This window comes from Pleurocapsa sp. FMAR1 (assembly GCF_963665995.1).
Lineage (GTDB): Bacteria > Cyanobacteriota > Cyanobacteriia > Cyanobacteriales > Xenococcaceae > Waterburya.
The window spans coordinates 2,881,639-2,996,981 of record NZ_OY762512.1; the positions used below are offsets into that span (position 1 = coordinate 2,881,639).

At 38.9% G+C, this 115,343-nt stretch carries 101 protein-coding genes, 1 tRNA gene and 1 pseudogene (2 of these 103 only partly in view); 31 read left to right on the forward strand and 72 right to left on the reverse strand.

Features of this window, described 5'->3' with window-relative positions; translation table 11 throughout:
* Positions 1 to 274, reverse strand: partial view of a murein biosynthesis integral membrane protein MurJ gene (murJ, locus tag SLP02_RS13975; protein ID WP_319421259.1) — the beginning only. It extends 1,325 nt beyond the left edge of the window; only the first 274 of its 1,599 coding nucleotides appear in the window; the start codon lies at positions 272 to 274; its stop codon lies off the left edge, out of view.
* Positions 275 to 362: 88 nt separating this feature from the next.
* Here murJ and SLP02_RS13980 point away from each other — a divergent pair, with 88 nt between their 5' ends.
* The 4 genes from SLP02_RS13980 (at position 363) to SLP02_RS13995 (ending at position 6,112) form a co-directional block, all read left to right on the forward strand.
* The gene (locus tag SLP02_RS13980) at positions 363 to 1,661 is read left to right on the forward strand and encodes a tetratricopeptide repeat protein (RefSeq protein ID WP_319421260.1); all 1,299 of its coding nucleotides are present in this window, start codon (positions 363 to 365) and stop codon (positions 1,659 to 1,661) included.
* A 171-nt stretch (positions 1,662 to 1,832) separates the two neighbouring features.
* Positions 1,833 to 4,475 (forward strand): efflux RND transporter permease subunit, encoded by a 2,643-nt coding sequence (locus SLP02_RS13985; protein WP_319421261.1) that lies wholly within the window; start codon positions 1,833 to 1,835, stop codon positions 4,473 to 4,475.
* 770 nt (positions 4,476 to 5,245) lie between these two features.
* Positions 5,246 to 5,629: a hypothetical protein gene (locus SLP02_RS13990; protein ID WP_319421262.1), complete on the forward strand. Its 384-nt coding sequence runs from the start codon at positions 5,246 to 5,248 to the stop codon at positions 5,627 to 5,629.
* A gap of 51 nt (positions 5,630 to 5,680) precedes the next feature.
* A complete protein-coding gene (locus SLP02_RS13995) occupies positions 5,681 to 6,112 on the forward strand; it encodes a hypothetical protein (RefSeq protein ID WP_319421263.1) in 432 nt (143 codons plus the stop codon).
* Positions 6,113 to 6,272: 160 nt separating this feature from the next.
* On the opposite strand, the gene SLP02_RS14000 is transcribed toward SLP02_RS13995, so the two are convergent.
* Together SLP02_RS14000 and SLP02_RS14005 are read right to left on the reverse strand one after the other, a co-directional pair.
* Complete coding sequence (locus SLP02_RS14000) at positions 6,273 to 7,604, reverse strand: hemolysin family protein (RefSeq protein ID WP_319421264.1); 1,332 nt, start codon at positions 7,602 to 7,604, stop codon at positions 6,273 to 6,275.
* Positions 7,605 to 7,663: 59 nt separating this feature from the next.
* Positions 7,664 to 7,915 carry a hypothetical protein gene (locus tag SLP02_RS14005; protein ID WP_319421265.1) on the reverse strand — a complete coding sequence of 84 codons (252 nt, stop codon included), beginning with the start codon at positions 7,913 to 7,915 and terminating at the stop codon, positions 7,664 to 7,666.
* An 89-nt stretch (positions 7,916 to 8,004) separates the two neighbouring features.
* On the opposite strand from SLP02_RS14005, the gene SLP02_RS14010 reads away from it, so the two are divergent.
* Positions 8,005 to 8,077: transfer RNA gene (locus SLP02_RS14010), tRNA-Ile, on the forward strand.
* Positions 8,078 to 8,109: 32 nt separating this feature from the next.
* Here SLP02_RS14010 and SLP02_RS14015 read toward each other — a convergent pair.
* On the reverse strand, positions 8,110 to 8,469 hold the full coding sequence (locus SLP02_RS14015; protein WP_319421266.1) for a serine/threonine protein kinase: 360 nt from the start codon (positions 8,467 to 8,469) through the stop codon (positions 8,110 to 8,112).
* 192 nt (positions 8,470 to 8,661) lie between these two features.
* Here SLP02_RS14015 and pyrE point away from each other — a divergent pair, with 192 nt between their 5' ends.
* The gene (pyrE, locus tag SLP02_RS14020) at positions 8,662 to 9,258 is read left to right on the forward strand and encodes an orotate phosphoribosyltransferase (RefSeq protein WP_319421267.1); all 597 of its coding nucleotides are present in this window, start codon (positions 8,662 to 8,664) and stop codon (positions 9,256 to 9,258) included.
* Between the two features lie 82 nt (positions 9,259 to 9,340).
* The gene (locus SLP02_RS14025; protein ID WP_319421268.1) at positions 9,341 to 9,850 is read left to right on the forward strand and encodes a DUF4149 domain-containing protein; all 510 of its coding nucleotides are present in this window, start codon (positions 9,341 to 9,343) and stop codon (positions 9,848 to 9,850) included.
* 174 nt (positions 9,851 to 10,024) lie between these two features.
* Here the strand turns inward: SLP02_RS14025 and SLP02_RS14030 are convergent, their stop codons facing one another.
* Positions 10,025 to 11,950 carry a transglycosylase domain-containing protein gene (locus SLP02_RS14030; RefSeq protein WP_319421269.1) on the reverse strand — a complete coding sequence of 642 codons (1,926 nt, stop codon included), beginning with the start codon at positions 11,948 to 11,950 and terminating at the stop codon, positions 10,025 to 10,027.
* A gap of 430 nt (positions 11,951 to 12,380) precedes the next feature.
* Between SLP02_RS14030 and SLP02_RS14035 the strand changes: the two genes are divergently transcribed.
* Positions 12,381 to 12,968 (forward strand): ParA family protein, encoded by a 588-nt coding sequence (locus SLP02_RS14035; protein ID WP_319421270.1) that lies wholly within the window; start codon positions 12,381 to 12,383, stop codon positions 12,966 to 12,968.
* A 336-nt stretch (positions 12,969 to 13,304) separates the two neighbouring features.
* On the opposite strand, the gene SLP02_RS14040 is transcribed toward SLP02_RS14035, so the two are convergent.
* On the reverse strand, positions 13,305 to 13,946 hold the full coding sequence (locus SLP02_RS14040) for a class I SAM-dependent methyltransferase (protein ID WP_319421271.1): 642 nt from the start codon (positions 13,944 to 13,946) through the stop codon (positions 13,305 to 13,307).
* 183 nt (positions 13,947 to 14,129) lie between these two features.
* Here SLP02_RS14040 and SLP02_RS14045 point away from each other — a divergent pair, with 183 nt between their 5' ends.
* Positions 14,130 to 15,326, forward strand: a complete 1,197-nt coding sequence (locus SLP02_RS14045; protein ID WP_319421273.1) for a type IV pilus twitching motility protein PilT — start codon at positions 14,130 to 14,132, stop codon at positions 15,324 to 15,326.
* Positions 15,327 to 15,469: 143 nt separating this feature from the next.
* Positions 15,470 to 16,240: pseudogene (locus SLP02_RS26700) on the forward strand (circadian clock KaiB family protein).
* 190 nt (positions 16,241 to 16,430) lie between these two features.
* On the opposite strand, the gene SLP02_RS14060 reads toward SLP02_RS26700, so the two are convergent.
* Together SLP02_RS14060 and SLP02_RS14065 are read right to left on the reverse strand one after the other, a co-directional pair.
* Complete coding sequence (locus tag SLP02_RS14060; protein WP_319421278.1) at positions 16,431 to 17,210, reverse strand: FkbM family methyltransferase; 780 nt, start codon at positions 17,208 to 17,210, stop codon at positions 16,431 to 16,433.
* A 411-nt stretch (positions 17,211 to 17,621) separates the two neighbouring features.
* Positions 17,622 to 19,199, reverse strand: coding sequence for an NAD(P)H-quinone oxidoreductase subunit N (locus SLP02_RS14065; protein ID WP_319421280.1), 1,578 nt, complete (start codon positions 19,197 to 19,199; stop codon positions 17,622 to 17,624).
* A gap of 411 nt (positions 19,200 to 19,610) precedes the next feature.
* On the opposite strand from SLP02_RS14065, the gene topA reads away from it, so the two are divergent.
* Together topA and SLP02_RS14075 are read left to right on the forward strand one after the other, a co-directional pair.
* On the forward strand, positions 19,611 to 22,304 hold the full coding sequence (gene topA / locus SLP02_RS14070) for a type I DNA topoisomerase (RefSeq protein ID WP_319421282.1): 2,694 nt from the start codon (positions 19,611 to 19,613) through the stop codon (positions 22,302 to 22,304).
* 168 nt (positions 22,305 to 22,472) lie between these two features.
* Positions 22,473 to 23,066, forward strand: coding sequence for a tetratricopeptide repeat protein (locus SLP02_RS14075; RefSeq protein WP_319421283.1), 594 nt, complete (start codon positions 22,473 to 22,475; stop codon positions 23,064 to 23,066).
* Between the two features lie 23 nt (positions 23,067 to 23,089).
* Here the strand turns inward: SLP02_RS14075 and SLP02_RS14080 are convergent, their stop codons facing one another.
* The 8 genes from SLP02_RS14080 to SLP02_RS14115 all read right to left on the reverse strand — a co-directional run bounded on the left by SLP02_RS14080 (position 23,090) and on the right by SLP02_RS14115 (position 31,117).
* Complete coding sequence (locus SLP02_RS14080) at positions 23,090 to 25,027, reverse strand: sensor domain-containing diguanylate cyclase (RefSeq protein WP_319421284.1); 1,938 nt, start codon at positions 25,025 to 25,027, stop codon at positions 23,090 to 23,092.
* A 164-nt stretch (positions 25,028 to 25,191) separates the two neighbouring features.
* Positions 25,192 to 26,302 (reverse strand): peptide chain release factor 2 gene (gene prfB / locus SLP02_RS14085; protein ID WP_413467196.1). Its coding sequence is split into 2 segments (ribosomal slippage): positions 25,192 to 26,229 and positions 26,231 to 26,302, totalling 1,110 coding nucleotides; the frame shifts between segments, so codons are not numbered across the junction.
* A gap of 22 nt (positions 26,303 to 26,324) precedes the next feature.
* Complete coding sequence (locus SLP02_RS14090; RefSeq protein ID WP_319421285.1) at positions 26,325 to 27,254, reverse strand: ATP adenylyltransferase family protein; 930 nt, start codon at positions 27,252 to 27,254, stop codon at positions 26,325 to 26,327.
* A gap of 45 nt (positions 27,255 to 27,299) precedes the next feature.
* Positions 27,300 to 28,226: a bifunctional riboflavin kinase/FAD synthetase gene (locus SLP02_RS14095; RefSeq protein ID WP_319421287.1), complete on the reverse strand. Its 927-nt coding sequence runs from the start codon at positions 28,224 to 28,226 to the stop codon at positions 27,300 to 27,302.
* A gap of 214 nt (positions 28,227 to 28,440) precedes the next feature.
* Positions 28,441 to 28,944: a hypothetical protein gene (locus SLP02_RS14100; protein ID WP_319421288.1), complete on the reverse strand. Its 504-nt coding sequence runs from the start codon at positions 28,942 to 28,944 to the stop codon at positions 28,441 to 28,443.
* A 225-nt stretch (positions 28,945 to 29,169) separates the two neighbouring features.
* Positions 29,170 to 29,493, reverse strand: a complete 324-nt coding sequence (locus tag SLP02_RS14105) for a hypothetical protein (protein ID WP_319421289.1) — start codon at positions 29,491 to 29,493, stop codon at positions 29,170 to 29,172.
* Between the two features lie 501 nt (positions 29,494 to 29,994).
* Positions 29,995 to 30,447: a hypothetical protein gene (locus SLP02_RS14110; RefSeq protein WP_319421291.1), complete on the reverse strand. Its 453-nt coding sequence runs from the start codon at positions 30,445 to 30,447 to the stop codon at positions 29,995 to 29,997.
* Between the two features lie 142 nt (positions 30,448 to 30,589).
* The gene (locus SLP02_RS14115; protein ID WP_319421293.1) at positions 30,590 to 31,117 is read right to left on the reverse strand and encodes an alpha/beta hydrolase; all 528 of its coding nucleotides are present in this window, start codon (positions 31,115 to 31,117) and stop codon (positions 30,590 to 30,592) included.
* Between the two features lie 177 nt (positions 31,118 to 31,294).
* Between SLP02_RS14115 and SLP02_RS14120 the strand changes: the two genes are divergently transcribed.
* Positions 31,295 to 31,834, forward strand: a complete 540-nt coding sequence (locus tag SLP02_RS14120; RefSeq protein WP_319421295.1) for an NADPH-dependent FMN reductase — start codon at positions 31,295 to 31,297, stop codon at positions 31,832 to 31,834.
* A 121-nt stretch (positions 31,835 to 31,955) separates the two neighbouring features.
* Here SLP02_RS14120 and SLP02_RS14125 read toward each other — a convergent pair whose 3' ends face one another.
* Both SLP02_RS14125 and SLP02_RS14130 read right to left on the reverse strand, forming a co-directional pair.
* Positions 31,956 to 33,668 carry an ABC-ATPase domain-containing protein gene (locus tag SLP02_RS14125; RefSeq protein WP_319421297.1) on the reverse strand — a complete coding sequence of 571 codons (1,713 nt, stop codon included), beginning with the start codon at positions 33,666 to 33,668 and terminating at the stop codon, positions 31,956 to 31,958.
* A gap of 902 nt (positions 33,669 to 34,570) precedes the next feature.
* A complete protein-coding gene (locus SLP02_RS14130) occupies positions 34,571 to 37,192 on the reverse strand; it encodes a chloride channel protein (protein ID WP_319421298.1) in 2,622 nt (873 codons plus the stop codon).
* 153 nt (positions 37,193 to 37,345) lie between these two features.
* Between SLP02_RS14130 and proA the strand changes: the two genes are divergently transcribed.
* Entirely contained in the window at positions 37,346 to 38,647 is a 1,302-nt protein-coding gene (gene proA, locus SLP02_RS14135) for a glutamate-5-semialdehyde dehydrogenase (protein ID WP_319421300.1), read from the forward strand.
* Between the two features lie 194 nt (positions 38,648 to 38,841).
* On the opposite strand, the gene SLP02_RS14140 is transcribed toward proA, so the two are convergent.
* The 6 genes from SLP02_RS14140 to SLP02_RS14165 all read right to left on the reverse strand — a co-directional run bounded on the left by SLP02_RS14140 (position 38,842) and on the right by SLP02_RS14165 (position 45,924).
* Positions 38,842 to 39,339 (reverse strand): hypothetical protein, encoded by a 498-nt coding sequence (locus tag SLP02_RS14140; protein ID WP_319421302.1) that lies wholly within the window; start codon positions 39,337 to 39,339, stop codon positions 38,842 to 38,844.
* A 141-nt stretch (positions 39,340 to 39,480) separates the two neighbouring features.
* Entirely contained in the window at positions 39,481 to 40,455 is a 975-nt protein-coding gene (gene sds, locus SLP02_RS14145; RefSeq protein WP_319421304.1) for a solanesyl diphosphate synthase, read from the reverse strand.
* A 777-nt stretch (positions 40,456 to 41,232) separates the two neighbouring features.
* Positions 41,233 to 42,066 carry a glutamate racemase gene (gene murI, locus SLP02_RS14150; RefSeq protein ID WP_413467379.1) on the reverse strand — a complete coding sequence of 278 codons (834 nt, stop codon included), beginning with the start codon at positions 42,064 to 42,066 and terminating at the stop codon, positions 41,233 to 41,235.
* A gap of 104 nt (positions 42,067 to 42,170) precedes the next feature.
* Positions 42,171 to 44,057, reverse strand: coding sequence for an N-acetylmuramoyl-L-alanine amidase (locus tag SLP02_RS14155; RefSeq protein ID WP_319421308.1), 1,887 nt, complete (start codon positions 44,055 to 44,057; stop codon positions 42,171 to 42,173).
* Positions 44,054 to 44,320 (reverse strand): hypothetical protein, encoded by a 267-nt coding sequence (locus SLP02_RS14160; protein ID WP_319421309.1) that lies wholly within the window; start codon positions 44,318 to 44,320, stop codon positions 44,054 to 44,056. The genes SLP02_RS14155 and SLP02_RS14160 overlap by 4 nt, the downstream gene beginning before the upstream one ends.
* 200 nt (positions 44,321 to 44,520) lie before the next feature.
* Positions 44,521 to 45,924: a cation:proton antiporter gene (locus SLP02_RS14165; protein WP_319421310.1), complete on the reverse strand. Its 1,404-nt coding sequence runs from the start codon at positions 45,922 to 45,924 to the stop codon at positions 44,521 to 44,523.
* A 173-nt stretch (positions 45,925 to 46,097) separates the two neighbouring features.
* Here SLP02_RS14165 and SLP02_RS14170 point away from each other — a divergent pair, with 173 nt between their 5' ends.
* Positions 46,098 to 46,265 (forward strand): hypothetical protein, encoded by a 168-nt coding sequence (locus SLP02_RS14170; protein WP_319421311.1) that lies wholly within the window; start codon positions 46,098 to 46,100, stop codon positions 46,263 to 46,265.
* A gap of 425 nt (positions 46,266 to 46,690) precedes the next feature.
* On the opposite strand, the gene SLP02_RS14175 is transcribed toward SLP02_RS14170, so the two are convergent.
* The 33 genes from SLP02_RS14175 to SLP02_RS14335 form a co-directional block, all read right to left on the reverse strand.
* Positions 46,691 to 47,671 carry a PFE-CTERM domain-containing protein gene (locus SLP02_RS14175; protein ID WP_319421312.1) on the reverse strand — a complete coding sequence of 327 codons (981 nt, stop codon included), beginning with the start codon at positions 47,669 to 47,671 and terminating at the stop codon, positions 46,691 to 46,693.
* 77 nt (positions 47,672 to 47,748) lie between these two features.
* Complete coding sequence (locus SLP02_RS14180; RefSeq protein WP_319421314.1) at positions 47,749 to 52,875, reverse strand: DUF4347 domain-containing protein; 5,127 nt, start codon at positions 52,873 to 52,875, stop codon at positions 47,749 to 47,751.
* Positions 52,876 to 53,447: 572 nt separating this feature from the next.
* Positions 53,448 to 54,032, reverse strand: a complete 585-nt coding sequence (locus tag SLP02_RS14185; RefSeq protein ID WP_319421316.1) for a YdcF family protein — start codon at positions 54,030 to 54,032, stop codon at positions 53,448 to 53,450.
* Positions 54,033 to 54,156: 124 nt separating this feature from the next.
* Positions 54,157 to 55,350 (reverse strand): glycosyltransferase, encoded by a 1,194-nt coding sequence (locus tag SLP02_RS14190; protein ID WP_319421317.1) that lies wholly within the window; start codon positions 55,348 to 55,350, stop codon positions 54,157 to 54,159.
* 44 nt (positions 55,351 to 55,394) lie between these two features.
* Positions 55,395 to 56,540 (reverse strand): glycosyltransferase family 4 protein, encoded by a 1,146-nt coding sequence (locus tag SLP02_RS14195; protein WP_319421319.1) that lies wholly within the window; start codon positions 56,538 to 56,540, stop codon positions 55,395 to 55,397.
* Positions 56,527 to 57,909 carry a hypothetical protein gene (locus SLP02_RS14200; protein ID WP_319421320.1) on the reverse strand — a complete coding sequence of 461 codons (1,383 nt, stop codon included), beginning with the start codon at positions 57,907 to 57,909 and terminating at the stop codon, positions 56,527 to 56,529. The genes SLP02_RS14195 and SLP02_RS14200 overlap by 14 nt, the downstream gene beginning before the upstream one ends.
* A gap of 3 nt (positions 57,910 to 57,912) precedes the next feature.
* On the reverse strand, positions 57,913 to 59,157 hold the full coding sequence (locus SLP02_RS14205; protein WP_319421321.1) for a glycosyltransferase family 4 protein: 1,245 nt from the start codon (positions 59,155 to 59,157) through the stop codon (positions 57,913 to 57,915).
* Positions 59,135 to 60,298, reverse strand: coding sequence for a glycosyltransferase family 4 protein (locus tag SLP02_RS14210; protein WP_319421323.1), 1,164 nt, complete (start codon positions 60,296 to 60,298; stop codon positions 59,135 to 59,137). Before SLP02_RS14210 ends, SLP02_RS14205 begins: the two co-directional genes overlap by 23 nt.
* Positions 60,299 to 60,366: 68 nt before the next feature.
* Entirely contained in the window at positions 60,367 to 61,170 is an 804-nt protein-coding gene (locus tag SLP02_RS14215) for an FkbM family methyltransferase (protein ID WP_319421324.1), read from the reverse strand.
* Positions 61,171 to 61,273: 103 nt separating this feature from the next.
* Positions 61,274 to 62,425: a glycosyltransferase gene (locus tag SLP02_RS14220; protein ID WP_319421325.1), complete on the reverse strand. Its 1,152-nt coding sequence runs from the start codon at positions 62,423 to 62,425 to the stop codon at positions 61,274 to 61,276.
* On the reverse strand, positions 62,425 to 63,561 hold the full coding sequence (locus SLP02_RS14225) for a glycosyltransferase (RefSeq protein WP_319421327.1): 1,137 nt from the start codon (positions 63,559 to 63,561) through the stop codon (positions 62,425 to 62,427). Before SLP02_RS14225 ends, SLP02_RS14220 begins: the two co-directional genes overlap by 1 nt.
* 60 nt (positions 63,562 to 63,621) lie before the next feature.
* On the reverse strand, positions 63,622 to 64,398 hold the full coding sequence (locus SLP02_RS14230; RefSeq protein ID WP_319421328.1) for a class I SAM-dependent methyltransferase: 777 nt from the start codon (positions 64,396 to 64,398) through the stop codon (positions 63,622 to 63,624).
* Between the two features lie 100 nt (positions 64,399 to 64,498).
* On the reverse strand, positions 64,499 to 65,317 hold the full coding sequence (locus SLP02_RS14235; RefSeq protein ID WP_319421330.1) for an FkbM family methyltransferase: 819 nt from the start codon (positions 65,315 to 65,317) through the stop codon (positions 64,499 to 64,501).
* Positions 65,318 to 65,375: 58 nt separating this feature from the next.
* Entirely contained in the window at positions 65,376 to 66,443 is a 1,068-nt protein-coding gene (locus tag SLP02_RS14240) for a glycosyltransferase (RefSeq protein WP_319421331.1), read from the reverse strand.
* Positions 66,368 to 66,718 (reverse strand): glycosyltransferase family protein, encoded by a 351-nt coding sequence (locus SLP02_RS14245; protein ID WP_319421332.1) that lies wholly within the window; start codon positions 66,716 to 66,718, stop codon positions 66,368 to 66,370. Before SLP02_RS14245 ends, SLP02_RS14240 begins: the two co-directional genes overlap by 76 nt.
* A gap of 6 nt (positions 66,719 to 66,724) precedes the next feature.
* Complete coding sequence (locus SLP02_RS14250) at positions 66,725 to 67,810, reverse strand: glycosyltransferase family protein (protein WP_319421333.1); 1,086 nt, start codon at positions 67,808 to 67,810, stop codon at positions 66,725 to 66,727.
* 81 nt (positions 67,811 to 67,891) lie between these two features.
* On the reverse strand, positions 67,892 to 68,869 hold the full coding sequence (locus SLP02_RS14255) for an FkbM family methyltransferase (protein WP_319421334.1): 978 nt from the start codon (positions 68,867 to 68,869) through the stop codon (positions 67,892 to 67,894).
* Positions 68,870 to 68,907: 38 nt separating this feature from the next.
* Positions 68,908 to 69,939: a glycosyltransferase gene (locus SLP02_RS14260; RefSeq protein ID WP_319421335.1), complete on the reverse strand. Its 1,032-nt coding sequence runs from the start codon at positions 69,937 to 69,939 to the stop codon at positions 68,908 to 68,910.
* A 30-nt stretch (positions 69,940 to 69,969) separates the two neighbouring features.
* Positions 69,970 to 70,671, reverse strand: coding sequence for an acyltransferase (locus SLP02_RS14265; RefSeq protein ID WP_319421336.1), 702 nt, complete (start codon positions 70,669 to 70,671; stop codon positions 69,970 to 69,972).
* 3 nt (positions 70,672 to 70,674) lie between these two features.
* On the reverse strand, positions 70,675 to 71,220 hold the full coding sequence (locus tag SLP02_RS14270; RefSeq protein ID WP_319421337.1) for an acyltransferase: 546 nt from the start codon (positions 71,218 to 71,220) through the stop codon (positions 70,675 to 70,677).
* Positions 71,221 to 71,252: 32 nt separating this feature from the next.
* Positions 71,253 to 72,533, reverse strand: a complete 1,281-nt coding sequence (locus SLP02_RS14275; protein ID WP_319421338.1) for a glycosyltransferase family 4 protein — start codon at positions 72,531 to 72,533, stop codon at positions 71,253 to 71,255.
* Positions 72,534 to 72,559: 26 nt separating this feature from the next.
* Complete coding sequence (locus SLP02_RS14280; protein WP_319421339.1) at positions 72,560 to 73,456, reverse strand: glycosyltransferase family 2 protein; 897 nt, start codon at positions 73,454 to 73,456, stop codon at positions 72,560 to 72,562.
* Between the two features lie 108 nt (positions 73,457 to 73,564).
* Complete coding sequence (locus SLP02_RS14285) at positions 73,565 to 74,422, reverse strand: class I SAM-dependent methyltransferase (protein ID WP_319421340.1); 858 nt, start codon at positions 74,420 to 74,422, stop codon at positions 73,565 to 73,567.
* Entirely contained in the window at positions 74,419 to 75,321 is a 903-nt protein-coding gene (locus tag SLP02_RS14290; RefSeq protein WP_319421341.1) for a class I SAM-dependent methyltransferase, read from the reverse strand. Before SLP02_RS14290 ends, SLP02_RS14285 begins: the two co-directional genes overlap by 4 nt.
* Positions 75,322 to 75,355: 34 nt before the next feature.
* Positions 75,356 to 76,579, reverse strand: a complete 1,224-nt coding sequence (locus SLP02_RS14295) for an ABC transporter ATP-binding protein (protein ID WP_319421342.1) — start codon at positions 76,577 to 76,579, stop codon at positions 75,356 to 75,358.
* A 203-nt stretch (positions 76,580 to 76,782) separates the two neighbouring features.
* Positions 76,783 to 77,358 (reverse strand): Uma2 family endonuclease, encoded by a 576-nt coding sequence (locus SLP02_RS14300; RefSeq protein WP_319421343.1) that lies wholly within the window; start codon positions 77,356 to 77,358, stop codon positions 76,783 to 76,785.
* Between the two features lie 89 nt (positions 77,359 to 77,447).
* On the reverse strand, positions 77,448 to 78,275 hold the full coding sequence (locus SLP02_RS14305) for a nucleotidyltransferase family protein (RefSeq protein WP_319421344.1): 828 nt from the start codon (positions 78,273 to 78,275) through the stop codon (positions 77,448 to 77,450).
* A gap of 53 nt (positions 78,276 to 78,328) precedes the next feature.
* Positions 78,329 to 79,162, reverse strand: a complete 834-nt coding sequence (locus SLP02_RS14310; protein ID WP_319421345.1) for an ABC transporter permease — start codon at positions 79,160 to 79,162, stop codon at positions 78,329 to 78,331.
* Between the two features lie 24 nt (positions 79,163 to 79,186).
* A complete protein-coding gene (locus SLP02_RS14315) occupies positions 79,187 to 81,664 on the reverse strand; it encodes a GumC family protein (protein ID WP_319421346.1) in 2,478 nt (825 codons plus the stop codon).
* 196 nt (positions 81,665 to 81,860) lie between these two features.
* Positions 81,861 to 82,574, reverse strand: coding sequence for an HpsJ-like protein, cyanoexosortase A-associated (locus SLP02_RS14320; protein WP_319421347.1), 714 nt, complete (start codon positions 82,572 to 82,574; stop codon positions 81,861 to 81,863).
* Positions 82,575 to 82,735: 161 nt separating this feature from the next.
* Positions 82,736 to 83,428, reverse strand: a complete 693-nt coding sequence (locus tag SLP02_RS14325) for a cyanoexosortase A system-associated protein (protein ID WP_319421348.1) — start codon at positions 83,426 to 83,428, stop codon at positions 82,736 to 82,738.
* A gap of 23 nt (positions 83,429 to 83,451) precedes the next feature.
* Complete coding sequence (gene crtA / locus SLP02_RS14330) at positions 83,452 to 84,318, reverse strand: cyanoexosortase A (RefSeq protein ID WP_319421349.1); 867 nt, start codon at positions 84,316 to 84,318, stop codon at positions 83,452 to 83,454.
* Positions 84,319 to 84,464: 146 nt separating this feature from the next.
* Positions 84,465 to 85,670 (reverse strand): hypothetical protein, encoded by a 1,206-nt coding sequence (locus SLP02_RS14335; RefSeq protein WP_319421350.1) that lies wholly within the window; start codon positions 85,668 to 85,670, stop codon positions 84,465 to 84,467.
* A 553-nt stretch (positions 85,671 to 86,223) separates the two neighbouring features.
* Here SLP02_RS14335 and SLP02_RS14340 point away from each other — a divergent pair.
* The 6 genes from SLP02_RS14340 (at position 86,224) to SLP02_RS14365 (ending at position 91,988) form a co-directional block, all read left to right on the forward strand.
* Entirely contained in the window at positions 86,224 to 87,147 is a 924-nt protein-coding gene (locus SLP02_RS14340; protein ID WP_319421351.1) for a hypothetical protein, read from the forward strand.
* Positions 87,148 to 87,185: 38 nt separating this feature from the next.
* On the forward strand, positions 87,186 to 88,235 hold the full coding sequence (locus SLP02_RS14345) for a hypothetical protein (RefSeq protein ID WP_319421352.1): 1,050 nt from the start codon (positions 87,186 to 87,188) through the stop codon (positions 88,233 to 88,235).
* Between the two features lie 127 nt (positions 88,236 to 88,362).
* Positions 88,363 to 89,082, forward strand: a complete 720-nt coding sequence (locus tag SLP02_RS14350) for a hypothetical protein (RefSeq protein ID WP_319421353.1) — start codon at positions 88,363 to 88,365, stop codon at positions 89,080 to 89,082.
* Positions 89,083 to 89,338: 256 nt separating this feature from the next.
* Positions 89,339 to 89,884 carry a dTDP-4-dehydrorhamnose 3,5-epimerase gene (rfbC, locus tag SLP02_RS14355; protein WP_319421354.1) on the forward strand — a complete coding sequence of 182 codons (546 nt, stop codon included), beginning with the start codon at positions 89,339 to 89,341 and terminating at the stop codon, positions 89,882 to 89,884.
* Positions 89,881 to 90,759 (forward strand): dTDP-4-dehydrorhamnose reductase, encoded by an 879-nt coding sequence (gene rfbD, locus SLP02_RS14360; RefSeq protein ID WP_319421355.1) that lies wholly within the window; start codon positions 89,881 to 89,883, stop codon positions 90,757 to 90,759. Before rfbC ends, rfbD begins: the two co-directional genes overlap by 4 nt.
* Positions 90,760 to 90,914: 155 nt before the next feature.
* A complete protein-coding gene (locus tag SLP02_RS14365; RefSeq protein ID WP_319421356.1) occupies positions 90,915 to 91,988 on the forward strand; it encodes a glucose-1-phosphate thymidylyltransferase in 1,074 nt (357 codons plus the stop codon).
* 308 nt (positions 91,989 to 92,296) lie between these two features.
* Here SLP02_RS14365 and gnd read toward each other — a convergent pair whose 3' ends face one another.
* Complete coding sequence (gene gnd / locus SLP02_RS14370; protein WP_319421357.1) at positions 92,297 to 93,751, reverse strand: decarboxylating NADP(+)-dependent phosphogluconate dehydrogenase; 1,455 nt, start codon at positions 93,749 to 93,751, stop codon at positions 92,297 to 92,299.
* A gap of 453 nt (positions 93,752 to 94,204) precedes the next feature.
* On the opposite strand from gnd, the gene SLP02_RS14375 reads away from it, so the two are divergent.
* Positions 94,205 to 94,561, forward strand: a complete 357-nt coding sequence (locus SLP02_RS14375) for a Rieske (2Fe-2S) protein (RefSeq protein ID WP_319421358.1) — start codon at positions 94,205 to 94,207, stop codon at positions 94,559 to 94,561.
* A gap of 601 nt (positions 94,562 to 95,162) precedes the next feature.
* On the opposite strand, the gene SLP02_RS14380 is transcribed toward SLP02_RS14375, so the two are convergent.
* Positions 95,163 to 96,227, reverse strand: coding sequence for a hypothetical protein (locus tag SLP02_RS14380; RefSeq protein WP_413467380.1), 1,065 nt, complete (start codon positions 96,225 to 96,227; stop codon positions 95,163 to 95,165).
* A 241-nt stretch (positions 96,228 to 96,468) separates the two neighbouring features.
* Between SLP02_RS14380 and SLP02_RS14385 the strand changes: the two genes are divergently transcribed.
* A complete protein-coding gene (locus SLP02_RS14385; protein WP_319421360.1) occupies positions 96,469 to 97,167 on the forward strand; it encodes a DUF6391 domain-containing protein in 699 nt (232 codons plus the stop codon).
* Between the two features lie 11 nt (positions 97,168 to 97,178).
* Here the strand turns inward: SLP02_RS14385 and chlG are convergent, their stop codons facing one another.
* Entirely contained in the window at positions 97,179 to 98,168 is a 990-nt protein-coding gene (chlG, locus tag SLP02_RS14390) for a chlorophyll synthase ChlG (RefSeq protein ID WP_319421361.1), read from the reverse strand.
* A gap of 69 nt (positions 98,169 to 98,237) precedes the next feature.
* Here chlG and SLP02_RS14395 point away from each other — a divergent pair, with 69 nt between their 5' ends.
* Positions 98,238 to 98,525, forward strand: a complete 288-nt coding sequence (locus SLP02_RS14395; RefSeq protein WP_319421362.1) for a hypothetical protein — start codon at positions 98,238 to 98,240, stop codon at positions 98,523 to 98,525.
* Between the two features lie 10 nt (positions 98,526 to 98,535).
* On the opposite strand, the gene SLP02_RS14400 is transcribed toward SLP02_RS14395, so the two are convergent.
* The 8 genes from SLP02_RS14400 to SLP02_RS14435 all read right to left on the reverse strand — a co-directional run bounded on the left by SLP02_RS14400 (position 98,536) and on the right by SLP02_RS14435 (position 103,024).
* Positions 98,536 to 99,048, reverse strand: a complete 513-nt coding sequence (locus SLP02_RS14400; protein ID WP_319421363.1) for a YceD family protein — start codon at positions 99,046 to 99,048, stop codon at positions 98,536 to 98,538.
* A 56-nt stretch (positions 99,049 to 99,104) separates the two neighbouring features.
* Complete coding sequence (locus tag SLP02_RS14405) at positions 99,105 to 99,593, reverse strand: Jag family protein (RefSeq protein WP_319421364.1); 489 nt, start codon at positions 99,591 to 99,593, stop codon at positions 99,105 to 99,107.
* Between the two features lie 13 nt (positions 99,594 to 99,606).
* Positions 99,607 to 100,764: a membrane protein insertase YidC gene (gene yidC / locus SLP02_RS14410; RefSeq protein ID WP_319421365.1), complete on the reverse strand. Its 1,158-nt coding sequence runs from the start codon at positions 100,762 to 100,764 to the stop codon at positions 99,607 to 99,609.
* A 100-nt stretch (positions 100,765 to 100,864) separates the two neighbouring features.
* The gene (locus SLP02_RS14415; protein ID WP_319421366.1) at positions 100,865 to 101,257 is read right to left on the reverse strand and encodes a PH domain-containing protein; all 393 of its coding nucleotides are present in this window, start codon (positions 101,255 to 101,257) and stop codon (positions 100,865 to 100,867) included.
* On the reverse strand, positions 101,247 to 101,618 hold the full coding sequence (gene rnpA, locus SLP02_RS14420; RefSeq protein WP_319421367.1) for a ribonuclease P protein component: 372 nt from the start codon (positions 101,616 to 101,618) through the stop codon (positions 101,247 to 101,249). Before rnpA ends, SLP02_RS14415 begins: the two co-directional genes overlap by 11 nt.
* Positions 101,619 to 101,627: 9 nt before the next feature.
* Entirely contained in the window at positions 101,628 to 101,765 is a 138-nt protein-coding gene (gene rpmH / locus SLP02_RS14425) for a 50S ribosomal protein L34 (RefSeq protein ID WP_319421368.1), read from the reverse strand.
* A gap of 156 nt (positions 101,766 to 101,921) precedes the next feature.
* Entirely contained in the window at positions 101,922 to 102,464 is a 543-nt protein-coding gene (locus tag SLP02_RS14430) for a DUF2808 domain-containing protein (protein ID WP_319421369.1), read from the reverse strand.
* 158 nt (positions 102,465 to 102,622) lie between these two features.
* A complete protein-coding gene (locus SLP02_RS14435) occupies positions 102,623 to 103,024 on the reverse strand; it encodes a hypothetical protein (protein WP_319421370.1) in 402 nt (133 codons plus the stop codon).
* Between the two features lie 60 nt (positions 103,025 to 103,084).
* Here SLP02_RS14435 and ispF point away from each other — a divergent pair, with 60 nt between their 5' ends.
* From ispF to SLP02_RS14455, 4 genes are all read left to right on the forward strand, one after another.
* Positions 103,085 to 103,567, forward strand: a complete 483-nt coding sequence (gene ispF / locus SLP02_RS14440; RefSeq protein ID WP_319421371.1) for a 2-C-methyl-D-erythritol 2,4-cyclodiphosphate synthase — start codon at positions 103,085 to 103,087, stop codon at positions 103,565 to 103,567.
* A gap of 244 nt (positions 103,568 to 103,811) precedes the next feature.
* Positions 103,812 to 104,552, forward strand: a complete 741-nt coding sequence (locus tag SLP02_RS14445; protein WP_319421372.1) for a peptidylprolyl isomerase — start codon at positions 103,812 to 103,814, stop codon at positions 104,550 to 104,552.
* 14 nt (positions 104,553 to 104,566) lie between these two features.
* Positions 104,567 to 107,611, forward strand: a complete 3,045-nt coding sequence (locus SLP02_RS14450; protein ID WP_319421373.1) for a peptidase domain-containing ABC transporter — start codon at positions 104,567 to 104,569, stop codon at positions 107,609 to 107,611.
* A 102-nt stretch (positions 107,612 to 107,713) separates the two neighbouring features.
* Positions 107,714 to 108,373 carry a hypothetical protein gene (locus SLP02_RS14455; RefSeq protein ID WP_319421374.1) on the forward strand — a complete coding sequence of 220 codons (660 nt, stop codon included), beginning with the start codon at positions 107,714 to 107,716 and terminating at the stop codon, positions 108,371 to 108,373.
* A 15-nt stretch (positions 108,374 to 108,388) separates the two neighbouring features.
* Here SLP02_RS14455 and SLP02_RS14460 read toward each other — a convergent pair whose 3' ends face one another.
* The 4 genes from SLP02_RS14460 to SLP02_RS14475 form a co-directional block, all read right to left on the reverse strand.
* Complete coding sequence (locus SLP02_RS14460) at positions 108,389 to 108,721, reverse strand: DUF3082 domain-containing protein (RefSeq protein ID WP_319421375.1); 333 nt, start codon at positions 108,719 to 108,721, stop codon at positions 108,389 to 108,391.
* Positions 108,722 to 108,848: 127 nt separating this feature from the next.
* Positions 108,849 to 109,907 (reverse strand): 3-deoxy-7-phosphoheptulonate synthase, encoded by a 1,059-nt coding sequence (aroF, locus tag SLP02_RS14465; RefSeq protein WP_319421376.1) that lies wholly within the window; start codon positions 109,905 to 109,907, stop codon positions 108,849 to 108,851.
* Positions 109,908 to 110,266: 359 nt separating this feature from the next.
* Positions 110,267 to 111,193, reverse strand: a complete 927-nt coding sequence (locus tag SLP02_RS14470; protein ID WP_319421377.1) for a glycosyltransferase family 2 protein — start codon at positions 111,191 to 111,193, stop codon at positions 110,267 to 110,269.
* Positions 111,194 to 111,225: 32 nt separating this feature from the next.
* Positions 111,226 to 111,540 carry a (2Fe-2S) ferredoxin domain-containing protein gene (locus tag SLP02_RS14475; RefSeq protein ID WP_319421378.1) on the reverse strand — a complete coding sequence of 105 codons (315 nt, stop codon included), beginning with the start codon at positions 111,538 to 111,540 and terminating at the stop codon, positions 111,226 to 111,228.
* A gap of 359 nt (positions 111,541 to 111,899) precedes the next feature.
* Between SLP02_RS14475 and SLP02_RS14480 the strand changes: the two genes are divergently transcribed.
* From SLP02_RS14480 to chlP, 3 genes are all read left to right on the forward strand, one after another.
* Complete coding sequence (locus tag SLP02_RS14480) at positions 111,900 to 113,036, forward strand: ferrochelatase (protein WP_413467381.1); 1,137 nt, start codon at positions 111,900 to 111,902, stop codon at positions 113,034 to 113,036.
* A gap of 231 nt (positions 113,037 to 113,267) precedes the next feature.
* Positions 113,268 to 113,807, forward strand: coding sequence for an REP-associated tyrosine transposase (locus tag SLP02_RS14485; RefSeq protein ID WP_319421380.1), 540 nt, complete (start codon positions 113,268 to 113,270; stop codon positions 113,805 to 113,807).
* A 355-nt stretch (positions 113,808 to 114,162) separates the two neighbouring features.
* Positions 114,163 to 115,343 carry the 5' portion of a geranylgeranyl reductase gene (gene chlP / locus SLP02_RS14490; protein WP_319421381.1) on the forward strand. It continues 43 nt past the right edge of the window, so the window shows 1,181 of its 1,224 coding nt (coding positions 1–1,181); it begins with the start codon at positions 114,163 to 114,165; its stop codon lies beyond the right edge, outside the window.

Here is a 115,343-nt window from a genome sequence, read left to right on the forward strand (position 1 = left end):
TTTCGACGATGGGTGCAGCCTCTGACTTATCTTTTTTGGCTAATACACTGAGCAACGCACTGTGAAAAGGACCATTGATCCCACCGATGAGAACGAAAAGAAAACCTGGGATAGTATAGGCATAGGCATAAGCATTTTTGACTGAGCCAAGACCAAAAGCTGTGTTAACTATTATCTCGCGGACAAAGCCGAACAGTTTGCTAACCAAAGTGGCGATCGCGACAATTTTGGCAATATTACCAACAGTAGGAGGTGATTTTTTGTTTGCAGTCACTGGATACAGATATTAGGAATAGAGTTTTCGCTATATTATAAGGTTGTGAGTTCAAGCTTATTTTTGCCTGTAGTCTCCCACTATTCTCATGAGTGAATTAGAACGTCCCTACTTTAAACTAATTGATCTTTTACTGAGTAGCCCGCGAGAGCAAGAGATGAATATTCTCAACGCTAATCAAGAATTGGTAGATCAAAAGTTGATTAGCTGTTTAATGTCAGTGGGAGAAAGATTGAAGCGATCTGGCGAAATTGATCCTGCCGAGCGTCTGATTAATTTGGCAGGGAGATTATTACAGCTAGAAAATCTCAACTCTACTCCCAATCGCCGCCGAGAATGTTTTCAGTTTTTGATGACTCTTTTGCAGCAGGTATCTAATCAAGTTGCCCCAGATGAAATTTATGCTTTAATTCGCGAAAATCAGGGCAAGTTAGATCGACAATCCACTGATATTTTGGAATACTGGGCAAACGAAACTATTTTGTCCGTCAATTCCCAGCAAAAAAGAGCGATCGCCAATGATTTAGTTAACTTAGGAAATCTAATTTGTGCCTATCCCGCAGGGGATAAAGCCAACAACATCGAACTAGCAATCGTTAGCTTTCAGGCTGCACTTAAAGCTTATCCGCCTACAGATTTTCCCAAAGATTGGGCGATAATTCAGTCAAATCTAGCTAATGCCTTTCGCGATCGCGTTTTAGGCGATCGTCAAGCAAACATTGAACAGGCATTAGCTACATATCAACTGGCTTTAGAAGTAATTACCCAAGAAGAATATCCTTATTTATGGGCAAATACTCAGCGTAATTCAGGTATTGCCCATAAATATAGACTCAAAGGAGAACCTTCTCACAATATTGAACAGGCGATTATTTGCTACAGGCGAGCTTTATCTGTCCACACTTTGGCAGAATATCCCCAAGATTGGGCAGTATCTCACAATAATTTAGGGGATATTTATTCTAGGCGTATCGAAGGGGACAAAGCAGCTAATATCGAAACGGCAATTAATCATTTAGAACAGGCTTTAGAGATATTTACCCTCTCGTCGAATCCTCATCGCTGGGCAATGTTGCAAAATAATTTGGGTAATGCTTTTCAATCTCGCATCAATGGCGACAAAAGCAGCAATATTGAACGCGCCATTTCTCACTATGGCAACGCTTTATCAATTCATAATTTAGAAAAATTTCCCTACAATTGGGCAATGCTGAATAACAATTTGGGCGGTGCTTATCGTCATCGTCTCAAAGGAAATGCAGCAGAGAATAAACAACAGGCGATCGCCTTTTTAAATAAAGCTGCGATCGTTTACACAAAAGACAAATTCCCCCGCCAGTGGTTAGAAATTCAGCATAATATTCAAAATATTGAAAGACCGAAATAGATAGCTTTAGGATAAACGGCTGCGCCGTAGTTATTAGTTATTAGTCCCTGCGGGGGGTATCCCTTGGCTAGTCTCAATCGTAACGCGAGTCGTAAACTCTACAGCAAAAGATCGAGAATATTTGGGAGATTTCTGCAAAAATAGCGATTAGACTCTTTGTTTAATCTGTTGATGTTTTCTAAAACGCGGTTTAATCTTTCTCGTTTGGCAATTGAATACTCTCGTTTAACTATCTGCTTTTGGTTAGCGATCGCCGTAGCTGGTATATTTGCCTTTAGTTCTTTAAAATACTCTCTTTTTCCAGCGGTAAACTTCCCTGTGGTGGTAATTCGCGCTCAAGCCAATACAACAACGGTTTTGGATACAGAAGCTAAAATTACTAAACCTTTAGAAACAGCTTTGGCTAATATTCCAGGATTGGCACAGCTATTTTCTTCTACTTATTCAGGGCAAACAGTAGTTAATCTTTTGCTAGATACTGATATTGATATTGAAGAGGCTACGGCTAATATAAAAACTACTCTAAATCAATTATCTTTACCTACGGCTTCTGATTTGGAGGTAATTCCCTTTAATTTAAACGAAACTAGCGCGATTAGTTATGTAATTACTGGTCAAGAAACTCTTGAAGAGTTAAACAATACTGCCGCTACTAAAATTGCGCCGACTATAGAAAAATTACCAGGAGTACAACGAGTAGATATTTTAGGTAATCCGAATAGTAGCGTAAATGCAGATATTCCTACAGCTAACAGCAGTACTTTAGTTCACTTTAATGGGGAAAAGGCGATCGCTTTTCAGGTAATTAAACAAGGTGATGCCAATACTTTAGAAGTAGTCAGACAGGTAAAAGAAAAAGTCTCTCAACTCCAGCAACGCTTGCCAGATATTCAGTTTATTTTAGCCGAAACCCCCGCAGGATATATACGTGACAGCACTAACGCCACCATTCAAGCCTTGTTTGGCGCAGTGGCACTGGCAATTTTGGTAATTTTTCCCTTCTTACGTAATTTTAGGGCAACTTTGATCACGGCGATCGCTATTCCCATCTCTTTACTAGGGACATTTATTGTCATGGCTGGGTTGGGATTTAATTTAGAAACTCTAACCTTACTGGCTTTAGCACTAGCTATCGGCATTATTGTCGATGATGCCATTGTCGAGGTGGAGAACATTATGCGTCACTTAGAAGAGGGAGAAAGTCCCCGCGAGGCTGCCTTATCTGCTACTCGCGAGATTGGTTTGACAGCATCTATTTCGACTTTAACTATTGTGGCGGTGTTTTTGCCGATTGGCTTAATGGGCGGTACATTAGGGCAGTTTTTTCGTCCTTTTGGCATAACTATTTCGGCTGCGGTTTTGACTTCTCTTTTGGCTGCACGCACATTGTCACCTGTTTTGGCATTGTATTGGTTTAAAAATACAACCAGAGGTAGTAATAGACAAGAAACACAAGGCTTCGTTACAAATAAGTATCGTCAGGTATTGCAATGGGCATTAAATCATCGTCGTGCCGTAATCGGTATTGCGATCGCCAGTTTTCTGGCGGGAATTGCTTTAATTCCGCTTATTCCCCAAGGTTTTGTCCCTCAGTTAGATCGGGGAGAATTTAAAATAACCTATACAACTGCCTTACCAAAGTTAACTAGTCGTGCAGTCAAGGCTAATAATAATTCTTTAGAAAAACCTCAATCTAAATTTGACTGGCTGAGAAATATTGCGCGATCGCCTGAACGTATTTTATTAAATAGAACTATTACAGTAGGGCAAGAAATAGAAACTGTCGTTTTAAATCATCCTGATGTAGCATCTGTTTACACTATTGCAGGAGTGCAGGGTGAACCTAATAAGGGCAAGCTTTATATCAAGCTTAAAGACAATCGCCGTTTAACTACCAGCCAGGTACAGACAGAGATACGTCAGAAGCTGCCCAACATCCCCCAGGTAATTGTTAGCGTTGAAGATATACCCTTTGTGGAAACAGGAGAAGATCCTTCCTTTAAAGTGGCATTAGCAGGAGAAAATATAGAGCAGTTAAGAACCAGCGCGATCGCTTTTCAACAAAAGATTCAAAACTTATCGGGGTTTGAAGATGTGCGTCTTGATGGGGTTGACCAACCTTTAGATAAATTGATTCATCTTGACGGAAAACGGGTAGCTTATGTCAACGCCAATCTCACGGCAGATCGAGGAATTGGTGATGCTACCAAAAAGGCAGAGGCGATCGCCAAGCATTTACCTCCTGGAATTACCTTCGATCTAGAAGGAGACTCAGCGCGATCGCAAAAGATACTCGGAGAATTTGCTATAACTCTTACTCTAGCGGTAATTTGTATGCTGGTGGTTTTATACCTGCCCTTTCGTCGCTGGCTGGAACCTTTGGTAATTGGTTTATCTTTGCCCTTATCAATTGTCGGGGCAATGTTAGCTTTACTAATTACTCAAAGCGATTTTGGCATGATTTCTCTAATTGGTCTAATTTTTCTGTTGGGCTTATTGGATAAAAACGCTATTCTGCTTTTGGACTATGCCAACCAACTGCGTGACTCTGGCATGAGTCGCACCGAGGCTATCCTAAAAACTGGAGTTGTACGTCTGCGCCCAATCGTCATGACTACCTTTTCTACCATACTAGGAATGTTACCGATCGCTCTAGGATGGGGTGCAGGTTCTGAATTACGTCAACCGATGGCAGTGGCTATCATTGGCGGGTTAATAACTTCTTCTTTGCTTAGTCTAATCGTTGTGCCTGTGATCTATACATTGCTAGAAGATTGGAGTTTAAAGCGTAAGAGAACCAAGCAAAGAAAATAGTATCGCTACGCAAAGGTTATAGATCAGTCGTAGGGGCGAACGGTGAGACAGTTGCGGTGGGTCGAGACCCCCTAAAGGGTTCGTGCCTTTGCTCGCCCTCGACAATAACCTCAACGGGGGGAACCCCCGCAACGGTTTTGTCTCGCAACGGGGGGAACCCCCGCAACGGTTTTGTCTCGCAACGGGGGAAACCCCCGCAACGCAACTGCTTCACCGCGTCGCCGTCAGAGCGGGTGGAAACGGATGGCGGCTTTTGAGTAAGAATACTCTTACTCAAAACGCGCCTTCTCTGTCCAAGAGCCTTGTTCCACACCCGCTAGCAAGGGAATGCTCGACTTGCGGTTTCACCGACATAAGCAAACTGTTGAACTCGAAGGGCCGTTCGCCCGTACAGAGGTCAGAGGTCAGAGGTCAGCAATAATTGACTATAGTTATTTCTGTCCATGTATTTATCATATTTTCAAACAATTTAGTTTGGCGTTGGTGAATCAAAGTATGATTTTTAAATTTCCATGTTGCACTGTTCTTAAAAAAGCTTAAAGCTTAGAGCTTGGAGCTTAAAGCTACGAACAGAAACACTTGTACGTCATACATCAAATCACCAACGCCTTTAGTTTAATTATGTCTGTCTACTTAGCAATTATTAATCGTTATTCTTTTAGTTTTATATTATCGTCAATGCGGAATTCCGAACTTCTCTTATAGTTCAGCTATTTATCTGATGAGATACACTAAGAATAAGTTGTCAGAGATTTGGAGACAAGCTAAATATGGCAGGTTTTGAAGATATTGCAAAAAAAGCTTTTTACATGGGTGTGGGTTTTGCCTCTTATGCTCAAGAAAAAGCCAACGATACATTAAAAGATTTAAGAGTTCAAGCGCAGAAGCTAGCGGAAGAAATGGCTGAACGCGGTGAAATGAGTGCCGAAGAAGCTCGTAAGTTTGTTGATGAAATGGTTGAGCAGGCTCAACAGGGAAAGGTCGCTGATGGTAATAATAAATCAGATCAAAAAGAACCTCGTCGGATTGAGATTGTGGACGAAGGTGAGGAGCAATCTGAGAACATGAGCGAAGAGGATCTGCGCCAGCAAAAACTGCGCCAACAAGTAAAGTCATTACAAGAAGAATTACGACGTTTGAGAAAAGAGACGTAGCAGAATAGGCTATTCTGACAGAACAATATTTATTTAAATTAATTATTAATTATGGATGATTGGCAAAAGCAGTGGTGGAAGCAGATAGAAAAAACTACGGCTGAAGTGGAAGAATTTTGGGAGGATGTAGCCCAAACCACAGAATCTGTTGTAGAAGAAGTCAGCGAAAATTTAGGCTCTTTTTTTGAACAGTTTCAATCGGGAATTATCGAAGAAGTTGACAGCCTGTTAGAGGATTTGGTTGACGTGTTGATTGTTACCAGTGAAGAAATTGATGCTGCTTTGGGAGAAAACTGGGAAGATTTTATTGATGATGATTTCACCAACGTCGATTATCATGCTCCCTCTGCTCAAAACAATCCTGCCTGCATTAATTGTGCTAACTATCATGGTCAAAGTTACAATGGCAACTTACTAGTTTGTGCCATGCACCCTGTAGGTTGGGACGGTGATAGTTGTCCTGATTGGGAAGAAGATAGGTAATTTGGCGTTATTGGGCATTGCATAGCTGGGAGATGATTATGAACAAAGAAGATTAATGATTCCCCTAGTCCTCCAGTCCCCTAAGCCTCTACCATCCCCTGAAGGTGCAACGCCCGTTATTAATGTTAAGTAAACGGACAAGTACTTTCTCTGCGCTAGTTTACATCAGGCGTTGCTGACTAATCAAGATTTGATAGAGTCGATTACTATCGGCAGCAGTTATGGTAAAGCTTAGGCTTTCATACTCCAGCTTTTCTCCCTGTTCGGGTATTTTTTGCCATTGTTCTAATAAAAATCCTCCCAAGGTATTGTAATTGTCTGCTAAAGGGAGATTTAATTCTAGCTGTTCGTTGACTTCTTCTAAGTTCATTTGCGCTGAAACGAGAAAAGTATTATCGTCCAGCTTTTGAATCGGTTCGATTCTGGTTTCGGGGTCATTGCCAGCATCGCCTACAATCTCAGCAACTAAGTCATGGAGGGTAATTAAACCAGAAGTTCCCCCAAACTCATCAATGACTACTGCCATTTTATGATGCGATCGCTGCATTGAAGATAAAAGTTCGTTGAGAGAAGTAGACTCAGGAATAAAACTTACTGATTCAATCCAAGGCTCAATGGTAGAATCATTAGCTAGCTTGCCTTGTGCTAAAGGTTCGGCTAATTTTTTATAGTGGATAATGCCTTTAATATCATCTAAAGAATCGCCGATAACGGGATAACCTGAATAGCCTTTCTCAATAATCGTCTGTAGTAATTCACTAAAGGTAGTAGTCAAAGTAAGAAAGTGAATATCAGTACGGGGAATCATAACTTCTTCGGCGGTATCATCACGAAATTCAAAGACGTTTTTGAGTAGCTGTCTTTCTGCTGCTTTTAGGTCAACAGACTCTCTCTCCGTAGCAATGATTAGCTGTAACTCTTCGGAGGTTACTTGTTCATACCAACTTCTGCCACTATAGTTTACTCCTACTAACTTAAGCAGTAAGCGAGTAGATAAATTTAAAATAGCCACAAAGGGGCGAAAAATACGCGCGATAACTACGCTAGGAGGTCCAAAAAACCGAGACAGCTTTTCAGGATACATGAGAGCTACAGACTTAGGACATAGTTCACCCAGCACTATCTGTAAATATGCCAAGAGAATAAAAGCCAGAGGTAAAGCAGCCGTGGTAGAAATTATTTCCGATAAGTAATTTGGTAGAGAGAGACTTTCAGTTATGGTAATGATGGACGCTGCAACTGTTCTTTCTCCTACCCAGCCCAAAGCCAGACTAGAAAGAGTAATACCCAATTGAGTAGTAGACAAAAGCCGATCTATGCTTCTCTGGAGAGACTGTACGGTTTGAGCCTGGGTATCTCCATCTTTGACTAGTTTGCTGATCCGAGAACGACGAACCGAAACAATTGAAAACTCTGCGGTGACAAAAAAGGCATTAATCGCAATGAGCAAGAGAACACCAACAAAAGTCAACCATAAATTTTTATCAGCCATCGATCAACTAATGCTGGGTGTTGACACTAGTTCCCATTTCCTCAATAGTTCTGTCATCATTAATTTTTATGATTAACCCGATTATATACCTTAACTAAAATATCTTTTTCTTTCATAATCTTAAGACCTTTATATTCACCACCAGCAGGGTCTTGATTGCGATTGTTGTCTTCAGTATTAATATCTGGCTGAGTTACTACTTTTAAAGCCTCACTTCCCATAAAATAGCCAACACAAGAACTGGCGACACCAGCTAAGACCATCATCAGAAATAAACATATAGTCAACCACAAACTAACTCTTATTTTCATGCGATCGCAATTTTTTTGCTATAGGTTGCCAAAGATACTAGACTTACTAATATAATGTTCTACGTGAGAAAAAAATAGATATCAGATATCCAGGGTTGGCCGAGCGGTTTAGGCAACAAACTCATAATTTGTGCAAGGCAGGTTCAACTCCTGCACCCTGGACTTGTTAAAAGAATAATGGATAAGAGCTTTATTTATTCAATAGCATTGTAGCTAGGAGTTTCCCGCAGAGAAGTATCATAGGGATTTACTAAATCTCTAGTTACCATCCGCATTCCCGTAGCTGACTGTGCTTTCATACCTTGTTTATAAATATTATCTACCGCTTTACCATCTGCTGAGATATGCTGATCTGCAAATCCCGTAAAGCCAAAGATAGAATTTGCTTGACCAAGAATACTGCTTTGCATAAAAGCGTTTTTACCCTTTTTAAAATAAGCATCTTCAAATGCTCGATCAAGAGGTTTCATTTCGGCTTTAGCTTCAATAGAAAATAAACTAGCAATAGTTGCTATTACTAAGATTGCACTTAGTTTAGTAAACTTAATAGACATTACTTTACTTATATTTTGTGAATTGACCAATGTTCACAGTAAAGGTTTGACTCTATTTATCTTTTAAAGACAAAAGAATATAAACCATAACCTTGCTGTTTAACGGCATTAACTGTGACTTCTGCTCAATCCTAGCTGAAGATTTCCTGAAAGAACAGTCCGTATAGATCTTTTTCACCTCACCTATTACCTATGAATATCAATCAGACTTCTAGTTCCTTTTTAGCTACGGCTAATATTGATTCTCTTAGACAAGTGCTTTTGGATTTAATTGTCAAATATGCTTATGTTGAAGGAGATTTCGTACTTTCTTCTGGAGCTAAAAGCACTTACTATATAAATTGTAAACAAGTGACCCTAAGAGCAGAAGGCGCGTTGGCTTTAGGTCGTTTATTGTTTAAATTATTACCCAAAGACACAGCAGCAGTAGCAGGTCTTACTCTAGGTGCAGACCCCATGGTGTCAGCAGTTAGTGTTGTTTCTGCTTGGGAAAATGATCCTCTTCCTGCTTTGATAATTCGTAAAGAACCTAAGGGACACGGCACAAAAGCTTATATAGAAGGTCCTTCTTTAACAGAGAACTCAAAAGTGGTTGTTCTAGAAGATGTTGTAACTACAGGTGCTTCGGCATTAACTGCGGTAGAAAGATTGCAGGACGCGGGATATGAAGTGACACAAATTTTGGCTTTGGTAGATCGAGAACAAGGAGGAAGGGAACTTTATCAATCTCAAGGAATTAAACTTCAGGCTTTATTTTCCATCAAAGAAGTCCAGCAATACTCAACTTAAAAAGACTTTACTTTTTGTTATACGATGCAGGAAAGTTATTGGTTAAGCTAGATAAGTAATTATATTTTTTATTCTCTTGATTATGGAAGCTTCTTCCTCTCGCATATCTAAGCCTATAAATTGGTCAACAATAATCATGTTTGCTTTAGGATTTTGGCTTAGCGGCAGTTTGGTTTTTGATTTTTTGATTGTTCCAGGAATGCTAACTAGTGGCATGATGAATGAATCAGGTTTCGCTAGTGCTGGCTATATGATTTTTGGCACTTTTAATCATTTAGAACTACTTTGTGCAGCAATTGTTTTAGCAGGCTGTTTGGTTTATCGTTACGGTTATCGTCTAACAAGCCAAATCAACAACAAATCAATCTTTATTGCAGCTATTTTATTAATAATCTCGCTAGCTTATACCTACATTTTTACACCCCAGATGAGCAGCATGGGTATGTCTTTGGATATGTTTGCCACTAATGAGCCTGCTTCGAGTTCGATGACAATCATGCACATAGCTTATTGGAGTTTAGAAGTAATCAAGCTGGTTGCTGCAACTGCTCTGTTACGTACTTTCTTTCGTAATTCTTGTAGCCTAGTTTAGTAGTTTGAGAACATAAAAGATCAATAGACTCTCGATTTCACTTTTAACCGAAGTCTAATCATGTCAATTCGATCTTTAAAACCTTAAAACCTCACTATTTAGTCGCCCTCAATGCCACTAAATAGTGGGGTTTTATTTATATAAAGACTCTTTGTACAGATGCCCATCCTTCGATTAGGGTCGATCGAACTCAGAGGCTGGGGGGAAATATTTAACAGGTTCATCTTTTAACGCTTTCAACATAAAAGAACGCCATACAGGAGCAGCATAATCTCCTCCTGTTATTCCCTTACCCATGCTTTGATAGTTATCGTTGCCGACCCAAACCGCAACAGCTAACTGTGGTACATAGCCGACAAACCAAACATCTCGCTCAGAAGAGGTAGTTCCTGTTTTCCCTGCTGCTGGACGACCAATATTTGCTTTAGAACCTGTTCCTCCTGGTTCTAAAACTCCTTGCATCATTGAGTTTAGGCTGGCGGTTGCCCAAGGATCTAATACTTGTTTTGGTTTAGGGGTATTGTCTAGCAGTATATTGCCTTTACTATCGGTAACTTGGAGAATTACGGTCGTCTTAGAACTCCAGCCATTATTAGCGAAGGTGGCAAAAGCTCCAGCCATTTCTAGGGGAGTAACACCTATCGAGCCTAAAGGCAGAGAAATTACAGGCTGCATCGGACTTTCGATTCCTAGTTGACGACAAACTTCGATTACTTTTTCTAACCCTACAGCTTTACCTAATTTGACCGCTGGAATATTACGGGATTGAGTTAGTGCCTTTGAAAGAGACATCGTGCCTCCAAAATCTGTCTTCCCGCCGTAATTTTGAGGTGTGTAGATTCCTCCAGAAATTTGGTAGCTTATAGGAGCATCATCAATTATAGTTTGCGGGGTATATTTACCGCTTGCCAAAGCAGTGTAATAAACAAATGGTTTGAAAGAAGAACCAGGCTGTCTACGAGACTGAACCGCACGGTTAAATTGACTTGATTCGTAGTCTACTCCTCCTACCAATGCTTTAATAAAATGAGTGCGAGGATCTACCGCCACTAAAGCAGCCTGATCTGCTCGTAATCCCCAACGCTCAAGCATACTATGACTTTCTTTGATAGATTCCTCAGCCATTTTTTGGAAATCCATATCAATAGTGGTCTGGACTCGAATACCTCCTTGAAGAACTTTATCTTTGCCAAAAAGCTCTTCTAATTCTTTCGTTACTGCTTCTGTAATAAAGGGAGATTTACTTTTTCTCCAGGCAGTGGGTCGACCGATTAGTAAAGGGGCTTTAAAAGCAGCCTGTTCTTGTTCTGGAGTAATCCAATTTAAAGCCCGCATTCGCGCCAAAACTTCTCTTTGTCTCTCTTTGGTATTGGCGTAGTTTAAAAATGGACTATACTGCTCTGGAGCTTGAATTAAGCCCGCTAATACCGCAGCTTCAGATAGATTTAACTTAGAAGCACTTTTATTGAAATAGCTTTCTGATGCAGTTTCAATACCGTAGTTGTTATGTCCCCAATAGATATTATTGAGATACATTTCTAAAATTTGGTCTTTAGAAAATACTTGCTCTACTCTGATAGCTAAAATTGCTTCTGCCAGTTTGCGACTAAAAGTACGTTCACGAGTCAAAAATAAATTTTTGATTAGCTGCATGGTTAAGGTAGAGCCGCCTTCGGATACACCACCCTTTTTGTAGTTAGCTAGGGCTGCGCGACCAATACTGTAGGGATTTAGTCCATTATGCCGATAGAAATTACTGTCTTCGATCGCTACTACCGCTAACTTAAGATTAGGAGATATCTGGTCTAATGAGACAACTTCTCGATGGGCTTCTCCATGTAAATTGGTCAGTAATCTACCCTTAATATCATAGATGTAGCTAGTTTCAGAGGGAACATAATTACGCAATACTCTGACATCTGGTAGATTACGAAAACTAAAGGCTAAACCGACTAATCCTCCAGCAGCAACAGCACTAGTAATCATGGAAATGCCTAAGATTGTGCCTCCAGCAGCTTTGACAACACCCGCGAAAAATGATTTGGCGCTCGCTTGATTACTTTTTGAGTCTTGTTTCTCTAACATGATTTCAGAAGACACGGCGTTTTGATTTCCTCCAGAGACATGATTAGTAGGCTACCGCAATTAAACAGAAAGTCAAGCAAGACTAAATGATCTAATTGATTATTGCTCGACAATTGTAACAATCTCTATTCATTAATTGCCTGCAAAAAAAAATCCTCGGTTAGTCAGCCGAGGAGCAAATAATTCAGGAGAAATCAATATTAATTTGTGTTAATTAATGTAACAAAAAAGTTATGAATATACCAGGTATCGCCATATATGACCTAGCAAGACACGCTTATAGGTAAACTACTACATACAATGATTCTCGTTCTATTAAGTAGGATAATATCTGCCGTTACGTAGCCTCATTGCAGGAGTAAAGTGCAAGGCAAACCGATTGTAACTTCCTAGGTGAAGGATTCCACAGCGACGCTTACCAATCAATTTATATTATTAGCAGCCAATGATTATTGCAATTACTGCTTTGAAGGGAGGAGTAGGAAAAACTACAACCGCAGTTCACTTAGCTGCATATTTCCAGACCTTAGCACCTACATTATTGATTGATGCAGATAAAAACCGCTCTGCTTTGGTTTGGTCAAAAGAAGATAAGCTGCCTTTTTACGTGGCATCCCAAGCAGGTGCGCCTGGTTTAATTAAAAAATTTACTCATATTATTATCGATACCCCAGCCAGACCTGAAGCTGAAGAACTAGAAGATTTAGCTGCTGGTAGCGATCTGCTAATTTTACCGACAACTCCTAATCACCTAGATTTGGATACGACAGTAAAAGCAGTGGAGTTGCTTAAAACTCTTGATGCCAACTATAAAGTATTGCTAACTAAAGTAGACTCTCGCACGAAAAATAGTCAAGATGCCAAAAAATTCCTCGAAGAAGCACAATTACCCTTGTTTAAAGAAGAAATTCCTTTATTAGTTGCTTTTCAGCGATCGCCTGGTCTTGGCGTTATTGTCAAAGACTTTCCCGATCGCCGAGCTAAAATAGGCTGGAATAGATATAAGGCTGTTGGTAAGGAGATAATGAGATAAGGTTGTGTGGAAGTCAATTCGAGCATTCCCTTGCGCAGTAGCGGCGACGCGGTGAGACAGTTGCGGTGGTGAGGCACTTGCGTTGCGGGTCTATGACCCGTTGCGAGACAAAACCGTTGCGGGGGTTCCCCCCGTTGAGGTACCTGCGGGGGGTACCCCTTGGTTGTCGAGGGTGAGCAAAGTGCCGAAAGGGTTTCCCGGCATAAGGAGGGCGCGTCGCCTGTGGTTTCCCAGGCGTTTATGTCGCCCGTCAAACTGTCGAACCCTTTAGGGGGTCTCGAAAGAGGTCAGAGGTCAGAGGTTAGAGGTCAACTTATCTCTGATGGTTTTGTTTCCTTATTGCTTGCGGGCAACTACGGCATAGAATGGATCGCCACCTGCTAATCCTAGCATTTGTAAAAAACCAGGTAAAGGAGATTGATGAACTATAACTTCTGGTTTGCTAAAACCGTCAACTGACTCAAAATACTTTTGGACTAAATTTACCCTGTCCGTATCTGTGCTATCGCGCCAAGCTGCGATCGCCTTTTGATAAAACATACGATTAGAAAAGCTGATAATTACTACACCATTGGGTTTCAAAACACGCTGGATCTCAGATAAAATCGCTTCAGGATACTGCAAATATTGTATTGATACAGTAATTAGTACTCCATCAAAATCGGCATCTTCTAAAGGTAATTTGGGGTTTTGATTGAGATTTTGAACAAAATAATGATCTAACTGGGAATTTTTAGCTAATTCCTCTTCGTTCATGCCATGACCTTCCACATGAGCAAACTCCATTTCCTTTGGTAAATGAGATACCCAGCTACTCATTAAGTCAAGAATCCGCGTGTCTGGCTGAAGCTTTTCACGAAAAAGATTGGTCAGGCGATCAATAAATCCGCGATCCACATGAGTTACCAGACGGGGAGAATCATAAAAAGCAAGATCATTAGAACCATCTAGTTTAGATCTTTGTTCTGGACGCAACATAAAATAACATTTAGTATTTTTATTAATTAATTTGAATTGTAGAGAGCGATCGCGCTTATCTAATTTATTTGGTCTTTTACCAGTTTAAAATGTTTTTACTCTGCTTGTAGGCTTGTTAGAAAATTGCAGGTGGTGGGCATACTAAACGTAGCCAAGACCGCAATTCAAAATAACAATCATAAAATGAATCAAAAATTAGGATCGCAACCATTACCACCGCCACCACCACCACCATCAACCCTAGGAATGGCGAGCAATCAGCCAAAAGTAGAGAACCATAGCGCGCCGATAAAATCGAGCAAACCACAACGTGCATCTGGTCAACCTTCTCTAGAATACATTATCAAAAAAGCCTATGAACAAGGATGTTCCGACATACATTTAGGCGTAAATGAAGTGCCGCGAATGCGCGATCGCGGTGAAATGGCTTTGACTAAATATCCTAAAACCGATTTAAATACCTTTATGAGTTGGATACATGAAGTATTAACCGAGGAAGAAGTAGCCAAATTTAAACAAGACCTAGAATTTGATGGTGCGACTCAATATGAGTTTGCCAGGGTAAGGATTAATATTTTTGATACCTTACGGGGTCCTGCTTTGGTAATGCGACTGATTCCCCTCAAGATTTTGACCATGGAACAGTTAGGATTGCCGCCTGTGTTTCAGGATATTTCTGATGTCCACAAAGGTTTGATTCTGGTAACAGGACCTACTGGTTCGGGTAAATCGACGACGATGGCAGCGATGGTAGACTACATCAACAAAGAACACGCCAAACACATTATTACCATCGAAGATCCGATTGAATTTGTCCATCAAAGCCAAAAGTCTTTAGTTAAGCAGCGAGAAGTTGGTATTAATACCCGTATGTTCGACAATGCGCTCAAGGCAGCACTAAGGGAAGACCCTGATATTATTTTGATCGGGGAGATGCGCGATCGCGAAACGGTTAATACGGCTCTCAAAGCAGCCCAAACGGGACACCTAGTTATGGGAACTCTGCACACCAATAGCGCAATCAAAACCATTGAAAGAATTTTAACTCTTTACAGTGCCGAAGAACAGGATGCCATGCGTATTGCTATTTCCGAATCATTAGTCGCGGTAATTTCCCAAGGCTTATGTCGGACAACGGATGAAAAAAGAGCAGCGTATCATGACATCATGGTTAACACAGAAACCGTCAAAGACTACATTAAGCAGGGTAAATATGACGAGATTCATCAGTTAATGCAGAATGGAGAATACGACGGCATGATTACCACTAATCAAGCACTATTTTGTCTTTATGAAGAAGGCAGAATTACTGAAGAAGTGGCTTTGGAGATGTCCCCCACGGCTAACGAAATGGCAATGATGCTTCGAGGTAGAGTTTAACATTTAGCATTTGGCATTTGGCATTTAGCATTAAAATTTAAGCTCGCCTTTACTAAAGTCAAAGACTAAAGTTAATCAAGAGTATTCAGAAAAGATAGCTGTTACAAAATCTACCATCTGAATATGTCAACGATAAATGATAAATGACTAATGTTTTGCCCAACATCTATAAAGGTATTGCTTTGTTTACCCCAGGGGGGGATTTAATTTACGGTATAGATCCAAATAAACAGGCTCAATGGCATATTCATTTATGTCTTGGATTGCAAGAAAAATGGGGATTAGTCGATTCTCCTCATTTTTTGGTGCCTGGATACACTGCAACAGTAGAACGCTGGCTAGATCCCCAATCACGGCAGATCAAAACTATCGCTGAGATCTATCCAGCCGTACAACGTTTTATTCCTTTGCTACAGGTATTATTTGGACTATAACCTACAACTAGTTGGCAGATTGCTCCTTGGCAAGAAGAACACTGTAATCGCGCAGTGATTGAAACCTATCGATCGCATTTTCCTCAGCTTTGGGAACAAAGAGATTTAATTATTCGCCTTGACCCCAAACATTCTTCTCATAGGACTTCAGAAATTAATGATACATCGTTAGATCCAAGTTCTAACACACTTAGAATAGCCCCAGAGCATTCTGAAAGTTACGTTTTGCGCTTATTTATTAAAAGCGATAATTTTCGTGGCGAAAAAACTTTGAGTAGTATTCATCAGCTTTTAGAACAGGGTTTAGCCAGTCCTTATACTTTAAAAGTGATTGACATTAGCAAAAATCCTGAACAGGCAGCAATAGATTGCGTAACAGTAACACCCACCTTAATTAGGGTTGCACCAAAACCTGTCCGACGAATTATTGGGCAGTTCGACGATATTCAAAGAGTACTAAAAATTATTTCTAGTTTTTAATTAGCGTTTGGATGTATATAAGGATTTTTTTTGGCATTGATGAATCAGGGTATGGTTTTTGATATTTTCAGTACTTATATTGAATTTAGAAAGCTAACGGCTAAAGCCTTTTTTGCTGAAGTACGTCATATATAAAATTACCAACGCCTCTTTTTAATATAGAAGTTTGAGCATTATTTTGAGAGGATTCTTAATTGGCTATGTAAGACTTAATTATTTCAGTTTTTTCTCTGGGAATAAAAAAATTGTTAGCACAATCAAATTCATCTAAATAGAATTTATTGTTAAAAAATTTATAAATGTCATATTCCCAATCTTGTAATAAGTTATGAGCTTTGTCTCCTTGAGCTACTCCTTCAATCAATAAAATAGGACGATTATTTTTAATAGTTTTCTCAGAACCAAGTAATACCTGATATTCAAACCCTTCTACGTCTATTTTGATAAATTCTGGCTCTAATTTAAAACTATCAAGAGTATTAACGTTAACAGTTATTTTTTCCATCTCTAATTTATTAACATCAAAAAAGTAGATAGTATTTTTGTTTAACCAGCTTTGGGCTTTCTGATAGTCGCATGAACCCAAAGCAGTCATTTCTCTCCCATTGTATATAGGATAATAAAAATCAATGACTCCAGGTTTATCACCTAATCCGACTTTCATGTATTTAAAATCTTTAAACTTGTTTAATAACCGATCTAAATAAGAATAGTTAATAGGATTTGGCTCAAAGGAAATTACCCGAGAATTTGGCTTTAAAGTAAAAAAGGATAATGCAGACATACCTACATTTGCGCCAATATCAAGGAAAAGTTGAGGGCGATCTTCGCAAATTAACTTAAAGGCATTAAAGTCAGGTTCATGAACTTTATTTAAATAGAAACTTAAGAAATAATTGTTCTTAATGTTGTGTACAAAACCATAAACTTTAGGTGTCTTTAGCAATACGGAACGTACAGTCTTATTCATAATCTTTATTTCCTCGAATTTGACCAACGGTTACAGTGGCGCGAAGTTAAGGCGTGTTCATGAGCGTGGTTTTAGATGCGAAACCACGCTGTTGTCAGACGTGGCGAAGTAATTGACTTATCGAAAAACTACCAATATTATTTATACCCAATACATAATTGAGCTTGGAGAATTTAGGTTTTTCAAGTTGTTTGAGTTTTTCAGTAAATTATAGCAACTACCGCTTATATTAAGCTTGATGTTGTAAAAAAACAGTAACTTGCAGAACATAGGTCTAGATTTTGTTGGGTTAGGCGATCGCACGTGATATACCATAAGCAACGAATTAACTACAAGCAGCAGACCGCACAAAATTGAATACAAAAAAAGCCCGCTGAGGCGAGCCAAATTTAATTATTTAAATTGAGTAAATTATTTGTGGATTAAATCCTCTACTGTGGAAACTTGAATATTACTCTGGGGTATTTGCTGAGTAATAATCGCCGATCGCAATATAGGCGTACTGGCAACAGAATTACTGCTGATAGTAAACAGAGGATTGGATAAAATTCCCGCCAGAGAAGTAATAATAGCAGAAGCTACAATTCCTACCTGTAGAGGGCGCATTCCAGGTAGTTTCCAGTTGATTACGGGGTAGTTTTTCACAGATTCTGACATTTCTTGGGGTTCTTTGACTACCATCATTTTGACGACGCGAATGTAGTAGTAAATTGAAATGACGCTGGTAATTAAGCCTAGCAGGACTAAACCATACAAGCCAGCTTGCCAGCCAGCCCAAAAGAGGTAAATTTTCCCAAAAAAGCCAGCCATCGGCGGAATACCACCTAAAGAGAGTAAACAGATACTTAAGCAAAGGGTAAGTAAGGGATCTTTTTGATACAAGCCTGCATATTCGCTAATTTGATCTGTACCCGTGCGCAGAGAGAATAGGATGATACAGGTAAACGCTCCCAGGTTCATAAACAGATAGATAAACAGATAAAAGATCATGCTGGAATAACCATTATCAGTTCCAGCAATCAAACCAATCATCACAAAGCCAGCTTGGGCAATAGAAGAGTATGCCAACATTCGCTTGATGCTAGTTTGTGCCAAAGCTACCACATTACCTAATATCAAACTAAGAATTGCCAGGGCGGTAAAGATAAAGTGCCACTGTTCGGTAAGTGAACCAAATGCAGTTACCAGTAGGCGAATTGCTAGAGCAAAACCTGCTGCTTTTGAACCTACAGATAAGAAGGCAACAACGGGAGTGGGAGAACCTTCATAAACATCAGGTGTCCACTGGTGGAAAGGTACGGCAGAAATCTTAAAGGCAATTCCAGCAATGATAAACACCAAAGAAATAGCTAATCCTAAAGACTGTACGCCGTTGATGGCTGTAATTTTAGCAGCGATCGCATTAAGATTTGTTTCTCCCCCAGATAAACCGTAAAGCAATGACATTCCATAAAGAAAAATCGCCGAGCTTGCAGCACCAATGAGTAAATATTTTAATGCAGCTTCATTTGAGCGAGGATCGCGCTTCATGTATCCTGTCATCAGATAGGAAGAGATACTCAGCATTTCTAAAGAAATAAACACCATGGTTAGCTCATTTGCACCACAGAGGAACATCCCTCCTAAAGTAGCGGTAAGCATGATGGCGATAAATTCTGCCAAAGATGTCCCCGACTGCTGAATATAGCGAATAGACATGGGGATAGTTACCATTGCTGAGAGGGCAACTATCCCCCGAAAGACAATGCTTAGATTGTCACCGTCAAAAGAACCAAGAAAAGCGATCGCATTGGGGTTGCTCCATTGAAAGTATAGAGCCACAAGGGTGTTAAACAAACCTGCGATCGCTAAATAGGGCAACCAACGCGAGGAACTACGCCCAAAGATTAAATCGCCGATTAAAACACTCATCAGAGTAATAATAACTATGCCTTCGGGCAAAATTGTCCCTGCATGAAGTTGAGAGGCTACACTGCTAGAAAAATCCATAGAGTTTTTTGGGTACCGTCAGATATAGATACAATTGAACAATTGCTAAAAAAGCGTTACAAAGGATTGTAATCCTCTATCTACCTTCTTCTTAAGCTTATTATGTTTTTACTTTTTAGAAATCAAGATGTTAACTCTCAGCCAATTATTAGTTATGGTGAAATTAATTAAGCTTTAAGCTCTAAGCTGACAACTGGATCATATTTTATACCATAGCTAATTAGTTGCATCTTATAAATGGTGAGCTATGGTGCATAAATAGCCCAAAGCAAAAAAGTATGTGAATTGAGGCTACTTGTTAAAACTAGATCAACATGATGTTTGTCGTTTGAGGGATTATAACTATAGATTAGGAAATATATCTCTATAAAAATCAACACCTGCTATTAAACCCGCGTTAACTTCATTTATATGTCAACATTAGTTATTGTCGAATCTCCTACTAAAGCTCGTACTATTCGTAATTACCTACCTTCTGGCTATCAGGTCGAGGCTTCTATGGGTCATGTCCGAGACTTACCTCCTTCAGCCAAAGAAATTCCTCCTGCCTATAAAGACAAGAATTGGGCAACACTAGGCATCAACATCGAAGATGAATTTCAACCAATTTATGTTGTGCCTGAGAAAAAGAAAAAGGTAGTCAAAGAACTTAAAAATGCGCTGAAAGTAGCAGATGAACTGATTCTGGCAACTGACGAAGATCGTGAGGGAGAAAGCATTAGCTGGCATTTGTTGGAAATTCTCAAGCCCAAAGTACCTGTAAAACGGATGGTCTTTCATGAGATTACCAAAGAGGCAATTCAAAAAGCTTTACAAGATTGTCGTGAAGTAGACCAAGATTTAGTCCATGCCCAAGAAACACGACGTATTTTAGATCGTTTGGTAGGCTATACCGTTTCCCCTCTGCTGTGGAAGAAAATAGCTTGGGGTTTGTCCGCAGGAAGGGTACAGTCGGTAGCAGTCCGTTTAACTGTCCTTAGAGAAAGAGAACGTCGGGCTTTCCAATCTGGGGGTTATTGGGATTTAAAAGCAGACCTAGAGCAAAATAAAAATCCTTTTGAAGCTAAGTTAATTACCCTCGATGGCAAAAGACTGGCTACGGGTAGCGATTTTGACCCCGACACAGGGAAAATTGCCGAAGGTAAAAACGTAGTCCTGCTGAATGAGAATGAGGCAAATAAACTCAAAGAGCGTATTTTTGAGAAGACTTGGACAGTGGCTGATAGGCAAGAAAATGCTTCTAAACGTCGTCCTTCTCCGCCTTTTACTACTTCTACTCTACAGCAAGAATCTAACCGTAAACTGAGCATTTCTGCCAGGGAAACCATGGGAGTGGCACAAAAACTCTATGAAAAGGGTTTTATTACCTATATGCGGACAGATTCGGTGCATTTATCCCAACAGGCGATCGCCGCGGCCCGTAATTGTGTAGAACAAAAGTATGGTAAAGAATATTTAAGTCCCAAAGCCCGTCAATACAGCACCAAAAGTAAAGGCGCACAAGAAGCACACGAAGCTATTCGTCCTGCGGGAGAAACTTTCCGCGTCCCCAAAGAAACAGGACTCAAAGACCGCGAATTTAGGCTTTATGATTTAATCTGGAAACGCACCATCGCCTGTCAGATGGCAGATGCCCAGCTTACCCAAATTGCAGTAGACGTGAGCGTCGAGAATGCTGTTTTCCGCGCCAATGGTAAACGTATTGAATTTCCTGGTTTCTTCCGTGCTTATGTTGAAGGTTCAGATAATCCTGATGCAGCCTTGGAAGATCAAGAAATACTCTTACCGCCTTTGAAAAAAGGAGATAAACCAGACTGCAAAGGATTAGAGGCAATTGGACACGAAACCCAACCTCCTGCCAGATACACCGAAGCTTCTCTAGTTAAAACCTTAGAAAAAGAAGGCATCGGTCGTCCTAGTACTTACGCCAGCGTGATTGGCACTATTGTGGATCGCGGTTATGTGCAGATGCGCGGCAAAGCTTTAATTCCTACCTTTACAGCCTTTGCAGTAACTGCCTTGCTAGAAGAACACTTCCCAGACTTGGTAGATACTGAGTTTACTTCTAAAATGGAGCAAACTTTAGATGAAATTGCTACAGGTGGTGCGGAGTGGATACCTTATCTTAAAAAGTTCTATCAGGGAAAAACAGGTCTAAAAACCCAGATAGACGTTAAAAATGAGGAAATAGAGCCTGCGATCGCCAAAACTATCCATCTAGAAAACCTCGATGCCATAGTCCGCATTGGTAAATATGGTCCATACATCGAAATAAAAACCGAAGACGGGGAGACAGAAGTATTAAAAGTTTCTATTCCTGATGACTTAACGCCTGCTGACCTTAATCCAGAGCAAATAGAAGCTCTAATTCGCCAGAAGCAAGAAGGGCCAGAAAAAGTCGGTATTCATCCTGAAACTGGTGAACCTATTTACTTTAAGGTCGGTAAATATGGTCCTTATGTTCAGCTTGGAGATAAGACAGACGAAAATCCCAAGCCAAAGATGAGTTCGATTCCTAAAAAAGATAGCAAAACCAACGTTACTAATGATGACGTAACTTTGGAAATGGCAGTGGGTTTGTTATCACTGCCTCGTCTATTAGGACACCAACCCGCTACAGGTGGCAAAATCAAATCTGCACTGGGACGTTTTGGACCCTATGTGGTTCATGAGTTTAAAGGACCAGAAGACACTAAGCTACAGCGAGATTATCGATCGCTCAAGAAAGAAGATAATGTCTTAACTGTAACTCTAGAGCGTGCTTTAGAACTTCTGGCTGAACCAAAACGAGGACGTGGAGGTAGCAAGAAAACTCCTCTACGGGAATTAGGCGCGCATCCCGAAGACAAAGAGCCAGTCAATATCTACAAAGGTCCTTACGGTAATTATGTTAAGCACGGTAAGATTAATGCTGGTCTGCCCAAAGATGAAACCGTAGAAGAAATAACCCTAGAAAAAGCTCTGGAGTTATTAGCCGAAAAAGCAGCAACTAAAAAGACCACCAAAAAGAAAACTACAGCTAAGAAAAAAACTACTACAGCTAAAAAGAAAACTACCAAAAAAGCTTCTACTAAAAAGACTGCTGCTAAAAAAGAAGCATCTTAAATTGTAAGTGGTTTTATAGTTTATCGCGATCGCTCATCTGAAAAGCGATCGCTTTTTTATCTCAAACGAATATTTGAAATTTTACTCGATTGATAAAATTTACCACTCTTATATCTATTTAAGTCATAAAATATAGTTATAGCTATATTGTTAAATCAACCTTATTTTATGTCCCTCAAAATCACGGCAAAGATTCTATTAACTTTAACTAGTATGGAAATCGTCTTGCTGTTTAGTGCTTTAACTCCCGTAGCCAAAACGCAAAATATTTATTCGCCAGACTCTATATCTGCTGAATCGGTAAAGTCGGCGACAGAATTATCTCAGAGTGGCAAAGCGAAACTAAAACAGGAAAACTATCGAGGTGCGATCGCTGATTTTAGTCAGGCAATACAGCTAGACCCTAACAATGCAGACTTTTATTATGAGCGTGGTTCAATTTTGGGCGAGCTAGGGGACAAAGAAGGAGCTATTAGAGATTTTGACGATGCAATTCTGCGAAATCCTCATTATGCCAGAGCATACCTAAAAAGAGGAGGAATGTCCATAGACTTAGGATTGAATCAGCGAGTCACAGATTCTAGAGGCGTATATTTTAGAACCGTGGACTATAGAGTTAGAAATTCTAGAGCTATATTAGATTTGCGAACTGCAAGAGACTTGTTTGCTCAACAAGGCGATCGCGAAGGATATCAAACGGCAAATAGTTTAATTCAACACTTTGCAGGCAGTTTGGAACCAGAAAAGAATCAAAAATTCTAGCTATCTTATTGGTTATAAAGCCTTTAACAACGTTGAACGCAGTCTCGTCCCTGTGCTTTAGCCTGATATAAAGCCTTGTCCGCAGCGCAAATTAGACCATCGGCATTGATACTATCATCAGGAAAACAACTAACGCCGACAGAAATACTAATTGATTCTAGCTCTTTGCCTTTGTGTTCTAAATTCAAATTTTTAATTCCTGTTCTTATTGCTTCTGCACGAATAATGGCATCTTCAATTGCAGCATCAGGCATAATGACTATTAATTCTTCTCCACCATAACGACAGGCAATATCGTATTTGCGAACTTGAGACAGAAGAAAAGCTGCTACTTTTTTTAATACCAGATCCCCTGCACTATGACCATGGATGTCATTAAAACGTTTGAAATGATCGATATCCATTATCAAAACGCTGATAAACTGTTGTTTTCGATAAGCACGGTTAATTTCTTTGGCTAAAGATTCTTCGAGATAGCGACGATTAAACAGACCAGTTAGAGGATCTCGAAGACTTTGATACCTTAATTTCTCTTGAAGTCTCAAATTAGCAAAGGACATAGCAATATTTTGAGCAACGGTTTCGGCTAATTCCTGGGTTGTTCGATCGATTGTTTTATACTCATCAAAACATAAATAGAGCATTCCTAAAGTCTCTCCTTTGGCAATCATCGGCAAGCATAAGGTCTGAGTATAGTTGGTATTATGGGCAATATGACCGCAATATAAACCTGGGGTGTCAAAATGAACTAAATGGGAATCTCCCCGTCTTAATGCCCAGCATTCCTTAAGCTCAAAGCTGCTATAACTATTAGCCATTCCCCAAGCTGCGATCGCCTTTAATAAATTTTCGCTATTGTTGACCAGATATATCGCACCATGACTATCAGGAAATAAAGGTTGCAGTAAATCCGCTAGAACTTCTTCTGCTTCGACCAGACCAGCGCAAGCCTGAATAAATTCATTCATCTGCGCCAATTTAATCCTAGCTTGATTATTTTTTTCCAAAGCTAAGACTTTTTCTTCCAGTTTTTGATTTAATGTCTCCGCTCGATCGCGAATTTCCTTGCTTTTGGTAATATCTCTGGCTATACCCAAAATCTGCTTTGGTTTGCCATCAGCGTTTCTGGCAAAAATAGTATTTTTATCGTGTAACCAGTACCATTGACCTCGATTATCTTTGAGGCGATATTCTATTTCCAAACAATTATCACTTTCTAATAGCAAGCAATTCTGAAAATGCTGTTTAAGTCCCTCTAAATCTTCTGGATGAATAAGTTCATCTAATAGTCTAGATTGAAATTTATTTAATTCTAAAGGACTGTATCCTAATAGCTCACTAATAAAAGAATTGCCAAAGACATTACGGTTTGACTCTAAATCATAAATATAAAGAATATTAGGGGTTGAATTTACTATCTTTTCCTTAAACAAAATGCTTTCTTGCAGGTCTTGATTAACTTTGACCAAAGCAGCAGTTTTTTCAGCTACTCGTTGCTCTAACTCTTGATTAAGCTGGCATATTTCTTGTTGGGCAGCTTCTTTTGAAGATATCTCATCTTGAAGCTTGAGATTACAGCTTGCTAATTCTTGGGTCGATGGCAAATTAAGTGCTTGAGGTATTAAAGGGATTGAGGACAAAGCCGTATACAGAGAAATTAAAGCCGTAAATCCTTTGACTATTGCCGATAGCCAATAATCAGGATGCCATAAAGTCCAAATCGATAAAATATGAGTCGTACCGCAGAACAAAATAAACGCACTAAAAAGAATAAAAATACTTTTGTAGGGTAAGTCTTTTCGGTTGCGAACAAAATAAATTAGAGCCAGCGAGATAGAATAAAAGGCGATCGCAATTAGAGCCTCAGCAGCAACATGAAGCCAGATAAAAGGCGTTTGCCATAAATAATAATGACCATGAGAAGTATACTGCAAGGCTGACAATACCTGGGGTACGATCATGTTTAATGTTAATTTAATTATTCAACTGACATTTTGCCTCATTAAATTAACTTATCTAATTTATAAGTGTCTTCAATCATTCGATAGAGAATGATATTCAGGTTGAAGAGCATAGCAATGCCATACGTTTTTAGGTACGTTTAACTTCAAAATATGCTGAAACTTTAAACCATTTGATTTTCCTGGCGCAAAAAAGCTTCAATAAAAGGATCTAAGTTACCATCCATCACATCGTTAATATCTGTGGTTTCAATTTCCGTCCGTAAGTCCTTAACCATTTGATAGGGATGAAAGACATAATTACGAATTTGATTACCCCAGGCAGCATCGACGATATCACCACGAATTTCGGCAATTTCCTGCGCTCGTTGTTCTTCGGCAATAATCAGTAGCTTGGCTTTTAAAAGGGCTAAAGCTCGCTCTTTATTTTGTAGCTGAGAACGTTCTTCAGTACAGCGTACAGCAATTTTGGTTGGTAGGTGGACAATTTGCACGGCGGTTTCAACTTTATTTACGTTTTGTCCTCCAGCACCACCAGAGCGAGAAGTTTTAATTTCTAAATCTTTGTCAGGGATTTCGAGATTAAGCTCTTCATCTCCCAGGTTGGGCATGATCTCTATCCCTGCAAAACTAGTTTGCCTTTTCCCGTTAGCGTTAAAGGGTGAGATTCTGACTAGACGATGAGTACCTTTTTCGGCTTTTAAATAGCCATAGGCATAACGCCCCTCCACCTCTAGGGTAGCTGATTTAATTCCTGCCTCATCTCCTGGAGAAGATTCTGCTAAACGGACTTTATAGCCTTGTTTTTCGCTCCAGCGACTATACATTCTCAGGAGCATTTCTGCCCAATCTTGAGCGTCTGTACCACCAGCACCAGCGTTAATAGTTAATACAGCCCCCTTAGTGTCGTAGGTGCCAGACAAAAGCTGCTGTAATTCCCAAAGCTCCAAGTCTTTAGCAAGCTGTTCTAAGTTGGTTTTGGCTTCTGTGGCTAGGGCTTCATCGGCTTCTAATTCTAGTAGTTCGGCGATCGCTTTACTGTCTTCAAGAGTACTTTGCCAGTGCTGATATTGCTCCAAACTAGACTTAAGATCGTTCAATTCTTGTAAAACTTTTTGAGCAGTATTTTGATCGTCCCAAAACTCTGGCTGTGCTGCCCTTTGCTCTAAATCCTGTATTTTAGCAGTGATGGCAGGAGGGTCAAAGATACTCCTGAGTTTTACCCAGGCGTTGAGAAATAGCTTCGATATTACGCTTTAATTCTGATACTTCCATTATCAATTATCAAATTGTTATATTATGTAAAAGCCACATTGGATAATAGTTTGAGGGGAGTTAGTTCTTTAAGTAATTTTAACGAGGCGCGATCGCGCACAAATAGAGAGCCTGCAAAACCTAGTGAATTAATCGATATATTTTGATATGATTCTTGAGAACGTGGCACAACTAACATCCAATCTCTAGTAGCCAAAAAATTATATGCTCCTGGCTGTTTGTTAGCCTGAGAACCAATATCTAAACCAACTTGATTTAATAAATTATAATACTGTTTCAGCATGATTTGAGCAGCTTTAGTTGGTGAATCATGAGGTGATAAATCTAAAGAGGCGATCGCATGGCGGAAAGAAAAGCTGGCAAGTGTACCTAAAGAATTCTTAAAATCAATTTTGGCGATCGCTTTTTCTAACGGCAAGTGAACCACATCGGCTAAAAACGGCAGGGGAATCAACTGGAGATGTTTATGTCGCTGAGAAGCACCAGCAGCTTTTCCCCCGTTAAAAAAAGCTAACCCGTCTATTTCCTGCATACAAAACCACAAAGCATTAAAGTCTTGCAGATTAAGTAAATCTGTTTGCTCTCTAAAAGCACGAGTTACAATCAGCAGATGATTATCAACCACATTAAATTTGTTGAGCAGACATATATGAGTCTGGGAAATGTCACCAACAAATAAGTCAGGTTCGTAAGGCAAAAAAGGATCGATTCTTTTACCTGTTTTATTTTCTTGCTGTTTTTGTTGCTTTCGTGCCTGTTCTTTGCGGGCTATATTACCTAAGGTGCGAACCACAAAAGAAATATCATCCTGTTCAATTATATGATACTCAGTTTCAATCGATTTAAGCGCGCCACACTCGCGGGCAGACTTGGTTTTTTGCGCAGTTTTTGACCATAAAGTATCAGATTGTAACATGAAGTCGGCGTTCCATTTGGTGGCTGATTCTTCCATAATTGATAATGGGAGCAATAACTATCTATTGTGCATCGTCAATTATCAGTTGTTTAAGGCTGCTTGACAATCTTTAGTAATTTGCTGCTTTAATTCTTCTACAGAGTCAAACTTTTGTTCGGGGCGTAAAAAATCAAGTAAATTCACTTTTAAGGTTTGACCATAGAGATTTCCTGACCAGTTAAGTAAATGAACTTCAATAGTCGCAGCTTTCCCCGCCACCGTTGGACGACAGCCAATATTCAGCACTCCTTTAACTGTAGCTCGATCTACAAATACATCCGCTGCATACACTCCAAATCGGGGTAAAAACTTTTCAGCAGGAGGCTTGATGTTAGCCGTAGGAAAGCCAATCGTTCTGCCTAGCTGTTGTCCTGAGACAACTTCCCCAATTAGGCTATAAGGTCTACCCAACAAAGCATTAGCAGCAGTAATTTCTCCATTTAATAAAGCCTGTTTAATTAAAGAACTACTTACTCTTACTGCATCACCATCAGCATCTTGATATTTGTGCAGGGAGTTAAGCTGTACTGTAATGCCAAAATTGGCAGCGATATTACGTAAATCTTCCCCTGTGCCTTTTCTTTGCCAACCAAAGCGAAAATCTGAGCCAACGCTAATTTTTCTAGCCTGTAGCTGCTGAACTATAATTTGCTCGACAAACTGTTGGGGACTAAGAGAAGCCAAGTTGCGATCAAATGGTAAAAGAATTAGCTGCTCGATTCCCATACTAGCTAGCAAGTCTGCTTTTTCGGCAACAGGAGTTAAAAGCTGTACTTGTCCACCTGTAAAAAATTCGCGGGGATGGGGAGTAAAGCTAACGACAGAAGGACATACATGACCACTTTTTTGAGATTGCCCATCGATAATTGGTTGCAGCACTATCTGATGCCCTTGATGAATGCCATCAAAATTACCAAGAGCGATCGCTGTAGGAGTTTGAAACTGTTCTGTCGAAGATGCAATTAACACGCTTTACATTTTGACACAATTTATGACCCGCAATCAAAAAAAAACCCCTAGGTACCAAACTAGGGGCAATTTATGTAACAGATATTATCTGTTCCATAGCTCTATCTCTTCTCTAATATCGTCTGTAATTGAATAGAAGATGATGATCGAGATCACAGTTAAAAGATGAGTTTGATCGACGATTACTAATGTAAGGGCGAACGGCCGTTCGCCCTTACCTAATTACCAATTTTAAAAACAAACCATAGAGTGAAAACTGCACAGCAACAATAACTAAAATTCCCGCAGCTACAAGAGGATAGCCGTAGCTTCGATCCAGCTTAAAGTCTTTAATCACCATGTTAAGACTTAATACAGCTAGAATTGGCAGCATGGTACTGGCAATTAAGTTAAATACTGGTAGCTTGCCTCGGAGCAACTGCACCATTGCTAAGATTACCGCAACAAGATAAATAGTTTGGGTATGGTTGATTTTAATGCCTAAATTTAGTTTAGAGGCGATCGCAATACCAATAGCGTAAAATATGGCATACAAACCTAAGTTAATAATATTGGTATAGAAACCAAAAGAAATATTAGACCCAGGTTTAGCCCGTGGTTGGTAATGTTCCCTGGGCCAATTGTTAGGAATAATGTCTGCTGCTAATAGTTTGGGCGATCGCTCTGTTTGTCCCGCAACATATACGCATCCCACCCTAATATTATTTGAAGGTTGCATCCCGATCAAAACAGTAGCGACTTAGCCAAATTTCGGCTGTACGATGATGTTCGTCATCTAATTCGGTTACTTGCTTAAGTCAGTTTTGTAATGCTACAGATAGCTTTTCGGTGTCGGGAGTTTTAGCCAGCTTAAAATAATCATCTAAAGCTGGTAGAATCTTTTGCTTATTATTGTCAGATAGATGTTGTCAATTATCTCTGTTGCTTCAGAATTGGCTGTTTCTTAAGAATTAGCCAAAGTATCCAGGTCATCTGGATCAATTTTTAGAAATTCTACATAAGTCTGCCATTCTGGCTCAATATCCCCCAATTTACGGCTATACAACCACATACCTTGATAAGAATCTAAAGACAAACTCGCGTTAGCGAAGTTTAACGAAGTTATCGCCTTCGTTACCAGATCGGTTAAAAGTAAATAATCTGGATGTTTTTCTGTTTTATAGTTGACATAAATGTGTAGTTTAAAATTTTGCACCAGGACTTGAAAGCGAAAGTTTTTATTGCCACAGGTACTTTTCAAGGCTTGAATAATTAATTCTCGATCCATAGCTAAACAAACAGAAATATATAAGCATTGTGCTTATGATTCCCAAAAAGGTCAGCTAAACAATAGTCAGATAACTATAGAATTACGTGCGAACGTGTTTGACGTTTGGTTAAATTACTACTTCACTCTCGCGCGTTCCCTTGCGGAAAAGTGTGGTCTTTGTGAGAGGAAACGCCCCCTAAACGGGGGCTTGTTCCACTCTCACGGCGGGGGTTTCCCCCATGAACCACTTTTTCAAGACGCGCCTTGCGTTGACGCGGGGTCAGACCTCTGTCGGCGACGCGGTGAAGCAGTTGCGGTGGTGAGACACTTGCGTTGCGGCACATGCGGCGAAAGCCTTTGTGTGACCCGTTGCGGTGAGGCAGTTGCGTTGGTGAAGCATTGCGGTCTTGGGGGTTTCCCCCATGAGCAAATGCTGAAAGGGTTTCCCGACTTGAGCAAAGGCACGAACCGAACCATGCGCGGGGGTCGCTCGCCTACTCCCTAAAGATAAGTTATCAATCATAAGTTATTGTCTTGCATATTAGTTCCGCTATCTTGGTTTAAGGCGATCGCTTCTTCTTCAGTAATCGGCACAGTTTCTAAGTCGCCAGTAAAAGCCTCTTCTTTATTTATAGGAACTGGTTCAAAGGAAACCTTACTTTCTAACCAAGCGGTAAGTAAATCAGGCAGATTTTTCTTCAACCAGCGTAAAACAATTATACGGGCGACTGGTTTAACATAGCCTACCAGCACCTTCGTGATTTTATTGAGAGAAGGATTATGCAGTTTCTGATTTGCATAGTTAATTGCACCAACATCAATCAAACAATCAATGATCAGTTTTAATGATGTTTCTTCTCTTTCTACTAGCTGTTGTAATAATAAAGTTACATCTCGCATTCGTTCCTGCTTTTTTAAGTCCTCGGCAGAAACAGGCTTTACTTTTAGAGATTCTTCTTGATAGGTCAACATTAAAATTATCAATACATTTCTACCCCTATCTTATGGCTCTTTCTCTTCTAAAACTATAAGCAATGGGACAGAAATTCTCACTTTAAGCAAAATTCAATTAATTGCAGAGAATGCTTAATGGTATCTTGATATATTTATTGGTCTATTCGATAAAGTCACTTAAGTTGTCTTTAACTTTAGCTAGTAATTTGCTGTTAACATAAACTTGCTGGGTAGGATAGTTTTCTAATAGCTCAATTAAAGAAATCGCATTGTCATCGCTAGCCGACTTGACCAAAGCTCCTCTCAAAGCTTTTACATTTGCTCGCTCTGATTTAGAGCCAACAAAGCTACCCGTTTGGGATAAAATATATTCCCCTGGTGCAGTATTGAGTAAATTATAAATAAGTTGTTTCGTATCGGCAGGAAACTGCTGCCTCACAATCCAACGAATTAACTCAGGATTTTGTTTGCCAACTTTTAAGAGAAAGTTTAATGAGGAAGAGGTTTCACCAGTCTCAGCAAGAATTTGTAGATCTTCAAGGGAAACTGATTGAGTTACTACACCATATTGAAAAACAATTTTTTCGGAGGCTTTAGCTTCACTGGGAATTAGCGAAACAGTCATACTGGCAACCAAGATGCTAATTCCAACTTCTCGAAACCACATGAATATGTTGCTAATTAGCATTATCTCTCTCCTCAGGCATAAAGTCCTGTTGTTAGAGTATGTTGCTTGAGCCTTAGTTATGCGTTTTTAACTATTTTAATACTTTTAAGCGATTGCCATAAAATTTACGCTATTTGCCATATAGACAATAATTTTGTTAGCTTATACATAATCATAACGAGTACGGGTTAACAAAATATGGTAAAGATTGTTGGTATTGTAGGTAGTCTTCGCACTGATTCTTATAGTGCATTGGCATTGCAGCAAGCAGCAGATCGAGTTGAAGCTTTAGGCGCAGAAGTAGACATACTCGATCTTAAAGAAATGAAATTACCTTTCTGTGATGGTGGTAATGAATATCCAGACTATCCAGATGTAGATGTGCTGCGAGACAAAGTAAAAGCTGCGGATGGATTGATTTTGGCAACTCCTGAATATCATGGTAGCGTTAGTGGAGTTTTAAAAAATGCCTTAGATTTAATGAGCTTTGAGCATTTATCAGGCAAAGTAACTGGGGCAATAAGCGTCTTGGGAGGGCAACCCAACAGCAATGCTCTAAATGACCTAAGAATTATTGTTCGTTGGGTACATGGCTTTGTTATCCCCGAACAGATTGCAGTGGGACAAGCATGGCAAGCTTTTGACTCCGAAGGCAAATTAAAAGATGCCAAACTAGCAGAAAGATTTGATGCTTTTGCTCAAAGTTTAGTGGATTATACAGTTAAGCTAAAAAAATAATGTCTGCATATTTTAGATTGAACCACACTTAATTAAATCTGTTATTTAAAAAGCGATCGCTTTATTAGTTTTGATTAGTGCGCTCCTTAACAATATCAGGATAGCCTTAACAATTTTAAAGTTATTGATTGTTTAAATCTTTAACCTGTAAGCTTCTTAATCTATTTAAGGCTGCTGCTAACTCTAGAGGACGAAACTGAACTAAATCTCCTTGAGGAAAGTTACTAACGATATCTAATCCCGATCTTGCAATGTCTTGGGTAACTCGCTGTAAGATTTCAGGAATAGTTAACTGCTGATTGATGTAATTTTCTTTAGCATAGACAATTGCTAGGGCGATCGCTTTTAACTGCCCTGGATCTACTATTTGTTCTACGACAGAGAGATCGATATTTTCTACACCAAAGCTGATTCGATCTACTCCCCTAGTTTTTAGCTGTATATCTCGTTTACCCCGATGGGGATTAATACTTGCTGGCAAAGGTATTCTAGGGGTAATATTGCCAAAGTTTGTTCCTCCTTCGGCGTTTCTCTCAGTCGGGTATTCTTGGGCGATCGCTTTAGCTTTGGCTGTTACATCTTGAGGTAAGTAGTTATCCAAAGCAATTACCCGATCTGCTACCTCGAAGTAGTCTCCGCTTCCACCCATGACTAAAATAGTCGATACATTATATTCGCTATATAGCTGACGCACCTTATCGATAAACGGGGTAATTGGTTCTTTTTGCTTGGCAATCAAAGCCTGCATTCGGCGATCGCGAATAGTAAAGTTAGTTGCTGATGTGTCTTCATCAATTAGGAGTAATTCTGCACCTGCTTCTAAAGCCTCGATGATATTTGCTGCTTGGGAAGTGCTGCCACTGGCGTTGGCTGTTATAAAACTAGTAGTAGATCTTCCTTGAGGTAAATGATTGATAAAAGGCGAGATATCAACTCCCGTAATGCTGCGTCCATCTTCGGCGCGAATTTTCATTCCCTGGGGGTTACTTACTACATATTCTCTGCCATCTCCAGGCAGGTGATTATAAATTCCCAATTCAATAGCTTTGAGTAAAGTAGACTTGCCATGATAACCACCACCCACAATTAAACTAATCCCTGCGGGAATACCCATGCCTTTAATTACTCCCTGATTGGGGCAATCAAACTCTACTTCTAGTGATGGAGGAGACTGAAAAGGAATAGCATCTAACAAAGGACGAGAATCTATACCGCTACGACGGGGTAAAATTGCGCCATTTGCCACAAACGCCGACAGGTTTTTTCTTGGTAACTGTTGCCTCAGCCAGTCTGCATCTTCGATGGTTTCTACGTGCTTCTGTATAGCCGTAGCATTTAATGATTTATATAGTAGAGAGGTAACTAGATTAGGTATGTCTTGACATAGCATTTGGGCTGCTTGACGACCCAGGATTTTTCTGCCCCTGGCAGGCAATCCGACAATAAAACGTAACTCTAGCTGCGTATCATTAATATATACCGCACTTCGTTTTAATACTTCTTGTCCTAAAGGTGCGATCGCAATTAAACCGCTTTTTCCTGTGCCTCGATCGGCACTCGATGTTTTGGCTACTTGAGCAAATTGGCGTGCTAAGTAGTCCCTTAATGCTACTTCTCGACTCGCAGACTTATACAGTGGCGATGGAAACTGTGCCACCCGTTGAGCAATAATTACCCGCATCTGGCTAGGAGAGGCAAAGGGATCTCCCTGCACATAGTCAACAATCAGGGTGAAGCTTTCAAATTGATATTTGCCTTTAATGTCTTTATAGGCTTTGTAGCTAGCATTATCTAGCTCAAGTAAGGTGGAATTGAGAGTAAGGCGATCGCTCATAATTAGATAACTACGTTACGCATTTAATCTAACGTGAGTTCGGGTTAACAAAATTAGCTTGTTGAGGTAGCTATCAGCTATCAGCGTCTTGACACAATAGCTCTATGAGGGAAACCCTCAAGACCCGTCGGCTTTTTTGTAAGAGTATTCTTCCAAAAAACGCGACGTGCTTTGTGTCGCTATTAGCTTTTGAAAGATTCTGAGTTGAGTCTTAAGCTTTAGATTAAATGAAAAATAGCATTTCTCAAATACACTATTTAAAAGGGTTTGGGCTTATCCAGAACTCAGGTTAATTAGATAAGTTAACGAACCAAATGTGGGGAATAAAAAATAATTGGCACTCTACAACACAATCAATTGTGTTGTAGAGTGCCAATGTTTAATTTTTGCTTAAATTCTATTTAAATAGCTGCTACAGCTTCTAATGATTTGTTAGCCGTAATTGCAGCTTGGAGAGAGGAAGTATTAATTTGAACTGCATTTTTTTGGCTGTTTTTTCTTTTCCCATCTAGGTTGGGCATCTCTAATCGGCAATAATTGCAAAACCAAAAACTACGCCGACTGCTTAAGTGGAGCAACATGGAAGTGGAGCAACAAGGGCAAGAACTATTATTATTCATGATTTTTATTTACCGTAAGACAATTGAACAAAAAAATACTTAAAACTTCGTTTGTTTGTTGATACTTATATTTCTAATATAAATATCAATTTATAAATGTCAGCAAATCGTCAAAATACGCGACAGATATATCAACAAACCCTAACCTTACTCTAAAATCACTGCCATTTAGAAAAGGTAAATATCAAGAGAATCTAAAGAAAAATGAGATTCATTTACTCTCTTTCTTTCTTATTTCTATCTTGAGCCAGATAACTAAAATGATCTGTGTTTTTGATCACTTTATCGCCCTGAACTACGAAAAATAATTACGGTACTATTTGCTTGTCTAGCGATCGCTTCGGGGATATTGCCTTTAACTACATTTTGCAGTAATCCTTCATTACTTGCCCCCAAAATAACTAAGCCATATTTTCTACGCTTAGTTAAATTAACAATCGTTTCTGATACTGAGTAGGCAGAAATTGGTAAAAGCATGACTGGGCATTTCATCGCCTTGCGAAGCAACTCCGCAGCCTTATGAAAATCACCAGCAGGAAGTTGAGTTCGATCGGGGGGAGATACCTGGCATAGCTGTAATTTGGGCGGGATAGAATCCAAGGTAGCTAAAGCAGGTAAAATGGTCAACAGTTTTTTAATGCGATCGCCTCCAGTTGTCGGAATCAGCCACTTGTGTCGTAAATGAAGCTCTTTAGGGAAGGCATGGGCAGACGCGCCGAGTTTAACCAACATCAAATCGCAAGGTGCTTGTTGAATTAAAGAGTCAACTAAATTACTAAAGATTGACTCAATTCTCGTACTTTTGCCCTTCCAGCCCATTATTAGTAAGTCAATATGTTCTCTGCCGATAGTTTCTAATATTGCTTCACTCACGTCAGTAGCTACACGAATTTGTGTATGCACGGCGATCGCTGATTTTTCGCCCCAGGTTTCCAGACCTTTCATCAACTGACGATAATTATCTGTTTCTACTTCAGCTTGGGCAGGATGCAGATGTTGAGGAACACAAATAACTGCCACACATTCAATTTCATATTGATTATAAAGGGCGATCGCCCCAGCAATTTCTAATAGTGGCGCAATATTTTTGGGGTTAGCAATTGGCAATAAAATTCTGCCTTTACCTATGGCGGGAGAGCGGGTTTGATAAACTACATAAGAAGGTTCAAATCTGGCTTGTGGTTGATGATCGCAATTTAGCTGTTTGGCTTCGGCTTTAATAATATCGCTGAGGGTAATTATGCCTAGAAGCTTTGATCCTTGGGTTACGGGTAAACGAGATAGCTGGTAGCGGTTTAGCAGATAGAGAACATCAGCCAAAGAATTTTGGGGACATACCGTAATCGGCTTAGAAGTCATAACATCCTTAAGTAAACTAGACTCGGTTTGTTTACTATCCTGGGGAATATCTGACTGAGTAATAATGCCGACAAGCTTACCTTCTTCCAGCACAGGAAAACCACGGTGATGCGATCGCGACATGGTTTTAATTACCTCTGGCAAAGCAAGATTACTAGCTAAAGTTTCTACCCGTGACTGCATTACGTCATCGGCGGTAAGCTGGTTCATAAAGTCGTTTTGGGGATGTTCCTCGGTAAGCTCAATGCCACTGGCTAAAAGCAAGTGTTCGTATAAAGAACCCTGGGAGACACTTTCGGCGACTATATATGCTACCGCTGAAGTAATCATCAAAGGTAAAACTAGATTAAAATCCGCTGTCATCTCAAAAATAATCACAATTGCCGTAATGGGAACTCTGACAACTGCGGTAAAAAAAGCTCCCATGCCAGCCAAAGCAAAAGTGTAGGGAGATTCTGAACCAATCAAAGCCACCTCCACAATCCCGACTAAATATCCTAATGCCGAACCCAAAACCAAAGCGGGGGAAAATAAGCCTCCTGGCGCACCCGCGCTATATGCCAAAATTACCAGACAAAATTGGGCGACGAATATCAATACAGTAGTTTGCCAAGTAAATTGACCTACTATCAGTAATTCTCGCAAACCCGCATTATCATGAAAAAATGGTGGTAGCCAAGCCCCTATTATTCCTGAAATCAATCCTGCTAAACCAATACGCAGAGGCACAGGCAGAGGTAAGCCACGACTAAACTTCATCCCCTTGATAATCGAGCGATTAAAAATACCACCTAAAATACCCGCCAGGATACCTAAGATAATATAAAAAGGAATTTCTTGAACAGCAAAGCTGCCACGACGGGTAGAATTTAATACCGCCAAAGGAACATTAAGATCGGCAGAACCCAAGATGCGAGAGACAACCGCCCCAGTAAAAGAAGCTGCGATCGCTGTTTCTAAAGTCAAGCCAGAAATATCTCTCATCAACTCTTCGACGACAAACAAAACCCCGGCAATAGGAGTATTAAAGCCTGCTGCCAAACCTGCTGCTGCCCCTGCTGCAATCATCTGACGGCGGTTTGTAGGCGAGTTGGGAATCCAGCGACTAACCTGCGCCCCTAAAGCAGCCCCGATATGCACTGTAGGGCCTCGACGACCTAAAGTAAAACCGCCGCCGATAATCAAAATAGTTGCCACAGTCTTAATCAAAGCTGTTCTAAGATTTAAGACAATGGGATACTTAGCCAAGGCAGCCTTTACCTGAGGAATACCGCCACCCGCAGCCGAAGGGGACAATAGTTCGATTACAACTCCAGCTAAAGTGCCTAAAATTAATCCCACCAAAGGCAAGACAATTTTTGCCCCATATAAATTGGCTGTCTGAATGCGCCATCCACCTAACCAGCCAATACCCTGCTTGAGTAATACTGCTGCCAAGGCAGAAAATAGTCCAATTAGACAAGCTTCAATTAGAGCGTAACGAGTGTCTAAAGAGCTACTTGCTAACCAGGAAGAGTCACGCCAGTTGGCGAGCAGCTTTTTCATTTTCTATTAAACTAAAACCTATTATTATTGCTATCTATATCCTAGACTGCCCACCGAAAACTAGGTGCGTAAGTCCTATAATCATTAAACTTTGTATTAGCTGTTAACTCAATCCGTTAAAATTGTTGATACTCCAGATATTCAGTAACAAGTATGGTTGCCTTTGAGATAGCATCACCTTTAATTGAAATTGCGCAACAAACTCGCACAGCAGCAGGAAAACTAGCTGTATTATCTACAGAAGCCAGGAATTCTGCCTTAGAATCCGTGGCACAGGCTTTAGAAGCAGCCAAGCCTGAAATTTTAGCTACTAACGAAAAAGATCTACAGGCAGCAAAAGCAGATAATATTGCGCCCGCGTTGTATGCCAGACTTAAGTTAGGAGAATCTAAACTGCAATCAGCGATCGCTGGTGTGCGGGATGTAGCTAAACTAGAAGATCCGATTGGTGTGAATCAAATTCATCGCCAATTGGACGAGGGGTTGATTTTAAAACGGGTTACCTGTCCTTTAGGAGTGCTAGGAATTATTTTTGAGGCGCGTCCTGAAGCCTTGATTCAAATTACCAGTTTGGCGATTAAGTCTGGTAATGGGGTAATTTTAAAAGGCGGCACAGAAGCAATCAATTCTTGTCGGATATTAACAAAAGTAATTCAACAGGCTTTGAAATCTACGGCAATAGATCCAGCAGCAGTACAGTTATTAACTACCAGAGAAGAAATCAGAGAGCTTTTAGAGCTAGATCGATATGTAGATTTGATTATCCCCAGAGGCTCTAACTCTTTTGTGCGATACGTTCAGGATAATACTCGTATTCCTGTATTAGGTCATGCTGACGGTATTTGTCATCTGTATTTAGACAAAGCAGCAGAAATTAATAAAGCCATCAAAATTACCGTCGATGCAAAAACTCATTATCCCGCAGCCTGTAATGCGATCGAGACATTATTAGTCCATCAAGACATTGCAGCAGAGTTTTTGCCGCAAATAGCTAAAGCTTTAGAAGCAGAAGGCGTACAGCTAAGGGGAGATGAAGCAGCTAGCAAGATAATTGACGTTAGACTTGCCGATGAACACGACTGGAAAACAGAATATAGCGATTTGATTTTAGCGATTAAGATAGTTGATTCTGTAGAAACAGCGATCGCCCATATCAACCAGTATGGCTCAAAACATACTGATGCGATCGTCACGGAAGATAATCAAACCGCAGATATATTTCAAAATCGCGTCGATGCTGCTGGAGTCTATCATAACTGTTCAACCCGTTTTGCCGATGGTTTTCGCTATGGCTTTGGTGCAGAGGTTGGCATCAGCACCCAACAAATGCCTCCTCGTGGCCCTGTCGGCTTAGAAGGCTTAGTAACCTATAAATACAAGGTAACTGGCGATGGTCATATTGCAGCAACCTACACAGGCACAGATGCGAAACCTTTTACTCATCGTGATTACTAGTACCGCTTTGCTTAAGTATGAAGTATAAAGTTATACCAAATCCGATTGAGAAAATACTCTTTCCTTAAAATAGCTACAACTCTTCCTTAAATGTTTCTAGTATACGTGAATTATTTAGACAATATTCATAAATTGATGCGGTGCGAACACGATCAACAATTTATTCGATAGTGCGATCGCTTTTTTATTAGCAATTATTTAACCAGACAATAAGCATTAATTTCTCTAACTAAATCGTTCTGCATTGCTCCTGCTTTTTCTGCGTCTATTCGAGCAGACTTTAAAGCTTCGATATCTGTGTTCTCTCTGGCTTTGGCTGCGTCATAAGTAGCTTGGGAATATATACGATAAATAGTTACTAATTTATTTTGATATTTAATCAATTTGCTGTCATTAATGCCCAAAGCTTGAATATTGTCGGCAGCTTGATTCATTCTGTTAGCGACTTCTAACGAGCTTTTGAGTTCCGTTGGCTGTTCGCCTTTAATATAGGCAACATTTTTATTATCTTTAACAACACCATTAGCAATGTGAAAGATTTGTTCGCATTGAATATATTTAGTCTCGTATTTAGTCTCTCCACAGCCAGAAACTAGACAACCCAATAACACGTTATTTATTGCCAGTAGACAAACAACTTTATTTCTGAGAAAAAAATTATGATAATCAACTGTATTTTTTTTATCTTTCATTCTTACTCATTTCCTTGTCTATTTTTCCTGACTTATTGAAATAATTTATCTCAACAGTGCAGTATATATAGTTTTATAGTCCATATTTACAGTATTAATTAATATGTGCAGAAAACAGTTAATTTAATTTAGTTATTAAGCCTAATATATGCGACTAACCACATATTTGGTTAACTCTTTAAGTGCTTCTTTTGATGGAGAAGGAGCCAAACAACTTAAATTTTGAGCAGCCTCGTCAGCGTGTTTAGTTGCTAACTGTCTAGCTTGCTCAATTCCATCACTATTTTTAATTAATTCCAAGGCTTTGTTAATATCATCTGGTTCAGAAAACTCTCTTTTAATTAGAATTTCTAGATAGGGCTGCTGTTTCATAGCATAGATAACTGGAATAGTTAAATTACCGCTAGCTAAATCCGCTTCTGCTGGTTTACCAAGAACTTCAGCCGAACCAGTAAAGTCTAAAATATCATCAACAATTTGAAAAGCCAAACCCAAATTGCGACCATAACAATAAAGACTCTCGGTAACTTCAGCATTAGCATCGCTTAACTCTCCCGCAGCTTTGGCACTATTAGCCATTAAGGAAGCAGTTTTGTAATAGCTCTTGTCTAAATAAGAATCAATTGAAACATTAGTATCAAAATGATTTAGGCTCTGTAAGATTTCCCCTTCGGCAAAATCTCTAATTACCTCTGATAAAAGTTTGACTACCTTTAAATTATCTAAATTGGCTAAATACCAAGATGACTGGGCAAAAAGAAAATCTCCAGCCAACACGGCGATTTTATTGTCAAACAAATTATTAACTGTCTCTACGTTACGACGCAAATCAGCCTCGTCTACCACATCATCATGTACCAAGCTTGCCGTGTGAATCATTTCCGTAATTTCTGCTAAACGGCGATGACGTTCAGTTGGTTCGTGATCTGGCATGGTTGCCCGCGAAGCCAATAAGACAATTGCTGGTCTAATTCGCTTACCTCCAGCATCAAACAAGTGTTCGGCGGCAGCACCCAAAATTGGATGACGCGCACCAATTAGTTGCTTGAGATTGTCTGCAAGGATGCGTAAATCATTTTCAACGGGTGCTAGTAAAGAAGTAGTAAAAGATGTCATTGTTAAGCCAAGTTTGGCAACTATATTTTATTTAAGAAACTTTACATATTATTGTACTTATTTTAAGGGAAGCTAACCTAATAACCAACCATCAACTCTTAAAATGCTGTTGAATCAGAAAAAATTCTGCTATAACAACAGTTTAACCAGTATTTAATCTGAGATATTATGTTAAGCTATAAGATAGGAATTTTGAAATAGTGAAGAGTTTCTAGGGCAAGATAATTGACCAGAAATAACTAGCAAAGTTAGCTAACACAACCATGCAGTGATTAGCGGCTTGTAATCTCTATAATTTCCCACGCATAAGGCTAGATATTATTAGAAGTTAATCTTTAATCAATAGTATCTAAAAAAGTTACTGGCTTATAAGCCAAATTATCTTAGCTAGTTTGAGTAACTAGGCAGGATGAAAGCTAATTTTTGGGCTTGAATAATCTAGGTGGCGAGAAAGCCACTCAGGATTGTTCTTTTGTCTGGCAGTTTTAGCTGCAAAAACAACTAACTTTTTTTTCAAGGCTCATCTTTAATCACTGTTTTCTTGACAAAAACTAATTCAATCAATCAAACATCTACTTCAGCAAATGAACTCCGTCAATTTACCTCTGTTTATCTTATTTTCCTCTGGTGTCTATCTTTCAAGCATTTATGGACTGCTAGCAATTGCACAAATGCAGAAATTTGGCAAAAATATTGTTAACCACAATATTCACTGATCAAAACAACTCATTAGAAACGCTATAAAACTTTATTTATACACAAAGACATTTCTAAGCCTTATTCGACTGGATTAAGTGCCATCATTGACGAAGATATTTCTCCCATAGAAATCTTTGTTACCTGGGGATAATATCCCAGCCATTGCTGAGATATATTAGCAAATTGCTCAGGGGAGCCGCTAACACAGAAACGAGTTGGCAAAGGAAATTGTTCGTTGCGCAATCCCAGCAGAGATAATTCTTTTTTGGCTGCGACAACAATATATTCTGCTGGATCGATAACTTCTACCGATACTGGTAGTAAAGAACGAATTGTTTTTTCTAGATGTCTGTAGTGAGTACAACCGTAGATGAGAGTATCGATCTTTCTGGCTATTAGGGGTCGCAAATATTCTTGGGCAACGTTGCGAGTGTAATCTGTATAAAGCTGATTTTGTTCAATTAGATGGACAAATTTGGGGCAAGGAATTTCCCACACTTCGGTTTGGGGATTAATTTCCTGTATTGCCTGACGATAAGCATGGCTTTTGGCAGTGGCAGAAGTAGAAATTACGCCTATTCTTTTTCCTTGTTTAACCGCAGCTTTTGCTCCTGAAAGGATAACCCCAAGTATGGGGATATCATATTCTTTTCTGACTACCTCTAAAGCTAGAGCCGAACTTGTGTTACAAGCCATAATGATCATTTTTACGTCTTGAGCGGACATCCAGTCTAGAATTTCGCGGACAAACTGAAGAATTTCTCGGCGCGATCGCGTCCCGTAGGGTAAACGAGCCGAATCAGCAAAATAAAGCAAAGATTCCGAGGGCATTTGGCGATACATCTCTCGCAATACGGTTAATCCCCCCACTCCGCTATCAAATAAGCCAATGCGCCAACTAGAATGTTTCATCATTAATTTTTTTATTTTAAAAGGTAATATTTCCCTGCAATCCCCTAAAAATGAGTAATTTCAGCTAAGAATATAGATCACAGTCTGGATACTTAGCTTAGAAGCTATAAATTATTCTGCTTGATATACTCTATAATGCCCCTGGCGATCGCTTCTGCCATTTGACGACGATGATTGGAGTCTTTGAGTCTAGAAGCATCATCCGCTCCAGTTACAAAGCCAACTTCAACAAGTACGGCGGGTGCGAGCGAATGTCTGAGGACATAAAATCTAGCTCGGCGAATACCTCGATCGTCAATATTAACCCCATTTAAAATACTGTAGTGAATTAACTCAGCCAGACGACGACCACTTTCGTAGTAGTAGGTTTCCAACCCATTAACATCAGGACGAGTAAGGTTAATAGAGTTAGCGTGAATACTGACAAACAAATCGGCATCTAAGTCATTAGCTAAATCAGTTCGACCCTCAAGACTGATAAAGTTATCGTTATCTCTGGTCATGATCACATCAATTCCCTGTTTTCCAAGAATTTCTGCTACATCTAGACCAATGGGCAGTATTACATCTTTTTCTTGTAAGCCATCAATGCCGATTGCGCCTGAGTCATATCCTCCATGCCCTGGGTCAATAACAACTCTAGGGCGATCGCTGTTGGGAATAGGAGCCGAAACAGTAGGAAAAAAATTCTTTTTAGGAGCTTTGGCAAATCCTGGTGGTAAAAGAGGTGCATCACTTTGAGGCAGCGGATCTGCGCCAATTTCTATCGGTAGAGAAAGATTGTCACTATCGGCATCAAGCTGTCCTAAGCGGTATCTTAATCTAGTGGCAATTTCTAGCACCACCCTAGAATTCTCTTCGCGCACTCTAAGCTCAGAAACTGGACTATCAGCTTCAAATTCTGGCCCTTTAAAATCTTCGGTCAATGCCGCATTGTCAATGGTTACTTGATAAATACCGTTGCTTAGTCTAGTAGTTGCTGCTAATAGCTCATTATTTCCCTTAACTAAAAGTTCTGTATCGTCATTTTTTAGTTCGATTTCGTCGATTAAACTTAACTCAGTAAGATCTTTGAGAGGCTTATCAGGTTTAGGTATTATCTCTTGGGGTTGAGAATTATCTAAAGTAGTAGCTAAGGTGGAAGATGCTGGTAATTCACCTTTAGGTAATAATAACAAGCCTTTAATCCGACTAAAAGTAGCAAGCCATTCAGGACTATCTTTGGCTACAGTCAGGCTCATTTTCGCTTGATCATCGTCAACCTGTTCAAAATCAATGGTAGAAACACCATATTGATTCACCGCCACTTCTTCATTGTCAAGATCATCAGGAAGAGTTATGCCTTCTAAAAAGAAGTCAATGCGATCGCCATCTCTTCTTGAATCAATTTTGATTTTTCTACTGCCATCGATATTAATAAAAAATCCATTTTTGGTCGCTTTGATATAAGGAGAACCAGTATCTGTTTCTGTATTTGTATTTGTAGAAACATTTTCCATAGACGCAGCTACATCTTCCAATCCTGATAATGACGAAGCAATATCAACTTCAGGGACTTCTAAATCTATCGGGTCTAGGTCGCGATCGGCTATATCGACACGATAAATTCTGGGCTGAGGAATCTCAACCTTCCATTCAGTCCCAGAATCTTCTTTAAACTTAATATCATCGGCATCGATAGTGTAGCCAGGAGCAAATTCCACCACAAGACGAGAAATATCTGACTCTGGCTGCCCAATTCTAAAGCCTCTAATTGGACCTTGATATTCTTCTTTGACAGTTTCTCTATCTAATGTTGTTCTAGGTAGATCGATTACCAAGCGTGTTGGATTACTGAGTAACTGTGCTTCGGGCTGTACCCCCTCATCGGTGGTAAATTCTAAATTTTGATCTTGTTCTTCAAATTCCCAAGATACTATTTTCCCTGCCCTTGCGGGGGAGCAAAATAGAAAAACACCTATAAAACTTGATAATAGCCAGTGAAATTTCACAATAATTGCTCCTCACAAACAGTAGGTAATTGACCGTGGAAGGCGGTCAGCGCAGACACCGCATCGGAGCGCATTCCCTTGCGCCTGTCGGCGACGCGGGGTCGCTCCTCCTTTTCAAGGCGGTGTACCGCTGACTTTTTAGATAAAGCTAGCCAAGACTCTCTAAAGAAACAATAGTATAAGCACCAATAAAAACTGAGTAACTTATCAAACTGCTTTTTTAAAGGTAATGCTAAATCTAAAATATTCCTAGCCAATCCCATTTGAACTATATAATACCCATTCTTTAATTTTGATCTATCGAGACGTAAATAGAAGCAATTAAGTTTCATTAACCGAGCGAGGCAAATCCGTAGCTTATAGATGTTTTTGGGTTTTACCAAGGGTCACAGATTACTCTGTCGTGAGACGGCATTCCGTCAAGCCGAATTGAGACAATCTGTGACCTCGCCTAATTATGTTGTCAATCTTGAACTTTGTCCACTGGTTGAGCTATAGTTTCTTTTTCCTTGAATACAATACGTAATAAAGGAGGAGCAATAAATGTGGTTGAAATTACCATAACGATGATGGCTGCGTCCGTAGCCTCAGATAAAGCTCCACTGGCAGAACCAACTCCAGCAAAGACCAAGCCAACTTCTCCTCTAGGAATCATGCCTACACCGATCGCCAATTTATTTAGTTCAGGATTGCCAAAAACGGTAAATCCCGTAACAACTTTACCTAGGACAGCAACCACAATTAAAAATGCGGCAATAATTAGTCCTTCACGATTGCTAGCAACGGCTGGATTAAGTACGCTGAGGTCTGTTCTTGCCCCCACACAGACAAAGAATATGGGAACAAAAAAGTCAGCCAGAGGAATCACCTGTTCTTCTAATTCTTTACGTTTTTCGGTTTCTGCCAGAATTAACCCCGCAGCAAACGCCCCCAAAATTCCTTCTAAATGAATTGCAGTGGCAATATAAGAGAGGGAAAAGGCAAATACTAAACTAGTTAACAGTAATTCTCCCCGCGTTTTCATTTCGTTGACCAAGCCTATCAACAAAGGACTAATCCAACGACCAAGTAAAATTGAACCAATTAGAAATACCGCTGCACTAATAACTAGGTAAACAATATTGCTAATTTGAATTTCTCCAGTTTTGACCAAGCTGGCTACCACTGCCAAAACGACAATACCCAAAATATCATCTAGTACCGCAGCACCAATGATAATTTGACCTTCTTCTGAACTTAGCTGTCCTATTTCTGCTAATACTTTAGCGGTAATACCAATACTGGTAGCGGTTAAAGCAGCTCCCGCAAAAATTGCAGGAATAACAGGAGTGTTGAAAATATACACTAGCCCCGCTGTACCTGCCACAAAAGGAGTAACCACACCGACAACTGCCACTACAGCAGCAATTGGTCCGACGCGAATCAATTCTTTGAGATCGGACTCTAAACCAATCTCAAAAAGAAGGATAATTACCCCCAACTCTGAAAGAAGGGAAATTACCTCACTTTGAGCGGCAAAGACTGATGGCGCTGATTCTACAGATAATCCTGCGGTAGTCTCAAGCAAGCTGACGATCAAAGAGTCTGAGGCTAAACTACCACCTTCAGGAAAAACCAAAAGACGAAAGGCAGAAATACCAATTAACACTCCACCAAGTAATTGCCCTAAGACTGGCGGTAAATTGATGCGGGAGCAAATTTCTCCTCCTAATTGGCTCGCAAAGTAGATTATGACTAGGCTGAGTAAAACCCCTGCCAGGATTAAAGAACCTTCTTCGGTGGTAGATTCTGTAGCTGCTTCTGTGGCAGCAGCAACTAAAGGCGAACCACTCAGCCAATTCCAAGTCAACATATAAATATCGGTCATATTTTCGGCTAAAAAACTTTTCTCTAATTTATTAGCTTATCGTTATCCTTCCCCATAAGATGTTTACTCACTTTTTTGTTCGAGAAATAACTATTTTCATCGATCATTTACATCTAATTTATTAGTCGCGATGAGATTATATCGCGATCGCTATTACAATAACGTAAAATATTTTGAATAAAAGAACCTGGAGACAGATAAATATCGGCAAAGGCGATCGCCCAGGGGATTGTGCTGTGGATTGTTATGAGTATCAGTTTACTTGGCTTTATTCTGTAAATAATTCACTGAATGAGATATTAAAACACTGTACTAGTAACGCTTCGCTCGCCTACAAATAGCGAGGCAATACTAGCATTATCTTTACTACTTCACATCTTGTGTGAGTTAAGTCTGCTACTTTCAATTAGTGAAAAGCTCGAACATAAAAGACGTTCGAGAATTTGCTTTAGGTAATGATTACCGCGCTCAAATATAGAGCAACAATTTAGTTAGTAAAACAAATATTGCAGCTATATTCTTGTACGGAAGGGGTTTGGGGAGGGTCGTTACGTCAACGGACATCACAAGGGGGCGAATGCATTCGCCCCTCGTGTCCTCCCCAACAGGGGGTCTGGGGGAAAGTTCCCCCAGGAATAAATACGGTTTTTAGAGATCAATTACCTATAACAAAAACTGGATTAAGCATTTTTAATTCACATTAAACGTATTTCATATTATTTATCGCGCCTTGTTATGGTTCGCCTTTCAAAGTAGACGGAGTTGATTAATTATTTTCCCGCAGAAATTTGCGACGCAAACGAGACAAGCCAAAAATACCCGCTACCAAGCCCAAGCCAGCAGTAGGAGAAAAATCAAAGGGAACTGCTTGTGCATTAAAATTATCAATTAATAAACCAGAGCTATAGCCAGAGCCATCTACATCCACTACACCAAAACCAACCCGATAATTACCAGGAGTTAAAGTTCTTTGGAGAGAACCTGACTGGTAAGGCTTGGTATTAGTCGAAAAATTGGTACCACTAGCAGTAGCAATTGTACCCGTACTATCTTCTAAAGGAATTACTTCTTTATATCCATTGCCATTGATAGCACTAATAGAGACAAAACCAAAATCTTTATTACCTAAACTTCCAGCACCATCATTGGTTAAGAAATCGTAGTTATAAGTAAGAAGAGTATTTGTCGGGCTGCCAGTATTACCAATTGTGATATTTTGAAAGATAGCAGAACCTTCTTTGGGCGTTCGATACAAAGCAGGTTTTCCACCAGTACCATCGTAAGTAACGTTACCAATTTTTCTGGGAATAGAAAAAGCATTAGGAGATAAACCCAACTGAGTCTGCAAATTAGCTAACTCAGGACTAGCAGTAATTTGGTCTTGTGTTCGAAGATTGAAAGTACCAATAGTAGTCCCAGGATCGTCGTTTCTGGCAGGATTACATAATCCACTGGCTATTGCAGTGCTTGGACAAGCGGTAGTAATAACACCTTGTCGAGCGTTAGGAGGGTTAGGGTTAGCTTGGTTAGAAGGGCTAACTCCGCTATAAGTACCTCTAATTTCTGTCGAGCCAATACCTGTCCAACCATTACTACCATCTAATGATGTATTAGTGCTTTCAAAATCATTGTTAACAACTGGAGTAATCGAATAGGCATTAGCAGAATTTGCAGCAATTAAATTTCCTAAACTAAGAAAACTAGCAACAAGTGCAATGGGGGTGAATTTTTTGATAGAGATAAACATAATTTGTATTTGTTGTAATAAGCTAATTGGGCAAAAGGCAAACGTAAATTTAAAAATATATTCTCAATAGCCAGTAATTAAATAATGAAATCGGTAGCAGTAACACCTGTAACTCCTTCGAGGAAAGCAATATCTTTGGGATAGACGGCATCTGCTGGGTTAAAGTCAATTTGCACGATAGTACTTGCTCCCAAACTCACAAGCTTTAGATAACCATCTCCAATAGGATCTGAACCTGTGTAACCAACTTCGTTAGCCAAAATATTGCTGATATCAATTTTGTCTTGTCCTTTTGCAAAGTCTGTAATAGTATCAACACCCTCACTTGTTTCATTGAAGAAATAAATGTCATTGCCTGCACCACCAGTTAAAGTATCTTCTCCTTTACCAGCGATGATTAAATCATTACCTGTACCACCAGTTAAAGCATCTGGACTATTTGTACCCTTTAAAAGATCGAAAATAGAAATCGTTGTGGTTGCGGTGTTGCTGTTAACTGTTCCATCGTTAACTACAACATCGACCTTGCGAGCAGTTGTACTGGGACTGGTAGAAGTGTTATTAAAGCTAATAGCTCGAATTGCCGTCTGGTAATTCGCTAACGAAGCAGAACCAGAGAGGGTAATGACTCCTGTTGCTGGGTCGTAGGCACTAGCGGTAATACCTGTAGGTAGAGTACCTGCTGCTGCTAATACGTCGCTGGTTTGGCGGTTAGTTAGGGTGATTGTTGCCGAGGCAATGTTGGTGTTGTCGGGGTCGGTGATTTTGACATCCCTATCGGCGATAGATACTGCACTACCTGTTTTGGCGAAGGCGGTTTGGTAGTTGTTCCCCGTAGCACCACTGCTGTCGTTGCCATCTAAGTCAATGATGGGTGGGGTATTGATCTTAATCGTGGTCGTGGCGGTGTTGCTGTTATTATTACCATCATTGACTACGACACTGACATTACGTGCTGTGGTGATGGGATTGCCAGAAGTGTTATTAAAAGTAATGGCTCGAATTGCCGTTTGGTAATTGGCTAGAGTAGCACCTCCCTTCAGGGTAATTACTCCTGTTGCTGGGTCGTAGGCACTAGCAGTAATACCTGCGGGTAGGCTACCTGCGACTAATAAATCGCTGGCTTGGCGGTTGGTAAGGGTGATGGTTGCCGAGTCGATGTTGGTGTCATCAGTATCGGTAATCTTGACATCGATGTCGGCAATGGGTACGGCACTACCATTTTTATTGAAGGTGGTTTGGTAGTTAGCACCTGTGGCACCACTGCTATCGTTGTCATCTAAATCTAAGACTGGTGGGCTGTTGTTGAGTAAGCTAACGCTAATAGTTGAAATAGCGGTATTACTGTTAGCATTACCATCATTAACTACGACATTGATCGTACGATCGCCTGTGATTCTTCCCGCTACTCCCGCCGTGTTGTTATAGGTAATTTGAGAGATCGCAGTTTGATAATTGGCAAGGGAAGCACTGCCAGTCAAGGTAATTACGCCTGTGTTTGAGTCATAGGTACTAGCAGTAATACCAGTCGGTAATGTACCGAGTACCGCAAGAACTTCGCTTGCGCCATTAGGACGGTTAGTTAGGGTAATGGTTGCCGAGGTGAGGTTGGTGTCGTCAGTATCGGTAATAATTGTGTCGGCATCAGCAATGGTTACAGCAGAACCATTAAAGCTAAATTTATTTTGATAATTGTTTCCCGTAGCACCACTGCTGTCGTTGCCATCGAGGTCGATTACTGGGGGGGTGTTGATATTAATCGTTGCCGTGGCAGTATTGCTGTTGGCACTACCATCATTAACTACAACATTGACACTGCGAGGAGTGGTGCTGGGATTATTAGAAGTGTTGTTGAAAGTAATGGTGCGGATGGCAGTCTGATAATTCGCCAGAGACGCAGAACCAGTTAGGGTAATAACTCCTGTGGTCGCGTTGTAGCCCGTAGTTGTGATGCCTGTGGGTAGAGTACCCGCGGCTAATAAATCGCTGGCTTGGCGGTTGGTGAGGGTGATTGTTGCCGAGGCGATATTGGTATTATCGGGGTCGGTGATGAGGGTATCGATATCCCCAATGGCTACGGCACTACCATTTTTATTGAAGGTGGTTCGGTAATTAGCACCAGTGGCTCCACTGCTGTCGTTGGCATCTAAGTCAATTACTGGCGGGTCGTTGACTGGGATTACGTTAATGGTTGCCGTAGCAGTATTGCTGTTAGCTGTTCCATCATTAACTACAACATCGACCTTGCGAGGAGTAGTGTTGGGATTATTGGAGGTGTTGTTAAAGCTGATAGCTCTAATTGCCGTCTGGTAATTCGCTAAAGAAGCTGAACCAGTTAGGGTAATGACTCCCGTGGTCGCATTATAGGTACTAGCGGTGATACCTGCTGGGAGAGTACCTGCGGCTAATAAATCGCTGGCTTGAGCATTGGTGAGGGTGATTTTTGCCGAGGCGATGTTGGTGTTGTCGGGGTCGGTAATGCTGACATCGGTATCGCCAATAGAGACGGCACTACCTTTTTCAGTAAAGGTGGTGAGATAGTTGGCACCTGTGGCACCACTGCTATCGTTGCCATCTAAATCTAAGACGGGCGGGTCGTTGACTGGGATTACGTTAATGGTTGCCGTAGCAGTATTGCTGTTAGCTGTTCCATCATTAACTACAACATCGACCTTGCGAGGAGTAGTGTTGGGATTATTGGAGGTGTTGTTAAAGCTGATAGCTCTAATTGCCGTCTGGTAATTCGCTAAAGAAGCTGAACCAGTTAGGGTAATGACTCCCGTGGTCGCATTGTAGGTGCTAGCGGTGATACCTGCTGGGAGAGTACCTGCGGCTAATAAATCGCTGGCTTGAGCATTGGTGAGGGTGATTTTTGCCGAGGCGATGTTGGTGTTGTCGGGGTCGGTAATGCTGACATCGGTATCGCCAATAGAGACGGCACTACCTTTTTCAGTAAAGGTGGTGAGATAGTTGGCACCTGTGGCACCACTGCTATCGTTGCCATCTAAATCTAAGACGGGCGGGTCGTTGACTGGGATTACGTTAACGGTGGTAGTAGCTGGGATACTATCAATCTTGCCATTATTAATTGTGACATTAATAGTACGAGGAGTGGTGCTGGGATTGCCAGAAGTGTTATTAAAGGTAATCGCTCTGATGGCAGTTTGATAATTAGCTGGGGTAGCAGAACCGGTAAGGGTAATGACCCCTATTGCTGGGTCGTAGGCACTAGCGGTAATACCTGTAGGTAGACTACCTGCGGCTAATACATCGCTGGCTTGGCGGTTGGTGAGGGTGATTTTTGCCGAGGCGATGTTGGATTCATTAGAATCGGTAATGGTAGTGTCAATATCGCCGATAGGTACGGCATTACCTTTTTCGGTGAAGGTGGTTTGGTAATTAGCACCTGTCGCACCACTGCTGTCGTTGCCATCGAGGTCGAGAACTGGAGTGCTAACAGGATCGATATAATTATCGACTATACTGCCCCTACCATCTAATGAAAAGAGTCTTGCTAGCGCACCCCCTGTTGTAGTACCTGTATCTAAGACACCTGCTCTATATTTAAAGCCTGTTACCGAACCGTATTCAGCAGTTGCTATATTGGTGGTAGCACTAGGATCGATTCCAGCGACATTAGCAGAAGTTTTAGCCTCAAAACGAGATACTTGTGTGCTGGTATTGTAAGTAAAATTAAGATTGTTACCAGTTTCGACAGTATAAGCAGAAATATTGCTTAAATCAACATACTCTCTAAGAGTAGTAGTATCACCAGCACCATCGACATCTACTGGACTCAATACAAAATTGCTAACTGTTGTAGGAGTACTCGTCCCTGTATTGACAAAGGTAAAGGCAAAGTCAACACTGGCATCGGCAGTATTGGTTGGTGCATTAACAGTTGGTTGAAATGCTTCTGGCGATCCAGTTGGTGAACTAGTCGGAGCAGTATAAGTATCGAGAGAAGCTAAAGTTGCACCGTTATTAAGAGCAGTAACGGTAACTAGAGCATCAACTCCAGTAAGAACATTAGAGAAGCGATAAACCGATCCTGCTGCTAAATTTGCTATACCATTATTTACCTGAACTGGATTTTGAAAATTTAGAGTAGGAGGAAGATTAATGGTCAGGCGACTACTGTTGTATGTACCATTGTTTGAAGCGGGAACAGTGTCGGCAATTTTAAGCGTCCAAGTTCCTTGGGCTGACTTACCATTAAAAGCTGAAAAAGGATTTGTGGGTGCGGCGATGCGATCGGCACTGTAAATAGGCGCGGCAATATCATCTGTATTCGTATCGTTAATCGCGTTTGCCGATCCACCTTGCAAAAGCAGGTCATAATTGGTGTTAGCATCGCTACCATTCGCAATTGCCGTAACTGTAGTATTGTCTGGAGAGGTTAAGGTGAAAAGAAGATCTCCCCTTCTAGCATGAGTAACATTCAAACCTAAAGTAAGGTTATTGACAGTAACGTTGTCAGTTATGGTAAAGGTTCTGACTAGAGGGCTTGTAGCGGTTGTTGCATTGTTAATAATACCACTAGTTTTGTTATCAACCAGAATGTAAGCCAATACTCCAGTATAAGAGTCCTGCGTCTGTTGACTAAAAACACTTTCTGCCGTAATTTTGGCAGTTTGGTACTCTAAAATCCAATCGCCACTAAGTGCAGCATTACCAGTGCGAGTGGTAGACGCAGCAATTTCTGCACCAGTAAGATCGTGTAACTTCTCAATAAATTCTTCGCCAGCATCGCCAGCAGCGACGTTACAACCGTAGATGAGGAGACTAGGGGACTGGGGGACTGGGGGACGGGGAGACTGGGGGACTGGGGGACGGGGAGACTGGGAGACTGGGAGACTGGGGGACAGAGAGAACCAAGTTTTTAGATCTTCTTGATATTGACTTAGGGTATCAAGATTAAGTTGAGTATTACCGAGATATAAGCAGCCAGGAGAACCATGAGAAACTAGGTGTATTGAGGTGAAATTGTTTCTTTGGCTGAGAACTTCTGTGATTTGCTCGATGCCATTGCGATCGCTTTCTAAAACAACTACTTCTATTCCTGGCATTACACCATTAGCCAGCAGTTGATAGTCTTCTACTCGATCAATGAAGACAATTTGTTGAGCAGACGTAAAAGTATTTTTAACCTTTGGTGCGATGCCTTCGGCTATGCTATCGCAAATCGCAGTATTATTAATCATAAAATCTTGGTTATTACTGTGTTTCTTGAGTAATAGAGATAGAAATAAAATTTATAGGTTGCCCAGTTAGATTAATTAATCTAATAATTTGAGATGCTGACTTTGAATATTGTTTTGATTACAGTCGATCGATAAAGTATTGGTAGTGCGATCGCATAGATTGTCCGATCTAGATCACACCATCTTCACTTCTTATAAATTAATCTTGCCGATCGAAAGTGGCATCAGTATAAAACTCAAAAAATGCACGTAAAAGAGAGAAAATAATTTAATTTACGGTGTTTTCCCTGATGACTGACAATAGTTTTTCAAGCGATCGCTAAAATAAGAATTAACTTTATGAGTCGCTGAATTAAGACATGAATTTATAATTTCAAATTTATTACTGCCCCCTAATTCCCCCAATGGTGGGGGACTTTGAATTCTTGTTACCCCCAGAATTGGGGGGCTAGGGGGGCTAGATTAAGTATTTTGGAGTCGATCAGAAGATGTGTGTACGCCTTAGCTAAGCTTGGTGCGGCTAAATCATGTTTCAGATCGGCAATGCCAATTTTATAAATCGCTGATTTCAGTTAGTAAAAGCTTTTTTCGGGATTCAAACTAGAGCCTGTGTGTTTGGTAAAAATCCAAATAATAGAGCGTCCTAGATCACGAACAATCTTGATCTTTGGCTCAGGCTTTCGGTTAGTGGCTACTGAGACGGGAGTGAAGGTAATTCCCTGGCTACCTAAAACTATAAAAGCGATCGCTTTTGCTCTAGGCATATGAAAATCGGAAGTAATTAAGTAAATATGCTTAAAACGTCTTTTTTTAAAATCGGCAACTAAAGTAGTAAAGTTAGTTACAGTATCTGTAGCACGGCGATCTAGATAGACTGAACGATTATCCACTCCTGCTGTGTAGAAGATTTCTCTGGCTCTAATTTCTTCGCTGCCACTAGAAACCCAAATAGGCAAATGAGGATGTGATTGAGCAAATTCTGCGGTGAATACTTCTCTTTGATGTCCACCACCGAGAGTTAAAATTGCCTGGGGGAAGGGCTTTTGATAACTGGCGATCGCTAACTTTAAGGGTATGCTAAATATTAGCAGTAAAACTAGAGTCAGGCTACAGATAAAAAAATAAAACCTAGTCTTGCCTTTGTATTTCAATTGCATCTATAAATATTAATAATAGGCATCGACTAATCTAGCATTGGCATTAACTATTGCTGAAGCGATTTGTACTCTTAGAATCATAATAATTAGTTGACTTGCGATCGCTTGCTAAGAAATTAGCAAATTACATTTTGACTGGAAAAACTTTATTTTGCTGAGTGTGGGCTTCGACCAGAACATTTTGATAAGTTTGAATTAGTTTTTGTGCCACAATATCCCAGGTATAGTTTTGAAAAATAAACTCTTTAGCGCGATCGCCCATAATTTTTGCTTGTTGAGGATAGTTTAAACAATCAATTATGGCAGATGCGATCGCCTCTGCATCAATATCAACTACCTTGGCAGCTTGAGCCTGTGCAGCTTCGGGAAAATTGCAGCCTGTAGTGATTACACAGGGCAATCCTGATGCCATTCCTTCTAATACCGACATACTAAAGCCTTCAGAATAGGAAGGAGCAACGTATAAATTAGCTGCTGACAGGGCAGATTTTTTCATTTCACCTGTTAGCATTCCCGTAAAAGTAACAGCTTCTATACAGTCATTTTCAGCAAAGAAACTTTTTACCTGTGGTAAATAATTAATACTATCTGGTCCTGCAACAACTAGATGAGTATTAGGAAATTGACGATATATTTTGCCGAAGGCAGATGCTAAGATATCTAAGCCTTTTTTGGGGTCAATGCGACCGAGAAAAAGAATTAAAGTTTTGTTTTTCGTATCTGGATATTGCTGATAAAGGATATTAGGATTAGTTTGCTTAAGAAATTCCTGACTATGAATACCATTAGGCAGAATAGCTGAGGTTGATTTAATTCCTAATGACTTAATATTATTGGCTTCAGAAGCAACTAAAGTGTGAATAGCATGAGCTTTTTGTAGTGCTGGTTTTTCAATCAAATGATAGTAAATGCGCTTTTTTTTAGCTTTATAGGATAGCGCCCAAGGCTCTAACATTCCATGAGGCGTAATGATATAAGGTTTTTTATGTAGTTGACAGATGCCGTGAGCTACAGAAATTAAAGGAGAAAATAAAGTATGAGTGTGAACTAAATCATAATTAAAAATGTTATGAAATAGCCAGTTAACCAAACTAGGACTAATGATCAGGTCATCTTTATGCCAGCAACGAAAATAGCGAATACGATGATTACCTGTTATTATCCATTGATCGCAAACAGAGTCATGATAATTAGCATTAGTGGTAATTAAATCCACATCTAGATTAAATTTAGCCAGGGTAGTAACTAGCTCCAAGACCATTTTAGAAGTGCCACCATAAACCGAACTAATGTAAGGTGCGATCGCCAAAATTTTCATGTTTATATTTTGCCAAGGCTATTAAAAAATAATCTAGTCGGTAATCAATTTAAATTTAAAACTTCTATGCAATCTACTAAAGAAGTTGCCCAAGTTTCTGGAGTATAATTAGCAATAATTTGACCAGAAGCATCAGCCATTTTAGATAACTTATGCTGAGATTGAGAGCTTAAATACTCTAATCCAGCTTTAATGCTGGCGATTTTGAAAGGATTGAAAACATAACCATTAATGCCAGGGAAAACCAAATCTAGTAAACAACCACAGCGATCGCTAATTAAAATAGGCAAACTGCAAGCCATCGCTTCATTAACTACTAGACCCCAGGGTTCACTAATGCTTGGCAGAATTAAAGCTGAAGCCAAACCATAATAGGCAGGTAATTCGGAAATTTGTTTAAATCCAGTCCAAACTACATTTTTAATGCCTAAGCGAGTAACTGTATCTTTTAATTCTGGATGTTGAGAACCATTTCCTACCATGACCAACGACCAATTATTGCGGTTTTGTTGTTGATAAAGATGGAATGCTTTGATTAGTCGCAGCAAATTTTTTTCAGCCGAAAATCGACCTACATAAAGAAAGAAATGCTCTGGTAAATTTAGCTTTTGACGTATTTCAGCTAGATCTCTTGCTACAACAGCATTGGTGGTCAAATATTGGTTATCTACTACGTCATAACATCGCCAAATGCGATCGCGCCGAAAGCCCAAATTACTCAGGTAAGATGCAGCACTAGCACCAGCTACAAAAGCAGCATCAAAGTTGTTTGTGATCCACCAGCCTTTTAAACTCTCCTTGATAAAATTACGGGGTCGATCTAAAGATTGAGAATCAGACAGCAAGATCGTTTTGACACCATTTTGCTTTGCCCACTTAGTTGCTGTCCGCATTGCTAGATGACTATATCCTGCAATGATTACTACTGCTGGCTTGAGCTTTGCTAAATATTTAACTAACTTATCGGCAATAATCTTAGGACTAAGAGTTTCTAAAGCACCGTTAATAACGGTAAAAATTTCGAGAATTTCTTCATCTACAGTCCATTCTCTTTGTAATTCCTGGTCAGCCAACTGAATCAAGCTAACTATACCAGGATAGATTTTTTGTAAAACTTTGGCTCTGGCAATATGATAAGGTCCAAACTGATTATGAATCAACGCGATCGGCATTATCTTATTTGTGTTCATGAACAGAATATTGTTGATATTTGTGGGACGGGACAATGTTTTTCTGACTTTGACCATCAATACTGAAACGCCAGATTAGCCAACTGGCAGCACTAGTAAATAAGAAGCGAAAAGCCATTGCTTCAAAGGTTTGCATTACTAAATAAACAGATAGAGCCGTCATGATGGTGTAGGTAGGAATCCACAGTCCGCTATAGGTTATGACTTTACGCCATGCCATACCATACAGCCAACCAATCAGAAATAATGCCACTGTATAAAACCAATAAAACTCTAGCCACATATCGGCAATTATTCCAGGAGCCGCCCCGTAAGCTCCGCTCCAACCCATTGTGTCTGACAAACCCGCAGCACCAGTTCCCAAATTAGAATTGTCTAGATTAGGAATGTCGAAAAAGTTGGCAGCATCCTCATATTTTGTGGGCCAGAATTGTCGAGGAATTGGTCTGATAAAAAAGATAGTAAAATATCGTTTGCCCCAAAAATACTTGCCCTTAGCATCGGCATCTAAAATTGCTCCAGAGCCATAAATAAATTCGTTACCAGTGCCAGCTTGAGTTAAATAATTACTTGCCGAGTTTTCAAACTTAAAATCAGAGCCTAAATAAATATTGTTGCGATTGGTCACTAAAAACAGCATCAACATTCCTAAAGCTATAGCCCCCCCAATGGTCTTCCACAAATTCGGGCGACGCATTTTAATCAAGTGCCAACCCATAACTAAAGAAATCAAAATCATTGCCGTAGGACCCCTTCTTGCACCAAGCAATCCCTGAAAAAGCAAAGGCATGGTGAAAACAAAAATCCAAAACCAATCTTCAGTTGTTAAACGTTGTTGAATACGGGCTGTCATTATCCATAAGAGGGCTGGTAAGGTAAGTAACATACCTTCTCTGACATAACCAGAAGTAGACCATCCTCCACCATAAGAATCGCCATAGGCAGCACCAAAGCCACCCGCGCTTAATATTCCAGCTGTATAGGCAAGAATACCGACAATGCCACAAAATATTGCCCCAGTCTGAATACGGGATCTAATTACTGGAGATAATGTCCAAGTCTGCTTGGCGTAACGAAAGAGATTAATCTTCTTGTCTGCAAAAAAAACTCCTGCCAAAAGACTAACGGTGCCTATAAGATTTAGAACTTGAACATGTTCTAATTGTTGTGGGGACAAAAAATATAATAGCTCTTGAGGACTAGAACGAAGCAGATTTAAAGGAATATAGCAGTAAAGACAAAAAAGCATTAATCCTAAATAAATCGCTGGATGAAAAGAATCACGACTGCGACGGTAAGCAAAATAAATACTTCCTACAGCAATTATTCCAATGGACAATGTAAGTATTAAAAATAGAGTTAATGACATAAATTATTTATTTTCTAGAGTCTGAATAGCACTCAAAATGCGATCGCCATATTTTTCCCAGGTAAATTCTTGAGCGCGTTGACGAGCATTACCAGACATTTCATTGCGTAGGTTGCGATCGCTCAATAGTTGTTCAATACGAGCTGCTAAAGTCTGAGCATCGCGAATGGGAACGATAAATCCATCAATACCATCTCTGACTACCGAACCACAGTTGGGAGTAGTAATCACAGGTAGACCGCAAGCCATAGCCTCTAAGTGAACTAATCCAAAGCTTTCGGATAGGGTAGGTAACACAAAAATGTCAGCGCCCAGAAACTCTTGAACTACTTCTGAGCGTGGTACTTGACCTATATAATCTGGTCCTTGAAATTCGGGTCTGTTAATTACATCTCGATCGTATGGACCAACAACACGAACTTGATGTTTAACCTGACGCTGCTGCAAAATTCTAGTCGCTTCTGCCAAATAATGATTCCCTTTACGTAAACCTACCGAACCAACAAACAGAATGTGTCCAAGCTGGGGTTGGGATTGATGGGTAAACCAACTGCGATCGATACCATAAGGTACTAGAGCAATGCGCTTAGGATCGCCCCCCAAATTAGTTATTTCATCTGTGACAAACTGGGAGGCTGATAGTATCAGATCTGATATTTCCCACTGTTGGCGATCTCTGACAATGCCATTTTCTACTTTTTCCTCTGAATCTTGTGCTTCTATACCTGGAAATAAAGCTCTTTCCTCTCTGAGGATACGACCGACGCTGGGATTAATTATTTGCTCGTAAACAACTGACAAACCTGCTTCTTTAGCTTGACGAACTAGCTCTAAATCTGAATTAATAAAAGTATAAATAGCATTGGCATCATGAAATCGATCTTTGACAATCTGTTGTCTAAGTTTGTTTTCGATATTAATGACTGGAAAAATAGTTCTGCTTGCTTGAGGCAGCAAATTTAAGATACTTTTAAAAATAGTAGTAAGAGGAACACTAGTAACAGATGAACGAGAAACTTCTGAAGGCAGCTGACGACCTAATAAACGTTTAATGGCTTTAGGACGGGAAAAAATAGGTAAGATCAAATCTAGAATTTTGGTAAATCCAATGTTTCCGCATATATCTGTATATAAATGTTCCAGCATATTAGCTCTTGCCAATAAAACTGGGACTGCATAGTGCATTCGCGCTCCCATCTGAAGCACGACAAAACGCAACGATGATTTACTTGGCTGAGATTGGGTCATACAAAAACTCCTTTGAACCTTGCCAGACTTGGACAAATTTATGAACGGTATTAGCCCACGAAAATTCTTCAGCGCGAGCAATAACTTGTTGCCGAAGTTCTTGATAAGAAATTGGGTTATCAACAAAAGATTCAAGGAAATCTGCCACCGTTTCTGGCGAACTACTTGGCTCAAATAAAAAACCCAACCCTTCTGGAATCGTATCGGGAATTCCACCTACTCGATTAGCAACTACTGGTACTCCTAATCTGAGACATTCTAAGTTAGATATTCCAAATGCTTCAGCAGAAGAAAATAGACACCCAAAATGGCAAGAACGTACCAATTGAATGAATTTATCCATATCCTTAAATTTATTAATAAATCCCATCGGTTTTAATAGTTTGTGCTTAGGTAATTCCTGAACTTTAGAACCAACTGCAATTACTTCTACTGGAATATTTCGACTATCTAAGACATCGGCAATTTCTAACAGGAAAGGTAGTCCTTTTCGTTGCCAATCTTTACCAATAAATCCTAGTCGCAAAGGTTTGAAATTCACAGGGTTTGATTGAGCATCAAGATCGGCTTTAGATAGACGTTCTTCATCTAAATTAGCCCCACCAGTAATCACATAAACTTTATTGGCAGGTATATTGTAATCTTTAATAATAGAATTGGCTGCCTCTCGACTCATGCAGATAATTCTCTTAGCTTGAAGGTAATTATTTTTCTCTGTTGCTAAAGCTATTTTTCTAACTTTGGCAGCAACTATTGATGCAAGTCCATAATCATCAAAATTTTGCTTTAAAGTAGCATCAATATAATAATTAACCTGCCATTTTTCTAACCAAGGATTGGGAGGTAGTAAAGGAAAATGACTAATAAATTCAGTATTTTCTTCAATATCAGCTTGTGCAAAAAGCTGCTTGAGAAATACTTTAGAATATTGAAATCCTCCTTTTTCTCTCGTATGTAGCCATGTAATCAAATTCCAAATTATCCGTAGTAAGCTCAGTTTTTTAGGATTTAGAGCTAGACCATAATCTAGGAATCTTTCTTTTTGTGAAGCCTTAAGAAAAAAGTACGGAATGTTACTCCAGGTGTTAATTTGGTTGGGATCACCAATTAAAGTCAAAACTTTTTGCTCGGTCTTTATCATCTTAAAATAACCTTAATTCTGTGTATAGTTCGAAAAAATACTTTGTAAGCGAGGAGGAACTAAAAAGATCATCTTATAGCGGTATTTATCTTTATTACTTTTAGTAATTTTATAAATTTAAATTTGTGCAGGCTATTTTTTATGTTTAATAGTGGCTTAGTAAATGCAAATACCTCATATTTAAAATTATCAATATATTCAAACAATTCATGTTTAAGATTAAAAAACTCAGCTATAATTAAAGGCGAATGTCGTTCAATTAATTTACCAGCTCCCAACAATACATCAAAGTCAGCACCTTCAACGTCTATTTTGATTCCAGTTATAGATAATCCTTGATTACAATCTGCGAAATTGTCTAATGTAGTTGTAGTTAATTTAACTGATTGAGAGTTTCTGGTAGTGTTGGGATTGACAACTATATGACTTACCTCCGAGCAATCTCCTGTGTCAAACTGTATTTCTGGGACTTGAGAATATACTGGTTGATTAATTATTTCAATATTGTTAATGTTTTCTATATTTCTATGTAATAACTTTAAGTTTCTCTCATCTGGTTCAAAAGCATAAACTTTATTAACATGATTAGCAGTGAGTAAAGAATAATATCCGATATTTGCACCTACATCTAAAAAAACTTGATCGGATTCAAGATTTTCAATTAATATCTGTTCGCTCCCCCAATCAACATTACAGTTGGTTACAAAAATTTCGCTAGCAAATCTACTATTTATAGGCAGATTCATTGTATTTCCATTAGGAAGTTGAATTTTATGATTCTGACGAATAATTCTTTTATAAAATTGTCTTAAAAATGTACGATAGAAATATTGACCATATCCAACCTCTTGTGCAAATTTAAGATTTATCATTTTGATTCACCATAGCTTTGTTACTTAGCGATTGTTGTTGTGGGTAATTAAATCGTCATTAATCTGCAAAGATAAAACTGTCCAAACTTACTGTCAACATTTTCTAATTACCTAGCAAAATTGAATACCATTTATCCGCACATTGTTGAATATTGTGATTAGTTGCAGCATATTGATAAGCCTTATTGCCCCACTCGCGTCTTTTCTCTTCAGAAGCCAGAAAATTTCCTAAAGCTGTTGCTAATGCTTTTGCATCACCCTGCTCGATTAAAGCTCCAGCTTTACCCTGTCCTAGAACTTCACAACAAGCTGAAGCATTACTAGCTACTATAGGAAGCTTGGCAGCCATTGCTTCAATTAAAGCGATTCCAAAACCTTCTTCCTCAGTAGTACTAAAAGCATAAATATCCATTTGTCCTAGTAATTCTGGAATATCAGAGCGATCGCCCCAGAAAATTACTTGCTCGCTCAAGTTTAGCTCGTCAACTAAATTTTGTAATGTCTCTTTTTGTTCTCCATCTCCTATCAACCACAATTGTGTATCAGCAAATTGCCGATGAACTAAGTTAAAAGCTGCAATCAAAGTTTGATGATCTTTGATGGTATTCAAACGAGCTACCATACCAATAACTTTAGGTGAATTAGTCGAACGTTGTTGTCTACTCTTTTCGGCTCTAGCAGCTATGGCTTTGACATCGCAACCATAGTTAATGGGATAGGAATTGCGAGGAAGCTTGGTTAACACTTGTAGAGAATTGTGTACTGTTTGAGAACAAGAATGGATGGGAATTTTAAGTAACCTAGAAAATAAAACAATATTTTTCCAAACTTTCAGTCTTGAGAGATCTTTTTCTGGCACTGGATTACCAGGGCAAACCATAATCTTAGGCACTCGAGCTATACGAGCAGCTAAACCGACAAAAAGATGTAAGCCAAAAACGTGCAGCAAAATTGCCTGAGGTTTAATCTCTCGAAATTTGAGAGCTAGATTGAATATAAATGGCAAACGGCGATCGCTTTTGTAGTCTTGATTGATAATTGTTAAATTGGGTATCTCCTTGAACAATGGCAACATCTCTGTACGCTCTGAGTCCAGGTAAAGCAAGACATTTTTGGCATCGGGAGGAGAATTTTTAATGATCTCAAGACAGATATTTTCAATACCTCCAAAAGCCATACCATTAATCACATGAATGACAATAGGAGATTGTTTGACTAATGGTTTTTCTAAGGAAATAGATTGATTAATAACCATTACACTAAATTCAAATAACTAATATATTGCTTTGCCATATTCTCTATAGAAAATTCGTTTAAAACTTTTTGCTTGGCTTGCTTGACTTTAATTTGGGCTGCTTCTGGATGTTTCATTACTTGGGCGATCGCATCAGCTAAAGCTTCGGGATCTTGCGCTGTCACTAAATAACCTATATTGCCCTGTTCTAATACTTCTCGACAAGCTCCTACATCTGTTGCAACTATTGCTACCTCGGCAGCCATTGCTTCAATTAAAGCAATGCCCAAACCTTCATCTGGTTTAGCCGAAAAAACAAAAACGTCCGTTTGACCCAACAATTCAGGGATATCTCGACGCATTCCTAAAAGTTGAACGCAGTCTTCAACTCCCTCATGTTTAATGAGCTTCTCATATTCAACGCGACGGCTACCTTCGCCGACCAATTGAACAACAAAACTAATACCTTTTTCTTTCAAGATACGAGCTGCTTTTATTAGTGTCGGTTGATCTTTGTGTCTTTCCAAACGAGCCACCATACCAATTACAAAAGGTTGTTCTGACTTTTGCTGGCGTTTGATCTCTGCTCGTTGGGCAATCTCTTCGATGGGACAACCATTATAAACAGTGACGGCCTCTAAATTTCCTACATTAAAATGTTTGACTACACCTTCACGAACATAGTCACTACAGCAGATCAACTTATTGGTTACAGGTCGACCCAATTGAATTTCCATTCTAAATTTGCGAAAAGCACTGTTTGTCCAGTAAGGAGGATAATTACCTACATGAGCCACAATTTTTTTTACTCCAGCCAAACGAACCCCATAAGCCATAAAAGTATGCCAGCCTAATGGCATCGATAAAAAACCATCGGGTTTAAATTGTTTAGTAATCTTGTAAAAAGCTGCTACCAACTGACCGTAACGCCAATAGCCCTTTGACGGTAAATTTATATTTTCAACATCTATACCTAATTGTTTAAATTCACTACTCAAGTCTGTAGGTTGATTGTTTAAAATTACTATTTTAGGATGTATTTTCCATTTGAGCCACCAGCGACACATCTCTAAAACTAAAATAGGAGTACCTTCTGCACAAAGAGAACTAAGGGTAATTAGTATTTTTTTCTCAGAGTTTTTACTTGATTTGAACATACTATTTATCTTGAATGAGTTTTGACAACTAAAGCTAGAAATCAAGTGTTTAGATAAATCTTAAATATACGGATATTTACATCTTTCTCCATGATTTGGCTGTCTATATTTATTTTGATGAGAAGTGTCTACAATATTGCTGAATTTCTCACTTATTCTTTGAATTGGATTGAATGAAGTCAAGCGTTTTGATTGGGGCAATACTAAAGAATCAATCCATTCTCCAATATCAAAAATCTCTTCTTTTGCTTGAATCTGATTTTCCCAAAATAACCATGATGAAAAATTTTCATAGTTTACATGATGAAATTCGGAAAATTTGACGACTCTTTGATTTTCCATCAAGTCGTGCAGTTTGAATCTAAATACCACAAGTGATTCTTCTGGTTTAAATTCAACCAACCATCTATGATGAGCGCATCCTATAACCCCTGTTGTACGTTGCAACATTCGTCGTGTTAACAAAGGTTGTTTAATCAATAATTCTGACGCAGCACTTGGACATTCTATATACCCTGCGCGTGCAACTCTCGACATTTCTGATACTACCCAAATAGGATCTCGGATATCTTCTAAAACATGACTACAACAGACAAAATCGAAATAGTTTTCTGGAAAAGGCCATGGTTTTCTATCGCAGATATCTATTTGTATCCATGTATCCTTTATAAATCGCTCTGGTTCTCCATAATCCTGTGCTTGTCCACTAAGACGTGTCTCGTAATCATTTATATCTAAAACATGAGTCGCTCCATTGATAGGCTTGTGCCAACCACCTACGTCTAGAGAACGTTGTGATTGTCGCATCATTGTTATTACTTTATCGATGTTTTTCATTCTGAATTCCTTTCTGGTTGTGGGTTATTAGAAAAAATAGCTGTCTATTTATGTTAATTAGTAATGCTTAGCTTAAAAAATCCTTATAGTATTGAAAAAATCAACTAATAGTTGGAACAGCAATATAATCTCCAAATTCAAGATTGTCTAAATGTTTTTTACCTGAATAATCTTGAATTTCGTATTTGATTTCTCTAAAAAAAGTAATAATATCTTTAGCAGTTTGCCCTTTTGGCATCCAAAACGGATGTATTCCAATTAATATAGTAGGTTGATGTTTTTCTATGGTATTTTTTGCTCCTTTTAACACCAGTAATTCGGCACCTTCAACATCGATTTTAATTACATTAGGGACTATATTTAGCTGTGAACAGTTTTCGTCTATAGTTGTTATTGGGACATTAATAATCTCTTTTTGACTTGCTGAAATATGAGGAACTTCGTCGGCAATTGTCAAAGAATTACTACTATGTTTACCACCGTCCACGAGTACGAATTGTACAGAAATATCAGTAATATCTCCTACAGCTTTTGGGATAATAAAAACATTTCTAGTGAAATTTATACGGCTATGGTACTTCAAGATTTCTAGATTACTTGGCGATGGTTCAAATGCAATTACTGTTCCTTTTCTACCAACCAATTTAGAGGCTAACAGGGTATGAAAACCAAAATTAGCACCAACATCAATAAATGTATTACCTGGTTTTAATCTAGATTTTAGATAAGACTGTAAATCAGGTTCGCATTGATCGTAATTCATAAAAGAAGGATGTAAGAATAAAAACTTTCCTCCTTGTATTGCAGGAATAGGTAACGTATTAGTACTAGAATATCGCCAACTATGAGTTAGCTTTTTAAGAAAAGAGTGAATTTGTGGTATATTTTGACGAAGAAAAGAATTGGTTTGAAGATACATAAATTTAACTTCTATTATTGCGATCGATAAAACTGAAACTTTATTTTTGCGATCTAAGCTAATTAGTTTTAACCATAGGCATTAACGCCTTATACATAGCTAAAGTATCGCGAGCTAAATGCATCATTGTTCTAGGGTATTGAACATTGGCTTTTAAATTTGATATCAATTCTTTTTTTGTTACTAGGCGTTGAATGATCGAAGCTAATTCTTTGCTATTACCTGGTTCAAACAACAAACCATCTACTCCATCTCGAACTAATTCGGCAATACCGCCAAGACGACTACCAATTACAGGGATACCTGCTGCGAAAGATTCAAGCACTGTAAGGGGACCAGTTTCTAGCCACAAAGAAGGAACAACGCAAAGATCGTAATTAGCTAATAAGCCTAACAATTGACTATTTGGAATACCGTACTGAATATTAAATCTTGGATCTTTTTCGATTTGTTTTTTGACTTCCTTGCCGTACTCTTTTTCCTCCCAGTTAATATCCGAACAAAAGAAATCAACCTGAACTGGTAAATTTATAGGAAGAGATTTTACTGCTTCAACCAAAACGTGACTACCCTTGATATGGGTGCTGCGACCAGCGAATACTAACTTTAAGACACCATCTTCTAAAGGTTTTCTGGAGTTTTTATTCTCAATGGCATTAGGTCCTCCTGTGCGAAAAAACTTAATCTTATCAGGAGGCGCACCATTTAACACGACTAATTTTTGTACCCATTCAGCATGAACGTGGAGAACATTTACAAGATCGAGCATTTTTAGCCAAGCATCTTGAAATATTTCCGTCATTTTCCTAGTAGTTAAAAGACGACTAACTATATTAGACTGATTGACATCTATTCTAGATAACGACCAACGTGCAAATAAATTAGCTAAGGTAGGTTGCATACCCGCAACTGTAAGACGACACTCTGAACAACGTTGCAGTTTAATCTCTCCATCACAAACTGTTTTACCTTGATAAAGTAATCCGTGTTGAGAACAAGAATTTCCTTGGGTATGGTAGGTCATGACAACCTTAGAACCGAATTTCTTGGCTAACTGCATATGTGCAATACCTGCACTAGAAGTAAAATCATGAAAGTGGACAATATCTGGTTGATAGGCTGCCAAAACCTCGGAAAAGCCAATACCGCATTAACTGTAGTGCGCGAGTACAAAGCCATACGCTCGACCGCATCGGGGATTGGTGGCAGTACTTGAACTAGAACACCCTCGTAAATATGACTTCCTAAAGGTTCTCGTCCAGAAGAATGCTGGTGAATTACAATATGCACATCTACCCCTAAACGCTGTAAGTTTTGGCAAAGGCGATGACAAGAGATAATGCTACCTCCTGTTACCCAAGGGAGATAAGAACTAGCACCGATAAGATGAAGAACTTTCATAGCTTACTAGCTGGCTAAAACAGCTTGAATAAATCTGGACTCGGCATTTTTGGGAGGTAGTGGCATAGGCACTTCTTCAAATTCCTGGGTAAGTAAATGGTGTAGTTCTTCTGGTGAATCATAAATATGAACCCCTGAAAGATGACTAACACTTCGAGCAGCAATTCGATTAGCAATTACAGGAATACCTGCTGCCAACATTTCGGGAATTCTAGTTAGGACTCCTAAACCTTTTTTCTGATGTATTAATACAGCTCTAGTTTCGGCTAAATACTGTTTTAACTCTTCTTTAGTTGCTGTACCACAAATACTTAGCCAAGGATAATTTAAAGTATCTTTTAAAGTCTCAGTTTGATTGCCCACAAGTTTAACTTCTAGGGACTTATTCTGACTACAATTATTAATCCATTTAGCTAGCTGAATAAAACCTTCAACACTGGCATAATTTTTTGCCGATCCCAAAATTAATAAACTTTGCTTTTCTGAATTTTTTCTCGCTTTTCTAATATCTGAATAAAGCTCTATCAATCTTTGACCTGGATAATAAGGGAGATATTCTGCATCAATATCATGATTTCTTAGAAGTATTTGTTCCTCTTCAGAAACAGCAAATACAAAATCTGCTTCTTTCAATCCTTTAATTTCTTGCTTGAGATAATCGAAAACTAGAGCAGATTCTTTTTTTCTAAAATGAGTTAAGAAAAATGACTCTATGTTGTGTGGTAAAGCGATTAATGGAACTTGATATTTTTTTTTGATTTGGGGTGTAATTGTTTCTCCTGTTGTTTCCCAAATTATTGCCTGGTATTTTTGAGATTGAGTTAATTCGCTGTGATACAAATCAAGCATCTGACCGATACCACCCAAGCGTTTCAAGCAAAAAGCTTCCCAATCTTGATTTTGAATACTATTTACTACTCCTAAAAAGCGATCGCGAATTGGTCTAGTTTCTTGATAAATGGATTGTTGTAACTCGGTAGTTTGAATATTGTTTCTTGATAATATTTCTAATATCTGCTCAGAGCGATGTTCTCCTCCATGGGAAGGATTCTTAACTGCAAAAGGACTAGAACGCAAAACATTGATTGGCATTTAAATTTACCTTATGGCGATCGCCATGTAATTGATATTTAAGACAATAAATTTTAAGCTTCTAACTATGAAAATGTAATGTTACAAAAAATCTTTTTTCAATGTTGAAAGCAAATCTCGATTGCAGCAGTATAAATAATTTTCAGTGCCTCTATTGTGATAACAGTTGTCTTCATTTTTTATCAAAGGAGCTTTCACGTTATTCGTAATTAAAAAACCTTTGTATTTTAAATTTAAATTATCAAAAAAATCTGCAATTTTTTGCCAATTGTCATGTTGAGCCTCTACAATAACTACAGGCTTGTTTTCTATTAATAGTTGCATAGCCCCTGATAAGACTTCGATCTCAAAACCTTCTACATCTATTTTGAGCGCGCCGATCGATTTTTCAGTAAGACGATTTCGGTTATAATCGTCTAATTTCATCATGGGAACAGAAATTGTATCGACAACTTCATCTAGTTCTGCGTAATGTTGAATTACGCTACTTAAATAACTACTTTTAGATATAAAAAGCTCTGTTGTGGTGTTGTGATTGCCAAGACAAATATTTTCTATCGTAAATTTCTTAAAATTATTCAGCGCAAATAATTCTTCTGTAAACGATCTCAAATATGAATTTGGTTCAAAAAGAACTACAGGTCGATTGAGAGACAAAGGATAAAGAGATCTGATACCCAAGTTAGCGCCAATATCCAGAAAAACTTTCTCTATAGGTATATTGTTATGTAAAAAATCTTCTACTTTTCTCAATCCTCGCTCGTGCCATTTATAACTTTGTGCAAATTGCCAGCTTTTGAGATCGCCATTTTTAACTGGCACTTTTAATTTAACTTTGTTAGATAGGCAGAGAATCCAAGTATAGTCTGTTCGAGGCGCACCAGCGACGCTGATATGCTTGACAAAAAAATCTCTAATTTTTTCTGGTGCATATTCATAAGGAAAATTGACAAATTTTAGCAATGTGGGAGACTCTAAAAGTTTTTGTCCCAAATAAACTCTAATTTGCTTTAAAAGCCTTTTTAGGCTATTGTCTTGCTGCCAACTTAGTGTTTTCATAATTAATTTAATCTAAAAAATGAATTTTGCAGCAAACTTTACGAAATTTTCAACGGTTTTGCTATTTTGGCTCTAGTAATTTTATTGTTAATCCAAAGTGCACTAGTTTGAGGTTGTAGCTGCTTTAAAAAAAGTTTATTCAATGAATAAACCAAAGTATTTAAAGGTAGTTTAATAGCACAAATAAACAAATAACATAATTTAGATATGAAAGAATTTTGCTGATTTAAACCTATATTAATAATTGACATTTTGTAGTGATGAGATAGTTCTCTATAAGAAATATTTTTGACTTTTTCTAAATTATGCTGGCGAGCAAAATCTAAAGCATGGTGAGCCATTTTGAGTAATATCTTGAGATTTTGAGGAGTGTAAGGATCTGTTGTTGCTTGACTAGAATGTTTGCGCCAGGTTGCTAATACTTCTGGTATATAAACCGTGTTATAAAGCAAAGAAGCTCGCATTCCCCATTCAAAATCTGCCATCGAACCCCAACCCGCTTTGAAATAGCCAATTCGCTCAAATAACTGTTTACGAATTAACAATTGAGTTAAAGAAGTATAGACTGTCAAAACTGCAAAATGGAGTATTCCATCATGGGGTGCATATCTTTTGTGAGGACAATCTAACCATTGTTTAAGATACGTACTGGTATGTACTGACCATTGTTTTTCTGCTGGTAAAAGTTCAGAGTTTTCATCTATGAACTCTAACTTGCACTGGCATAGATCGCAATCAGTATTTTTATCTAAAGTTGCGACCATTTTCTCTAAACAATCAGGGGTCATCGTATCATCACTAGTAGCAATGTAAATATACTCACCACGCGCTTTATAAATACAGGAATTAAATGCTTGATAAATTCCTTCTGGCTGTTCTTGAAACAAATGTATTCGAGAGTCTTGGCTAGCATATTCTTGAATAATTTCCCATGCACCGTCATTAGAATAACCATCTACTACTACTAATTCCCAATCTTGAAAAGTTTGATTGACAATAGTGTCTAAACGCTCTCTGATAAAAGCAAAATTATTCAAATTAGGCAAGCAGACAGTTACTTTAGGATTCATTTTTTAAGCGAGTTTGATGTCTAAATAATATTATTTCCATTCAACATTTCTTTTAATAATTTTGGCTGGATTTCCAGCAATTAGCACTTTTTCTTCTGCAAAAGATTTAGTGACAACTGAATTAGCTGCCACTACTGAATTATTAGCAATATGAACCCCTTTTAAAATTTTACAGTTGCTACCAATCCATACGCGATCGCCAATAACTATTTCGGGAGATTTTTCTTTTTTTCCTTCATAATTTATTTCATGCCAATCTTTGTCTAAAAATTCACATCCCCAGGAAATAGTTGATTCTTTGCCGATGGTCAATCCATGAGCAATTATTAAATTAGTTTTACCATTAATCGTACAGTTATCAAGAATACAAATCGCATTTTGACAAATATCTAATCGACAACCTTTACCAAGCTCGACTTTACCGTTAATCTGTAATTGACCACTAATATTGAGAAAACTCAGATCGTGTTTGTTAAGAAAGCCAACATATCGATTACCAATAAATAGTTTTCCTGTAGTTTTGATATTGGTTAAACCTTGAATACAAGTGTTAGGATGAGCAAATATATATCTCGATTTGCAATGATAGTAAGCTGATTTCAAAGCAAATGAAATTAAATTTACATCGAAAGTAGAACTTACAGAATTACGATAACATTCACCTAGAAAGTTTTTAATATCAGCGAATATATTTGTTGATTTAAAAACAGAAATAGCTGCTATAAAAGCCATAATTTAAAAGAAAGATACACAGGATTTCAGTTGATAGCTAAGTTTAGTATTACGATCGCCTATTTTTTTAGCAGGAACACCCCCGACAATGGCATAAGGTTCGACTGATTTAGTCACAACTGCACCTGCAGCCACGACTGCACCCTTGCCGATAGTTACTCCTGGTAAAATCGTGGTACGAGAGCTAATCCAGGCATAATCTTCGATAATTACAGGCGCACCTGTAGCAGCAAAGTTAGGATCGTGGGGATCGTGTTGTAACGTCCAAATCCAAGCTCCTGTAGACATATTCACCGAGTCGCCAATAGTTAAGCCAGAACGTCCGTCGAGAATACAGCGATCGCCTATGCTAGTATTATTACCAATAGTTATTTTATGAGGATCTCTAAAATGACAGCTATTATAGATAACAGTGTCATTTCCTATCTTTAGTTGAAAATGCTTGATGTAAAGATATTTTCTAATAGTTTGGGAAGGAATTTTACCAATTACTTGTAGCCAGAAAAATTTTAGATGATGATATTGCGATCGCAAGTTGGAAATAAACATAATATTAAGAAATGTTCTATTTAAGATTGAAATCAAGTAGATGTGGTCGTCAACTTTTCAGCAATTTCAGTTGTATTAATATTATTTTGCTGAGTTTCTAATAGTCTTTGATAAATTTCTACGTAGCGTTGTGCCTGAAGTTCCAGAGAATATTCATTTATGGCAATTTCTCGACAATTTTGCTTCATTTTTGTTCTCAATTGGTTATCTTCTAGAAGCTGAATAATTCCCTGAGAAAAATCGCTAAAGTCTTCGGGAGCAGCCAAATAACCTGTAATATTGTGACGAACTAAATCAGGAACACCGCCAATCTTAAAAGATACCATTGGTGTTCCACAAGCCATGCTTTCTTGTAAGACTAAAGGTAAGTTATCTGCACGAGTAGGAAAAATGAATAAATCAGCAGCAGAATAAGCAATAGATTTTAGGCGATCGCTACTAACATAGCCTAAGTTGATAGTATCAATACCGATTGATTCAATATGTTCGCCACTATTACCAAGAGTCAATAAAACTATGTCTTTTTTGAGAGAAGCAGGTAATTTCTGCAAAGAGGCATTTAATAAATCTCCACCTTTACGCCGATCTTTGAGATTGACTGCACAAAACATCAAGACTTTTTTGTCATGAGGAATACCCAACGCATATTTACAGTGTTCCGCTTCTATAGGCTGATAGGCTTCTGTATCAAGACCGTAAGGAATATGATGAATGGGAAGGCAATCGAGCATACTTTGCTTGGCTTGCTCTGTCAACCATTTACTAGGAGTCACAATAACCAAATTTGAACGGTTGTAAACCCAATTTTTTAGCTTCCACTCCCACTTGGTATTATCTCTAGCTACAGCAGGATAAGTATCTAATTGCGGACATTGACCACATCCAGTTTTCCAGCGATCGCAATCATAACTATAAGCACAATGACCAGTAAAACTCCACATATCATGAAGAGTAAATACAGCAGGTTTATTTTTTGTTAGTGAAGGAATTGCCAAATAATTAAAAAACCCACTGTGAAGAATGTGAAAGTTTAAAACATCTGCATCTATGTAAAAATTATTTTTTTTCACTCCAAAAGAACTGATACAGTGAAGATCATTTAAACCCAGTCTGGAAGTAATTTTACGAATTTGGGATTCCCATCTTTGGGAGCGATCTATTGATTGAGATTCATCAGAAGAGAGTGTTTTATAGTTACTCAGAATATTGCCGTCTATACCAATATTTTTTAAACTTTGATAGAGTCGGTACATAGCGATCGCACCTCCACCACCGTTGGCATAATCACTATAGTTAATTTGAAGTACTTTCATTTTGCCAATTTATTACTAAGTTGAACTTACTGATAAAAGTTATAAACTTCTATATCCCAGAAACTATTTGGTAAACTTATGTTTTTTCTCAAAATTCTTTTTCCTTCATAGCTATATAGTGGCTGAAGAAAAGTTCTAAGTTTGGGAATTCTATTTAGTCTCAAGTTCAAACACAGCTTTCTTAAAAAATTGGGCGACCAATTTAAGGAGTTTTTCATAGTTACTAGTGACTTTTCTGCTTCAGCTACGTAGTTATGTTTTTGACGACTTTTTTGATTTGCTTGAAAACGAAAACCTCCCAATGGTGAGGAAATTCCATATAAATCTGCGTATAAAAAAAAACTCGACCAAAGATCGAAATCACTAGCTAGATCGAAATCGGTAGATATTCTACTACCAGCCCGTTCCCATAAGCTTCGCCGCCAAAAAGTAGACTCTTGTTGTATCCAGGCAATGCCTTGTTTTTCTCTAGGCAAATAATAGCCATCTAAAAACGCTTCTCGTGAATAACCCAGAATTGATTTGAATCCCGTGCAGAATCCAGACCAATCCCATCCACCAGGATTAAGCGTCGTTAGCCATTCTACTTGCTCAAGGTCAGACATAGCACTAGCAACAGTTTTTAAAGCCCAAGGACAATACATATCATCACTGTTTAACCAAGCCATAATCTCACCAGTAGAATGAGCAAAACCTTTGTTAATTGCGTCGTATTGTCCTCGGTCGGGTTCGCTGCACCAAAAATGTAAATAACTTGCGTATTGTTTGATAATTTCTACGCTGCCATCTGTAGAACCACCATCAATGATTATGTACTCTAAATTTGGATAGTTCTGAGACAAAATGCTTTGAATGGTTGCTTCAATAAATTCAGCTTGATTAAATGAAGGTGTAACTATTGAAATTTTAGGCAAATTTGACATATCAATTTGAGCTTATTACAAACTTAATTCGACTTAAAAAATAGGTTAAATAAGAAATAGCGATCGCCGCACCCCCAGAAATATCTGATTGATTAATATGCAAGATATTCATTTTGCTAGCTTAATTCCCTCCATAAATAAAGAATCTGGCTTATACACAGTCCCGTCTAATTCTGTATCGAGATTAAAGTTAGTCCAGTTTGAGATATAACTCTCCGAAGCAGTACGGGGAATAATCTTATCTAAACCGCATTTTTTAAGTAGTAATGCGAGGGAATAGCGATCGTACATCCATTGATGAACCTCACCACTCTGTCGAAAACGCCCAATTTGTAAAGTTTCATACTCTTTACCTAGTAATAGTTTTAATATTGATTCGCGATGATGGTTTGGATAACGCACAAAGCGATAAATCTGTCTTAATAGATGTTTTAGCCTACCTTCTGTATCTGCGATCAAAGGTTTTTCTTGCTTACCGCGATTTCTGGCTTTGAATAGATTCTCTGCTTCTATACCCAAACGTTGCAAAACAAATTCTTGATTGGGAATATGTTCGTCAAAAAGATATTTCGCCATTTCCCCTCCAGAATAATTCCTTACTGTTTGATCGTACATCTCTAATAAAATCCAGTTGTAGTTATTAGCCCATTCTAGAGAACCAAAGCTAGCTTGTTCTAAAGATTGTAGATATGTTTTCGCAATTTGTTCTAAATCGGGAACGGCTATTCTTATTACACCTTGAGGACGTAAGACACGATAGCACTCTTCTAAAAATGACTTGGCTTTTGTTTTGGGAAAGTGTTCTAATACATGAGAACTATAAACTACATCAAAAGAAGAATTGGGATAGGGAATACCTTTTGTAAGATTGCAAGCAATCACGCCGTCACTAGTAGAAGTAAAGTCAATATTAGTCCAAACAGAGTGAAAACGTTGACCGCAACCAAGATTAAGATATTTCATCATATTTTACGAAATTGAATGTATATACTCTGACCAATCAATAACCTTCTCAAACCAAGACGAAGACATTTTTCATATAAAGGCAAACTGTAGCGATTAAAAATCAGTTTGGTAAGAGGGAAAACTGAACGAAAATAATTATTGTAAGCATTTAAATAGCTAAATATATGATATTCAGCTAAAGGCTCATAAATGATTTTTTCTACTTTAATTGGAAATAATTTTTCTAAAGCAATTAAAGATTTTTTAGACCACTGAAGCATATGGTGCGGAGGCATATCTAGCAAATTATCCTGATACTTCAAAAAGCTTTCTGAGTTTGGAACACAATAAATTAACTTGCCTCCAGGCTTAAGCATCTGAATTGACCAAGTAATAAAATCTTTGGGATTAGTTACGTGTTCTAGTACCTGAAAACTACATACACCATCTAAAGACTCACGATAAAGTTTGACAGCTTCTTCTAAATCTAGACGCTCTACAGGGAGATTCTTCTTCTGTGCAATATCAATAGCAGCCTCATTTAATTCAATGCCCTTAATATTAAAACCCGCATTTATAGCCGAAGTCACAAAGTCGCCAAAAGCAGAGCCTATTTCCAGAACATTTTCGCATCTCGATAAATCTTGAAGTGCGATCTTATGTTCCCATTTACTAGGCATATAATACCAATTAAAATTTTGCAGTTTCTCATAAAGTTTACCAGAGCCAACAATCTCAGAAGGTGCGAAAAATTTAAGCTTAGTTTCATTACACTGATATAGATAAATATTCTGTTGATTATTCAATTCTTTAGTAATATCTATTTCAAAACTATCCTGCCAACTTGTAATTAACTGCTCTGCTTTAATTGTTCTGAGTAAAGTTATATTGTTAGAACCTGTTATAGGACTAAAAACCATGTTTTTAAAACCTCTATAGTGCTATTTAATTGATTTATTTCCATGACAATAATTCAGGAGCGCAGATTCCCTTCCAATCACTATATTTAGTGAGAAATGGCATAGTATTAGAACAATATATTTCAAATTTCAAAGCATCAATAGCCTTTTCAAAAAGCTGGTAATTTCTTATTGCTAAAAAAGCATCTAGATAATATGTACCGAAAGTTAGCGAATAAGGAGGTATAGAACACTCTCTCAAACGAGATTTACAGTCAATTGTATTGGTGTTAAATTCACTACTTGAGTGATGTATCCAAACACCATCAGAATTTCTTATTACGATATTTACAGACAGGTCTATTGTATTGTATGTTTCTACTTCAAATACTATTCTTATAGGAAGACTACTTTTAAACTTATTTCCTATTTTCTTATTTTGACAAATTTCAATCTTCTTGAAGTAAGGATATTCGGGTTGTTTCGGTGCAATATATACAGAAGAGCTTTTAATATCTTGTCCACCATAACAATCAATGGCTTTATCTATAGCTCCTTGAGTTACAATTTTACCTTCATTTAAAAGTATGCCTTTCTGACATAAAGTCTTCATTGCACTCATATTGTGGCTGACAAAAATAACTGTTCGTCCTTCTTTACCCACATCTTCCATTTTTCCTAAACATTTTTTTTGAAACTGAACATCTCCTACTGCTAAGACTTCATCCACTATTAAAATCTCTGGTTCTAAGTGTGCAGCTACTGCAAAAGCTAGCCTGACATACATCCCCGAAGAATATCTTTTTACAGGAGTATCTAAAAACTTTTCTACTTCAGCAAAATTTACAATTTCATCAAACTTTTTCTTAATTTCTACTTTACCCATTCCCAAAATTGCACCGTTGAGAAAAATATTTTCTCTGCCTGTTAACTCAGGATGAAAACCCGTTCCTACTTCCAATAAACTAGCAACTCTACCTCTTATTTTTATTTGACCTGTTGTCGGTTCTGTTATTCTACTAAGTACTTTTAAAAGTGTCGATTTACCCGCACCATTGCGCCCAATAATTCCAACTCTGTCTCCTTGATTGATTTCAAAATCAAGATCTTTTAATGCCCAAAACTCTTCTTTTGTATTTTTACTCTTGCTATTAGGCTTAAGAATCGATTTAACACTATTACCAATCACATCCCGTAGTGCAGTGTATCTTTCCTGCTTTTGATGCCCAATAATATATTTTTTGCTTAAGTTTTCAACTTTAACAACCGCGTCTGACATAATCTATTTAGAGTTATTCATAATTTTATTTTGATAGGTCAAGCTATCTGTTTTAACAGCTAATATATTAATTGTCACTCTGCATAAAGTTTTATTTAAAAATTTAAATATTATATTTTACTTTTATATACAATCAAAATAATAGCCAATCAATAGTATTAAAAACTCTTCTAAAGTTAATAATCTTTTTTGATTTTATTTAATCACCAAATTAGTTCCAAATTTAAAACGAAGTCTGATAACACATCCTCACCCGATAAATTAGTTGGATTATGCAAAACTTCTTTTTCTGTTCCTGCACGATAAATCTCAACTGTTCGATCTTTACGGTTAATCAACCACCCCAAACGAGTTCCATTTTCTATATATTCCACCATTTTTTCTTGTAAAAGTTTCAAGCGATCGCTCTGGAAACCTAATTCAACTATAAAATCAGGACATAAAGAAATAAATCTTTCTTGTTCTTGGAGTGATATTTGTTCCCATTTATAATTAGGAATCCAAGCAACATCGGGAGAACGAATAGAACCATTTGGTAAAATAAAGCCTGTAGAAGAATCAAAAATTACGCCTAATTTTTGCTGACGATTCCAAATGCCTAGTTCGATTAAAATTTCCGAATTTCTTTTGCCAGTACCTCCTCCTGTGGGTGACATAATAATTAATTCTCGATCAACAGTGCGTTCAAATTTAATTTCAGGATTTTGCAAACAAAGTTGATAAAATTGTTCATCTGTTATAGTCAGTATTGAATGAAAATCTACAGTGAGAGAATTCATGTTAATCATCTAAACTATTTAAGTTATTTTTTTAAGTTTGGATAAGAGTTGGTATTGCCTATCCTAGTAATTACATTTGACATGATTGTTTAGTTTAAATCTTTCCCTATTTCTACCTGTTGTTCTAACCACTGAAAAAATATTCCGACTGCGGATTTAATTTTATTAAAAACTGGTTCTACATTTTCAGCTAAAATAATTACTCGATCTGGTTTTAACTCAATTTTGTATATGTGACGTTCTAAATGACGAAACTTGCGATATTCATCTAGTTCTAAAAGTAAAGCACCACTCCACAAAGGAGGGCGATTATTGCCTCCAGGTTCGGCTACTTGTTTTAATAATTCTTGATGCCAATCTTTACTTGTCGGTAAACCGCCATCTAAATAAACAGCAACTCTTTCGCTGATTTTTTCACATCCAGTATAAAAGTCAGCAATAAAACTGGCTAAAGTAGGAGCGACAAAAATCTCAGGAACTGTATTTGCTTGTTCTAATGCTTCCTGTAATGCTTTGACATTGTTTTCTAGAACAATTAGTTCGTCTTCGATACGATATTTTAAAGCAAGATATTTGTTGTCAGGCATAGGTATTATTTTCAGAATACGATTAACCAGATATTTAGGTGCAAATTCTAGAGGAATTAAATCTACTTTTAACCAGTAAGGAACAATATCTTCTAATACCGAATAAGCATCCCAAACCGCATCTTTACTCATTCCTCTAACTGCAATATCTATGTCGGAATGCCAATGCCAAGGACTTTCTCCTGCTAAAGAACCACACAAGATAACTTCAGTTGCGCCAAAGTCATTTTGCAAAACCTGCATACATTTCTCTGCTGCCACTAAGGCTTGTTGTCGTCTTTGTTCAAGCTCTAGTTGAGATTTTAACGATAAAGGAATGGTTGTTTTCATTCTGTTATTGATTTGCTGAAGATTACTTCTCTAAAGCTAGCTTAGTTTATTGGTTAAATAACGTCTGCAAAGGTGCGTTCCATTTTGCGGAAATACCAAATACCGCTAAAGAAAAATACTGCTACAAATCCCAGGGAAAGCAAAAATCCTGGAAGATATAGGTTAGATTCACCGCCAAGAATTGCCCAGCGAAAACCATCAATCACTCCTACTATTGGATTAAGAGAATACAGTAACCGCCACTGTTGGGGAACAACATTACTGCTAAAGCCTACAGGAGAAATATACAGACCAAATTGAACGATAAAAGGAACAATATAACGAAAGTCACGGTATTGTACATTTAAAGATGCCAGCCACAATCCTGCACCCATAGATGCAGCAAAAGCGATCGCAATAAACAAAGGTAAAGTAAGAATACGCCAGCTAGGAACAAAATCATACCAAGCCATTAAACCCAGTAGAATTATCCCTGAAACTAAAAAGTCTACAAAGCTAACTACTACTGCACTTGTCGGCACAATAAGTCTGGGGAAATAGACTTTAGAAATAAGATTAGCGTTACCAATCAAACTATTACTACATTCAGCTAAAGAGTTAGCAAAAAACTGCCAGGGAAGCATAGCTGCAAAAACTAAGATTGGATAGGGTGCATCTCCTTCGGTTGGTAATTTTGCTATTTTTCCAAAAACCACAGTAAAGACAACCATTGTTAGAAAGGGTCGAATCAATGCCCAAGCCATACCAATCATAGTTTGTTTGTAACGGACTAAAATATCCCGCCAAGCCAAAAAATAAAACAATTCACGATATCGCCATAAGTCTTGCCAATACTGACGTTCTGTACGACCAGCTTCAATAATTAATTCGGGAGGACTTGTAACCATAATCAATATAAATTTCTATAACTTTTAGCGACGACGAAATTGTTCTAAAAGCCCTTTCTTTTTAACCTCTGACTCATTATCTTGATCGTCAGAGTTGGAGTTACGGTGGGGCTGATTATAGTAAGAATCGTAATAAGAGTAAGCGTAGTAATCAAATTCAGGATCGACCATATTAGCGACTACCCCCGCAATATTACACTGACTATTGCTTAAAACTTCTAGAGCATTACTAATTGACTTACGGCTAGCTTTTTGGATACCAGAGATAAACAATATAGAGTCAACCTCGCTCGCTAAACTTTTCGCATCAGCAATCACCCCAATTGGCGGAGTGTCAATAATTACGTAGTCATAGGCTGCTTCCCATTCGCGAATTAGCTGCTTCATTTTGCCAGAATTTAATAGAGCAATAGGATTGGGGGAAGTTGCCCCAGCAGTAATAATATCTAGATTTTCTCTAGTGCTTGGGCGAATATGATCGGACCAAGATTGCTCTGTAGTAATAATTTCACTCAATCCAGATTCGTTGGGAATTTTAGCAAGCTTATGAACTTTTGGCTTGCGTAAATCTGCATCGACTAATAACACCCGCAGATCGAATTCTGCTAAAACGACACTTAAATTATGAGAAATTGTCGATTTGCCTTCAGCCGAGGTGGAGGACGTAATCACCAAAGATTTAATTTGACCTTCATCCGCCATCAAATAACGTAGATTCATCGCCAAGGAGCGCAATCCTTCGGTAAAAGATGAATAATAGGAGTAAGACTTTTTAGTTGTGTGAATATTAGCATCAATTCTCGGTTCAGCAACTTTAGGAATAACACCCAGTAAAGGTAGCTTAGTAATCTGCTTGATTTCTTCAACCTTCTTAACGCTTTGATCTAACCGTTGCAGTATAAATGCCGTGGCAACTCCTAAAAAGCCTCCAGCTATCAAAGCCTGAATCAAGCATTGATTGATAATAGGCGAAACTGGTTTACTGGGTAGAAAAGGCGCATTAAGAATACGCCAGGGGGCAATTTCCTCCGCTTCGGAAATTTTTAGCTCTTGTCGTCTTTCGAGAAGATAGTTATACGCCTCAGATTTTAGCTCTAGCTTACGCTTCAACTCCATAAAGGTTTGCTGCAACCCAGGTATATTAAGAAATTGGTTATCAGCCTTGGCTTTAGACTGACGCAGACTTGCTAATTTACTTTGCAGACTAGCCGCTTCAGTCTGTAACTCTAGCTGACGACTAGCTAATGCTCCTAAAGTTGAACCTTGAGAAGATATTTTTGAACCTGATTCTATTTCTAGATTTCCAAAAGTTGAACTGCTATTGCTACTGCCCGGAGCGTTGGAGGAACTGCTGTCGCTACTACTAGGAGCGTTGCCTGTGTTCGTCGCTGATGATGGTTGAGATTGACTATTAGCAGGAGCGTTAGTAGTGCTGCTGGTAGATGGTTGAATATCTGTATAGCTGGGAGCAAGAACTATCCGCTCTAATACTTGAGGAGAAACTGATTTACCTAAAACTTGATTAGCTCTTTCTTGCAGGAGTTTTTTAAGTTCTTTTCGTTTCTCTTTCAGGTTAGCCATGACGTGATAGTTGTCATTAAAATCAACCTTACCCAAATTGTATTGAGTTTCAATGTCTCTTAACTGGGAGGCTAAATCTTGGTAAACTCCATCTTGACCTAAAACCGAAGATGCTACCATGGTATCTGAATCTTGCCCCAACTCTCTCATCTGACGATTTAACTCTTGAGTTTGTTTTTGGTTAAGAGCGATCGCAATTTGGGTTTTTTCGATTTCTTCGGCAACATCTTGTTGAATTTGTCCTGCTGCAACCGCAGATGTATCAGGATCTACTAATTCATGAACCTGTCTAAAGGTGCGAATTTCTTTGGCAGCAGCATCTAAATCTGCTTGAGCATCAGGTAGCTGGCTATCGATAAACTCGATCGCATTCCTTGCCTGTAATCGCTGCTTTTTCAAACTATAGTCTACATAAGTAGTGCCTAAAGCCTCTAAAACTGCCTTGGCTTTTTCTGGGTCAGTATCGGTATAATTAGCAACCAGTACGTCAGTTGGTACTTTATTGACTACCGCCTGATCGATCGCCAGGTTATTTACTACTTCGGCTATAGAAAGATCTTGATAGCGGTCTTTGAGGGTTTTTACCGCTTTTGACACCATCGAGTTACTACGGAGAATAAAAATCTCTGTGGATAAATCTTTGATTGAATTATATGAACTAGCAGGAGCTACATTAGTAGGAGCAACAGAAGTGGCTTTTTGATTTTGGGGACTTTCTAGTAAAATTAAGCTCTCTGAAACATATTCAGGAGTTTGTAGCGCAGTAAACAGAAATATGCCTGTAAAAGCGGTTATTCCCACAGCTAAAGCAGGTTTCCAGCTACGATAGACGACCTGTTTAAAATCGGCGACAGAGAAGCCTGGTTCTTGAGTATTTAGCGCACCTAAATCAATTTCCGATCTGATTATTTCGTTACTCATATTTAATTTGATCTGTAAATATCACAATGTCAAGTGAACTTTACAAAACCTTAGTTAAAGTTAAATAAAATTACTGATAGAAGAAACTCAATCATTCTGACCACCTATCTTAAGTTTTTTTCTAACTAGAGGCTTCAGTACTTTTACTGTTTTGTCTTTAACTTTGATATGAGTAAAACAATTTATTTGTTAATAGCTAATCTTCAGGGTTAATTGTTTTAATTCTTGCCCAGCCCGTGCTTTTCCAAATCATGAAAAATAAAATAGCTGCTATTAAAGCACCGAGATTCCACTTAAGACATTGTTTAATTAACAAAGAACGTTTTTGCGCCCTAAATGACTTTGTTTGACTGGTTATGTTGTCTTGGTTATTTTGTAAACTAGTGATAATATCAGCTTTCAACTTCTGAGTATTTACTGAATTGGGAATACTAACTTCTTCTTTTGACTGTTGTTGAAGAACCGCTCCAATTTCATCTTTAGAATTAGCTGCTTTAAGCTGTTCTTTAAATTTTTGAATTGCGTCTTTCTGATTGACGTATTGAGCATTCACCGTGGCATTTTGCTGATGATAAATCCGAAAGCTGTTGCTGATATTTAGAGGAATCATCAACATCAATAATATTGCTGCTACTAAAGACAGCCAAGATAAAGCCTTGAGAATAAAAGTTTCAATGGGAGCGCGATCGCCTCTTTCATCATAATAAACCAGTACTATCCCCAACAAAGTAACGGGAATCCTTTCCACAATTGCGCCCACAGTTTGGAACTCCCACAGTGGATTCATTAGCTGGGGAGGAATTACCAAAAATAAAACATCTATGATCGCCATGACTAACAAGCCATAGCCAACCAAACGCAAAATACCAGAAGAAAATACTTGTCTCTCTTGATTCTGTAAGATAGTCATCAATTTGCTTGAAGATCTTTGTTAAATTTAAACTTGTCTAGTATAGTCTTCTAAATGCCTAGATCCCTTGCAGAAGTACTGTGGAGAGATTAACTTCTGTCTTAAATAATAAACGCCTAATGTGAATTAGCGGTCAGACAGTTGCGGTTATGCATAGTTGATCATTTATTCTCGGTTAAAGGCGGAAAATTAGATAGCCAGTATTGATATACATCTTTCCAGACTGTTTCGAGGGTTTGGTAAGCAGCCTGAGTATTTGGTGTGTCAGTTGGTGTTGAGAGCAGTATCCAAAGACAACGGCGATCGCGTATACTAGCTTTGCCTCTTAGCCAGTCCCATCCTACTTGCCACCGTAAGTCATTCTCGTAACGATATTGAGAAAATTGCTTTTGAGTTACATTACTAAAGCTGCGAGGACTAATACAGCTACTCAAATAAGCGCGATCTCGACCAGAAAACAAAGCATAATAACCCACTCCATCCAACTCTTTAACTATCTTAGCTTTAATAATTTTTGGGGCTATGTCAGTATAGTTCTGCAAGTATGTTTCTACATCTCCTCTAGTACCAACCAAATAGCTGATGTCCAGACGCATTTTTGTCTCACCGCCGATATGCTGATATCTTTGCTGAGATTTAATTACTTTTCGGTCTTTTGATTTTATTACGTCCTGACCTAAAGCTGATTGCTCTAATGCCATGCCACCATTAAGCTGCAAACGTTCAGGGAACTCATAATCAGCCACAGAGCGATTACCTACTTTAGGTATAATCACTGCATACATAACAGCAGCATTAATTCCAACACTGGCAACAGCTAAAAAATAACTACGCCATTGAGCCTGATTAATCATATCTTCGAGTTAGCCATAAATATTTATCCCTTATCCCTTATTACTTGCCCTTGCTTCGTTTCCAAAAACCAATAACAAAAGCCCGCAAAAATCACAATTGCCAAAGTAGAGAATATTTGCGAACCCTGCGCCCCATGCCAATAATCAAACTGTGTTGGGTTGGGTATTGATAATGTCAAAATGCAAACTCTAATTACTCCCAGAAAAAAGCCTAAGCCAATTGAAAACATGGGAATAAGTATTTTTTGCTTGATTGATAAAGTTATCAAACCTACTAGCAACAGTGACAGCTTTAGCATCAGCAAAATCATTGGTACTCCTGCACAAGGATAATCGACGATCGCCTCAACATTTCCTGACTCAGGCAACGATAATAAGATTTGATTACCTTGGCTAGCTACGTTAAACCCAATATAGTATAAAAAATAGCTAGCCAACTTAGCATTGAGAACGGTAATGTGAACAACACCATCAATAAAAAAGCCGATGACTCCCGTGGGAAAAAACAAAAACCAGGCAAAAAATAACTCCTGAAAATATTGACCCAAGCCCTTTAATCCCGAAGCCATTAAACCTAAAGCGATCGCAGCACTTATGGGTAATATGGGTAATAATATTGATTCAAACCAAAAAAGCGAAAAAACTTTAGATAAAATTAAACCTAATGACAGTAAACCAATAAAACTAGATAAAAGATCGCTACGATCATCTAAATCATCTTTTTTGCGCCACAGTAGCCAAAAAATTGCTCCCCAATACAAACCGTCTGTAGTCAATTGGTCAATATCACCTGTGGTTTTCCAAGTCAGGTTGAGATAGAGAATAGCTATGCCAACTAAACTAGAAAATAACCAGAATTTATGATACTTGCTGATTTTTTTAGAATACATTAATATTTTTATTTATTGCCAAAAACGTATTACTCTTGCATAAATAAACGACTAACCGTTTTAGCTTCTGTACGGGCGGAACCGCCGTTCGCCCCTACCTCTGACTTCTTAGAAAAGTAATTAACAATGTGATTCATTCAAATAATCTATAAGAGTGGCTCTAAAACATAAAATGTTACTCCTCCATTTCCTTCAATTTGAAACTGAGGCTGAGTTTCACTCAGAACGTTAAATTCATTTCTGTCAGTAGTAAACAAATGCGATCCTGTCTGAGTATTAAACATTCTATATAAAGGAATCGTGTCTATATTTTTTGGTTGAGAATCAAAAGCATAGTAAGCGACATCTTCAAAGCTGAAGTAACTCAAATTCTGGCGAATATAATTTTTTTCGTTTTCGTCTATAGTGTAAAGATGAGCTCCACTAACTTTATTAAAGAAGCGATAAACTGGGGCTGAGTTCTTAATTTTTTCTCCAGTCAAGGTGTCTAAAACATCATAGGCTACACCTTCATAGGTATAAGGTAATTTTCCCGCTTCACCCAACTCTTTGACTACCTTTTGTTCATTTGGATCAGCAGTGTAAAAATGAAATCCTCGATCATATCGATAAAAGCGGTATACCTCAGTCCTGGGAAAGATATCGTAGCCAATATCAGATAAGATTGCTAAATCCAAATTTGTTGGCAAGTTTCTTTCGCCAAAGGTAAAAGATTTGTCTAATAAAGCATCCCTTCTAGGATCTAAGGAAAAGCCATCCTGAATATGGTTTCGATCCGCATCTAAAGGTATTGGCTGAACGCCGTTTAAGATAACGCTTTTTCTACCAACAAATTTTCCATCTTGAATCTGGTCTGCAAAAGCTTTAGAAGTACCAATTCCCAAAATATGACCAATTTCATGCAGACTTAAACTCAGAAAATCTTGTTTATCTGGGGGAATATCATTATCAGTTTTGGGAGTGCTATCAAAATAAAAATTATCTACTGCATTGGTATTAAACTCAATCGTACCTAACCAAGGTTCAAAATCTTTTCCTATAATTCTCTTTTCGCGATCGCTACCGTTAGCAAAATCAGCGTAAAACGATCCTTCTCCAAAAGTCAACGAATCAGAATTTGAGTTGACTGAAGAGACAAAAATAATTACATCATCAATTGATTCGTTTAAAACAACCTTTTGTTCTGAGTGATTAATCGGAAATCTTAAAGTTTCTTTTGCGGGAATCGAAGTAAAGTCATCTTGAATGTAAGAACTCCAAACATTACCTGCTTGTTCTAATATTGCTTTTCTTTTAGGTGTAAAAAAATTAGCATTATCAAAACGATAATCAAACTTAATATTAAAACTCATAAAAATTTTCTAAGTATATTTTCATAATTTTTTTTAGACTTTGAAAAATTTACCTACAAATACCTATTTTTTTATTCATCTTTTTTATAAAGATATAAAACCCATAATAGCAAACGACAAAAGTAGACTTTCATGAAGTACATGAATAACCTATTTAAAATCAAATCTAACCTCGAAGAATAGTATTGTCTTGTGTATAAATAATTAAAAGTCTTAAAGGCTTTTAGCATAAATAGTAAATTTTACATCAGTGTTTACAACCATAGTTTTGCTGTTATGCCATTCAAAGACACCGTAAAAAGACTTAGTTGCTCAGTAATAATATCTATTTGCCTTATATTTTTGATTTACACATTGAGGATTTATAAAATATGAAGTATAACAGCAAAAGTACGACTGAATCTTGCTAATTATCAACTAAACAAAAATAAAAGCCTGTAATACAATAACTTGATTAATTAACATTATTGCTTTACTTCATTAATAAGTAATAGGCTTTTTGCCAGTTATTCTTTTTATTGTTAAGTACGATTATATCTGTTCCTAAGAATTTATGCGTATATTAACTTTTGCTAGCTCTACAGCTGTACTCTTGCCTCTTTTGAGTTTAAATGCTTGGGCAAATCCAGCTAATCAATCTCAACCATCAACTTTAAAGTTTTCGCCCACTAAAGATAAACAAATATCTCAACAAAACTCAACAGTTCCTGCTGATAATTCTTGGAGTAATTCCAATCAAAAAGAATTAGAAGGCGTTAAATTTCAACTGCAAAATATCAGTCAGCGTAATTTTACCCCTAGTCGCGGTGTTCCAAGTTTAACTATTGCCAATCCTTATGGATTTGGTGCAGATAGGGGCTTTTTTAGCGGTTTAAGCTATCAGACAGATACTCGTGGCGGACTCGATGGAGTCAATAATCGGGATGGAACTTTTGGATTTGGGTTAGGTCTAGGAAATGCCCAGAAGTCTGTTGGTGCAGAACTTAGCTACAGCGCAGCCAGTTTTGGTCAGAATGATCGTGACTTTGGTTCTGGCGGTTTTAACCTGAAGCTGCATCGCAAAATTGCTGATGGCTGGGGCGTTGCTGCTGGATGGAATAGTTTTCTTTCAATTGGTGATGGCAATGACCTTGATGACTCTTTGTATTTCGCCACTACTAAAATTTTCAGAACCAGAGAAAATGTCAATTCTGCCTTTAGCCGAGTTGGAGCAACCATTGGCGTTGGCAACGGACAATTTCGCACCGAAGACTCAATCGCTAATGATAACAATAATTTTAACGTTTTTGGTAGTCTAGCTTTCCGTGTAGCACGACCAGTTAGCTTTATTACAGAATGGACGGGGCAAGACTTAGGGATGGGTTTATCTGTTTCTCCTTTTCGTGCTGTTCCACTGACCATTAACCTTGGCGCTAGAGATATTGCTGGTGCTGGAGATGGAGCGCGTTTTGTTTTCGGAGTTGGCGCAGGAATTTAAGTTTATTTTTAGATCAATTTTATCAGGAAAATTATGTTATGCGCTATAAGCAATTATTACGGCTAGGTTCTTTAGTTGCCTTGGGAACACTCACCGCAACTACGTCTGTTACAGCCCAATCAGTCACCAATAATTCTGATACTTCTGGATTTCAGACCTATAGCTCTCCCGCAGTCGGTATAGATAGCAATAACGGTAATGGCATACCGTCAACTACTCAATATAATCCAGCTACAGGAGAATTTGTAGGTGGTGGAATAACAAATCCGATTACATTTGGTTCAGCTAGAGGTTCAGCCAGAGGTTCTGGAAATGGTTCAGCCAGAGGTTCTAGGAATGGTTCAGCCAGTGACTCTGGCAATGGTTCAGCCAATGGTTCTAGGAATGGTTCTGGCAATGGCTCTGGTAATGGTTCTAGGAATGGTTTTGGCAATGGTTCTGGCAATGGTTCTAGGAATGGTTCAGCCAGAGGTTCTGGCAATGGTTCTAGGAATGGTTTTGGCAATGGTTCAGCCAGAGGTTCTGGCAATGGCTCTGGTAATGGCTCTGGTAATGGCTCTGGTAATGGTTCTGGTAATGGTTCTGGTAATAGTTCAGCCAGTGGCTCTGGGGATGGTTCTGGAAATAGTTCAGCCAGTGGCTCTGGGGATGGTTCTGGAAATAGTTCAGCCAGTGGCTCTGGGGATGGTTCTGGCAATGGTTTTAGAGAAATAACTCTCAATGATGCTGCCACTTTATTAAAGGGTAGTCTCAATAACTCCTTAGATAATTTGTCAGCAGCAGAACAAGCAGGACAGGCAGGACAGTCAGCAAGTGAAACTCCTAGTGATCCTAGACGAATTACCAGAAGAAATTCTGACAGTAATAATCGAGCCTGTGGCTGTGCTAACCCAGCATCTTCTAAGCCCAGACGTATTGTTAGAAGTAGTTCTACAGCTTGTGGTTGTGCTAATGGTTCAACTGCTGAAGCTCGTCAAGTCAAAGGTCGTGAATTTCAAGCTCGTCAAATTCTCGAAAAACAATTAGCTGAATCGAAAAAATTCATTCAACAGGTTAACCAAATCGATCCAGATAAAAATATTTGGTAACAAGACAAGTAAATTTATCAGGCGATCGCTCTGCACTTCTGCACTCAGCTTAGATAAGGATTAGCTCCAGGTATCCCGTCAACGAATCTCGCCATTACAGCTAAAATTATTCTCCAAATTAAACATTATGATTAAACTCAATTGGACTTATATCGGTATATCTTTTGGTACATTAGGATTACTAAATGCTATGAGCCTTAGAGCAGTAGCAGAAGATGTTATAGGCAATAAAGGTATTACATTTCAAGAAGACACAATTATTGAAATGGAGTTTATTGAATCCCACGGTGCATATCAATCTACTTTTGGCGTTGTGGATTTAGATACTTGTCAAACAAGTGCTTCACAAGCAATTGATTATGATACTTGCTCTAAAACTCCCTTACTTTCTGAAGTAAAAGCGTCCGATAGCTTTGATAATGTCTATCGTCGATCTACTTACGAAACCGATCTAAAAGAAAGCCGTAACAATGATTTTTTAGGTACTCCTGGCAATACCGTTCCTAATTTTAAAACGGAATTTTTATTTAAAGCCAACAAAAGATATGCTTTTTATCTAGAGTCTAAGTTTGATGGCAAACCCGCTGGAACAGTTTACACTACAGACTTATTGAATTCTCAGGGTAATCGTCAGGCTTTATTTAATGAAGCAGGTTTAGATACTGAAGCTGTAGCTAAACGGCGGAATAACCCTCAATTTGATGCGAATAAATTTGATGTTCTAATTAAGGGCGGTTTGTTGCTTAATCTGGATGATACTGGCTCAAAATTGGTCAAAAATGTAGACGAAGATACCGATTTTGATGATTTTATTGTTGGTATCGGTGGAGAATATGGCTGTAATTAATTTGATAAATCTGAGCGGACATTAATAGCAATCTTAGTTTGCGATCTGAACACATTTGTAAATAATTTATCCAAGGGGTGGTAGCTGCTTTTTAGCTGATAGCCACCCTTTTTTTTTTAAATAACCTGAGTTCTCAGTAATTTCCCTGAATATTATTTCTTAAATGCTATGTTATCGTAATGCAGTCAGATAGTTATCCGTTAATTTACGGCAGAATTATCTCTGATACCTGAACGAGAAGTTATGGAAAGGCTTCATGAATGTTATTCAAACGACAATTCCCGATGTTTTAATCATTGAATCAAAAGTATTCGGTGATGACCGTGGTTTTTTTCTGGAAAGCTTTAACGCCAAGACTTTTGCCGAAAAGACTGGAGTTACGAGTCAGTTTGTTCAAGATAATCACTCGCGCTCGGCTCAAAATGTTTTGCGGGGTTTACATTATCAAATAAAACAAGCCCAGGGAAAATTAGTTAGAGTGGTTTTAGGAGAAGTATTAGATGTGGCGCTAGACATTCGTAAAAGCTCACCAACCTTTGGGCAGTGGACTAGCTGTATTCTAAGCGAAAGTAACAAAAGACAATTTTGGGTTCCTCCTGGCTTTGCCCATGGCTTTGTAGTGCTATCCCAAACAGCAGATTTTTTATATAAAACAACAGATTATTACGCGCCAGAGTATGAGCGTTCAATTTTGTGGAACGACCCTGCTCTTGATATAGACTGGAAAATATCGGGCGAACCAGTTTTATCGAACAAAGATAAAGAAGCTGTACCTTTAGAGCAAGCGGAGGTGTTTGCGTGACCAAGATCTTGCTAACGGGAATTACAGGACAAGTCGGACAAGAATTGGAGCAAACTCTGACTTCTGTGGGAGAAGTTATTGGCGTTAGTCGTCAAGAATTTGATTTGAGTCAGCCAGCCCAAATAAAGCAAAAGATCGCCGAGATAAAACCGAATGTGATTGTCAATGCTGCTGCTTATACGGCTGTAGATAAGTCAGAAAGTGAAGCCGAACTTGCTATGGCAATCAACGGCAACGCGCCAAAAGCGATCGCCCAAGCGGCACAAGATATCGGTGCAACCCTTTTGCATATATCTACTGACTATGTATTTAATGGTCAAAATCACACTCCCTACTTGGAAACAGATAAAACCGATCCCCTAGGAGTATATGGTAAATCTAAGCTCTCAGGAGAAATAGGAGTTAGGGATTGCGATCGCCATATTATTTTGCGTACTGCCTGGGTATATGGCTCAAAAGGACATAATAACTTTGTTAAAACTATGCTCCGACTTGGTAAAGATCGAGAAGAGTTAAAGGTAGTTGCCGATCAGGTAGGTAGTCCATCATGGTCTTATGATATTGCTCTGACAATTACTCAGCTAGTGGATAAATCTTTAAATGATTCAAATATCAGAGGGACTTATCACTACACCAACAGTGGTGTTTGCAGTTGGTATGATTTTGCGGTGGCTATTTTCGCCGAAGCTAAACAACTCGGCTTTCCTCTAGCAATTGAACGAGTTTTACCTATTACCACTGCAGACTATCCTACCCCGACTCAACGTCCAGCCTATTCAGTCTTGTCTAAGGTCAAAATTACAAAAACACTAGGAGTTTATCCTCCTCACTGGCGTGAATCTTTGAGAAAAATGCTGACTGAATTAAGGGGATAAGGGATAAAAGATAAGGGATAAGGAGCAATTTAAAAGCTAATAGCTAATAGCTGATAGCCCAAAGGGCGGGCGTGGAATAAGCTGCTTGCGAAGCAGCATTTCCGCCCGCTGATAGCTACCAAAACAGTCTAATTATCAACGAAGCCAATAAAAAAATGAAAGCAATTATTCTCTCTGGTGGTAAAGGTACAAGATTGCGTCCCCTAACTTATACAGGAGCAAAACAACTTGTTCCCGTAGCCAACAAACCAATTCTTTGGTACGGTATTGAGTCCATTGTGGCAGCAGGAATTACGGAAATTGGGATTATTATCAGTCCCGAAACAGGAGGCGAAGTAGAGTCCAAAACAGGCAATGGCGATCGCTTTGGAGCGAAGATTACCTATCTCAAACAAGACCAACCTTTAGGACTGGCACACGCGGTAAAAGTAGCTCAATCGTTTTTAGGAGATTCTCCCTTTGTAATGTATTTGGGGGATAACCTAGTTCAAAGTGAATTAGATCAGTTTATCGATAAATTCAAGTCTCAACACCTTGATGCTTTAACTCTACTCAGTGAAGTCGAAAACCCCTCTGCTTTTGGGGTGGCGAAAGTAGATGATCGGGGCAACGTTTTGCAGCTAATCGAAAAACCCAAAAATCCGCCTTCAAACTTGGCACTGGTAGGAGTGTATTTATTCTCTACTGAAATCCATCAGGCGATCGCCAATATTCAACCATCCCCTAGGGGTGAATTGGAAATTACCGATGCCATCCAGTATCTAATCGATCAAAAGCAAAAGGTAGCATCTTTTCAATTATCAGGCTGGTGGCTAGATACAGGAAAAAAAGATGATTTGCTAGCAGCCAATCAAATTATCTTGGATACCTGCTTAGAAACAACTCACGAAGGAACGATAGACAAAGAAAGTAAGGTTAGTGGTCGAGTTCATGTAGGAACTGACTCTTTGATTAAAAATTCTATGATTCGTGGTCCTGTAACCATCGGTAAGAACTGTAAAATTGAAAACTGTTTTATTGGTCCTTATAGCAGTATTGCTGACGACACGACCCTAATTGATGTTGACATTGAGCATAGCGTAGTTCTTAAAGGTGCAACAATCGAAGGCATCAATAGCCGTATCGTCGATAGTTTAATTGGCGAAAGAGCGCATTTGAAAGCTGCTCCAAAGCGTCCCAAAGCATTACGCTTTATGATTGGTGATGATTCTCAAATTGAATTGTCGTAGAAGTAAACGGCTTCGCCGTAGCTATTAGCTGTTAGCTATTAGCTTGCTTTGAAGAGGCTTTAAACCTCCCCTAATCGAAGACCACGCTTGACGGATCTTAGTGAGGGCATTAAACCCGATAGCTTAGAAGCTCTTAGTCTTTTACTTAGGTAATCTTGTTTGGCTTTAAGCTAAAAGCTTTATTTGGCAAAAGGAATAAGGTGGGCATAAAAAACAATTATGTATTAATAGATACAGAGTTTAATTTATACCCACCGAAAAGCTGAGATAATATAATCTACAATTCCAGATTTAAAATCTACAAAGCTTTAGTCCGTAGTCCCAGTTTGTAAAGATTCCTCTGCAACTCTTGTCCACTCTGTATGAGCAAACTCACCTCTTGGTTTGTCTACTCTTTCATAGGTGTGTGCGCCAAAGTAATCTCTTTGAGCCTGAGTTAGATTCTGAGGTAGACTAGCACGACGATAGCTATCAAAATAGTCCAAAGAAGAACTAAAAGCAGGAACAGGAATACCTAACTTGTTGGCAGTTGCCAAAACTTCACGCCATGCAGCCTGACGGTCAATAATTGACTGTTTAAACTCTGACGCAAGAAGTAAATTAGGTAAATCAGGATTTTCGTTGAACGCGTTTTTGATTTTGTCTAAAAAAGCCGCCTTAATAATACAGCCTCCTTTCCAGATTCGTGCTATTTCTGCCAAGTCGAGGTTAAAGTTAAACTCAGCCGATGCCTTGCTCAATAGTGCCATGCCTTGAGCATAGGAACACATTTTGGAGCAGTATAAAGCATCTCGGACTTTATTGATAAAGTCCTGCTTGTCTCCCTCGTATTTGGCGGTTGGACCGCTAATCTCTTTAGAAGCAGCTACTCGTTCTTCTTTGTATGCAGACATGACGCGAGCGTTAACCGCAGCGTAAATAGTAGGAATTGGCACACCCAACTCTAGAGAAGTTACTACTGTCCAGCGTCCTGTGCCTTTCTGTCCCGCAGCATCTAAGATTGAATCTACTAAGGGTTGGTGTGTTTGGGGATCGATGTTGCTAAAAATATCGGCAGTAATTTCAATCAAAAAAGAATCTAATTCTTCAGTATGATTCCACTGGTTAAATACTTCTTCTAACTCTTTGCCATTTAAGCCTAGAGTGGTTTTCATCAAGTCATAGGCTTCGGCGATCAGCTGCATATCCCCATACTCAATGCCGTTGTGTACCATTTTGACATAGTGACCAGCACCACCAGGACCAATAAAAGTGACACAGGGACCATCATCAACCTGAGCAGCAATTTTAGTTAAAATTGGCTCTAAGTCGCGATAACCAGCCTCTGTGCCTCCAGGCATCAAGCTAGGTCCCTTAAGCGCGCCTTCTTCGCCACCGCTAACTCCCATACCCACAAAACCTAGTCCTGTAGACTCTAGATCTTTAGTCCGTCTTTCAGTGTCGTTATATAAAGAGTTTCCCCCATCGATAATAGTGTCTCCTTTATCTAGTAGTGGTTTTAATTGATCGATAACCGCATCTACTGGTTTGCCTGCTTTGACCATTACCAAAATGTTACGGGGACGTTCTAAAGTCTGCACAAATTCTTCTAAAGAATAAGCAGCTTTAATGTCTTTGTCTTTAGCCCTGACTTCCATAAATTTCTCGGTTTTAGCAGCAGTACGGTTATATACAGCGATCGGAAAACCGCGACTTTCTACGTTGAGGGCGAGATTTTCCCCCATAACGGCTAAACCAATTACACCAAAAGTTCTCTTTGCCATAGTATTAAAATTGCCTGAAAATTTCTTTGTTTGTCTGGAAAACAATAACCTAGGAAAAGGCTAACGCAGTTTTACGGATGAGAATCATTTTTTAATTAACTCTTCTATTTTCCCTAGGCACAAAGATAATTTGTCTGCTTGCTTGAGCAAAAATCGGTGTTGAATTACACAGTTATCTCGCGAGTCTAATAAATTTGCTATACATTTTGTAATCTGAGATCTCAGATTACAAATTAATTAATAATTGGTGGAGATATCAAAATTGATTAAAGATTATGTGTTGTCGCTATTGCGCTAAGTAGATTGTATTGATTCTTTCAAGGGTCATTGAGAAAAAACCAATAAGTTAAGTTTTGAAGACTTAAATGAGAGGCGATTTTGTGAAACTATGAAACCATAACCTAGACTCATTCCACGGTTAAAAACATATTTAAAATTGAGGCGAAATTTAAAATGACATGGACTAAAACTTTGGCTGCTGATGCCCTCGCACCTGGCACAAGAGAAGTAGTAAAATTACAACAGCGATCGCTGTTGCTGCTTAACGAGGCAAATAATATCTACGCGATTGATAACATTTGCCCCCACATGAAGTTACCCTTGAAAAAAGGCAAAGTCACCGCAGATGGATCGATTGTCTGTCCTTGGCATCGGAGTGAATTTGATCTCAAAACTGGCAATGTCGAAAATTGGTGTACTTTTCCTCCTGTTGTGGGTAATATTTTAGGCAAAATTTCGGCGGAGAAATCTTTGGAAGTTTTTCCCACAAAAGTAGAAGATGGACAAATTCTGGTGGATTTACCCGTTTAAAAATTAGTGACTTTAAAGACAACTAAAAGTCCCCCAAATTTGGCAAGCGACCCTCTAAAGAGTTCGACATCGGAAAGCATTCCCTTGCGTCTTACGCCGACGCGGGGTCTTTCCTCAGTTTGCTTATGCCGGTGAAACCTTTCGACACTTTGCTCAACGGGTCACAGACCCGCAACGCAAGTGTCTCACCACCGCAACTGTCTCACTGCGTCGCCGACAGGCGCGCCCTCAACAGTTTGACGGGCGGTATAAACGCCTGGGAAACCACAGGCGACACGCCCTCCTCAACGGGGTGAAACCCCCTTCGGGTTCAGCAGTTTGCTTATGCCAGGGAACCTGTCCACCGCAACTGCTTCACCGCAACGCAACTGCTTCGCAAAGGAACGCGCGAGTTTGGGGGATTGAGGGCAATTGTCCTAAATGTCAAGTCCATTTTTAAAAATAAAGCGATCGCTGATATAATTGTCATCTTCGAGACTATGTTTAAAGATGCCAAGACTGAGTTACGTTTTTTCGTCTTTGGAAGTTGACTGCAATCAAAGAATCGTGGTTTTAATATGAGCATATTATCGATTCAATAGCTCAAAAAAATTTTAGCTTTTTACAATCCCGAAGGTTTAACCTTATAGGGAATTTCTTCCACGGGCAAATGCTCTCCATCTAAATCGTTATAGGTCAATTGAAGCCTACGTTCTCCCGCATACTTAATCAGTTTGCCACTGTATAGCTCGGCTTTTGTTCCAAAACTCTGTATTCGTACTTTGCCACCAAATACCGTTGCTCTGGCTAAATAAATTACTAGATCATCCCTTGATGGACGATTTACCGTAGTGCTGGCGGTGAGATGAGCTAATCCTCTCTCATCTATTTCCTGAGTCATTGCCATGGCGGTGTTGCGAATACCACGAATAGCTACAATTGCTGAAGCTACTGCCATAGTGATATCTATTCCACCCTCAGTAACAATCTTTTGGTTAGAAAGATACTGAAAGTTTTTTTCGCCTAAATCATCCCTGATACGACGATGAATCATATTGTGGGGATGATAGTTTGATAAAGCTCCGACAATCGCACCACAGGCATTACGGGGTTCTCGCCAAGGAGATTCACGGGTTTTACCGTAAATGCGCTTTTCTCCTTCTTCTAAACGCCCTACATGAGTTTTAAGATCTGCTGCCACCAATACCATCGACTGAGAATTTCCCTCGTATAGTCTTCGGCGCAACGGTTCGTCCATTTGATGTGCCACGGTAACGTGAGCAAGAGTTGCCCCATTATCTGTGCCACCGCCTGCGGGAAAAAATGCTTCTAGCTTTAGTTCGCCAATTTCTGAGAGGGTTGCAAAACGCGATGCTACTACATCTCGGTAACGTTTAGTGACTTCTCCTTGGTGAATGCGATCGCCACAGTTAGTATATGCCAAAGTTGTCACGACGCTGGGCAAGCTCAAATCTGCTCCACATATTTGTATATCAGTGGTGCTAGAAGCAGCAAACTGTAGTTCGTCTCTTAATACCTGTAATCCATTGACTAAAGCATAGCGATCGCTGACAATTTCGTTAAGATAATTATGATAAGCGTTTCGTTCCATACCAAAGCTGGCAGGCAGACACCAAAACTTATCAATCCGTTTTTGGGCAGATGCAACATCAAAGAGGATAGGCATATACAGTTTCTGGTTAGATTTACTAATGATAAAAATAGCGGACTTCTGCCCTTCAATATTTATAGCAGCAAAAAATTTGTGAATAACAAACAAATCATAAAAATTGTGTTCTCAAACACATGAGCCTTATATCCTTGCGGAGTAAGAGTTAGGTGACTAATTTTTATTAAAACAATCTGAAGATAGACGATAAAATAATTAGACTTAAAAAGTATCAGTATGTAGATTCAAAATAATTTTGTTGACCACAAACTGTAGACAACAAGCGATCGCACCTAAATTCATTATGATCGATGCCACTTACACCAACTCAGGGTTTGACTTTCCTAATTCTCATGGGGATACTGAACTAATTAAGCAGCTAGGCTTTATTCCTGGTTTAAAAGACTTTCTTACCATTCGTCAGGTACACGCTTTAGAACACGCTACTGTATGGGTGTTAAGTAGTTTAGGCAATTCCAGTACAACGACAAAATTCTCAGCTAGCTATTTATCCGCAGACAACGAAGATATCGGCGGAATGTCTACTGAGAAAGGATTTTATCTTTACGGTAATATCGATCCCTTCAGATTAAGAAGGGCTGTAAATCTGGCTTTGATTCGTTTACAACAAGGGGAATGGAACTTAGCACTTCATCCTCGCTGTGGCACAAATTCTTCTGTGGCTATGATGCTTACTAGCAGTATGGCAATGATGGCACACCTTAGTTTGCCTAAAGAACCAATACATCAACTGATGGGTATGGGATTAGCCACCCTTGCTGCTAACTATCTTGCTCCCGATATTGGCATATACGTTCAAAAATATATAACAACCGCTATCCCCTTTAATTTGAAGCTCAAAAAAATAACCAAAATCACTGATAAATCAGGTAATTCTGGCTACTTTGTGCGATTAGATTGGATAAACACTACTTCATCGTTTACCCCTAACTGCTAACTGGTCACTGATTAAATTCCTGCGTGTCCTAGAGCAATACCTGTAAACAGCATTCCAAAAACTAGAAAAGGCTGGGCGCTGGCTTGATATTTGACATCATTCTCTAAAGGATTGCGGAGAAAATACATATCCTGAAAGACAATCTGAGGAATTACCAGTAAAAAGACAATAGTGGCGTAAAGATTCTCGTGAATTGAGACCAAATAACCACTAATACCAATTTGAAAAACGTCGATCGCAATGACGCAAATCCAAGCAGCAGTAGTTACTCCAAACATTACTGGCAGAGATTTTAAGCCTAAAGCGCGATCGCCTTCTACACTTTTGAAGTCGTTAACAATGGCAATACCCAACCCTGCAAAGCTGTAGATCAAAGTCAAAATTACAATTTTCCAACTCAATTCACCAAACAAAGCGTGACCAGTCCACCATGGTAAAGCAATATAGCTAGAACCGAGGGCATAAGTCCCTAACCAGCCATTTTGCTTAAGTTTCAGTGGTGGTGCAGAATAAATATAGGCAATAACAGAACCACCCAAAGCAAGACAAAGAATAGTCGGAAAATCATGACCTACTGCCACATCTAAGCCATAAGCTAATGCCCAAGCAGCTAGTACTAAGACCCAAATCTGTACTTTTGCTTGCGTTAGAGAAATTGCCCCCGAAGGAATAGGTCGATAGGGTTCATTGATTGCATCAATTTCACGATCGTACAGTTCGTTAACGGTCTGGGTATAACCAGTCATTAATGGACCTGAAAGTAACATACAGGCAGCAGCTAGCAGAACATTTTCGACTGTCCAAGTATAGTTACCTGAAGATGCTGCACCGCAAATCACCCCCCAAATAAGAGGAATCCAGGTAATCGGCTTCATTAATTGCAGCCTTATTTTCCAAAGAGAAGTTTCCCCTGAAGCTGCGCCTTTCATACCTAGCAATTGACGAGCTTTAGAATCCCCTGAGTTATCTGCTTTTTCTATATTTGTAGGAGAATCAGACATGATTAGTTGAGTTTGAGTGATTATTAGTAATATTTACTGATGTTACGCAAGACAACGAGCATATTTTCAATGAGCAATGAAAATAGAATAACCTATCCTTTACCCCCTTTCCCCTTAACCTTCTTACGAAGTTTGCTCAACGGAGGGAACCTCCGCAACGCACGGCGGCTTTTGAGAAAGAATACTCTTACTCAACCTCGACAGTTTGCTCAAGTCGGGGAACCCGCCCAACACAACTGTCTCGCAAAACGCGCCTTAACTTCGCGCTTTTCCCCGTCTCAACAGATTAATTATTGCGTAACATCAGATATTTATTTACCGATAAATGATTTTACCTTTGATTTGAGTATTCAGTAATAACTACTAATTAATCCTGGCTACCGTTTAATTGATTTTTTAAGGCTGCCAAACTTGACCAACGACTATCTAGCTGAAATTCATCTTTTAAAGGTGTTTTTGCTGCTCCTGGACAGTTCTCACCGCATACTTTCCTTAAAGGTAAAGCCAGGGACAATTGTTCAAAAAGCCACATTTGGGGATCGAAATGTCCGTTGGGAGAAAGAACTTCTGATAAATCCTCCATCGAGACTTCTCTTTCTGCGGGGAGATCTTCAATATTTTCCAGTTCAGATTCTAGCCAAATCAATTCTGATGTATCAATTTTCAAACGCTGATTATAATGTTGTAAACAGCGATCGCAAACTAGAGTAATAATTGTTTCTGCTTGAGATGCTACTTCTAAAAAGTTTCCCCCGTGGCGCATTACAATTTTGCCTTTTACGGGTATTAAAGTGTCTAATTCACTAATATTGTCATCGACAATAATCTCTGCTGTTCTTTTGGGTGCTTTTAGCAGATGGGGTATGTATACCGCTTCCATTGTGTGCTTCTTGTTTAACGCTGTGTATTGGCAACGTGTTTCGAGGTTAATTTGGATTATTGCGATCGCAAAATCAATCTTCTGTCTGGTTCTTGACCCCGACTTTCGCTGCTTAAATCTTCTATTTCTTCTAAGGAAGAATGTATCTGTTTTCTTTCGGCGGACGATAAGCCAGGTATTTCTACGTCTTCTCCTGTTTCTCTTACCTTGGCGATCGCCTCTTCGGTCAAGACCGCTAATTCTTGATAACGTTCAAATCTATAGCCATCAAATTCTACGGTAAAGGAGCTTTGAGCTTCAGGGTCTGCCTCTAAATTAAGTATGGTATTGGCAAGATATTGAATTGCATCAATACTTTGACCTTTATTGCCGATTAGCTGTTCTTTTTGCTCTGAGGTTAGATTGCTGCCGTCTATATTTAACCAATTAGAGTTTGAATCAGTAGTTACTGTCTCAAACCCTTCAGTGGTTACCTTAGCAGCCAGACCCATAGAATCTAGAAGCTGCTCTAACCACTGTTTTCCTAAGCTTAGTTGACTTTCCACGATGGTTGATAATTTAACCTGAAGTTTTTTCTTTTTTCTTGGAACGCTTTTTCTCAAAGGGAAGAGCATCTCTTTTGGCTGCTGCTTCTGCTTTTTCTTGCTCTTTCAAGATCTCCTGCAAATTTTCTGGCAGAGGTTCTCGCATCAAAAACCAAGTTTGACCAGTTTGGAAAAAGTTAGCCACCACAATATACATCAATACACCAGCAGGAAGGGGAAAGAATAAAAACATTCCACTAAATAGCAAAGGCGTAATTTTATTTATTGCTTGCTGTTGGTCTGCGCCTCCACTTGCATTTTGCGCGCCACTCATTTGCTGGTTAATATAGATCCCCACACCAAACATTAATATCATTGCCAAGATATCAAAGTTGATATTACCATTTTCATCCGTTACCCCAACTCGACCCAGTTTCTCAATAAACAAAAAGCCTGTATTAGCTGCAATACCAGGAATAGTTACTTGAATAGTCGCATCTCCTGGCTCTAGGGCTTCAACCGTGCCGTCTGGATTGATCTGTAGTCGCTCAGAACCCTTGGTTATTTCTAAAGTAGACTTGAGATCATTATTGCTGGGATGTTCTGCTAATAAATTACCTAGAGATTTACCGTCAGGGTTTTGCAGTTCTACTTTAGTAGTTTCTCCCACTGCTAGCTTGTTTCCGCCAGGCAACATTGCTGCAATCTTTTCGTGAGTCCCTTCGTCGATATAAATATTCTTGGGCTTAGTAGCAAAAGGCTGGGGTACAACCCTTTCTATTTGCTCCTTCGGCAATATTTGCACATTTATATCGTAAGGAGTGTTGGTAAATGGCGATCCTCTTAGAGTAGCAAACAGGGCAAATAAAATCGGCATTTGTAACAATAGCGGTAAACAGCCTGCCAAAGGATTACCAAATTCCTGCATTACTTTGGCTTGTTCCTCTCTTTGTTTTTCTGGGTTGTCCTTGTATTTTTGCTTAATTTGTTCCTGTCGCTCTTTCATCAGCGGTTGAACAATTTTCATCTTGCGCATATTGCGAATTTGTCCCGCACTCAGAGGAACAACCGCCAGACGAATTACGATTGTCAAGGCGATAATAGCAAAACCATAGCTCGGCAAAATCCCATAGAAAAAATCTAGGATTGGGAGCATGATGTTGTTTGAAAGAAAGCCGATACCAAAATCCATTTTTTAATCTATCCAGCCTTTAAGAAATATTGTAATTTTTAACTCAGTTTAGTCGATCGCCCATGAGGAAAACCGATCAAAACTGTTTGCGGGAGTTTAGTTAGCTTTGAATTGCTTCTAAAGGTCTACCTGTTTTCGCTGCCGCCTTTTCGGAGATATAGTCATATATGTCTCTAAACTCTGGCACTGCCCGCATTTCTAAACGACTTTTATCTCTCAAGGTTATGACCAAATCTCCCCACATACCTATTCCTCTAGGAACTTTGACAATCTTAATAACTTCAGAGTAAATGATGTCTGTGCGTTCTCTGCCCATCCAGCCACCAGTGACGCAAATGCGACGGTCTGTAATACGGTAGCGAAGCCATAAAGCTCTGACAATCGCGCCCACCGTTAAGGGAATACAAATAACTGTAAACGCTAATAGTATATTGAAAATTAAGTCGCCAACGTGGGGACCACCTTCAAAGTAAACTTCTTCTTTAATGCCCATTAATAATTTTTGCTTGTTTTAATAACTCTTCTAATTCTCGCAAAAAATGTTCATATTTGCATTCTATTGCTTTGGGCTTGACTACAATCACTACTTTCCATCCAGGAGTGATCGCCTTTATTTGACTGCGAATAACCCCTTTTATCTGTCTTTTAATGCGGTTACGAACTACGGCTTTTTTACTAACTTTCTTACTGATAGAAATCCCGAACATTGTCACGGTGGTAGAAACCGCACCCAACTGCTTTGGCGTTACAAGCGCAATTAAGGTTAGATGAGGACTGTAACGACGAATACCCTGCTTGTAAACAGCCCTATAATCTTGGCGATTTCTAAGCCTATAGGCTTTTGGCAATCCCACCCTAACAAATTAAACTGCTAGGCGATGACGACCTTTTTTGCGACGAGCATGAACTACTCTTCTACCATTGGTAGTACGCATCCGCGCGCGAAAACCAGATTTTCTTTTTTGTTTGCGGTTAGTTCCGCCTAATGTACGCTGAGTCACTGATTATTTCCTCAATAAACTTATATTAATATGTTTGGCAAAAAGCCACAATCTAGAATTTTACTACATAAAGCCATAGTCTAGGTAATCTGTGACTGTCGTAATATAGCTCTAAGCTACAGGCTTTAAGCTCTAAGCTTTTTTTAAAGTTTATTTTTAGTGGGGATTGATATTTACAATCCAAGCACCGATTTTTTCGGGAGCGGGGATATTGCGAGCAGGAATAACCTGACCATAAAAATAATATGTACCCACGTCAGGATTTTTAGTATTAGACATAACAATCTCCAGTTTTTTTGCTTCTTGGAGTGGTGTTGCTAAGTCTATTTGGAGAAATCTATTTTTTTCGTCCCAAACTACAGATTTTAGAGGTAAAGACTTTTTCTTATCTCCATTAGGTCTAACTTCAATTTTGTCAGTATCAAATTTACCATCAAAATAATCAGGATAAGAAATCTTTAATTGTGATACTCCATTAGGCAGTTTATTTTTAGGAATTCGGAAGCGATAGCGATCGCGACTATCGGCAACCCCTCCAAAGTCCAAATAATAGTTGAGAATATCAACGTCTCTGTTGCCAAAGATGACTAATCCTGGTGTTCCTTGGGCTTTAACAGCGGTATCAATCCCGCCTGTAGCCAAAGCAGTAAGAGCCAAACCCATTAAAAAAGTTTTGTAGAATGATTTGTTAAATAACATAAGTTGTTTGATTTAGCAGTTAGTTAATACTTGATTTTGCTTCGCTCAATTTATCAAGTAAATAGACGTATTTTTAGCCAAAAAGTGCCACTTAATTAGTTGGTTGTCAAGTAAGTAACCAAGATAAATAGCGAAATATTGAATTAGCAGCAAATCAACTAAAACCTAAAGCCTAATTGACCATTTACACCCCTAACAGAATGATATCCAGCACCGATGACGATATGGCTGCCTGCATTTAGATGTAATCCTCCTGAGTAGGCTATGTTTTCATCGCCACTATAGTAACCAAGTCCTATATAGGGAGAAACAATAGGTAAACTAAAAAAAGTTAAAAAGTCTCCACCTGTTGCGCCTTCTTCACCCGTCCCAATTTCGATCCCCGTGCCAGCAAACCTAACTCCAGCACCATAACTAATTAAATCATCTACTGAGCCAATCGTACCCCAAACTTCGGGTAAAATTTGACTTGAAGCAGGAACAGCACATATTGTCGAAACAGAGGCAGCAAAAATGCTAGTCAAAATTGCTTGTTGGGTAAATCGGAAACGATTCAGCATATTTTTAACACCTCACAACTAAATAAAAACATAACTAATCTAGGATAATTCATTCTCACAATGAACATTCGTATTGGCAATGGTTACGATATTCATCAATTAGTAGCAGGCAGACCGTTAATCCTCGCTGGGGTTAATATTCCCCATTCTAAGGGGCTTTTAGGGCATAGCGATGCTGATGTTCTTGTCCATGCCACTATGGACGCTATGCTGGGAGCTTTGGGACTAGGAGATATTGGTCATTATTTTCCCCCTAGCGACCCGAAGTGGAAAGGAGCAGACAGCATGATCTTGCTACAGCAAGTTGCCGAAATCATCGTCTCCCAAGGCTGGCAAATTGGCAATATAGACTCTACTGTGGTGGCAGAAAACCCCAAGCTTAAACCTCATCTCAAGCCAATGCGTTCTAACCTTGCTAAAACCTTGAAAATTGAAGAGAGTCAAATTAGCATCAAAGCCACAACCAACGAAAAGCTCGGTCCTGTTGGAAGAGAAGAGGGAATTTGTGCCTATGTAGTAGTTTTGTTAATTAATCATAATTGAAGCAAATTAACCAAACTTTTCCTAATCCTCAAGCTAAGAAAAACAACAGACGATGTGTCATTCTAACTAAAGTAGGTTAAGTTAAGATAGCGAAATCGAAGAAGAGCTATGAGTTTAGCAAGATTTAAAAGCAGAAAGTATTAATATTCTTAAGTAGAATCGCGTTTTAATGTCACAACTATAGAATAAATTGTAATCATTTAATTTATTTGTATTGGCGTACTTTGCGCCTAACTCAAAAAGTATGAGCGTAGTTTTAGAAGTAGATAATCAAGTTTATAGCGCCGAAGATTTAGTTCCGCTGCTAAGTCAGTACCAGATGCTACCTAAGCTGGCACAAGAAATTCTGATTGATCGACTAATTGCTGAGGTTGAGTGTACTGAAGAAGAAAATACCTCAACCCTTAATCAGTTTTGTCAACAAAATCAATTAACCTCAGACGAACAGGTGGAAGATTGGCTGAATAAACAGGGAATGAGCCGTGAGCAGTTGCAGAAGCTTATTACCAAAAGACTAAGACTTGAAAAGTTTAAGCAAGTTAATTGCAACGATCAGGTTGATGCCCATTTTATTAAACGCAAGTCGCAGCTCGATCGTGTCGTTTATTCTTTAATTCGGGTAGAAAGACCAGAAATAGCACAAGAACTATATTTCCGTATAAAAGATGACGAAAACACTTTTAGTGCGCTAGCAATGGAGTACTCCCAGGGTACAGAAGCTCAAACAGGCGGTTTAATTGGACCTGTAGAAATTAACGCTCCCCATCCTAAAATTGCTCAGATACTTGCTACTTGTCAACCAGGACAGCTAATTCCTCCAGCTCGCGTGGGTGAGTGGATTGTCATCGTCAGACTAGAAAATTATCTTTCGGCAAAGCTCGATTCTCCCATGCGACAAAGGATGCTAGACGAACTATTTAATCAATGGATCAATGAGGTAACCAAACAAAAAGTATCTTTCTTATCTAGTCCAGTCACTTCTTGAGGCGTACTTAACCTATGACCAATACAAACACCAATACTACCAAAATTGTCGAACAATTTCTCTCTTTAGTTCCGCAATTTAACCGACTTTCACCTGAAGCTATTTCTAGCATTGCTCCAAAACTCAAACCGCTACGGTTTGGAGTGGGTAAGGTAATGATCATGCGGGAAAAAATGCAGGGACAAGTAGCTATTATCTCAGAAGGAGAAGTAAGGCTACTTGGTTATGACCCCCGCACTAAAATGCCTACTACTTTAGATAAGCTCAAACCAGGACAGATGATTGGTTGGGTTAATTTAGCCAGAAGCTTGCCGTGCGAAACAGCAATGGCTAGTACTGAAGTTGTGTGTCTGGCTTTAGACAACGAGTATTTTTTGAGCCTTATTGAGCGATATCCCCAGCTAGCAGAAGAATACAAATATAAACCTGCTAAGGTAGAAATTTTTGATTTACTGGGTATTCAGCTAGAACAACAGGCTCAAGGAGATTGGGATCTAGCCGAATATGCGGAGAAGATGACGGAAGTTGCTCAGGTGTATTATTTACCTCCTGGGGAACACGAGCTTAATTCTGGACTGGGACAGCCTTTAAAAGATCCTGATTTAATTTGGTTGGTGAGTGGCGGTGGAGCGATCAAAGAATACCCTGTTGGTAGTCGCCTGGAATTAAGCAATGATCGTCAAACTATTGGTGTTAGTGGTAGCCAACCAGCCCGTCTTATTTCAATTCCCAAAGAATATTGGTTCGATGGAGAAAATGAAACATCAGTATTTGACGAAACCTTTGGCAAGACTTTAGATGGTTTTGCAATTGTACCTCGTCTAGACTTAGATGATACGAACTTTGACGAAGCTGAAGGATTAGGAGAAGGATACACTTTTCAAGAGGAGGAAGAGGTCGTTAACTCAGGGACAAAAGAATATCCTTTTGTTGCTGCTAAAACTACCTTAGAAATAGGTGTTGCCTGTTTCCAAATGTTAAGTAAATATTTTGGAATGCCTTTTCGCAAAGAGGTAATCAAGCGTGTTTTAAAAGAACAGCTAGACAGAACACCAAATTTATCATTGCCTTTATGCGGTGCGGTTTCTGAGTTAATGGGACTCAATCCGCAGTTAATTAATATTCCTGCCCAGGCAATTACTCGTCTAGAAGGACCGAGTTTGGTAGTTTGGCAAGATAGCCTGGCAATAATCTATGAGCATAGCGAAACTGAATTAGTAATTGCCGTTCCTGAACTAGGTTTACGTCGTTATAAGCCTGAAGACTTTATCGCCACTTGGGGCGAAGGCGGAGAAGTTTTATTACTGAAAAAAACCAAGGAAACTCCCCAAGAAAGATTTGGGATCAATTGGTTTTTACCAGCTTTACAGAAATATAAGCGAGTTTTGATTGAAGTATTTATTGCTTCATTCTTTGTGCAGTTATTTCAACTAGCCAACCCTCTAATGATTCAGGTCATTATAGATAAGGTAATTAGTCAAAATAGTCCTAGTACATTAGGTTATCTAATTTTCTTCTTAGTTGTAATTAATATTTTTGAAGCACTGCTGACTACTTTGCGAACATATCTGTTTGTAGATACAACTAATCGGATCGATTTAACCCTGGGTTCGGAGATTATCGATCATTTACTGAGACTGCCCTTACGTTATTTTGAACGGCGACCAGTAGGAGAAATTTCGACTCGCGTTAACGAGCTAGAGAAAATTCGTCAGTTTTTGACAGGGACGGCCTTAACGGTAGTTTTAGACTGTATCTTCTCGGTAATCTATGTAGTGGTAATGTTCCTCTACAGTCCTTTGCTAACGGCGGTTACTTTATCAATTATCCCTGTTTTTATAGCTCTTACTTTAATATTCTCGCCCACAATTCGCCAACAGTTGAGAACTAAAGCTGAACGTAATGCGGAAACTCAGTCTTACTTAGTGGAGATCTTAACAGGAATTCAAACTGTTAAGGCACAAAATATTGAATTGCGATCGCGCTGGAAATGGCAAGAGAGATACGCTCGCTATATCTCGACTGGGTTTAAAACTGTAGTAACCTCCACCCTAGCTAAATCTGCCAGTGATTTTCTCAACAAGCTTTCTCGTGTGGTCATTATTGGCTTGGGTGCTTATTTGGTCTTGGATGGTAAGCTTACTCTGGGTCAATTAATCGCCTTTAGAATCATTGGTGGTTACGTAACTTCTCCTGTGTTACGTTTGGCGACTCTTTGGCAGAACTTCCAAGAAACGGCTTTATCTTTAGAACGTTTAGCTGATATTGTTGATAATCCTGAAGAAGGAGAAGCCGATCGCAACAACATTCCGATGCCTGCTATTAAGGGTAAAGTTAAATACGACGACCTTTCCTTCCGCTTTAAAAATACTGGTCCGCTTCAGCTTAAAAACGTGACTACAGAGTTTGAAGCTGGGACATTTGTGGCGATCGTCGGCGAGAGTGGTGCAGGCAAAAGTACCATGACTAAACTGCTATCTAGACTTTATGAGCCAGAAGGGGGAAGAATTTTAATTGACGGTTATGATATCAACCGCGTGGAGTTGTATTCTATTCGGCGTCAAATTGGTGTTGTTCCTCAAGAAACGCTTTTATTTGAAGGCACAATCTTGGATAATATTGCCTTGACCAACCCTGATGCTACTACCGAAGAAATAATCGCTGCTGCTCAAATTGCTGCTGCCCATGACTTTATTATGACTTTATCTAATGGTTATAACACTAGGGTAGGGGAGCGGGGTTCATCCCTATCTGGGGGACAAAGACAAAGAATTGCGATCGCTCGTACGATTTTGCAAGCCCCCGCCATGATGGTCTTAGATGAAGCAACTAGTGCCTTGGATTTTTCTACAGAACAAGAAGTCTCTCGTAATTTAAAAGAGGCTCTTAAAGGACGCACTGTATTCTTTATTACTCACCGTTTAGGCACAATCAAAAATGCTGACACGATTGTGATGATGGATGCAGGTTCAATTGTCGAGCGAGGTACTCACGAAGAACTCATGGCGTTAAAAGGGCGTTATTGCTATCTTTATCAGCAGCAAGAATCTTCGGTATAGTTTTTAGGTTGGCTTACTTACTGAACTGATGTTACGCAAAATATTAGAAACTCATGGTTTAGAACGAACTACTATATAAATAGTTAGACAGCAGCTTTGAGAATGGCTTGGCAAAAATTTACACGAACACGAAGAGTTGACCGCGAGACACCGATGATTACGCTGAACAAGTCGCACTTCTATTACAATGCAGTTGCTGCTCGTATGTTAGAGTTTAAAGACGGAAAACGTGTCGTATATCATATTGACGAGGCGAATCGTAAAATCGGGTTTGAGTTCATTACCGAGGACGCTGACTACAGTTACTCGGTCTTCGCCAAGGCAAATAGTGCTGGCTTTAGAAGCACATCCCAGGATGTGGTGGCTACCTATTGCTGGGCAAAAGCGGTTGCATTACTTCAGGATTCTTCAGATCGTCGATTCCGTTTACGCCCTGATGCCAACTTGTGGGTTGCCCAACTCTGTCCCGCATTTGAAACAAAAGTGTTGCGTTCTGGCATCTCCTCAATTGCAACAGACGCGACGGGAATATATCGTTATTTGAATTCTGGGATTATCGTTTACATTGGCAAAGGCAAAATTCGGTCGCGCTTAAACGAATCGGGTCGTGACAGATGGCAGTTTGACACAATCGAGTACTCCCTCGTGCCAGATGAAAATCAGCAATACGAATGGGAGTCCTACTGGATTGACCGATTTAAAGAGGCAAACAATGATGTGCTGCCCTCTTACAATGTGATCGCTGGGCGAGCCGTCTCATAATCCGTTAAGGTTAACCTAAGCTTTCTTAAGATTCTGAATGACTAACTGAATACCCAACAAAAACAATCCTACGGCGACTAATCCAAAGATCCCAGTTGCCATTGCCACAGTTCCCATTACCAGGGTTCTAACCGCAGCCGTGATATTGATAACTAAAGGATTTGTCCCAGTAATTGTCTTGTTAGCATAAGTTTGGACAATGGAATTGAACAATAGATAAACAGCAAAAGTAAAACCTCCCGAAACAATTGAGGATAAAAAACATTTGAGGGGAGTTACATTATCTTCTTTTTCTTCTAGATGGGAATCGGAGTTGGGAACAGGTTTAATTGGAGTAGTTTCCTTCATAGTTATCGTTGATGTCTAATCTGAATAGTCAACTTTTATAGTCTGACATGGTAAAGATAAGCTTCTTATTTGTATTTTTTATCGATCCCGCCTCTGATTCAGATCAACCAGATTGCATTGAGGCAAATTAAATTGAAGCTATAGGCAATTCTGACCAACGCCCGACGGCTTTCCCGATTACGCTCAATTCTTCCATTAAATCTCGAAAACCTTCAAAAGTCTGAGATTGAGGTCCATCTGAAAGGGCTTTGGCTGGGTTAGGGTGAACTTCGATCATCAAAGAATCTGCTCCTGCGGCGATCGCCGCTTTTGCCATGGGTGGAACATATTTAGCAATACCAGTACCATGACTAGGATCGATCGCAATGGGTAAATGAGTCAGAGAGCGTAAGACAGGCACTACCGCCAAATCCAAAGTGTTACGGGCATATTTACGCTCAAAGGTACGAATCCCCCGCTCACATAAAATCACGTTAGAATTACCCGCAGCCAAAATATACTCTGCTGCCATCAACCACTCATCAATAGTTGCTGACATACCCCGCTTTAAAAATACAGGCTTGTCTTGTGCGCCAACTTTCTTTAACAGAGGAAAATTCTGCATATTTCTCGCCCCAACCTGGACAATATCGGCAACCTCTGCCACTTTATCAAGATCGGCAGTGTCCATAACCTCGGTAATAATTCCCAAACCACTAGCGTCTCTAGCAGCAGCTAACAAGTCTAAAGCACTTTCTCCATGACCTTGGAAAGAATAGGGAGAAGTACGGGGTTTGTAAGCACCACCACGCAAAAAACTAGCACCAGCAGCTTTAACCGCCTTAGCTGTTTCAATAATCATGGTTTCATTTTCTACTGAACAAGGTCCTGCAATGATTACTACAGGATGATTACGTCCAAAAGTAACTTTTCCACTAGGAGTAGGCACAACAACATTGCTATGTTCTCCGTTACGAAATTCTAAGCTGGTGCGTTTATAAGGCTTTTCTACCCTAAGAACGTTCTCAATCCAGGGGCTAATTTCTTTGATCTGTAAAGGGTCAAGAGAAGCTGTATCACCCACTAAACCCATGACGATCTTATGTTTACCAACAATCTTTTCTGGTGTTAGTCCCCACTCCTGTAATTCCAACTCTATTCTCTTAATTTCTGCTTCTGGAGAACCGACTTTCATTACTACAATCACGACCAACAACCCCAATTCATTAAATAAATTATCTATAATTCATGGTAGTAAATTTTCTTACAAAAGGGAAAAGAGCGATCGCAATTATTATTTTTAGTGTGTTTGATATATTAACCACCTAAATAGACAAAAACTGAAGAGTCTGAGCAAAATCAGATTCATATTGTTCTAGATTGAAAAAGATACGGCGTAAATAATCAAATTCGCCACGAAAAATACCTGTTTGTTTGCGTCCATGCTTTTTTTAAAATTGGTTTTTGCTTGCATGGCTTAAGTTTTAGCCTTGCATCTTCTTAAGTTTTTTATTTGATAGCTAATTGTTTAGCATACACATAACTGAAGAGCCATAAGTAATAAGTTTAATTTGGTTTAATTATTTTTTTTATTTGTTGTTGATAATTATGAGGAATTGACGACTTAAGTAGTAAATATAAGCCATAGAAGGGTGAAATAATGCCTTTTCGCCATGCTTGAAAAATTAGGTTGGTTGCGATAGATTGATTGGCTGGTTCTTTAATCATTTTTGGTACAATTTCTTTGAGTAAAAAGCCTTGATAAGCATCATCAGAAATGTGCTGACGATATTGCTGAATCCAATCAAGAGAAGCTTGATAGTTAACTTGGCAAGAAATGCGATCGCATCTTTGCTCATTATGCCAAATTACTAAAACTTGGGGTACAAAAATAAATTTTGCTCCTTGTTTTTCCAACCTAATTACAAAGTCTAAATCTTGATGTTTAATTAATCCAGTCTGAAATAAAGTTCGGCTAGCTAAAATACGAGAAACTAATAAGGTACTAGTTAACATTTCCCCTCCAGATAGCCAAAAGTATTCGGGTGTTGTTTCTTGTTCTTGTTTACTCTTGGCAGGCAAGATTGATCGCTGATAAAATATCTGAGAGCTTTTTTGAAACTGAGTATAACAAACCAAATTATCCTGGCATTTATGTTGAGAAATAATAGCTAATTGATGTTGCAATTTATCTGGTAGCCATACATCATCCGAATCAAGAAAAGCAATAAATTTTCCTTGAGCATTTTTAATACCTGTATTTCTGGCTTCTGAACCACCAAGATTAATCTGATGACAGATATAGATAATCCTGGTATCGTTTATTTGTTGAATAATTTGAGATGTATCATCAGTAGAGGCATCGTCAACTATGATAATTTCTATCTTTTGATAAGACTGCTTGATAGCTGAACTTATTGACCTATGAATTACGTTAGCACGGTTGTAGGTTGGTATAATGACGCTAACTAAAGGCTTTTCAACTTTCTTCATTACTTTCCTATCCCATGATGATGCAACAGCGATCATTCTTGAGAGTGAAATTTAGGGTAGAGCATCGCTTTAACAGGAGATTTCTCGATTAGGTGCTTTTTGATGAGGATGGGTACTTCATCAGGATGAACTTGAGAATACCAGGTTTGGTCTGATTCTACAAAAACCATAGGACCATTACCACATTGCCCTAAACAGCCGACGGAAATTAGCTCAAAGTCTGCTGGTAAGTCTTGTTTAAAATTAGCAAATACTCGCTCAGAATTATATTTACGACAGCTACGCCCCCGACAAACTAAAATCTTCGATTTTGAGCAAGGTGACGGTGACTTATTAGGAAATTGCATATTGTTTATTGATGGAGATAAATCTGATTCCATAACTACGGAGTATTTTTAGATGAAAAATTTCAGATGGGAAGATTCTTGCCTAAAGTTAGACATAGCCTGACATTTTAATTTTTGCTAGTTTAGTAGTAGTTATTCATAAAAGTTAAAATTTTGATACTGATGAAGTATTTATTTAAATTTTTGCTGCTAAGTATTAACTTTTAGCATTTCTCCAGATATACCCCTAGAGGGGATATTAGATATAATTATTGATAGAGTCTGAATTTAAAGTTATTCCCGCAAAATACAGCAAAAACCTGCTTTAAATTCAATTTACAACTTAACCTAAATTATTGAGGAAACCGCCAGTGGTTACAATTTCACATCAATCTACCGTTGATGAACATCACCATCATCATGAATCAGAAACCAATCAAAGAGATCGCGTAGCCGTATTGTTAATGGGTTACGGCGAAGTTGAAAGCTACAAAGACTTTGCCAACTATAACGAACAGGCTCTTAATCTTTTGACAGCTAAGTTTGCTCCTGTACCTACCTGGATTTATCCTGCGATCGCTAAATTACTAGCGATTTTTGACCTACACGAATGGAGTCATCAACATAATAATTTTATTTCTCCCCACAACGCTATCTTTGAAGAGCAAAGAGCAGGAATTGAAAAAGAATTGCAAGCAACCTGGGGAGACAAGGTTAAAGTCTTCAAGGCATTTAACTTTTGCGCTCCTCATTTACCCGAACAAGTGTTGGCTGAGATAAAAGAGCAAGGATTCGACAAAATCCTCATTTATCCCTTGCTAGTAGTCGATTCTATCTTTACTAGTGGTATTGCGGTAGAGCAAGTCAACAAAGCTTTAGCCAACCAAGCCGAGGGAGAATCCCATTGGTTAAAGAATTCTCGCTATATTCCTTCTTTCTTCAACAAGCCAGACTATGTTAACCTGCTGGCGCAAATGGTAGAAGAAAAAATTGAGGCGGAATTAGCTCAAGGACATTTAGCTTCTCAAATTGGCATCATTTTGATGAATCATGGTTGTCCCCATAAAGCCAAAGGATTTACATCGGGAATTTACGAAAGCCAAGCTTTATATGAGTTAGTTCGAGAAAGGCTAATTGATAAATATCCTCTAATTTCTGTTGGCTGGCTCAACCACGACACCCCATTAATTGAGTGGACACAGCCTAATGTTAAATTGGCGGCACAGAATCTACTAGAATTGGGAGCAACATCAATAGTTATGATGCCCATTGGCTTTGCCACCGAAAACCATGAAACATTACTAGACGTAGATCATATTATTCACAATCTACAGCACAAGCATTCAGATGTAACCTTCATTCGGATGCCCTGCGTCAATGATCGCCCTGAATTTATGCAGATGGCAGCAGAGTGGGCAAATCCGCAAATTGAGGCTTTGCTTGAAGAATCTGGTATGACGGTTAATCCTCAGTTAGCTAAAACCCAGGCTGCTCATTCTCATCATCATCATCATTAATTTAGAGTAGGGTGGGCATGATTTTGAATCTATAGAGTGCAATTAATAATTTCTCTAATGCCCACCATTATTAAATATTGGCGATTATTATTATTATTTGGTGATGCGGTGGGCAATAACCAATTCTCAAAACGCTAATTTGTTTGTATTATTTTTTGCCCACACCCTATAGAGATTAATTCAAAGATGGGCATTCTATGGCTAAAATAATCACCGCTAAACGCAACCATAATGCCTAACTATCGAAGAGTGCATATTCCAGGTGGCACATATTTTCTCACCATAGTTACCTATTGTCGTCGTCCATTATTTGAGAATTTTAGTAATATCAATCTTTTACGTAGTGCGATCGCCAAGGTTAAAACTAAGCTACCTTTTCAAATTACTGCTGCGGTGGTCTTACCAGATCATCTACATTTTCTTTGGCAATTACCCCTCAATGATTATAATTATTCTCAAAGAATATCCAGGTTGAAAGTATTATTCACCCGTGCTTACAAAGCCAAAAATCCAGCAAATCTCGAAATCTCCCCATCTCGTTATAAACATCGAGAAAGTGATGTCTGGCAAAGAAGATTTTGGGAACATTCAATTAGGGATGAAGCCGATCTGCAAAAGCATTTAGATTATATTCATTACAATCCCGTTAAACATGGATTGGTTTCTTGTCCTCATTTATGGTCATATTCTAGTTTTTCTCATTGGGTAGACAAAGGAAAATACACATTAAATTGGGGTTATACGTGCGGACAAAAAATTAACAAAACGTAGGGTGGGCATGACGAAATATATGAAGCGTGACGATTAATTGGTCAATGCCCACCATAATCGATATTTAATATTGATGATGGTTTGATTTGGTAAGCAACGAGCTATTCTTGAAACGATAATTTTCTCTAGTTATTTTTTGCCCACCCTACGTGAGCGATCGCTCACTAAAAAAGTAACGTTTGTTAACGAAGTTGTTAAGCAGTATTTCAACTTTAGACAAATAAAGCGCTCGGCTGAAAATAAGGCAATACAGCATGATAATATCCATTTCAGGATAAATAGGGAGAAGCTCCTAATTGAGTCACGTTTGTCCTCAGCTTCAAAAAAGATTTTATAGACATTCAGGAGAAAAACTTTGGGATTAAGAGTAGCTGTTGTCGGTTCTGGACCCGCAGGTTCATCAGCCGCAGAAGTTTTAGCCAAAGCAGGTATTGAAACTTATTTATTTGAGCGTAAGCTAGATAACGCCAAACCTTGTGGTGGTGCAATTCCTCTTTGCATGGTTGAGGAGTTTGATTTGCCCCAAAAGATTATTGATCGGCAGGTCAAGAAAATGAAGATGATTTCTCCTTCCAATCGAGAAGTTAATATCGGCTCAACTCTTAAAAATGGCGAATATATCGGTATGTGCCGCCGAGAAGTTTTAGATGGCTTCTTACGTAATCGTGCTGCTCAGTTAGGTGCAAACCTAATCAACGGTACTGTATATCAGCTAGACATTCCCGATAGCGATAAAGATCCCTACACGCTTCATTATGCCGATCATTCGACTGGTGCTGTTAAAGGGGTAATGAAAACCCTCAAGGTAGATTTAGTAATTGGTGCTGATGGTGCTAACTCTAGAATTGCTAAAGCTATAGATGCTGGTGATTACAACTATGCGATCGCTTTCCAAGAGCGTATCCGTCTACCAGAAGACAAGATGGCATACTACGAAGATCTAGCCGAAATGTACGTCGGTGACGATGTTTCTACAGATTTTTATGCTTGGGTGTTCCCCAAATTCGACCACGTAGCAGTCGGTACAGGAACAATGAAGGTAAACCAAGCTGACATCAAAAAACTACAGGCGGGTATCCGTAAGCGTGCTGCCAAAAGACTAGAAGGGGGCAAAATCATCAAAGTCGAAGCACACCCCATTCCCGAACATCCTCGCCCTCGTCCCATTCGTGGCAGAGTTGTTCTAGTCGGCGATGCCTTGGGTACTGTAACCAAATCTTCTGGGGAAGGTATTTACTTCGCAGCCAAGTCTGGTCGTATGTGCGCCGAGATGATTGTAGAGCGATCGCAAGATGGACAAAAAGTTCCTACTGAAAAAGATCTCAAAGATTTTATGAAACTCTGGAACAAAGAATACGGTGCAACTTATCTCGTACTGGATATTCTGCAACGAGTTTTCTATCGTAGTGATGCCACCCGTGAAGCATTTGTCGAAATGTGTGATGACATCGACGTACAAAAAATGACTTTTGATAGCTATCTCTACAAAACTGTAGTTCCTGCTAATCCTTTAACGCAAATGAAGGTAACAGCTAA

Bases quoted from the DNA above. Each gene is read 5' to 3' on its own strand.
- SLP02_RS14045 (WP_319421273.1), top strand. From the start codon at position 14,130: ATGAATCAAAAATTAGGATCGCAACCATTACCACCGCCACCACCACCA.
- ispF (WP_319421371.1), top strand. From the start codon at position 103,085: ATGAACATTCGTATTGGCAATGGTTACGATATTCATCAATTAGTAGCA.
- proA (WP_319421300.1), top strand. From the start codon at position 37,346: ATGGTTGCCTTTGAGATAGCATCACCTTTAATTGAAATTGCGCAACAA.
- gnd (WP_319421357.1), bottom strand. From the start codon at position 93,751: ATGGCAAAGAGAACTTTTGGTGTAATTGGTTTAGCCGTTATGGGGGAA.
- SLP02_RS14230 (WP_319421328.1), bottom strand. From the start codon at position 64,398: ATGAAAAACATCGATAAAGTAATAACAATGATGCGACAATCACAACGT.
- SLP02_RS14305 (WP_319421344.1), bottom strand. From the start codon at position 78,275: ATGAAAACAACCATTCCTTTATCGTTAAAATCTCAACTAGAGCTTGAA.
- SLP02_RS14065 (WP_319421280.1), bottom strand. From the start codon at position 19,199: ATGGATTTTTCTAGCAGTGTAGCCTCTCAACTTCATGCAGGGACAATT.
- SLP02_RS14445 (WP_319421372.1), top strand. From the start codon at position 103,812: ATGAGCGTAGTTTTAGAAGTAGATAATCAAGTTTATAGCGCCGAAGAT.
- SLP02_RS14455 (WP_319421374.1), top strand. From the start codon at position 107,714: ATGGCTTGGCAAAAATTTACACGAACACGAAGAGTTGACCGCGAGACA.
- SLP02_RS14335 (WP_319421350.1), bottom strand. From the start codon at position 85,670: ATGAGTTTTAATATTAAGTTTGATTATCGTTTTGATAATGCTAATTTT.
- SLP02_RS14110 (WP_319421291.1), bottom strand. From the start codon at position 30,447: ATGTTGACCTATCAAGAAGAATCTCTAAAAGTAAAGCCTGTTTCTGCC.
- murI (WP_413467379.1), bottom strand. From the start codon at position 42,066: ATGAAACATTCTAGTTGGCGCATTGGCTTATTTGATAGCGGAGTGGGG.
- SLP02_RS14015 (WP_319421266.1), bottom strand. From the start codon at position 8,469: ATGTCTATTAAGTTTACTAAACTAAGTGCAATCTTAGTAATAGCAACT.
- SLP02_RS14365 (WP_319421356.1), top strand. From the start codon at position 90,915: ATGAAAGCAATTATTCTCTCTGGTGGTAAAGGTACAAGATTGCGTCCC.
- SLP02_RS14375 (WP_319421358.1), top strand. From the start codon at position 94,205: ATGACATGGACTAAAACTTTGGCTGCTGATGCCCTCGCACCTGGCACA.
- SLP02_RS14125 (WP_319421297.1), bottom strand. From the start codon at position 33,668: ATGAGCGATCGCCTTACTCTCAATTCCACCTTACTTGAGCTAGATAAT.
- SLP02_RS14175 (WP_319421312.1), bottom strand. From the start codon at position 47,671: ATGTTTATCTCTATCAAAAAATTCACCCCCATTGCACTTGTTGCTAGT.
- SLP02_RS14235 (WP_319421330.1), bottom strand. From the start codon at position 65,317: ATGTATCTTCAAACCAATTCTTTTCTTCGTCAAAATATACCACAAATT.
- SLP02_RS14485 (WP_319421380.1), top strand. From the start codon at position 113,268: ATGCCTAACTATCGAAGAGTGCATATTCCAGGTGGCACATATTTTCTC.
- SLP02_RS14270 (WP_319421337.1), bottom strand. From the start codon at position 71,220: ATGTTTATTTCCAACTTGCGATCGCAATATCATCATCTAAAATTTTTC.
- SLP02_RS14290 (WP_319421341.1), bottom strand. From the start codon at position 75,321: ATGGTTTTTAGTCCTATAACAGGTTCTAACAATATAACTTTACTCAGA.
- SLP02_RS14035 (WP_319421270.1), top strand. From the start codon at position 12,381: ATGATTATTGCAATTACTGCTTTGAAGGGAGGAGTAGGAAAAACTACA.
- SLP02_RS14210 (WP_319421323.1), bottom strand. From the start codon at position 60,298: ATGATAAAGACCGAGCAAAAAGTTTTGACTTTAATTGGTGATCCCAAC.
- SLP02_RS14415 (WP_319421366.1), bottom strand. From the start codon at position 101,257: ATGGGCATTAAAGAAGAAGTTTACTTTGAAGGTGGTCCCCACGTTGGC.
- SLP02_RS14430 (WP_319421369.1), bottom strand. From the start codon at position 102,464: ATGTTATTTAACAAATCATTCTACAAAACTTTTTTAATGGGTTTGGCT.
- SLP02_RS14100 (WP_319421288.1), bottom strand. From the start codon at position 28,944: ATGCAACCTTCAAATAATATTAGGGTGGGATGCGTATATGTTGCGGGA.
- SLP02_RS14250 (WP_319421333.1), bottom strand. From the start codon at position 67,810: ATGCCAATCAATGTTTTGCGTTCTAGTCCTTTTGCAGTTAAGAATCCT.
- SLP02_RS14115 (WP_319421293.1), bottom strand. From the start codon at position 31,117: ATGCTAATTAGCAACATATTCATGTGGTTTCGAGAAGTTGGAATTAGC.
- SLP02_RS14245 (WP_319421332.1), bottom strand. From the start codon at position 66,718: ATGAAAGTTCTTCATCTTATCGGTGCTAGTTCTTATCTCCCTTGGGTA.
- SLP02_RS14470 (WP_319421377.1), bottom strand. From the start codon at position 111,193: ATGAAGAAAGTTGAAAAGCCTTTAGTTAGCGTCATTATACCAACCTAC.
- SLP02_RS13995 (WP_319421263.1), top strand. From the start codon at position 5,681: ATGGATGATTGGCAAAAGCAGTGGTGGAAGCAGATAGAAAAAACTACG.
- SLP02_RS14310 (WP_319421345.1), bottom strand. From the start codon at position 79,162: ATGGTTACAAGTCCTCCCGAATTAATTATTGAAGCTGGTCGTACAGAA.
- SLP02_RS14350 (WP_319421353.1), top strand. From the start codon at position 88,363: ATGATTAAACTCAATTGGACTTATATCGGTATATCTTTTGGTACATTA.
- SLP02_RS14380 (WP_413467380.1), bottom strand. From the start codon at position 96,227: ATGCCTATCCTCTTTGATGTTGCATCTGCCCAAAAACGGATTGATAAG.
- SLP02_RS14220 (WP_319421325.1), bottom strand. From the start codon at position 62,425: ATGGTTATTAATCAATCTATTTCCTTAGAAAAACCATTAGTCAAACAA.
- SLP02_RS14295 (WP_319421342.1), bottom strand. From the start codon at position 76,579: ATGTCAGACGCGGTTGTTAAAGTTGAAAACTTAAGCAAAAAATATATT.
- SLP02_RS14005 (WP_319421265.1), bottom strand. From the start codon at position 7,915: ATGAAAATAAGAGTTAGTTTGTGGTTGACTATATGTTTATTTCTGATG.
- SLP02_RS14225 (WP_319421327.1), bottom strand. From the start codon at position 63,561: ATGTTCAAATCAAGTAAAAACTCTGAGAAAAAAATACTAATTACCCTT.
- SLP02_RS14285 (WP_319421340.1), bottom strand. From the start codon at position 74,422: ATGATGAAATATCTTAATCTTGGTTGCGGTCAACGTTTTCACTCTGTT.
- SLP02_RS14345 (WP_319421352.1), top strand. From the start codon at position 87,186: ATGCGCTATAAGCAATTATTACGGCTAGGTTCTTTAGTTGCCTTGGGA.
- SLP02_RS14280 (WP_319421339.1), bottom strand. From the start codon at position 73,456: ATGTCAAATTTGCCTAAAATTTCAATAGTTACACCTTCATTTAATCAA.
- SLP02_RS14000 (WP_319421264.1), bottom strand. From the start codon at position 7,604: ATGGCTGATAAAAATTTATGGTTGACTTTTGTTGGTGTTCTCTTGCTC.
- sds (WP_319421304.1), bottom strand. From the start codon at position 40,455: ATGACATCTTTTACTACTTCTTTACTAGCACCCGTTGAAAATGATTTA.
- topA (WP_319421282.1), top strand. From the start codon at position 19,611: ATGTCAACATTAGTTATTGTCGAATCTCCTACTAAAGCTCGTACTATT.
- SLP02_RS14215 (WP_319421324.1), bottom strand. From the start codon at position 61,170: ATGATAAATCTTAAATTTGCACAAGAGGTTGGATATGGTCAATATTTC.
- SLP02_RS14205 (WP_319421321.1), bottom strand. From the start codon at position 59,157: ATGACCCAATCTCAGCCAAGTAAATCATCGTTGCGTTTTGTCGTGCTT.
- SLP02_RS14315 (WP_319421346.1), bottom strand. From the start codon at position 81,664: ATGAGTAACGAAATAATCAGATCGGAAATTGATTTAGGTGCGCTAAAT.
- SLP02_RS14165 (WP_319421310.1), bottom strand. From the start codon at position 45,924: ATGACCGATATTTATATGTTGACTTGGAATTGGCTGAGTGGTTCGCCT.
- SLP02_RS14260 (WP_319421335.1), bottom strand. From the start codon at position 69,939: ATGAATCCTAAAGTAACTGTCTGCTTGCCTAATTTGAATAATTTTGCT.
- yidC (WP_319421365.1), bottom strand. From the start codon at position 100,764: ATGGATTTTGGTATCGGCTTTCTTTCAAACAACATCATGCTCCCAATC.
- SLP02_RS14190 (WP_319421317.1), bottom strand. From the start codon at position 55,350: ATGAAAATTTTGGCGATCGCACCTTACATTAGTTCGGTTTATGGTGGC.
- SLP02_RS14340 (WP_319421351.1), top strand. From the start codon at position 86,224: ATGCGTATATTAACTTTTGCTAGCTCTACAGCTGTACTCTTGCCTCTT.
- SLP02_RS14435 (WP_319421370.1), bottom strand. From the start codon at position 103,024: ATGCTGAATCGTTTCCGATTTACCCAACAAGCAATTTTGACTAGCATT.
- SLP02_RS14120 (WP_319421295.1), top strand. From the start codon at position 31,295: ATGGTAAAGATTGTTGGTATTGTAGGTAGTCTTCGCACTGATTCTTAT.
- chlG (WP_319421361.1), bottom strand. From the start codon at position 98,168: ATGTCTGATTCTCCTACAAATATAGAAAAAGCAGATAACTCAGGGGAT.
- SLP02_RS14025 (WP_319421268.1), top strand. From the start codon at position 9,341: ATGGAAGCTTCTTCCTCTCGCATATCTAAGCCTATAAATTGGTCAACA.
- SLP02_RS14040 (WP_319421271.1), bottom strand. From the start codon at position 13,946: ATGTTGCGTCCAGAACAAAGATCTAAACTAGATGGTTCTAATGATCTT.
- SLP02_RS14060 (WP_319421278.1), bottom strand. From the start codon at position 17,210: ATGAATAAGACTGTACGTTCCGTATTGCTAAAGACACCTAAAGTTTAT.
- SLP02_RS14195 (WP_319421319.1), bottom strand. From the start codon at position 56,540: ATGAACACAAATAAGATAATGCCGATCGCGTTGATTCATAATCAGTTT.
- SLP02_RS14090 (WP_319421285.1), bottom strand. From the start codon at position 27,254: ATGGAAGAATCAGCCACCAAATGGAACGCCGACTTCATGTTACAATCT.
- SLP02_RS14075 (WP_319421283.1), top strand. From the start codon at position 22,473: ATGTCCCTCAAAATCACGGCAAAGATTCTATTAACTTTAACTAGTATG.
- SLP02_RS14140 (WP_319421302.1), bottom strand. From the start codon at position 39,339: ATGAAAGATAAAAAAAATACAGTTGATTATCATAATTTTTTTCTCAGA.
- SLP02_RS14300 (WP_319421343.1), bottom strand. From the start codon at position 77,358: ATGAATTCTCTCACTGTAGATTTTCATTCAATACTGACTATAACAGAT.
- SLP02_RS14180 (WP_319421314.1), bottom strand. From the start codon at position 52,875: ATGATTAATAATACTGCGATTTGCGATAGCATAGCCGAAGGCATCGCA.
- SLP02_RS14325 (WP_319421348.1), bottom strand. From the start codon at position 83,428: ATGATTAATCAGGCTCAATGGCGTAGTTATTTTTTAGCTGTTGCCAGT.
- SLP02_RS14450 (WP_319421373.1), top strand. From the start codon at position 104,567: ATGACCAATACAAACACCAATACTACCAAAATTGTCGAACAATTTCTC.
- SLP02_RS14265 (WP_319421336.1), bottom strand. From the start codon at position 70,671: ATGGCTTTTATAGCAGCTATTTCTGTTTTTAAATCAACAAATATATTC.
- SLP02_RS14275 (WP_319421338.1), bottom strand. From the start codon at position 72,533: ATGAAAGTACTTCAAATTAACTATAGTGATTATGCCAACGGTGGTGGA.
- SLP02_RS14130 (WP_319421298.1), bottom strand. From the start codon at position 37,192: ATGAAAAAGCTGCTCGCCAACTGGCGTGACTCTTCCTGGTTAGCAAGT.
- SLP02_RS13985 (WP_319421261.1), top strand. From the start codon at position 1,833: ATGTTTTCTAAAACGCGGTTTAATCTTTCTCGTTTGGCAATTGAATAC.
- SLP02_RS14080 (WP_319421284.1), bottom strand. From the start codon at position 25,027: ATGATCGTACCCCAGGTATTGTCAGCCTTGCAGTATACTTCTCATGGT.
- SLP02_RS14400 (WP_319421363.1), bottom strand. From the start codon at position 99,048: ATGGAAGCGGTATACATACCCCATCTGCTAAAAGCACCCAAAAGAACA.
- SLP02_RS14185 (WP_319421316.1), bottom strand. From the start codon at position 54,032: ATGCAATTGAAATACAAAGGCAAGACTAGGTTTTATTTTTTTATCTGT.
- SLP02_RS14395 (WP_319421362.1), top strand. From the start codon at position 98,238: ATGAGCAATGAAAATAGAATAACCTATCCTTTACCCCCTTTCCCCTTA.
- SLP02_RS14160 (WP_319421309.1), bottom strand. From the start codon at position 44,320: ATGGGATTGGCTAGGAATATTTTAGATTTAGCATTACCTTTAAAAAAG.
- SLP02_RS13990 (WP_319421262.1), top strand. From the start codon at position 5,246: ATGGCAGGTTTTGAAGATATTGCAAAAAAAGCTTTTTACATGGGTGTG.
- SLP02_RS13980 (WP_319421260.1), top strand. From the start codon at position 363: ATGAGTGAATTAGAACGTCCCTACTTTAAACTAATTGATCTTTTACTG.
- SLP02_RS14200 (WP_319421320.1), bottom strand. From the start codon at position 57,909: ATGTCATTAACTCTATTTTTAATACTTACATTGTCCATTGGAATAATT.
- SLP02_RS14255 (WP_319421334.1), bottom strand. From the start codon at position 68,869: ATGAAAACACTAAGTTGGCAGCAAGACAATAGCCTAAAAAGGCTTTTA.
- pyrE (WP_319421267.1), top strand. From the start codon at position 8,662: ATGAATATCAATCAGACTTCTAGTTCCTTTTTAGCTACGGCTAATATT.
- SLP02_RS14475 (WP_319421378.1), bottom strand. From the start codon at position 111,540: ATGCAATTTCCTAATAAGTCACCGTCACCTTGCTCAAAATCGAAGATT.
- rfbC (WP_319421354.1), top strand. From the start codon at position 89,339: ATGAATGTTATTCAAACGACAATTCCCGATGTTTTAATCATTGAATCA.
- SLP02_RS14320 (WP_319421347.1), bottom strand. From the start codon at position 82,574: ATGACTATCTTACAGAATCAAGAGAGACAAGTATTTTCTTCTGGTATT.
- SLP02_RS14460 (WP_319421375.1), bottom strand. From the start codon at position 108,721: ATGAAGGAAACTACTCCAATTAAACCTGTTCCCAACTCCGATTCCCAT.
- SLP02_RS14105 (WP_319421289.1), bottom strand. From the start codon at position 29,493: ATGGATCGAGAATTAATTATTCAAGCCTTGAAAAGTACCTGTGGCAAT.
- crtA (WP_319421349.1), bottom strand. From the start codon at position 84,318: ATGTATTCTAAAAAAATCAGCAAGTATCATAAATTCTGGTTATTTTCT.